The organism is Borrelia sp. P9F1 (assembly GCF_030436115.1).
Taxonomy (GTDB): Bacteria; Spirochaetota; Spirochaetia; order Borreliales; family Borreliaceae; genus Borrelia.
This window is the reverse complement of sequence record NZ_CP129407.1, coordinates 528502-643844: the sequence shown is the minus strand read 5'-3', so window position 1 is coordinate 643844 and position 115343 is coordinate 528502. Positions and strand designations below refer to the sequence as shown.

94 protein-coding genes and 3 tRNA genes (1 of these 97 running past the window's edge) are annotated in these 115343 nt (G+C 33.5%); 40 read left to right on the top strand and 57 right to left on the bottom strand.

Translation table 11 applies throughout. The features are described from left to right. On the bottom strand, positions 1–420 hold the 5' portion of the coding sequence (locus tag QYZ68_RS03110) for a chemotaxis protein CheD (protein WP_301384116.1). Its footprint begins 72 nt before the window's first position; the window shows 420 of its 492 coding nt (coding positions 1–420); it begins with the start codon at positions 418–420; the stop codon falls past the left edge of the window. Between the two features lie 8 nt (positions 421–428). Beyond that, entirely contained in the window at positions 429–1622 is a 1194-nt protein-coding gene (locus QYZ68_RS03105; protein ID WP_301384115.1) for a D-alanyl-D-alanine carboxypeptidase family protein, read from the bottom strand. Positions 1623–1696: 74 nt separating this feature from the next. Here QYZ68_RS03105 and QYZ68_RS03100 point away from each other — a divergent pair, with 74 nt between their 5' ends. Continuing rightward, the gene (locus QYZ68_RS03100; RefSeq protein ID WP_301384114.1) at positions 1697–3199 is read left to right on the top strand and encodes a lactate permease LctP family transporter; all 1503 of its coding nucleotides are present in this window, start codon (positions 1697–1699) and stop codon (positions 3197–3199) included. A gap of 260 nt (positions 3200–3459) precedes the next feature. After that, positions 3460–5262 carry an integrin-binding adhesin P66 family protein gene (locus QYZ68_RS03095; protein WP_301384113.1) on the top strand — a complete coding sequence of 601 codons (1803 nt, stop codon included), beginning with the start codon at positions 3460–3462 and terminating at the stop codon, positions 5260–5262. Between the two features lie 65 nt (positions 5263–5327). Here the strand turns inward: QYZ68_RS03095 and QYZ68_RS03090 are convergent, their stop codons facing one another. From QYZ68_RS03090 to QYZ68_RS03075, 4 genes are read right to left on the bottom strand one after another with little or no spacing between them, the layout of a single operon-like run. Then, complete coding sequence (locus QYZ68_RS03090) at positions 5328–6077, bottom strand: J domain-containing protein (RefSeq protein ID WP_301384432.1); 750 nt, start codon at positions 6075–6077, stop codon at positions 5328–5330. Between the two features lie 25 nt (positions 6078–6102). Beyond that, positions 6103–7356 carry a serine hydroxymethyltransferase gene (glyA, locus tag QYZ68_RS03085; RefSeq protein WP_301384112.1) on the bottom strand — a complete coding sequence of 418 codons (1254 nt, stop codon included), beginning with the start codon at positions 7354–7356 and terminating at the stop codon, positions 6103–6105. Continuing rightward, positions 7346–8911, bottom strand: coding sequence for a DNA-binding protein (locus tag QYZ68_RS03080; protein ID WP_301384110.1), 1566 nt, complete (start codon positions 8909–8911; stop codon positions 7346–7348). Before QYZ68_RS03080 ends, glyA begins: the two co-directional genes overlap by 11 nt. Positions 8912–8915: 4 nt before the next feature. Continuing rightward, positions 8916–10358: a cysteine--tRNA ligase gene (locus QYZ68_RS03075; RefSeq protein ID WP_301384109.1), complete on the bottom strand. Its 1443-nt coding sequence runs from the start codon at positions 10356–10358 to the stop codon at positions 8916–8918. 217 nt (positions 10359–10575) lie between these two features. Between QYZ68_RS03075 and murB the strand changes: the two genes are divergently transcribed. Beyond that, complete coding sequence (gene murB, locus QYZ68_RS03070; RefSeq protein ID WP_301384108.1) at positions 10576–11493, top strand: UDP-N-acetylmuramate dehydrogenase; 918 nt, start codon at positions 10576–10578, stop codon at positions 11491–11493. Between the two features lie 2 nt (positions 11494–11495). Here the strand turns inward: murB and QYZ68_RS03065 are convergent, their stop codons facing one another. Next, the gene (locus tag QYZ68_RS03065; protein WP_301384107.1) at positions 11496–13697 is read right to left on the bottom strand and encodes a methyl-accepting chemotaxis protein; all 2202 of its coding nucleotides are present in this window, start codon (positions 13695–13697) and stop codon (positions 11496–11498) included. A gap of 185 nt (positions 13698–13882) precedes the next feature. Between QYZ68_RS03065 and QYZ68_RS03060 the strand changes: the two genes are divergently transcribed. The 3 genes from QYZ68_RS03060 to argS are packed head-to-tail and all read left to right on the top strand — an operon-like array spanning position 13883 to position 18406. Next, positions 13883–16051, top strand: a complete 2169-nt coding sequence (locus QYZ68_RS03060; protein WP_301384106.1) for a methyl-accepting chemotaxis protein — start codon at positions 13883–13885, stop codon at positions 16049–16051. A 17-nt stretch (positions 16052–16068) separates the two neighbouring features. Next, the gene (locus QYZ68_RS03055; RefSeq protein ID WP_301384105.1) at positions 16069–16659 is read left to right on the top strand and encodes an Rnf-Nqr domain containing protein; all 591 of its coding nucleotides are present in this window, start codon (positions 16069–16071) and stop codon (positions 16657–16659) included. Continuing rightward, positions 16652–18406 carry an arginine--tRNA ligase gene (argS, locus tag QYZ68_RS03050; protein WP_301384104.1) on the top strand — a complete coding sequence of 585 codons (1755 nt, stop codon included), beginning with the start codon at positions 16652–16654 and terminating at the stop codon, positions 18404–18406. Before QYZ68_RS03055 ends, argS begins: the two co-directional genes overlap by 8 nt. Before the next feature lie 11 nt (positions 18407–18417). On the opposite strand, the gene QYZ68_RS03045 is transcribed toward argS, so the two are convergent. Then, a complete protein-coding gene (locus QYZ68_RS03045) occupies positions 18418–20349 on the bottom strand; it encodes an AMP-binding protein (RefSeq protein WP_301384103.1) in 1932 nt (643 codons plus the stop codon). Between the two features lie 13 nt (positions 20350–20362). After that, the gene (locus QYZ68_RS03040; RefSeq protein WP_301384102.1) at positions 20363–21073 is read right to left on the bottom strand and encodes a CPBP family intramembrane glutamic endopeptidase; all 711 of its coding nucleotides are present in this window, start codon (positions 21071–21073) and stop codon (positions 20363–20365) included. 101 nt (positions 21074–21174) lie between these two features. On the opposite strand from QYZ68_RS03040, the gene QYZ68_RS03035 reads away from it, so the two are divergent. After that, positions 21175–22446 carry a ComEC/Rec2 family competence protein gene (locus QYZ68_RS03035; RefSeq protein ID WP_301384430.1) on the top strand — a complete coding sequence of 424 codons (1272 nt, stop codon included), beginning with the start codon at positions 21175–21177 and terminating at the stop codon, positions 22444–22446. Positions 22447–22474: 28 nt separating this feature from the next. Further along, positions 22475–23311 carry a 16S rRNA (adenine(1518)-N(6)/adenine(1519)-N(6))-dimethyltransferase RsmA gene (gene rsmA, locus QYZ68_RS03030; protein ID WP_301384100.1) on the top strand — a complete coding sequence of 279 codons (837 nt, stop codon included), beginning with the start codon at positions 22475–22477 and terminating at the stop codon, positions 23309–23311. Here rsmA and pta read toward each other — a convergent pair. After that, positions 23282–24331 carry a phosphate acetyltransferase gene (gene pta / locus QYZ68_RS03025; protein ID WP_301384099.1) on the bottom strand — a complete coding sequence of 350 codons (1050 nt, stop codon included), beginning with the start codon at positions 24329–24331 and terminating at the stop codon, positions 23282–23284. The genes rsmA and pta overlap by 30 nt on opposite strands. A gap of 130 nt (positions 24332–24461) precedes the next feature. On the opposite strand from pta, the gene metG reads away from it, so the two are divergent. After that, complete coding sequence (gene metG, locus QYZ68_RS03020) at positions 24462–26642, top strand: methionine--tRNA ligase (RefSeq protein ID WP_301384098.1); 2181 nt, start codon at positions 24462–24464, stop codon at positions 26640–26642. 19 nt (positions 26643–26661) lie between these two features. Then, on the top strand, positions 26662–27711 hold the full coding sequence (locus QYZ68_RS03015; RefSeq protein ID WP_301384096.1) for a lipid II:glycine glycyltransferase FemX: 1050 nt from the start codon (positions 26662–26664) through the stop codon (positions 27709–27711). Here QYZ68_RS03015 and murD read toward each other — a convergent pair. The 3 genes from murD to QYZ68_RS03000 form a co-directional block, all read right to left on the bottom strand. Beyond that, a complete protein-coding gene (gene murD, locus QYZ68_RS03010; RefSeq protein ID WP_301384094.1) occupies positions 27708–29063 on the bottom strand; it encodes a UDP-N-acetylmuramoyl-L-alanine--D-glutamate ligase in 1356 nt (451 codons plus the stop codon). The genes QYZ68_RS03015 and murD overlap by 4 nt on opposite strands. Before the next feature lie 25 nt (positions 29064–29088). Beyond that, positions 29089–30432: an MATE family efflux transporter gene (locus QYZ68_RS03005; RefSeq protein WP_301384093.1), complete on the bottom strand. Its 1344-nt coding sequence runs from the start codon at positions 30430–30432 to the stop codon at positions 29089–29091. A gap of 195 nt (positions 30433–30627) precedes the next feature. After that, the gene (locus tag QYZ68_RS03000) at positions 30628–31968 is read right to left on the bottom strand and encodes an MATE family efflux transporter (RefSeq protein WP_301384091.1); all 1341 of its coding nucleotides are present in this window, start codon (positions 31966–31968) and stop codon (positions 30628–30630) included. A gap of 115 nt (positions 31969–32083) precedes the next feature. Here QYZ68_RS03000 and QYZ68_RS02995 point away from each other — a divergent pair, with 115 nt between their 5' ends. Then, the gene (locus QYZ68_RS02995; protein ID WP_301384090.1) at positions 32084–32878 is read left to right on the top strand and encodes a M15 family metallopeptidase; all 795 of its coding nucleotides are present in this window, start codon (positions 32084–32086) and stop codon (positions 32876–32878) included. A 4-nt stretch (positions 32879–32882) separates the two neighbouring features. On the opposite strand, the gene recG is transcribed toward QYZ68_RS02995, so the two are convergent. The 9 genes from recG to QYZ68_RS02950 form a co-directional block, all read right to left on the bottom strand. Further along, on the bottom strand, positions 32883–34934 hold the full coding sequence (recG, locus tag QYZ68_RS02990) for an ATP-dependent DNA helicase RecG (protein WP_301384089.1): 2052 nt from the start codon (positions 34932–34934) through the stop codon (positions 32883–32885). 10 nt (positions 34935–34944) lie between these two features. Further along, positions 34945–35523, bottom strand: coding sequence for a YggT family protein (locus tag QYZ68_RS02985; protein ID WP_301384088.1), 579 nt, complete (start codon positions 35521–35523; stop codon positions 34945–34947). Positions 35524–35528: 5 nt separating this feature from the next. After that, complete coding sequence (dnaE, locus tag QYZ68_RS02980) at positions 35529–38972, bottom strand: DNA polymerase III subunit alpha (RefSeq protein WP_301384086.1); 3444 nt, start codon at positions 38970–38972, stop codon at positions 35529–35531. A gap of 118 nt (positions 38973–39090) precedes the next feature. Then, complete coding sequence (locus QYZ68_RS02975; protein WP_367317278.1) at positions 39091–40284, bottom strand: methyl-accepting chemotaxis protein; 1194 nt, start codon at positions 40282–40284, stop codon at positions 39091–39093. Positions 40285–40465: 181 nt separating this feature from the next. Further along, the gene (locus tag QYZ68_RS02970) at positions 40466–41053 is read right to left on the bottom strand and encodes a hypothetical protein (RefSeq protein WP_301384083.1); all 588 of its coding nucleotides are present in this window, start codon (positions 41051–41053) and stop codon (positions 40466–40468) included. 127 nt (positions 41054–41180) lie between these two features. Beyond that, complete coding sequence (gene pyrG / locus QYZ68_RS02965; RefSeq protein ID WP_301384081.1) at positions 41181–42782, bottom strand: glutamine hydrolyzing CTP synthase; 1602 nt, start codon at positions 42780–42782, stop codon at positions 41181–41183. Between the two features lie 240 nt (positions 42783–43022). Beyond that, positions 43023–43865, bottom strand: a complete 843-nt coding sequence (locus QYZ68_RS02960; protein WP_301384080.1) for an ABC transporter permease — start codon at positions 43863–43865, stop codon at positions 43023–43025. Beyond that, positions 43858–44655, bottom strand: a complete 798-nt coding sequence (locus QYZ68_RS02955; RefSeq protein WP_476390639.1) for an ATP-binding cassette domain-containing protein — start codon at positions 44653–44655, stop codon at positions 43858–43860. The genes QYZ68_RS02960 and QYZ68_RS02955 overlap by 8 nt, the downstream gene beginning before the upstream one ends. A gap of 75 nt (positions 44656–44730) precedes the next feature. Then, positions 44731–45810, bottom strand: a complete 1080-nt coding sequence (locus QYZ68_RS02950) for a glycosyltransferase family 2 protein (RefSeq protein ID WP_301384078.1) — start codon at positions 45808–45810, stop codon at positions 44731–44733. A 201-nt stretch (positions 45811–46011) separates the two neighbouring features. On the opposite strand from QYZ68_RS02950, the gene pyrH reads away from it, so the two are divergent. Then, positions 46012–46701, top strand: a complete 690-nt coding sequence (gene pyrH, locus QYZ68_RS02945) for a UMP kinase (RefSeq protein ID WP_301384077.1) — start codon at positions 46012–46014, stop codon at positions 46699–46701. An 8-nt stretch (positions 46702–46709) separates the two neighbouring features. Then, a tRNA-Leu gene (locus QYZ68_RS02940) sits at positions 46710–46793 on the top strand. A 44-nt stretch (positions 46794–46837) separates the two neighbouring features. On the opposite strand, the gene QYZ68_RS02935 is transcribed toward QYZ68_RS02940, so the two are convergent. The 7 genes from QYZ68_RS02935 to QYZ68_RS02905 all read right to left on the bottom strand — a co-directional run bounded on the left by QYZ68_RS02935 (position 46838) and on the right by QYZ68_RS02905 (position 54791). Beyond that, positions 46838–48190, bottom strand: a complete 1353-nt coding sequence (locus QYZ68_RS02935) for a Sapep family Mn(2+)-dependent dipeptidase (protein WP_301384076.1) — start codon at positions 48188–48190, stop codon at positions 46838–46840. Positions 48191–48310: 120 nt separating this feature from the next. Continuing rightward, positions 48311–48685: a response regulator gene (locus tag QYZ68_RS02930; RefSeq protein ID WP_301384075.1), complete on the bottom strand. Its 375-nt coding sequence runs from the start codon at positions 48683–48685 to the stop codon at positions 48311–48313. A 77-nt stretch (positions 48686–48762) separates the two neighbouring features. Then, a complete protein-coding gene (locus tag QYZ68_RS02925) occupies positions 48763–50532 on the bottom strand; it encodes a BB0569 family chemotaxis protein (protein ID WP_301384074.1) in 1770 nt (589 codons plus the stop codon). Next, positions 50532–51683 carry a chemotaxis protein CheB gene (locus QYZ68_RS02920; RefSeq protein ID WP_301384073.1) on the bottom strand — a complete coding sequence of 384 codons (1152 nt, stop codon included), beginning with the start codon at positions 51681–51683 and terminating at the stop codon, positions 50532–50534. The genes QYZ68_RS02925 and QYZ68_RS02920 overlap by 1 nt, the downstream gene beginning before the upstream one ends. Positions 51684–51740: 57 nt before the next feature. Further along, a complete protein-coding gene (locus QYZ68_RS02915; protein WP_301384072.1) occupies positions 51741–53903 on the bottom strand; it encodes a chemotaxis protein CheA in 2163 nt (720 codons plus the stop codon). 24 nt (positions 53904–53927) lie between these two features. Next, positions 53928–54239, bottom strand: coding sequence for an STAS domain-containing protein (locus QYZ68_RS02910; protein ID WP_301384071.1), 312 nt, complete (start codon positions 54237–54239; stop codon positions 53928–53930). Between the two features lie 15 nt (positions 54240–54254). Further along, complete coding sequence (locus tag QYZ68_RS02905) at positions 54255–54791, bottom strand: chemotaxis protein CheW (protein WP_301384070.1); 537 nt, start codon at positions 54789–54791, stop codon at positions 54255–54257. 206 nt (positions 54792–54997) lie between these two features. Here QYZ68_RS02905 and QYZ68_RS02900 point away from each other — a divergent pair, with 206 nt between their 5' ends. From QYZ68_RS02900 to QYZ68_RS02885, 4 genes are all read left to right on the top strand, one after another. Further along, the gene (locus QYZ68_RS02900; protein WP_301384069.1) at positions 54998–55567 is read left to right on the top strand and encodes a BAPKO_0422 family outer member beta-barrel protein; all 570 of its coding nucleotides are present in this window, start codon (positions 54998–55000) and stop codon (positions 55565–55567) included. Between the two features lie 87 nt (positions 55568–55654). Next, a complete protein-coding gene (locus tag QYZ68_RS02895; RefSeq protein WP_301384068.1) occupies positions 55655–56164 on the top strand; it encodes a DUF3996 domain-containing protein in 510 nt (169 codons plus the stop codon). A 128-nt stretch (positions 56165–56292) separates the two neighbouring features. Then, a complete protein-coding gene (locus QYZ68_RS02890) occupies positions 56293–56808 on the top strand; it encodes a BAPKO_0422 family outer member beta-barrel protein (RefSeq protein WP_301384067.1) in 516 nt (171 codons plus the stop codon). Between the two features lie 112 nt (positions 56809–56920). Continuing rightward, the gene (locus QYZ68_RS02885) at positions 56921–57460 is read left to right on the top strand and encodes a BAPKO_0422 family outer member beta-barrel protein (RefSeq protein WP_301384066.1); all 540 of its coding nucleotides are present in this window, start codon (positions 56921–56923) and stop codon (positions 57458–57460) included. Here the strand turns inward: QYZ68_RS02885 and gnd are convergent, their stop codons facing one another. Next, positions 57461–58855: a decarboxylating NADP(+)-dependent phosphogluconate dehydrogenase gene (gene gnd / locus QYZ68_RS02880; protein ID WP_301384065.1), complete on the bottom strand. Its 1395-nt coding sequence runs from the start codon at positions 58853–58855 to the stop codon at positions 57461–57463. A 119-nt stretch (positions 58856–58974) separates the two neighbouring features. On the opposite strand from gnd, the gene htpG reads away from it, so the two are divergent. Beyond that, the gene (gene htpG / locus QYZ68_RS02875) at positions 58975–60822 is read left to right on the top strand and encodes a molecular chaperone HtpG (protein WP_301384064.1); all 1848 of its coding nucleotides are present in this window, start codon (positions 58975–58977) and stop codon (positions 60820–60822) included. A 33-nt stretch (positions 60823–60855) separates the two neighbouring features. On the opposite strand, the gene crr is transcribed toward htpG, so the two are convergent. The 6 genes from crr to QYZ68_RS02845 all read right to left on the bottom strand — a co-directional run bounded on the left by crr (position 60856) and on the right by QYZ68_RS02845 (position 66744). Then, positions 60856–61425 carry a PTS glucose transporter subunit IIA gene (gene crr, locus QYZ68_RS02870; protein ID WP_301384063.1) on the bottom strand — a complete coding sequence of 190 codons (570 nt, stop codon included), beginning with the start codon at positions 61423–61425 and terminating at the stop codon, positions 60856–60858. Between the two features lie 2 nt (positions 61426–61427). Further along, entirely contained in the window at positions 61428–63149 is a 1722-nt protein-coding gene (gene ptsP, locus QYZ68_RS02865; RefSeq protein WP_301384062.1) for a phosphoenolpyruvate--protein phosphotransferase, read from the bottom strand. A 15-nt stretch (positions 63150–63164) separates the two neighbouring features. Then, a complete protein-coding gene (locus tag QYZ68_RS02860; protein ID WP_301384061.1) occupies positions 63165–63425 on the bottom strand; it encodes an HPr family phosphocarrier protein in 261 nt (86 codons plus the stop codon). A 160-nt stretch (positions 63426–63585) separates the two neighbouring features. Continuing rightward, positions 63586–64449: an FAD binding domain-containing protein gene (locus QYZ68_RS02855; protein ID WP_301384060.1), complete on the bottom strand. Its 864-nt coding sequence runs from the start codon at positions 64447–64449 to the stop codon at positions 63586–63588. Continuing rightward, complete coding sequence (locus QYZ68_RS02850; protein WP_301384059.1) at positions 64446–64907, bottom strand: hypothetical protein; 462 nt, start codon at positions 64905–64907, stop codon at positions 64446–64448. Before QYZ68_RS02850 ends, QYZ68_RS02855 begins: the two co-directional genes overlap by 4 nt. Further along, a complete protein-coding gene (locus QYZ68_RS02845; RefSeq protein WP_301384058.1) occupies positions 64894–66744 on the bottom strand; it encodes a hypothetical protein in 1851 nt (616 codons plus the stop codon). The genes QYZ68_RS02850 and QYZ68_RS02845 overlap by 14 nt, the downstream gene beginning before the upstream one ends. 264 nt (positions 66745–67008) lie before the next feature. On the opposite strand from QYZ68_RS02845, the gene QYZ68_RS02840 reads away from it, so the two are divergent. Then, entirely contained in the window at positions 67009–68769 is a 1761-nt protein-coding gene (locus tag QYZ68_RS02840) for a coiled-coil domain-containing protein (RefSeq protein WP_301384057.1), read from the top strand. A 1-nt stretch (position 68770) separates the two neighbouring features. On the opposite strand, the gene ligA is transcribed toward QYZ68_RS02840, so the two are convergent. Then, positions 68771–70786, bottom strand: a complete 2016-nt coding sequence (ligA, locus tag QYZ68_RS02835; protein WP_301384056.1) for an NAD-dependent DNA ligase LigA — start codon at positions 70784–70786, stop codon at positions 68771–68773. A 341-nt stretch (positions 70787–71127) separates the two neighbouring features. Here ligA and QYZ68_RS02830 point away from each other — a divergent pair, with 341 nt between their 5' ends. From QYZ68_RS02830 to QYZ68_RS02805, 6 genes are read left to right on the top strand one after another with little or no spacing between them, the layout of a single operon-like run. Then, the gene (locus QYZ68_RS02830) at positions 71128–71508 is read left to right on the top strand and encodes a response regulator (RefSeq protein ID WP_301384428.1); all 381 of its coding nucleotides are present in this window, start codon (positions 71128–71130) and stop codon (positions 71506–71508) included. 10 nt (positions 71509–71518) lie between these two features. Further along, positions 71519–71938 carry a flagellar export chaperone FliS gene (gene fliS / locus QYZ68_RS02825; protein ID WP_301384055.1) on the top strand — a complete coding sequence of 140 codons (420 nt, stop codon included), beginning with the start codon at positions 71519–71521 and terminating at the stop codon, positions 71936–71938. 4 nt (positions 71939–71942) lie between these two features. After that, positions 71943–72326 (top strand): hypothetical protein, encoded by a 384-nt coding sequence (locus tag QYZ68_RS02820; protein WP_301384054.1) that lies wholly within the window; start codon positions 71943–71945, stop codon positions 72324–72326. After that, a complete protein-coding gene (gene polA / locus QYZ68_RS02815; RefSeq protein WP_301384053.1) occupies positions 72323–75091 on the top strand; it encodes a DNA polymerase I in 2769 nt (922 codons plus the stop codon). Before QYZ68_RS02820 ends, polA begins: the two co-directional genes overlap by 4 nt. Then, on the top strand, positions 75070–75681 hold the full coding sequence (coaE, locus tag QYZ68_RS02810; RefSeq protein WP_301384052.1) for a dephospho-CoA kinase: 612 nt from the start codon (positions 75070–75072) through the stop codon (positions 75679–75681). Before polA ends, coaE begins: the two co-directional genes overlap by 22 nt. Next, positions 75665–76330 carry an SPOR domain-containing protein gene (locus tag QYZ68_RS02805; protein ID WP_301384051.1) on the top strand — a complete coding sequence of 222 codons (666 nt, stop codon included), beginning with the start codon at positions 75665–75667 and terminating at the stop codon, positions 76328–76330. Before coaE ends, QYZ68_RS02805 begins: the two co-directional genes overlap by 17 nt. On the opposite strand, the gene QYZ68_RS02800 is transcribed toward QYZ68_RS02805, so the two are convergent. The 6 genes from QYZ68_RS02800 to QYZ68_RS02775 all read right to left on the bottom strand — a co-directional run bounded on the left by QYZ68_RS02800 (position 76313) and on the right by QYZ68_RS02775 (position 81923). Next, positions 76313–77674 (bottom strand): xylulokinase, encoded by a 1362-nt coding sequence (locus QYZ68_RS02800; RefSeq protein WP_301384050.1) that lies wholly within the window; start codon positions 77672–77674, stop codon positions 76313–76315. The two genes, QYZ68_RS02805 and QYZ68_RS02800, sit on opposite strands and share 18 nt — an antisense overlap. Positions 77675–77678: 4 nt before the next feature. After that, positions 77679–78899, bottom strand: coding sequence for a ribose-phosphate pyrophosphokinase (locus QYZ68_RS02795; protein ID WP_301384049.1), 1221 nt, complete (start codon positions 78897–78899; stop codon positions 77679–77681). A 169-nt stretch (positions 78900–79068) separates the two neighbouring features. Then, a complete protein-coding gene (locus QYZ68_RS02790) occupies positions 79069–79701 on the bottom strand; it encodes a hypothetical protein (protein ID WP_301384048.1) in 633 nt (210 codons plus the stop codon). 118 nt (positions 79702–79819) lie between these two features. Then, complete coding sequence (locus QYZ68_RS02785) at positions 79820–80353, bottom strand: tetratricopeptide repeat protein (RefSeq protein ID WP_301384047.1); 534 nt, start codon at positions 80351–80353, stop codon at positions 79820–79822. 70 nt (positions 80354–80423) lie between these two features. Next, the gene (locus QYZ68_RS02780) at positions 80424–81308 is read right to left on the bottom strand and encodes a hypothetical protein (RefSeq protein WP_301384046.1); all 885 of its coding nucleotides are present in this window, start codon (positions 81306–81308) and stop codon (positions 80424–80426) included. Between the two features lie 387 nt (positions 81309–81695). After that, positions 81696–81923, bottom strand: coding sequence for a KTSC domain-containing protein (locus QYZ68_RS02775; protein ID WP_231760550.1), 228 nt, complete (start codon positions 81921–81923; stop codon positions 81696–81698). Positions 81924–82319: 396 nt separating this feature from the next. Here QYZ68_RS02775 and fusA point away from each other — a divergent pair, with 396 nt between their 5' ends. The 7 genes from fusA to QYZ68_RS02740 all read left to right on the top strand — a co-directional run bounded on the left by fusA (position 82320) and on the right by QYZ68_RS02740 (position 88026). Continuing rightward, positions 82320–84398: an elongation factor G gene (gene fusA / locus QYZ68_RS02770; protein ID WP_301384045.1), complete on the top strand. Its 2079-nt coding sequence runs from the start codon at positions 82320–82322 to the stop codon at positions 84396–84398. Positions 84399–84412: 14 nt separating this feature from the next. Further along, positions 84413–85108, top strand: coding sequence for a Bax inhibitor-1/YccA family protein (locus QYZ68_RS02765; protein WP_301384044.1), 696 nt, complete (start codon positions 84413–84415; stop codon positions 85106–85108). A 71-nt stretch (positions 85109–85179) separates the two neighbouring features. Then, the gene (locus tag QYZ68_RS02760; RefSeq protein WP_301384043.1) at positions 85180–85530 is read left to right on the top strand and encodes a bactofilin family protein; all 351 of its coding nucleotides are present in this window, start codon (positions 85180–85182) and stop codon (positions 85528–85530) included. Continuing rightward, on the top strand, positions 85530–86162 hold the full coding sequence (locus QYZ68_RS02755) for a tetratricopeptide repeat protein (RefSeq protein ID WP_476390638.1): 633 nt from the start codon (positions 85530–85532) through the stop codon (positions 86160–86162). Before QYZ68_RS02760 ends, QYZ68_RS02755 begins: the two co-directional genes overlap by 1 nt. A 46-nt stretch (positions 86163–86208) precedes the next feature. After that, positions 86209–86281 (top strand) — tRNA-Lys (locus QYZ68_RS02750). A gap of 87 nt (positions 86282–86368) precedes the next feature. Next, positions 86369–86441: transfer RNA gene (locus QYZ68_RS02745), tRNA-Lys, on the top strand. 169 nt (positions 86442–86610) lie between these two features. Then, complete coding sequence (locus tag QYZ68_RS02740) at positions 86611–88026, top strand: hypothetical protein (RefSeq protein ID WP_301384041.1); 1416 nt, start codon at positions 86611–86613, stop codon at positions 88024–88026. Here QYZ68_RS02740 and QYZ68_RS02735 read toward each other — a convergent pair whose 3' ends face one another. From QYZ68_RS02735 to QYZ68_RS02720, 4 genes are read right to left on the bottom strand one after another with little or no spacing between them, the layout of a single operon-like run. Then, the gene (locus QYZ68_RS02735) at positions 88027–90837 is read right to left on the bottom strand and encodes an insulinase family protein (RefSeq protein WP_301384040.1); all 2811 of its coding nucleotides are present in this window, start codon (positions 90835–90837) and stop codon (positions 88027–88029) included. Then, entirely contained in the window at positions 90834–91568 is a 735-nt protein-coding gene (locus tag QYZ68_RS02730) for a hypothetical protein (protein WP_301384039.1), read from the bottom strand. Before QYZ68_RS02730 ends, QYZ68_RS02735 begins: the two co-directional genes overlap by 4 nt. Before the next feature lie 27 nt (positions 91569–91595). Further along, complete coding sequence (xth, locus tag QYZ68_RS02725; RefSeq protein WP_301384038.1) at positions 91596–92354, bottom strand: exodeoxyribonuclease III; 759 nt, start codon at positions 92352–92354, stop codon at positions 91596–91598. A gap of 20 nt (positions 92355–92374) precedes the next feature. Then, on the bottom strand, positions 92375–93133 hold the full coding sequence (locus tag QYZ68_RS02720; protein ID WP_301384037.1) for an MBL fold metallo-hydrolase: 759 nt from the start codon (positions 93131–93133) through the stop codon (positions 92375–92377). A 313-nt stretch (positions 93134–93446) separates the two neighbouring features. Here QYZ68_RS02720 and QYZ68_RS02715 point away from each other — a divergent pair, with 313 nt between their 5' ends. The 3 genes from QYZ68_RS02715 to QYZ68_RS02705 are packed head-to-tail and all read left to right on the top strand — an operon-like array spanning position 93447 to position 96164. Further along, positions 93447–94739, top strand: coding sequence for a hypothetical protein (locus QYZ68_RS02715; protein WP_301384036.1), 1293 nt, complete (start codon positions 93447–93449; stop codon positions 94737–94739). A 2-nt stretch (positions 94740–94741) separates the two neighbouring features. Beyond that, the gene (locus tag QYZ68_RS02710; RefSeq protein WP_301384035.1) at positions 94742–95371 is read left to right on the top strand and encodes a glucosaminidase domain-containing protein; all 630 of its coding nucleotides are present in this window, start codon (positions 94742–94744) and stop codon (positions 95369–95371) included. Further along, a complete protein-coding gene (locus QYZ68_RS02705) occupies positions 95355–96164 on the top strand; it encodes a TIGR02757 family protein (protein WP_301384034.1) in 810 nt (269 codons plus the stop codon). The genes QYZ68_RS02710 and QYZ68_RS02705 overlap by 17 nt, the downstream gene beginning before the upstream one ends. Before the next feature lie 239 nt (positions 96165–96403). Here QYZ68_RS02705 and QYZ68_RS02700 read toward each other — a convergent pair whose 3' ends face one another. The 3 genes from QYZ68_RS02700 to QYZ68_RS02690 form a co-directional block, all read right to left on the bottom strand. Further along, a complete protein-coding gene (locus QYZ68_RS02700) occupies positions 96404–96568 on the bottom strand; it encodes a hypothetical protein (protein ID WP_301384033.1) in 165 nt (54 codons plus the stop codon). Positions 96569–96649: 81 nt separating this feature from the next. After that, complete coding sequence (locus tag QYZ68_RS02695; RefSeq protein ID WP_301384032.1) at positions 96650–97429, bottom strand: type III pantothenate kinase; 780 nt, start codon at positions 97427–97429, stop codon at positions 96650–96652. Then, positions 97422–99230 carry a hypothetical protein gene (locus QYZ68_RS02690; protein WP_301384031.1) on the bottom strand — a complete coding sequence of 603 codons (1809 nt, stop codon included), beginning with the start codon at positions 99228–99230 and terminating at the stop codon, positions 97422–97424. The genes QYZ68_RS02695 and QYZ68_RS02690 overlap by 8 nt, the downstream gene beginning before the upstream one ends. 111 nt (positions 99231–99341) lie before the next feature. Here QYZ68_RS02690 and QYZ68_RS02685 point away from each other — a divergent pair, with 111 nt between their 5' ends. Next, on the top strand, positions 99342–99794 hold the full coding sequence (locus QYZ68_RS02685) for a hypothetical protein (RefSeq protein ID WP_301384030.1): 453 nt from the start codon (positions 99342–99344) through the stop codon (positions 99792–99794). Positions 99795–99852: 58 nt separating this feature from the next. Here the strand turns inward: QYZ68_RS02685 and QYZ68_RS02680 are convergent, their stop codons facing one another. The 3 genes from QYZ68_RS02680 to QYZ68_RS02670 are packed head-to-tail and all read right to left on the bottom strand — an operon-like array spanning position 99853 to position 103495. Further along, the gene (locus QYZ68_RS02680; protein WP_301384029.1) at positions 99853–101430 is read right to left on the bottom strand and encodes a PP2C family protein-serine/threonine phosphatase; all 1578 of its coding nucleotides are present in this window, start codon (positions 101428–101430) and stop codon (positions 99853–99855) included. Next, the gene (nadE, locus tag QYZ68_RS02675) at positions 101423–102970 is read right to left on the bottom strand and encodes an NAD(+) synthase (protein ID WP_301384028.1); all 1548 of its coding nucleotides are present in this window, start codon (positions 102968–102970) and stop codon (positions 101423–101425) included. Before nadE ends, QYZ68_RS02680 begins: the two co-directional genes overlap by 8 nt. A 42-nt stretch (positions 102971–103012) precedes the next feature. Beyond that, positions 103013–103495, bottom strand: a complete 483-nt coding sequence (locus tag QYZ68_RS02670; protein ID WP_301384027.1) for a glutathione peroxidase — start codon at positions 103493–103495, stop codon at positions 103013–103015. A 261-nt stretch (positions 103496–103756) separates the two neighbouring features. Here QYZ68_RS02670 and QYZ68_RS02665 point away from each other — a divergent pair, with 261 nt between their 5' ends. The 4 genes from QYZ68_RS02665 to rlmB are packed head-to-tail and all read left to right on the top strand — an operon-like array spanning position 103757 to position 108065. Next, positions 103757–104305, top strand: coding sequence for a nucleotide exchange factor GrpE (locus QYZ68_RS02665; protein ID WP_301384026.1), 549 nt, complete (start codon positions 103757–103759; stop codon positions 104303–104305). Positions 104306–104330: 25 nt separating this feature from the next. Further along, positions 104331–106232, top strand: a complete 1902-nt coding sequence (gene dnaK, locus QYZ68_RS02660; RefSeq protein ID WP_301384025.1) for a molecular chaperone DnaK — start codon at positions 104331–104333, stop codon at positions 106230–106232. Further along, a complete protein-coding gene (gene dnaJ / locus QYZ68_RS02655) occupies positions 106229–107329 on the top strand; it encodes a molecular chaperone DnaJ (RefSeq protein ID WP_301384024.1) in 1101 nt (366 codons plus the stop codon). Before dnaK ends, dnaJ begins: the two co-directional genes overlap by 4 nt. Position 107330: 1 nt before the next feature. After that, complete coding sequence (gene rlmB, locus QYZ68_RS02650; protein ID WP_301384023.1) at positions 107331–108065, top strand: 23S rRNA (guanosine(2251)-2'-O)-methyltransferase RlmB; 735 nt, start codon at positions 107331–107333, stop codon at positions 108063–108065. A 325-nt stretch (positions 108066–108390) separates the two neighbouring features. Here the strand turns inward: rlmB and trxB are convergent, their stop codons facing one another. The 4 genes from trxB to QYZ68_RS02630 all read right to left on the bottom strand — a co-directional run. Further along, entirely contained in the window at positions 108391–109371 is a 981-nt protein-coding gene (gene trxB, locus QYZ68_RS02645; RefSeq protein WP_301384022.1) for a thioredoxin-disulfide reductase, read from the bottom strand. Between the two features lie 71 nt (positions 109372–109442). Beyond that, on the bottom strand, positions 109443–111179 hold the full coding sequence (gene pheT, locus QYZ68_RS02640; protein WP_301384021.1) for a phenylalanine--tRNA ligase subunit beta: 1737 nt from the start codon (positions 111177–111179) through the stop codon (positions 109443–109445). Further along, positions 111180–112718 carry a phenylalanine--tRNA ligase subunit alpha gene (pheS, locus tag QYZ68_RS02635; protein WP_301384427.1) on the bottom strand — a complete coding sequence of 513 codons (1539 nt, stop codon included), beginning with the start codon at positions 112716–112718 and terminating at the stop codon, positions 111180–111182. A 30-nt stretch (positions 112719–112748) separates the two neighbouring features. Beyond that, on the bottom strand, positions 112749–115343 hold a 2595-nt coding region (locus tag QYZ68_RS02630), incomplete at its 5' end, for a SpiroCoCo family coiled-coil protein (protein WP_476390622.1).

Genomic DNA, 115343 nt, shown 5'->3' with positions numbered 1-115343 from the left:
AGATTTAGACTGATCAAAATCTTTACTCAAAATCGGAATGCCGTACTTAGCCAAAACATTAACTGCAAACTCTGAATTCTCAGACCCCACCTTTATAGCTCCCCCTGCCATGAAATTAGCCCCACCAAAAAGCTTCGCCTTAAGATTATTTTTAGAGGAACCACTATCCAACATGGCATCAATTAGCATAGGAATAGCGTAAACTCCATATCTACCTTTCTGTGAAGAAGACACCTCCGAATCCGACTTAACCAAAACATAGTGATTTGCTCCAATAACATTACGAACCCCATCATGAAGGACAACAGAAACACAAGACCCAAGTATTGTAGAAATAACCCTATTACTTGATACAAAAGCTTCTCCCGGAACTATTATCGTAACATCTCTTTTTAACTTAAAATTAAAATGACTTAACATAGACTCTATTACTCTCTTTCGAAAAAACTCACAACAAACTTATAAAAACTATTTAAAAATCCCAATCTCCTAACACACCGACTGAACAAACTTAACTCACCCAGTTTATCGTTATCCAAAAAAAACTCAGCTTTTCCAACCACATCATCCCCACCAAGTGGAGCAACCAAATCCCTCACACGGGAGTAAACCTTCACTCTACCAACTTCATCTTTTGAAAAAACATACCTAAAAGGCACCCTAGACGAGATATCGACTGTACTCGTGTCCCCATTATAGACCCTTTCTTCTGATTTTACAATGAAAGAAAATTTATGATAATTATTAAACCCATATTCAAATAACTTCTCAGCAATCAAAGCACGTCTTTTTTCTCCCACATTGCCAATCCCCTTATTAACACCTAAAATAACGGATATTAATCTCATTCCTCCCCTTTTGGCTGTAGCAACCATATTTAAACCAGATTTCCCAATATAACCTGTCTTAAGCCCATCAGCACAGGGATAACTGTGTATTAAAAGGTTTTTATTGTGTTGCTTCAAATTTAACACCTTTGAAGAATACGTATTTCCCAAATTTTCAGGTTTTGGATAAATAAAACTTCCAAGAGAATGTATACTAAGCATAAATTCGAATTTTTCTATATAGGATCTTGCAAACAATGCCATTTCTATTGCTGTAATTTCATTACTATCGCTATATCCTGATGCATCAACAAAATGCATATTCAAAAGTCCCAAGTTTAGGACATTAATATTCATTAAATTAATAAAATTGTCTAAATCTCCTCCCGTCATAAATTCAGCAACAGCTACAGCAGCATCATTTCCAGATGCAACCGCAAGCCCTTTAAGTAATTCTTCAAAATTCACCCTCTGTCCTTCTTCTAAAAACATTAGAGAAGAATTTAGCGGAGCATTGTAATATGACGCGGCTCCACTAATAGGAACAATGCTCTTAAAATCTATATTCCTTTTCCTTGCCTCAATTAAAGCAGTATAAATTGTGACGAGTTTAGTAAGAGATGCCGGTGGAAGAATTAAATTAGATCCCCTTGCATAAAGAACGCGCTTAGTATCATACTCAAGAAGAACAACCGACTTTGCGTCCTTTGCCACTCTTTCAACCTCAACCAAATCAACTGAAAAAAGCTCACCAGATAAAATTAAAATCTGTAACATAGTCGAGACAATTTTCATGCAGTAACATTATATATTATTGCGTGAAAATTTATTATAAACTTAAGGATAATTTATAAAGGAGTAAATACATTATGAATTCTTACGATTTCATGAAAGCCTTAGTACCAATCATACTGATAGTCGTTGGGCTTGGGATATTAAAAAAACCAGCTTACTGTGTGTTACTAATATGCTTAGCAGTGACTACTGTAATGGTTATATTTGATAAAAATTTAGGGGTAGCTAATACAAGTCTTGCAATACTTGAAGGAGCAATAATGGGAATATGGCCAATAGTTATCGTAATTATTGCTGCTATTTTTACTTATAAAATGTCTGAAAGCCAAAATGACATGAAAATCATAAAGTCTATGTTATCAAATGTATCCTCTGATAAGCGAATCATTGTTTTACTTGTAGCGTGGGGGTTTGGGAATTTTTTAGAGGGGGTTGCGGGGTATGGTACTGCTGTTGCAATTCCAGTCTCAATATTAATGGCAATAGGGTTTGAGCCGATCTTTGCCTGTCTTATATGTCTTATCATGAATACATCTTCAACTGCATATGGTTCTGTAGGTATCCCTATCATATCTCTAGCCCAATCAACAGGACTAGATGTTAAAGTAGTATCGTCTGATATTGCCTTGCAATTAATGCTTCCAACTATGGTCATACCGTTCATATTAGTAATGCTAGCGGGCGGGGGTGTTGCTGGTCTTAGGGGAGTATTTACACTCACGCTCCTTTCAGGGATATCAATGGCAGTATCTCAAATTTATGTATCAAGAGCATTGGGACCAGAACTTCCTGCAGTACTTGGAAGCATGCTCTCAATGATTATAACGATAATTTATGTAAAATTTTTCGAAAAAAAAGACTCAGCTCATGCCGCTGAAAAAGTATCGGTAAAACAAGGTTTTCTTGCTTGTCTCCCTTATATTCTAATAGTTTCATTCATAGTAATTGTTTCTCCACTTTTCCACAGTATAAATAAATACCTGTCAAGCTTTAAGACCATTCTTGAAATTTATCCCGGGACGGCTCCCTCACACTTTAAATGGATAACCTCACCAGGATTATTAATTTTTTTTGCAACAATATTGTCCTACTCAATAAGAGGTGTTCCTTTGGTTGAACAGTTGAAAGTATTTATAATCACTGTAAAAAAAATGGCCTTATCTTCATTTGTAATTGTTTGTATAGTATCAATATCAAGGCTCATGACACATAGTGGAATGATAAAAGACATCGCAGATGGCATCTCCATTTTAACAGGAACACTTTACCCATTATTCAGCCCATTAATAGGCGCTCTTGGTACTTTCTTAACAGGCAGTGATACTGTGTCAAACATTTTGTTCGGGCCCTTACAAATACAAATTGCAGAAAACATCTCTGCCAATCCTTATTGGCTCGCAGCTGCAAACACAACAGGAGCAACAGGAGGGAAAATGATTTCGCCCCAAAATATCACAATAGCAACTACAACTGCAGGTCTTATCGGGCAAGAAGGAAGGCTATTATCAAAAACTATCGTGTATGCTCTTTGCTACACTATTATATCAGGGATATTAGTTTATCTTGCTATAAGGTAAATTTTAAATTAAATATTTAAATAAATAAGGGTAGCAAAATATTAATAAGTCAAAACATTTTCAAATAAGACTGAAAAAATATTAATTTTCAGTCTTATTTGAAAATAAGCAGTTCAAACTAAAAAATACTTGAATTTTGGTTTAAATGTTAATATCATGAGTCGGGGGTGCTTGAATTTTTATCCAAGGAGTAATGCCTCAAGATGAAGTATTATTTAAAACTTATAATAAACCTAAGTCTTACAACAAAGGAGATACAAATGAATAAAAAACTGATGTTATACGTTTTTGGTCTGTGGCTGATCGCTTTTACGTCGGGTTTTGCACAAGACACGACGCAAGTCACAACGCAAGACAAAAAGGAAGAGAAGGATTCGTTTAGCCTAGATCTATGGAAACCTAAATTCGAATTTGAAAACACCAGTGAGTTTAGGCTAGACATGGATGAACAAGTTCCTGGCTTGGAAAACAAAAGTAAAATAGGAATTAAGTTTTTGCCATTTAAAAAACATGCAGAAGTGGGGAAAGACGATCCCTTTTCGGCTTACGTTAAAATAGAGGATTTAGCTTTAAAGGTTGAAGGACAAAAGGACGCCTCTTTTAAGCTTGATGTAGGCGATATCGTAGCAAAAATAAATGTATATGATTTTTACGTTAAGATGAACTCAATGACTGACTTTGATTTTAATCAAGAATCATTGTTTAGCTATGCTCCAATGACTAGCATCAAGAGTGACTACTATGGGTTCCCTAGCGATGACAGGGCCTTGCGAAAGACAATTCTTGCAAGAGGTACAGCCAAAAAGATAGGAACACTGCAGTTTGGATACAGTATCCCTCAATTGGAACTTATACTAGCAATTGGAGCTACGGGAACGGGTAATAGAAACCATGGAAAACTAAACGACAAAAACAAGCCTTATAATAACATTTACACTGGTATGCTTTACGGGACTCAAGTAAAATGGAAACCAATAAAAAATGAGCTAGAAAAAGACAGTACAACTGTAGTAGCAGAAACACCACTTGAATTAAATTTTGGAGTATCAGGTGCATTTGGAAATAAAAAGTTCAACCGATCGTCTATAACGTACGGATTGAAGGATAAAGCTACGATTGGATCTGATCTAGTCGTTCCAACCCTGTCAAACACATCTATTATAGCTTCTCTTGGTTTTCAATATAAGCTTGGGATTGCAAAGATAAACAATAAGAATACCTATTTAATTTTCCAAACAGGATCTGATTTGGGAATAGATCTATTTGCTAGCGATTTTTCTACATTTGGACACATTTCGAAGAAAGCAAATACGCCAGATGATAAGGATGGGGTGTTCAATCCAGCAGAAAATAAACTTGGCTTTAATCAAGACAAAAAAACCAATTTTGCATTCTCTGTAGGAGCCAACATAGGTTTTGCCTGGAATAAGGATGAAGGCGAGAAAGAGTCATTTTCTATTAAAGGAAAAGATTCTTATAGCAAAAGAGTATTTGGAGAACAAGATAAAAAATCTGGAATCGGTGTTGGAGTTAATTATGGACAAAATCTATATAACCCAGCTTCTGGAAAGAAACTAGTAAAGGATATTGCAAAGAAATCATTTAAGACTTTAAATGTTGAAATATCAACTTACGAAGATAACAAAAAGGGGATTATTCCTGGACTTGGTTGGATAATTTCGGGTGGAATTTATGACTTATTAAAAGAAAAGCCTAATGTAGATGACATCATTGCTCTTCTAAACCAGACTACTCCCGTATCGGATGAGCCTTCTGTATCATTTGTAAGCGCAGCTAAGCTCGGAGCTGCTTTGTATGTTGATTACGCAATACCTTTAGCATCTATATCACCAAAGTCATACGTAACTCCATATGTAGGTACTCACATTTTGGGGTCATTTAAAGGTTCAGACAAAAAATTATACTTAAAAGCCGGGCTTGACCTAGAAAAGCTAATAAAATTTACAACAATTACACTTGGATGGGATTCCAACGATATTCTTGCAAAAAAGGACAGAGCGGGAAGCGTATTCCTATCATTTAAAGTAGCTTTTGACGAATAGTTAAATAAAAATAAATCCTTCTGAGTAACCAAATCTTATGTCAGAAGGATTACTTAAAGATGTTCTTATTTTAACTTTCTTTCTTTGCATATCTTTTCATAAGCATCTCGAATCTTAATGAATTTCTCACTGGCCTCCTTTTGCCTAATGGGATCATTTGTAAATCTATCCGGATGAAATTGAATGACCAATTTTTTATATGCTCTCTTTATATCATCATCGCTAGAGTTGTATTTCAACCCCATTACATCGTAGGGATTAATGATCTCTATGTTAACATTTTTATAAGTATTATAACTTTCAAAATCAAGTTCAAGAAAAGAAATAACATAAAGAATGAATTTATCCCCCTCTGAGTTTTTATATCTGGCCAAATTATTAATCTCTTTAAGCGCTGAAACAAGCCAAACAAAAAGATCTCTGTGTTGAAAATATCCAAGCTTTAATGTGTACAATATCTTGTCTGCATTTCTGTTCTTAGTGATTGAAAAATGAAATATATTGTAGAGCTCTGTTTTATGTCTTTCGGATAAATTTAAAGAATTAATAATAAAGTTAATATAATTTAATTGCTCCCCAGAAATTGATCCTAAAATAGAAATCAACTTGGCCATAAGCAAAAAAGATAGCTTGTAAAATTCGAACTCTCTCGCCCTGGAATAAGAATAATCCCTTGTTGTATATATCCTAAATCCGCCTAAAAGACTGGAAATTATTAAAAAAATAATAAACATAAAAAATATACTCAAAACAAAGGGATTGAAAATAAAAATAAACAATATCAACAAAAAGAAAATTCGAAGCAAATTAGATATCAAAACAAATGACCTGTAAATTAAATCAAGGCATACTAAAACTGCTAATAAATTCTATAACTTCTTTCTTTATACTTACAAGCTCACTTTCTGATTTAGTCCTTAAAGCTCTATTAATAAAACTTGCAACCCTTAAAGAATCATCTTTACCTAGTCCCCTTGAAGTAACAGCCGCTGCTCCTATTCTAATACCAGAGGCTACAGAAGGACTTTTTGAATCAAAAGGAATAGCGTTTTTATTAAGCGTAATGTTTACGCCTTCAAGTATTTTCTCAGCTTCAGCTCCTGTCATATCCAAAACACCAAGATCAACTAAAAATAAATGATTGTCTGTCCCACCACTAACAATTCTGAAACCCTCTGCACTAAAATAGTCAGCCATCGCTTTAGTATTCTCTATGACTTTAGAAATATAATCTTTAAATTCTTTCCTTAAAGCTTCTCCAAAAGCCACTGCCTTGCCTGCTATAACATGCATTAAAGGCCCACCCTGAGTTCCTGGAAAAACACAAGAATTAATCGCACTTTCCAAAACTCTCTCCCTCTTATTAAAATTAACCATTCTCCCAGATTCCTTGCCTGAAAGAATCAAACCTCCTCTAGGGCCCCTTAACGTCTTATGGGTAGTACTGGTGGTAACATGTGCAACATCAATAGGCGAGTTATGCAAGCCCGCGGCAACAAGACCTGCTGTATGAGCAATGTCACATAAAAGATAAGCAGAAACCTCATCGGCTATTTGGCGGAACTTTTTAAAATCAATCTCCCTTGAGTAAGAGGAAGCACCTGCTATTATTAAATTAGGTCTACACTCCTTAGCTATCTTTCTAACCTCATCATAATCAATAGTCTCAGTATCCTTTGACACTCCATAAGAATACGCATTAAAAAATATTCCAGAAAAACTAACTTTGCTTCCATGCGTTAAATGCCCTCCATGGGACAATTCCATTCCAAGGATTCTATCTCCAGGATTAATTAGTGCCATTATTGCAGCCATGTTAGCTTGCGATCCACTATGAGGTTGTACATTGGCATAATTTGCACTAAAAAGTTCTCTTGCTCTAGCTATGGCTAAGCTTTCAATCTCATCAACAATGAAACAACCCCCATAGTATCTCTTTAAAGGATACCCCTCCGCATATTTATTGGTTAAAATACTCCCAACAGCTTCCCTTACATCTGAAGATACAAAATTTTCTGAAGCAATAAGCCCAATATTTTCTTTCTCTCGCTTATACTCTTTATCAATTAAATCAAATAGATCATTATCTCTCATTAATATTTTCCTCCAAAGTCAAGCTATAATTCAGAGAATAACCGCTATTTGTTAAGCTTTTGTATTTTAACAACCCTAAATCTATATATTCATTAAAAGGCAAGTAATCATCAAAACTCTCCTTATACCCATAATGAATATAATTCTCTGACATATTCACGAAATATTTAGAACTATTCTTAAATGCCACCGCCTTTATTATATCAAAATAGATAAACCCAACGGAGTCTAGAAAAAACTCACACCAAGTATGGTTCTTAAGAATAGAAGACTCAGAATCAAAATAAAACCCAACCGCTGTTCTTAAAGGTATGCCTTCCCGTAAAAACAATAAATTAGTAAGTGTAATTAGATTTTCTTCAGAGATTTCTTTTCTCTTAATAGATTCCTCCAAGCTCATACTATTATTACCTGTAATCTTAAAATACAATACTAAAGCATCGATAATAGATTTAGCCAACTTATAAGCTGACTCACCATCTGTCTCGCGCATTCTTGCAGTAATTGGACTTAAATCAAGTAAATCATACAACAAATAATCGTTCCTTTTATTTAAAACATATGTCTTAAATTCATTCGTATCACTATTTTTATTTACCTTAATGTCATATAAAAATTGTCCATCACCCACTACTTCCAAACTTAACCCATAAGCTTCAACTTCGAACTTCAAATAATGTTTATTAACTCTTAAACTTTCAAAAAACAAATTATTCAAATCCAGACCAGTACCACCATTATTTAAAAACTTAATCTTTTGCCTCTCATTTTCAATGGGACCTAAATAAAAAACATTAAAATTAATATCATCCCGTTTAAGCTTAGAATCTTTATCGGAACCTTGCTCAAAAAAAATCTCTTGAGATATCCTAAAGTTATTAAACTCGCCTAAAGTCCACTTAAAAAAATTTGACTTAAAATTAAAGGAAATTTTATTGCTCCTAACTCCGTCAACCAATAAGAAGATCTCTCCTTTATGATTTAATGTCTTTGGAGGAATAAATTCAATTTCATCTCCAGATATCTTCAATATATCTTGAGGAAGAACTTTATAAAGATGCTGCTGCGTTTGCACAAATACCTCAACAACAGAAAAATCCGATGCTAAATTCCTGCCCCTTAATGTAACAGGAATATTAGTCATTAAGATTAATCTCTCGGCATCAAAAAGCAATGGCTTATTCTCACTTTCAAGCTTAACTGGAACCTGCCTACTAATCACAAGAAAAAGTTCATTGCTAAACCCTTGCTCACTTCTTACGAAAAGAAGTCCCGAATTTATTTCATCTGTAATCCTGAAAACTATTTCTTCGTCTCTCCAACTGACGATACTACTCTTCATCAAATAGTGATCATTAATATTGATGTCCCCTATTTTATTCCCCAAATTATACCCTCTAATTACAATTACATTCTCATGCGAAGCAGGTATCGGCGATATCTCATAAATCACAGGTTTTAAATAAAATAAGAAACCGGAAAGAATAAACAAACCCAAAAAAATGATAAAAATCAAGACTAAAACAAAATACTTACTACTAAAAGATTTTGCCAATACCCTAACCTCTTCTAACCCTAGTCCCCTCTTGAGTATCGATTAAAACAAACCCTTTAGAAGCAAAATACTTCCTAATCTCATCAGCACGATTAAAATCTCTTCTTAACTTTGCAATTCGTCTCTCTTCCAATAAAACGTTCATCCAATCATCAATATACACATCATCCCTCTTAATAGCCTGCAAAACCTCATCTTTTAAACTTAAAGATAAAATTTCATCAAACTTAAATGCAAGCCTAAGCTTTAAAAGCGAATCTAATTCAGGGTCCTTAATGACATCCCAAAGTAAAGCCAAAACTTGAGGAATACTTAAATCAAAAGCTATTTTTTCTAAAAAATTACAATAATACTCACTCTCCTGAAAGGAAATAATATTCTTATCCGTATTATCAAGCAAAGATATATCAGATTGATTTAGCGAAAAGTAAATAGATGCTAACCTATTAATCATATTTTCTCTAGTGATCCTACATGCTCGTAGATTATTTAATGTAAATTTAAGTTGTGTTCTGTAATGTGCCGTTAAACAAAGATATCTAAAATCTAGAGGAGAAAATCCATCATTTTCCAAATCTTTAATGGTAATAAAATTACCCCCTGATTTTGACATCTTTTCGTCTCCCATAATCAAAAATTCACCATGAACAAATATGTCACACCATGCTTTCTTCAAGTAACATTCCACTATAGCTATCTCATTTATGTGATGAACTCCAATATGATCAACGCCCCCTAAATGAATATCAAGAGTATCCTTAAAACAATCCAAATTCATAGCGGCACATTCCAAATGCCAACTTGGATAACCAAATCCCCAAGGCGAATCCCATTTCATTTCCTGGTCTCTAAATTTCGAATTTGTAAACCACAAAACGAAATCTGTTTTATTCCTCTTTGATATATCTGCTTCAACTCTGGAAACAGAATTATTAGTATCAAATAGACCAATTCCAGCCATCTGTCCATAATTTTTAAAACGAGAAGTATCAAAATAAACATTGCCATTAACAAAATAAGTAAAATTACTTTCCTCAAGAACTTTGACAACTTCTATCATGTTAGCTATATATTCACTTGCAATAAGGACATTATCAGGACGCAATATATTCAATTTCTCACAATCACCAAAAAAAGCTTTCGTAAAAACCCTACTAATCTCGTAAACTGTAAGTCCTCTCTCTCGTGCAGCCTTAACTATCTTGTCTTCACCCTCGTCAAATTCACCCGTTAAGTGTCCAATATCAGTAATATTCATTGCATAATTGACACTATAGCCTAAAAGCTTTAAAGACTTAACCAGCAAGTCCTCAAAAATATAAGTTCTAAGATTACCGATGTGTGCATAATTATAAACAGTAGGGCCACAAGCATAGACTTTAGTCTCTTCAATCTTTTTTACTTCAGATAAACCCCTTGTCTTTGTGTTATATAACTTAAGAATCATATACTCTGTGAAAAGCCAACTCTTGTAGAAAACAAGACAAAAATTCCCGTTTAAAAATCCCAAACTAGCTTACCATACAAGTCTATTATAAAACCCATAATTTAACAAACTTATTAACAATGCAATTGATGAAATTTTTACAATCCACTTAACAAGATGATTTCTAAAATTTCAGTTCAGATTTGTAAAAAGTACTTATTTAATATAGAATTAGGAGATGCGTGAGAACATCAATAGTTTTCTCAGTAAGATCAAATCTACTCCCATTGCGGTAAATCTTGCAAACTACACTACCTACAAGATAGGAGGCATTTCTAGGTTGTTTTTGATTCCCAAAACAAGCAAGGAAGCGGAGTTCATATTTAAAACAGCACTGGAAGAGAGAATTAAAATATTTGTTTTGGGAGGGGGTTCAAATTTATTAATAAACGACGAGGAAGATCTTAATTTTCCCATAATATACACCGGTTATCTGAATAAAATTACACTTCAGGAAAATAAGATCACTGCTGAATGCGGTACTAACTTTGAAGATTTATGCAATTTTGCCCTGGAAAACGAGTTAAGCGGCTTAGAGTTTATATACGGAATCCCCGGTACACTTGGAGGTGCCCTTTGGATGAACGCCAGGTGTTTTGGTAGTGAAATCTCTGAAATACTAGATTTGGTTGTTTTTGTAGACGAGAACGGACAGACTATCTGCAAAAAATTTGAAAGAAATGATTTTTCATACAAGACCTCGCCATTTCAAAAAAAAAATATTTTCATATTGGAAGCAACCCTGAACCTATCAAAGGGAAATAGGATGCACATTTTAAATATTATGAAACGAAATAAACAAAATAGGATAGATAGAGGACATTATCTATTCCCGAGTAGTGGAAGTACATTTAAAAACAATAAAAAATTCCTAAAACCTACTGGAAAAATAATCGAAGAATGCAATCTCAAAGGGCTCAAAATTGGAGATGCACTTGTATCCCCCAACCATGGAAACTTTATTATAAATAAAAACAACGCGCGTTCCAGAGACATCAAAACCCTGATTGAGAGAGTAAAAGATGAAGTAAAGATAAAAACAGGTTTTTCACTAGAAGAAGAAGTTCTCTACATTGGGTTTAAAGATGAAACTTAAAATCAAACATCTTTGAGCTCATTATTGATATCTTCAATAACATCCTTTATTCTAGAAATCTTTTCTCTAGATTTATTAACTAAGGCAATGTGCTCGCGCAAGGGTTCCAATGCTTCCAAACTCATCTTAGAAACCTCAAATTCACCCAAATCATTATTAAGATTATTAAACTTTCCGCTAATGAAAAAGTAACTATTAAATATCTCCTTATAAATATTCTTAGCATCTTTAATCTTAATGTCGTTAGACAAATACTGATCCTTAAAAGATCCAATTTCTTTTATATGCCTAGCAAGAGTAGCATTTATCCTTTCGTGTTGAACAGAATTATTATTAACATTATCTTGAATATCCATAAAATTTTTATAAACAGTATCTATTCCCGTGCTTATGAGCGAAATAATACTATTGACTATCTTAAGTTCATCCTTAATGGTTGTTGAATACTTGCCAGAGTTTATGGCAAGTTTTCTAATCTCTTCCGCAACCACGGCAAAACTCTTACCAGCGTCACCAGCCTTCGCAGCCTCGATAGCAGCATTCATTGCAAGCATATTTGTCTGACTTGATATTGAAACTAAAAGTTTATTTGCACTCTGAAGATTATTTGTTTGAGACAAAAGCTCAGAAAAATTCACATTAACATTTTCAAAAACAGAATTTAATTCAAAAACTTTACTTTTTATACTTTCAATGTTTACAGAATTTGATTCTACCACCTTATTAAAAATCTCCAAATTTTTATCTATTCCGTAAAAAGCAGCAGCATTTTCCTCAAATTTGGTAGCAATATCTGATATATTCTTGTTATGCTCACTAATTGGCTCAGATATTGACTCAAAGTCCTTTAAAACATTGACAATCGCTCTTTCAAACTTAGAAAAAGTATCTCCTATTCCCTCATAAGTGAAAAGACTGCTATTAATCCTCTCTATCCCTTCCTCAGATATACTTATCCCGTCTAAGTGGCTACCCAACTCACTTGCATAGCCCCTAACTCTACTTATGGCATTAGTAGTCTTTACGAAAAGGCCATCAAACTCAGAACTAATGTAAGAGAAAATCAAAGATCTGTACCGAACATCCGCAAGAGAATCAACACCCAAAACATCCTCTTTTGCCTTCTTGTGATTAAGCATTATTCCAAAATCTTCCATAACAGGAAAAATCAATTTATTACAAAGATAAAATATAACGAAGAAGGAGACAAGCAAAAACCCCAGAAAAAATACTGCACCTGACTGAAACCCAAGAGGAACAGAGTCCATATTCAAAACAATTCCCTGAACCACATTTCCATCAATCTGAGAAGAATTTAATAAATAGGAAGAATTCCTATGCTTGAAAACATATCTTGAAATATTAGCATCTGTCTTAATATGATTAAGAGCTCGCCTCAACACACTATTTTCATAAGCTTCCGCAAAATTTCCAATACTTACATCGTTAAGGCTTAAAAACAAAGGACTAAAGTCTCTGTCAACAATAAAAAATTCATAATTCTTATTGCTAGACTTAAGATAAGAGTTGAATTGATTCGCTATATCGTTCAGTAAATCGTCAAAACAAACCATAAAGCAAAGCACGCCCATTAATACAGAGTCACTGCCAACAGCCGGAATACTTACAACGGAATAAAATTTATTCTTAATTCTCTTATAACTTGAATAATAAGCAACATTATTCCTAGCAGGAACAAAATAGATCGGGTCTTCCATCATATTTTTTATACCCAAAAACGAAAAACTTCTATCCGAGAGTAAAACATTCTGCCCAATAGGAATATAGAAAATTCCCTCTAAGGAATTTTCCGCAAAGGATATACCCTGCAAACCCTTACTCACCGCATCAAATTCCCTCGAATTTAAAAACAAAGCGCTACTCGTATTTAAATCATGCATAGACTTCAAGTCTACACCCGAAACAAATCTGTTAGAAGCAGTATTTAAAACACTTAAGAAGTCATTATTCTTAACAAAATCACTAAGTACGTCCCTGGCATACCCGTACCTACTCTTGAACCTAGAAGATACATTACTTGAAAATAGCTCAAAATCAGACCGTACACGCTCTACATACTGATTTTTGTAATTTAAATAGGCCTGCCCCAAAAACAGCGAACTAAAGCAGACAAAAACAAAAAGCACGAAATAAAGAAAAAACCTCATATTTTTTAATTTAACATTTACTAGATCACCATCCATAAGTTCTCCAAAAATAAACCCATAAACCTACACAAACAAAGCTTACCACCGTGTTAAACATTGCAAAAACATCTAAGCAAGAATAATTATTTTATTATTCAGATATATGTATATAATTATATAGTAAAACGTATATAATACTAGTTGGTTATGGGCATTTTGTAAAAAGTTTTGTGAGGATTTAGGTGAAGAAACAAGGTTCCAGTTTCACTCTTTTTTATAAATTTAACTTTGCTATTTTGCTGTACACAATAGTTATCGCAACGACTACTTTTTTGCTATTAAACTATGGGTACAGGAAAGTGATAACTAAAGAGCTTAAGAATTTTACGAAATTTGTCAATCACATTATGACTGGAAGTTTCGTTAGTGACACTAAAGATGTGTTACGGACAATTGACGAATTTGTCATAAACTACAACAATGAGTCTAGTGTGCGAAAGAACCAGCAACTTAAAAACATAGTATCTGTTAGTAATTCTCATTTATTCCCTTCATACATAAAAGTGATAGAGTATGTAAATCAAGATGGAAAAATCTTATACTCAAGCGGTGAGAGCAGGATAGGTTCTCAGTTAAATCTTAAAGGGTTAAAAGCAGAGGATTTTAAAAACAAAACTCAAATAGTCGCATTACACAAGAATCTAATAGAGATGAACAACAAACACTACATACCCATGGTTTACAAGGTCGCCACAAAAGATGAAAGGACTGCTTTTGGTGCTGAATACGTCGTCTTATATCTGGACATACTGGAGCAAATAGGACAATTGAGAAGAAACATATTTATGTTATTGGAGAGATCTTTGCTGGAGACGGGAAATCAATACAAGAGCCACCACTACTTCAAGATATATGCTATTAATAACCGCGGTGAGGTTTTTGGAGAACAGAACGAAGACACATTCGAACACATCAAATTATCCATAAGCGACTTGTTTCAAGGCAGTCCCGAAATAGCGGATCAACTACTCGATTCAATATCTAGAAGACAAAATAATATTATTACCAACCACAATAACAACATAATCTCTTCAGTAAGACTTGCAACTTCGTCTTGGTATCTGGCCATCCAGATGAATTATGACAATATATTTTCAAATGAATTACACAACATTAAATTGATGTCAATATCAATAATAGCTGCGCTTTTAATAGTGTTTATTTCAATAATGATAAGCATCATTAGGAAATTAATAGTGACAAAAATAGAACATTTAAACGAAGTTATTCCGAAAGTTAAATGCGGAGATTTGACGGTTAAGATTGAATCAAAGGGGAAGGACTCAATAAGTTCTACAATAAATCATTTTGGGTATTTCGTTGAAAACTTAAAAAATGTAATAAACTCGCTACAAGACAGAGTAAAATTGCTGAAAGACAATGGAGATTTACTATTCGATGAGATAAATAAGGCCTATGACACTATAACAAATTCAAATAAGTATATAGAAAAAACACAGGGAGAGGTAGAGAAGCAAGTTGAGTTTATTTCAACCACGACAAACACAATAGAGAGCTTGTCCAAAAACATTGCATCACTTGACAACTCAATTGAAACTCAAGCTGCTAGCGTTGAAGAATCGTCATCTGCTATTGAGGAGATGATAGGGAGTATACAATCCGTCACAGAAATAACACAAAAGGCTGCAAAGAGTACAGAGGAGCTTAAGATATTTTCAGATGATGGAAGGAAGAAACAAGAGGAAGTCATTACTCAGATTAAGGATATTTATAAGAACTCAACAAGACTACAGGAAGCTAATGCTTTAATATCTTCCATTGCCAGTCAAACAAACCTACTCTCAATGAATGCAGCTATTGAAGCATCTCATGCCGGTGAGGCTGGAAAGGGGTTTGCAATTGTTGCAGAAGAGATTAAGGATCTTGCAGAACAGGTTACTTCACAGTCAGAATCCGTTGCAGCCTCAATAAATGAAATAATGGATTCTATCAACAAAACAGTAAAAACATCTGAGCTCACAAACAAAGCTTTCAACCAGATATTCGATTCAATAAATCTCGTGGTTCAGGTTATAGAAGAAATAAACCATACCATGCAAGAACAATCAATTGGTAGTCAAGAAATTTTGAAGGCTTTAAATACGATGAGAGAAATAACATACGAGGTGAAAATTGGTTCAAATGAAATGTTTAGGGGAAATAAAGAGATTATCAATACCGTTTCTGTTCTAGAAGGGATCAACATGACTGTCTCAAATTCAATGAAAAGCCTTAAAGAAGAAATCAAAAAACTAATAGGAGCGATTGAAAGCATTAAAACTTTTGGTACGGTAAACTCAAGCCATATTGTAGATATTAATACGGATACAAATCAGTTTAAAACAAAATAAAATAGTTAAAGGTACTCATGCAAAAGAAAACGTTTTATGTTACAGAGAAGTATTTAAGAACCCATTTAATGCTTTTCCCTGTTTTTGCCTATACAAAAACTTTTCTAGAAGGAACCATAATATCAGTTTGGATATCCCTCTGCATCTTATTGCCTGCCATAATCATTAACCAAATAGAACTGAGAAATCAAATACTGGGAATTTACTTGCTTATAATAGGAATTTTTGTTAGCTTGACCTATCTCTTCATGCATTATACAACTCCTAAACTTTATAGTAGTTTAAAATTTTCAATCCCTATTTTGATAGTTATTACAGTGTCATTTCATAAAAATGAGCCTTTTAAAAATCTAAAGGATCCTCTTAAGATATTACAATATTCTAAACTACCGATAATAGCATTCATATCTTTAAGCTCGATAATTTCAATTTTTAGAGAAGTACTAAATACTGGAAATTTACAATTTTTGAATACAAAAATATCAATGATCAGAGAAATCAACATAAGCGAAACACCAGCTTATAGCTCGAATGTTTTCCTAGTCGCATCTTTAGTCTTTGTGTTGATTAACACATTGATGAATATTAAAGGGAAAAAGGATGATTAGTAAAATAAAGAAAGACTTAGAAGATAAAATTAGTAAAACAATAAAGAAACTTGCCTTAACAAAAAATATTGAACTTGACAAAGTAACTACGATAATTCAGAAACCCCCAAAGAGCGACCTAGGAGATTTATCAATCTTAATATTTGAATTTAGCAAAGTATTAGGACTTGATACATCTGTTATTACTGAGGAGATAATAAAACAGATCGGAACTACGTATGAAACCAAACCAATGGGGCCTTATTTAAACATTAAGCTTAAGAGAAAAGAGTTCATTAGAGATACAATTACGAAGGTCAATGAAGAAAAGGGGAAATATGGAACAAGCAATTTCCTTAAGAACAAAAAAATAATAATAGAATTCTCAGCGCCAAACACAAACAAACCACTTCATGTGGGACATCTTAGAAATGACATTATCGGAGAAAGTTTATCAAGAATATTGAAAGCTGCTGGTGGTCAGATAATAAAAATAAATTTAATAAATGATAGAGGTGTACATATTTGCAAATCCATGCTTGCCTACAAAAAATTCGGAAATAATACAACCCCTGAGCTTTCTTTTAAAAAAGGAGACCATTTAATAGGTGACTTCTACGTAAAATACAACGAATATGCTAAAGAAAATACCGTAGCAGAAGAAGAAATACAAAAATTACTATATAAATGGGAAGAAGGAGACACAGAAACAGTTCAACTTTGGAGAAAGCTAAACAAATGGGCAATTGAAGGAATAAAGGAAACTTATGCTCTTACAAACATTAAATTCGATAAAATTTATCTTGAAAGTGAAATATTTGAAATTGGGCGTGATGTTGTGCTTAAAGGGTTAGAAGAGGGTTTATGCTTCAGAAGAGAAGATGGAGCAATATGTATAGATATACCCACAGAAGAAAATACAGGCACAGATAAAAAATTTAAAGAAAAAGTTCTCTTAAGAGCCAATGGCACATCCATTTATCTTACTCAAGATTTGGGAAATATAGTAACTAGAAAAAATGAATATAATTTCGATGAAATGATTTATGTTGTTGGAAGCGAACAAATTCATCACTTCAAGATTTTATTTTTTGTTGCAGGGAAATTGGGTATTACGAAAGAAAATAATTTAACGCACCTATCTTATGGGATGGTAAATTTACCCGAAGGTAAAATGAAATCAAGAGAAGGAAATGTGGTTGATGCTGATAATTTAATTAATGATTTAGTAAACTCAACTATGCTGGAGATAAAAAAGAGAAATTCAGATGAGAAAGACTTACAAAAAACGGCCTTAGACATATCACTGGGAGCTATTCACTATTATCTACTCAAAACTGCCATACACAAAGACATTTTATTTAATAAAGAGGAAAGTTTATCATTTGTTGGCAACTCCGGTCCTTATATTCAATACGTAGGCGCAAGGATTAATAGCATACTTGAAAAATACAACACACTGGGCTTATCTGGTGGAGTATTTAACCTAGACTTACTAGAACAGGAAAAGGAATGGGAAATAATTAAGATTGTTTCTGAATTTGAAGAACACATAATAAAAGCCTCAAAAGACTTAAATCCCTCGTTAATAACTCAGTACTCTTACTCTCTTGCAAAAAGCTTTAGCACATACTACCAAGAGGCTAAAATAATAGATACAAACAATCCTGAACTCACAAATGCAAGAATAAGCCTATCTAGGGTAGTCTTGCAGACAATAAAAAATTGCATGAGCTTGCTAAACATTCCTTACATGAGAAAAATGTAGAGTTAAGTAACTCACACTAATTCAAAATCATCTTTATTAAATATTGACATTATCTTTTGATGGTACTTGTCGGCTATGTAATATCTTTTAAGCTTAAGAGTATTGGTAAGTTCCTCGCCAATAACAAAAGGGTCCTTCAATAAAATGAACCCAGCTATTCTCTCAAAACTCTTAAACCCAGTCTTAGGGTTAACTATACCTGAAATACATTTAGAATAAAGTTTGTTAACAACATCACTAGATAACAAGTCATCGCGAGAAGCAAAGATCACTCCGTTAGATTTTGCCCATTGCTCAAGCGACTCAAAATTAGGAACAATAACAGCTCCCAAAAATTTCTGATCTTGCCCAACAATCACAACATTTTCAATAAGTAAAGATTTCGATAAAGCTCTCTCAATAGTCTCAGGCTCAATATTTTCCCCGCCTCTTAGCACAATCGTATCTTTACTTCTACCGACAATCGAAATCTCATGATTAACTGTCACACGTACCAAATCGCCCGTCTTAAACCATCCATCCCGAGTTAAAACATCTTTTGTGACTAATTCATCCTTAAAGTAGCCACTCATAACCTGAGGTGATCTTACCCAAAGCTCACCTTTCTCCCCAGGAAGTAAACAACTTCCTTCACTATCAACCACTCTATACTCAATGTCTGGAAGGAAAGGACCGACAGTTTTAGCAACAGGACGCCTTAAACGCCTCACACTTAAAACAGGACCTGTCTCTGTAAGACCATAACCTTCAAGAACCACAATACCCACCGCTTTGAAAAAATAATCTACGTATTCTACCAAAGATCCCCCACCAGATATACCAAACTCAAACCTCTTTCCAAGCGCCCTCCTTATTTTTCTGAAAACCAAAATATCTCCCAAAAATTTAAAAGGGAAGAGTAAAATTAACCCTAAAAGAAAAATAGATTTCATAAAAAAGGAAACCAATAAATTTGCTTTCCTATAAACGGGAACAAGCCCTAAAAATTTCTCCTTAAGCTTTACATAAAGAATTCCAATCCTCAGGAAAACACCAAATAAAGCTCTCTTTACAAGAGACTCCGACGCCATTTTAATAATGCCAATCCTTATTCCTTCCCAAATTCTTGGAACAGAAATTATTGCATGGGGATTTAAAGCTGCAAAATCTTTAAGCAAAATGGGCCCAATCGGTTTCGAATAAGCAATTGCCATTCCTTTAAGAGCAAGTATATACTCACAAGCCCTTTCAAATGAATGCCAAAGCGGCAGAATAGATATCATTATTTTCCCCGGTTGGAGCGCCGGAATATAATCATAAATCCTATCTATTTGAAAAATAAAAGATTCATGCCGAAGCATGACACCTTTTGGAACCCCAGTTGTTCCTGAAGTGTATATTATAGTAGCAAGATCCTTTCCCGTCCCCTGTTCAAGTTCTGTATTAAAGACCCTAGGATTATTATTCAAATAAATACTCCCTACACTCAATAATTTCTTATAAGAAACCACTGTAATCAGTCCTAACTTTTCCTCATAAAGGTTATCACCATCGATAACAAAAATACACTTAACAAATCTAAGATCCTGTTTCCTAGCCAGTACCTTTTGAAGCTGCTTGTCGTTTTCCACAAAGACAAACCCAGACTCAGAATGATTAATGATATATGATATTTCATCCTCGGGCGAGTCATTGCCCCTTGGTACATCAACGCACCCTAAACTCATGACAGCAAGGTCAACAATGATCCACTCCCTTCTGGAATCAGAAATAAGCGCCACCTTATCTCCCCTCTTAATACCATAATGCAGAAGACCAGACGCAATACCCTTAACCTCATCCCAAAAATTAGAATATATCTGCCTCTTATGTTCCCTAGATTCATTCTCCCTATAAATAAAAATATCAAGATCACCATAAAGTTTCACAACTTCATTAAAACGCTTAGGTATAGTATCCAGCATAAATCCTCCTTAACTAACTTAACACAAAGATGACAGCACTAACAGCAGTATTATAAAAACTATGAACCAAACTCACATAATATACATTTTTATGTCTTAGATAAATAAAAGCTAATACAAAACCAAGAATAAACGTAACAAATGCACCAATAAACCCATAATAAACATGCCCAATGGCAAAAATAATACTACTGAGAATAGCCGAAATAAATGAGTTAAACCCCATTTGTTTAAGTTTAGTAATAATGAAAGATCTATACAATAATTCCTCAACTGCTCCCGTAAAAAGGGAGGTAATAGCCATCAAATAAAGCGATTCCTTACTACCCAGGCTCCATCTAAAACTACCGACATCTGTACTAACCCAAGATCTCCATGCCTCTGGAAAAAAGTACTCAAAACATAAGTAAAGAATAAGTAACAGAAAAACAATGCAAATGACAAGCTTAATAAAAATTAAAAAGGATCTCCAAATAAAAATTAACCTAAATTTAGGTATGTAAAATTCATCTCTGAAGTAAGAGGTACTTGTTAATCTGGCAAAATGTAGGATAAAAATAATTAAAAAAGCACTATAAAGCCAATAAACGTAATGATTACCACTAAAATTCCAAAGATTCTCATCAACACTTACAAAAGGAGACATATGAGTACAGATAACACAAGCTAAAAAAAGTTCTAAAAGAGCATATCTGATAGGATACTTATTATCTAATAATTTCATAACAAATTATTAAACATATACGCAATATTGTCAAATCTTGTCTGATTCCCTTAAAGATGATCTTATATAATGTAGCAAACAAATTAGAAAAGAGATTTTTAGTGATTTTGTTGTTTATCATAAGCTCGTTAAACCTACTGATACGATATTACTCTGAGTTTAACCTAATACACCTGAATTCAGCTTTAACATTGATTTCTTTAGTTAAAAAAAACGCCCATCTCTCTCTTACATTTATGGTTAACATAATCTTACTATTAGCCTTTGAAATTAGCCTAGGGTTTAAAAGATTTGAAGATGATTCATACAAGATAACAAACATTACTCATTTGCCGAAATATTCAAAAACCAAGATTGAATCAATAGATGGTCTTGGAAAACAGTACAAGTTTATGTTTAAAAATATCAGAAATCAATACAAAATTGGAGATATATTTAAAATTAAAACAAACGAAATCCAACTCGTTAAGAGACCACTACTCGTAGAAATTAGAGATCAATATAGTAAACTACTAAACCCATTTTTCGACGCAATAAACCCCTATTATTCCCATTTCTCAAAAGCAATCCTAACAAATAATAAATCAGAGATAACAAAACATGAACGCAATTTATTTCAAAAAGCAGGTTTATTTCATATACTGGTGGTATCTGGGCTACACTTTTATTTAATCTACGTTGTATTTTATTACCTATTCTTTTTAATAATAAAAAACGAAATGCTGAGGCTATTAATTCTGAGTATGGTGTTGTTCAACTATTTAATCTTAACAGGATTTTCATCATCAGCTCTGAGGGCATTTATCATGATAGAAATAATTATGCTGTACAGATTAATTTATGGAAAAATTAATTTTTTAAGTGTTCTATCCATTGGTTTCACAATAAATGCTATTGTGCTACCTCACACACTAAGTTCAACAGGATTTAAACTATCTTATTTAGCAGTACTTGGTATATCAATCTCACTTTTTCTTAAAGACAGATATAACTTAAATGGATTTATATCTTCTATCCTTACAACACTTTTGATTCAAATTACTACAGCTCCTGTTGTTTATGCCAACAATTTAGACCTACCTCCAATCTCAATTCTGTCAAATCTAATAATTATCCCTCTCATGTTATTGTTCTTGATAATAACATCACTGAGTTTGGTATCTTATACATTAAATACAAATCTATTTCTGTTATTTGACCTAATAAATACCTATATTTTCAGAGCAGCAAAGGAAACAGCAATCATCTTCAGCAAATTTCCAATAATTCAAAACCATAACATAGGGCTATTCGTTCTCTCAAGCATATCAACAATACTTTACATAATCTATAAACTAGAAAGCAGAACAGTAGCAAAGAGAAACCCTCTCTAAGGTCACCCATATGCTATTATTAGTGTTTATGAGAATAAATTATAATAGCATAAACAGCATAAAAACTGAGCTTGAACGAAAAAATATAGCTCCAAGGAAAACATGGGGACAGCATTACTTGGTAAATGAATATATAAGAGAAGCAATAATAGATACTCTTGAGGTAAAAGAGAATGAAAAAATTTGGGAAATAGGGCCAGGGCTTGGTGCAATGACAGTTATTTTACTCAAAAAAATAAATTTCCTAACCGCTTTTGAAATTGACCCCAAGTACTCAGAAATTTTAAACGAACAATTTGGAAAATTTGAAAACTTCAAGTTAATAGAGGGTGATTTCTTGAAGACACATAAGAGAGAAAAAACAAATTTTAATAAAATATTTTCAAATCTGCCCTATAACATTGCATCAAAAGTAATATACACACTTATTGAAGGCAAAATCTTGAAACAAATGGTACTCACAGTACAAAAAGAACTGGCAGATAGAATGCTTGCAACGAAAGGAAACAAAAATTACTCTTCATTCACGGTTTTAGTCCAATCACACTTTAATGTAACTAAAATCATGAATATCGACAAGAATAACTTTTATCCAACTCCTAGGGTAGGCTCTACAACTGTCAAGCTCACGCCTAAAAATCAGGAAATTAAGGAATTTAGAGAATTTAATAAATTAGTTAGAACAGTGTTTACAAGTCGCAGAAAAAAACTCAAAAACACAATCACTAATTTTGTCAAAAATGAAAAAATCCTGAAGGAAGAATTTTTTAAAAATTTTCTAGGTAAAAGACCAGAAGAGATTACTGTTCAAGAATTCATTGCAATTTCAAACAAATTAACCACCTATCATCAGTGCACTTGCTAATACAATATCATCCACAGAGCAACCCCTTGAAAGATCACTAACAGGGGTTTTAACTCCTTGCAAAAAAGGCCCATAGGCTCTAGCAAAAGCCAATCGCTCAACAAGCTTATATCCAATGTTACCGGCTGCCAAGTTAGGAAAAATTAATATGTTTGCTGCTCCAGCAACAATAGAATCGCTACATTTTTTATCTGCAATGCTTTTAACTAAAGCTGCATCAAGTTGAAGCTCTCCATCAATAATCAAATCTTTGTGCCTACTTTTAGCTATTTCTAAAGCACGCTTAACCTTTTCAACCTCAGTTGAATAAGCAGATCCTTTTGTAGAAAAACTTAACAGAGCTATCTTAGGCTCTGCTTTTTTAAAAATATTCCTAAAAGAATTTGCACTCTGTATTGCAATTTCTGCAAGTTCCGTACAAGTAGGATTAATAACTAAAGCACAATCAGCAAAAAGTAAAATACCCTCATGTCCAAAACAAGTTTTATTCACACCGTAACTACCATCAGTATCTATGAGAGTAAAAGACGATACAAGTTTATTCTCCCTAAGCCTCGGAAGAATAGCTAAAGCACTTCTTAATACCTTATCCGAAGAACGCAAAGATCCACATACGCAAGTCTTAACCTCTCTAAGCCTCACCATCATCATAGAAAAAGAAACCTCGTCTAGAATCTCCACCCTGGCTTTACCTAAAGCCAATCCCTTACTTTGTCTTAACTTAAGGTATTCATCTAAATATCTATCTAAACCCTCGTAGGAATTGGGATCTATCACCCTTATCATTTCTGAAATATCATCCCCAAATCCTACAAGTTCTCTTAAATTTTTTAAAACTCTATCCCTTTTTCCAATAAGAATAACAAGACCTGCTAACCTCTCTTTTAATATTTCAATTGTTGCCTGTAAAATTCTTACATCACTACTCTCAGGGAAAACTACGCTAGCCTTAGATCCATTTCTTATAACCTCTTCTCTTGCCTTACCAAACACATAATCTTTAAAATTAAAAACACTCATAATAATCCCTATATGTTTACTCTCAGTGAGACATGCTCATTTAATGAAACCATATAATAAATGTATAATACATATAAGTTACAGTAGCACTAAAATTGAACATATTATAGTAAGAGGGAAGTAGTATAAGGTGAAGAAAAAAAATTTAGTCACAGCCGCACTGCCGTACGTGAATAACATACCCCATCTTGGCAATCTGGTGCAGGTTATATCCGCAGATGTTTTTGCAAGATATTCAAGAATGGTCGGCATAGAAACGCTTTATGTCTGCGGTACAGATGAGTACGGGACAGCTACAGAAATTAGAGCTTTAATTGAAAACATTAGTCCTGAAGAACTTTGCAACAAATACTATGAAATACATAAATCAATTTACGAATGGTTTAATATTCAATTTGACGTTTTTGGACGCACAACTAATAAACATCACAGTGAGACTGTACAAAATTTATTTTTAAAATTAGAAGAAAATGGTTATGTTACGGAAAAAGAAAATGAGCAATTCTTTTGCAAGCATGACCTCATGTTTTTAGCAGATAGATATGTAACAGGAGAATGCCCAAATTGCGGGAACAACGCAAAAGGAGACCAGTGTGAGAACTGCTCTAGGTTACTGGCCCCCTCTGACTTAACAAATCCAAAGTGCATGATTTGCAGGAATATACCTATTTTAAAAAAAACCAAGCATTGCTATCTTAACTTGCCAAAAATAAAGGACGAACTTAAAAATTGGATACAAACAAGCTCACAGAATGCTAATTGGAATACCAATGCTGTTAGAATGACAAATGCATTTTTAAGGGATGGTCTTAAGGAGAGGGCAATAACAAGGGATTTAAAATGGGGCATACCAGTACCCAAAAAGGGGTATGAAAATAAAGTATTTTATGTATGGTTTGATGCCCCAATTGGATACGTTTCAATTACAAAAGAAATTGTAGAAAACTGGGAATCTTGGTGGAAAAACGCCGAAGAGACAACTTTAGTGCAATTTATTGGAAAAGATAATATCTTATTCCATACCGTTGTCTTTCCTGCTGTGGAGCTTGCAAGCAAAGAAAATTGGACAATGCTTAACAAAATATCTTCAAGTGAATATTTAAACTACGAAAACCTCAAATTTTCAAAATCCGAAGGGACTGGAATATTCGGCAATGATGCTATTACTACTGGAATACCTGCTGATGTTTGGAGATTTTATATATGCTACAACAGACCTGAAAAATCTGACTTTCAATTTATGTGGAACGACCTCTTAGAGAGAACAAACACTGAGCTTATTGGTAATTTCTCAAATTTCATCAATCGGGTTTTAACATTTTACAAAAAATTCTTTGGAAATAGCATAGATAAAATAGACATCAAAAATGATTTTTGGGAAGAAATAAATCACAAATACAAAAGAATTTTAGATTTTTTCAACAAAACAGAACTCAAGGCAGCATTAAAGGAAATTCTTGATATCTCAAGCATGGGTAACAAAATATTGCAAGATAGAGAGCCTTGGAAAACAAAAGACAGTGATCCCGAAGGAACAAAAGAGCTCTTGTTAAATCTGATATACCTAATAAGAGATCTATCAATTTTAATATCTCCTTTTATGCCCCAAACAAGTGATAAAATAAGAAAATTTTTTGGAGGAAGCTACGAAATTTCTCATAAATTTTTAGGAACAAATTTAGGACTAAGTACAATTAGAACTACTGAAGTGTTATTTGCAAAACTAGAAAAAAAATTTATTGATAATCTAAAATTAAGATACTCGGGAGGTAAGAGGATGCAAAGCAAGCAAACAGAAGATCCGGTAAAATTATTTAGTGAAAAAGTATTTTTAAAAGTTGTAAAAGTGAAAGCAATAGAGAGAAGTCCAGATGCGGAAAAATTATTCATTTTAAAACTTGATGATGGGACTCTTGATGGAAAACAAATTGTAAGTAGTCTTGCCGACTATTATAAGGAAGAAGAGTTGGTTGGAAAACACGTAATAATAGTTGACAATTTAAAGCCTGCTAAATTTAGGGGAATAAAATCCGAAGGAATGTTAATTTCGACCGAAGATAGAGATAAAAACTTTAGGGTAATCATAATGGAACATTTTAAAGATAATCCTACTCTCGGCAAGCGAATAATACTTGAAAGTGACATTGAGAAAGAATTAAATTATCCACCAAAAATTAGCATAGATAAATTTATGCAAACTCAGATTATAGCAGAAAACGGAGAACTTAAGATAAATGGAATCAACCTAGTGATACAACACTCTAAAGACAAAATACTATCTAGAGAAATTCCTAATGGAATAGTGTATTAACTCTGGTTTAGGGCAATAAATGAGTATTGAAAAAATTGAAATAGAGAATCTAAATGAGAACTATCTTCAAAGCAAGTTATGGTCACTTGTAAAAAGAGCCTCAGGGGAAAGGAGCCCATGGAAAGCGGTCGCAATAAGCAGTGAAAGTTTTAACAAAGTTCTTGTGATGCAAAGAAAGATATTTGGAAATTTTTATCTGGGATATATTGCTCACCCAGAATTCTCAAACAAAAAAATTGAAGAGATTAACCTAGACGAGCTTAGTAATCAACTTAAACAATTTGGCGAGGCTGTAAAGAAATATTTACATAAAAATACTATCTTTTTAAGATTTGACTTAATGTGCTATACCACAAGAAACTTGAAGGAAACTTATATCCCACTAAAGATCAAACTGAAAGGACTTAAAAAATCATTTAACGACATACAACCCTCAAATACAACAATAATAACCTTAAAAGATTCATTAGATATTATTCAGGCCAAAATGAAAAAGAAAACAAGATATAACATTAGGCTTAGTAGTAGAAAAAATATAAAAGTAATCATAGACGAAGAATTTAAATATTTTGACGAATTTTACAAACTTTACCAAGAGACGGCTCGAAGAGATAAATTTGCCATTCATTCAAAAAGTTATATAAAAAATCTAATAAAAGAATTTAGGGAAGAAACAAATTCAAAGATCAAACTAATAATCGCGCTACACAACGAAAAACTCATATCAGGCATAATTGTTGGGCTATACAAAGACAGAGCCACTTATCTATATGGTGCTTCAAGTGGAAAGGATAGACATTTAATGCCCAATTATGCAGTACAGTTTACCGCAATACAAATGCTTAAAAGTCATTCCGTGAAAGAATACGATCTGCTAGGCATTCCCCCTACTGCGGATGAAAAACACCCTATGTTTGGTTTATTCCAATTCAAAACCGGGTTTGGAGGAGAGATTATTCACAGAATTGGATGCTACGACCTTGTTTATAAAAACCTTTTATATAAAATTTACAAAATTCTTGAAATGATGAGATACATGTACTACAAAATCATAAAAAAAAGGATTTAAATCATGTCACTTACTAATTTCTTAAACCTAAACCCTCTATCAAATTCGTTCTTAAAAAGCTCAAAAGAGGCGCTCGCTGGTGAGAATAAAACTATATCATTTTGAACAGAAACTTTTCTAGCATAACAAACACATTCCTCTATCGAAGAGAAGACAGAATAATCAACATCATTATCTTCAAAAAATTTAATGATCTTTAAAGTCGCACTACCCCTTAATAAAATCCAAGTTTTCACCATGTTTAAAATTTCACCAAAAATCAAAAAATTAAGTTCCTTATCAGTACCACCAACAATAAGATTAATAGAAATCTTTTCTCTCTTTAAGCTTTTAACAGATAAAACTGTAGAATCTGGAATTGTTGATGCTGTATCGTTGTAATAGCTAACACCATCAATCTCTCTTATAAACTCCAATCTATGCTCAATTCCATTAAACCTAGCCATAACATTGGATACAAGATTTAAATTTAACTTTAAGTAATTTGCAACAAAAACAGCCACTAACTTATTTATTAAGAGAACGAGCCTTGTTTCACCAAGAGTGATAATCAACTCTTCATTTAAATAAATTTTTCCATTTCTTAAGTAAAGCATATCATTTTCAAAGTTTAATGGCATGGATTCTGAAAATAAAACAACTCCTGCTTTAGTCTTAAACCTGTGAAAGTAATCATAGTAAGCTTTGTCTTGAGATATAAAAATTCCCGAATCCTGTTTTATAAAAATTTTCGCTTTATCCTCTACGTAATCATTGAAAGTTGAATAGTAATTTTGATGATCATGATAAACATTAGTAATAATGCTAATAATGGGATTTAAATTTTCAAGATCATGAAGCTGCCAAGAAGAAAGCTCTAAAACAATAGGTGATATAGCATCAAGATCGTCTAGAAAGCTTAAAGGAGATATGCCAATATTGCCTCCAATTTTAGCTTTTGGATACTTAGTAACTAAAATTTGATGCAAAAGAGACACTAGAGTTGACTTCCCCTTAGTCCCCGTAACGGCGATTATCGGATTCTTGTTAAACATTAAAAACAAACTAATATCTGTCTCAATTCTTTTTGCAAACTTTAAATACCTATTCTTGAAGCTCACCCCAGGGTTCTTAACAACAATATCTGCCTCCCTAAAATCATCTTCACTATGATATCCTAAAACATATCGAATCCTATCTTTAAACTCTTCTAAAGACTTTATGCTTGAAGCTAATTCTAATTTACTCTTCAAATCAGTAATTACTAGACTAGCACCGTGTTTTAACAAGAACCTTGCGACAGACAGACCTCCCCCATGAAGTCCCAAGCCCATAACCAAAAATTTTTTACTCTTTATTTCATCCAAACGCATGATACAGCCAATTATAACAAAACAATTAACCCGTTTTAACAGATTTAATCCACTTGGTGCTATGAAAATAAGGCAGAGAAATACCGAGCTTAATTACATCCTCAAGGGTTGGAATGAAAACAATAATCTCAAATGGAAATTGAGTATAATTTGCTAAAAAGTATGCAATGGGTATTGTGTAAAGCAAAGTGACAGAACCTTCCATAATAGCACCAAAATTTGGTGAGGCACCCGCTCGGAAAAATCCAAATAAATATTGAAACGCAAGTGATGTAAAGAAAGCCGAAATAGCATAGTATCGCAACATAACTCCCGTAAGATTTGCATACTCTAACTCATAAAACACATAAGGTGAAATGAACGACAAACTTAATAATATAAAGGCTGTAAGGATAGCAAGAATAACGCCTATCTTTTCCAAATAAACGGCAACAGCCATTATTTCTCTCTTATCATTGTGCATCTCATGTCCCATTACAATATTGACAGAAAAACAAAACGCATTAATTACATTAAATCCCATAAAATAAGTAGAAAAAGTTATACTGTATGCAGCGTATTTAGCAGTGTCAATTCTTGCAAAAATAGCAATCAAACCGAAATACCCCAAATACCAAATAAACTCATTTAGGAATATTGGAATAAAAAATTTAATTAACTGAGAAAATATTACAGGCTTGATTCTCAAATTCCCAAGTCTGAGATGAAAATGAGAATTTTTGTTAAAGACGGTATACAAAAGGTAAAACACAAGCTCGATGCCACGGACCAACGTAGTTGCAATAGCAGCCCCCATTACCCCCATAGCAAACGTAAAAATAAATAAATAGTTAAATACTACATTTAAAATAACTGAAATGACGGAAGTAATAACCTGAATTTTAGTAATCTTAACAATCTTTAATGAGTTTGCAATAATTCCCTTAACAACTGCAAATACAAAAGAATAAACAGCGATATCGAGATAAGATATTCCATGAGAAATAACTTTAGCATCATCGGACAATAATCCAAGAAAAAAGTAAGGATAAAACAATGAAACAAATATAAACACAAAGGAAAATAATAAAAGAATTAAAATGCTAATAAAAAACGTATTTTTAAAATTTTCAGTATCTCCCTTAGCATATTGTCTTGTCGCCAATATATTGTAAGCACCCATAACAGCAAAGGCAATTGTAATAAAGAGTTCAAAAAATTTATTAGCAAGAGAAACTCCAGCTACAGGATAATCTCCGAGATAAGATACCATAATATTATCTGTAAATGAAATAACGTTGAATAAAAAAAATTCAATAACTGTTGGGATTGCGATCTTTAAAAGATCTCGATAAACCTCACACTTCTTAGTTTTGTCTAACAAATACACAACACCTCCTCAACACAAAAACAGCAAGCTATTAAGACTCACAAATTACAGAAGTATTTAATTAAAACAAAACCACTACAACAACGCGAAAAGAATCCCTTTATTAAATGAAATTAAAATGAATTTAAAATCAGTGTCACTCATACAATAATCCCAATCACTACAATTATAATACACTCTTACAGCCCAAGTCTGTTATTCATATTGAATTTCTCTTATCCAATTACCTTTACCAAACTCTACTAAAATAAGTATGTTCTTAATAACTTCTTCAAGATTTACAATAAAAACTATCAACGGAAACCTAAATTCCGTAAAAAAAACCAAAAAATAAGCAACAGGCAATGTATAAAAAACTATTACTCCAACCTCAATATAAAAACAAACATTGGGTATTCCACTAGTTCTAAAGACACCAACAAGTACCTGAGATGTGAACCCTTTAAAGACAACAATGCTGGCAAAGACAGAAATAAAGACACCAACCAATTCGGGAGAATCTAGATTGCCAAAAACAATGGGAGCAATTCTAGCGATTAAAAGAAGAATCAAGGCTACAAAAAACCCTAAAATAACTCCAATAACCGATAAAAATACTCCAACTGACCTAACATGCTCTTTATCGTCTACCATCAAATGACCAACAACAACACCCGTTGCAACTCCCGTCCCATGCATTAAAACAAAACACAAGTCCAAAATATTAGATGCGACTGCAAAAGATGAATATTCACTACTTCCAAGTCGAGCATAAAAAGCATGTAAAATAGTTACGCTTAAAACCCAACCAATCTCATGTAATAAAACAGGAATGAGTATCCTCAAATTGGCAACCTTTACACTCTTTGGAACAAAAAAATCATCTAACCTGAGGTGATAATAAGACTTTACATTGAAAAGGTTATAAAATAAATAAAAAACAAACTCAATAACTCTGGAAAGCAGGGTGGCATATGCTGCTCCACTTACACCCATACCAAGAACAAAAATGAATATGTAATTGAAAACAATATTAACCAACACAACAATTACAGTTACAACCAAAGGTATTCTTACATCCTTGGAACTCTTGAAACCCATAGCAGACAGAAAAGAATAAGCCATGAAGATGTAGGACAAAGAGACAACTTTTAAATACTCTACTCCAAAATTTAAGGAATCTTTCTCTTGTATGAAGAAGCTAATAATCTCTTTTGAAAATATAAAGGAAATAAAGAAGAACATAATCCCAATAGTTGTACCAATCGTTAATACATAAGCAAATGCCTGTCTTATATGCGCAAACTTGCTCTTAGAAAATGCCTGAGAAGCATAAGCACTAAGAGTAGTCCCAAGCCCAAATACAACAATAAAGAAAAGAAAATTTATTCTGCTTGCAAGAGAAACCCCAGTCACTTGGGAAGATCCTAGGTAAGCAATCATATAATTATCAAAGAATGTTACCAGATGAAACAAAAAAGACTCAAAAGCCGTGGGGATAGCTAATACAAACAGCTCCCTTAGTATAGAATCATAACTATTAAACTTCTTAAGCATATCCTGCCCATTCTACCACTTTTACAAATAAAAAATAATCCAGATTAATAAAATACGTACAAATACCACCATCGATTTACTCAATTAAAACGATGTGTATTATAATTGTGCTTGTATGAGGTTGTTGTGTATCTTTTTATCAACGCTTTTGATTCACTGCTTAAATTTGCAGGCAGTTGGTGTGTCTAATCAGGACTTGTCAATCTTGCTTAACATTGTCCAAGGTATGGAATTAGATCATCAAAAGCAAATTAGGGCAAACCCCATTCAATTCTTAGAAGAAATAAAGACACTCCTTGAAGCAGAAAAAAATGGTCTTTTAATACAAGTGAATAAAAAAATCTCAATTCCTAGGGAATACAAACCAACTGACTTGGTTTATTTAAAAGCCTTTAAAGAATTGAAGGGTATTGGAAAAGAAGACTTGCAATTAAGAAAAATATTAATAGAGGATCTGATTGACTTTGTAAATAAAGCAAGGGAAAATGGACTTACTATTAAAATAGTATCGGCATACAGAACAGAAGAATATCAAAGATTTCTATTTAAGCACAATGTTAAGACATACGGGTTAAAGGTGGCAGAAAGACAATCGGCAATGCCTAATCATTCCCAACATCAATTAGGAACAGCCATAGATTTCATGAAAATAGACGACAATTTACTCGATACGAAATCTGGAAAGTGGATTTATGAAAATTCAGTAAAATACGGTTTTTCTTTATCATACCCAAAGCATTATGAAAAAGAAACTGGATACAAGGCTGAGCCTTGGCATTACATGTACATTGGAAAACCAGCATGCAGTATTCAAGAAAAATACTTTAATAACTTACAACATAAACTTCTTAAATTTTGGAATGAACATAAAATTGAAATTTCAAATTTAATTCAAAAATATACAAATTAAGTGACTATTCTTTGCCAACAGATTTCAAATATGAAAACAATAGCCTATCAAGTAGCGAGATATCCGGCTCATCATAAAAAGATTTATTTAGAAAAAACAAATTAAGTTCTTCCCTCATTAAACTTATAATATCTTTGTGTTCAGCAAAATCGGCCATTTTAAGTTTTAAATAACCGGTCTGCTCAAGTCCAAATAAATTGCCAGGGCCTCTTAATTTAAGGTCTTCCTCTGCTATTTTAAATCCATCTACATTCTCTTTTATAGTCTTAAGTCTAAATTTTCCTGCCTTTGTTAAAGGCTCCTTATAAAGTAAAAACAAAAAAGATTTTAAATTTCCTCTACCAACACGTCCCCTTATTTGATGTAAAGTAGAAAGGCCAAAACGCTCGGCGTGTTCTATTACCATGCAGGTTGCATTTGGACAGTCAATACCTACTTCAATAACACTTGTGGCAACTAAAATGTCTACTTTCTTTGAGTAAAAATCATTCATGATTTCCTCTTTAACACGTGATTCAAGTTTGGAATGAATCATTTCAACAGAATATTTGTCAAAAATACTCTTAAGTTTTAAACACATACTAGTTGCATCTTTTAAATCAAATTTTTCCGACGATGTTATTAATGGATAAACAAAATAAACTTGATGTCCTTTTGCAAGTTCATTCTTTAAAAACTCATAAACCTTCTCTTCATTGCCGTGCTTGGCTAAATAAGTGGTAACAGGTATCCTACCCGAAGGCCCCCTCTTAATTAAAGACACTTCAAGATCTCCAAAGAGAGTTAAAGCTAAACTTCTAGGAATAGGAGTCGCTGACATTAAAAGCACATCTACTTCTTGTCCTTTATTTTTAAGCTCTTCTCTCTGTTCAACACCAAATTTATGTTGTTCATCAACAATAACATAAGCTAATTTTTTAAATGTTGTTCCTTGAGAAAAAATAGCATGAGTCCCTACCACCAAGCTTGCCTTCCCATTTCTGATTTTTTCCAAAACATCTTCCCTTTCTTTTTTTTTAAATCCACCTGTTAAAAGAACTATGGAAACACTAAATTTGCTTAATATATTTGCTAAATTGTTATAATGCTGCCTTGCTAAAAGATCAGTAGGAGCCATAAATGCCACTTGATATCCAGCCTCGATTAAAGGAATACTTGAAAGAAAAGCAACAAGAGTTTTTCCACTTCCAACATCGCCCTGCAGTAACCTACTCATCGGCCTACTACTCCCAAGATCACTAATTATCTCATCAATTGCAAGCTTCTGGTCCCTCGTAAGCTTAAACGGAAGACTTGACACAATCCGATCAAGCAAATTTCTTGACAATTGTTTTCTCTCTCTACTAAAATTTTCCCCCCTTGAAAAAAATTGGAGCAAGAAAACTTCCCTATAAATTAAGGTCTTCCTCGCCTTATCAAGCATTTCTAGAGAACTTGGAAAATGGATCTCATTTAAAGCCTCATGAAGCGACAACAACGAATATTTCTTTATCAAAAATTCAGGAATATCTGAATGTCCAAACTTTACAAAATAAATAATAGCTTCCTTGACATAAGAAGATATTTTTTTAGAAGTAAGACCCTCGCCAAGAGAATAAACCGGCATAATCTTTTTAAATCTTTCAGGATTATAGCTAAAAGGTTCACTATCAAAATTAGAACAACTCCACATTTGACTATAGTCGCTGTAATTAAATTTAGAGTAAATATAAAATTTTTGACCTACTTTAAATACCCCTTCTAAAAATCCTCTATTAAACAGAAGGATTTCAAATATTTCATCATTTTCACTTCGAACAATGAGTTTTAAATTTTTTTTAAAATTACCTCCAAAATTTCTATGCTCTAGAACAGTAAAAATTGTCATAAACTCACAATTTCTAACTTCTAGGGGATCGGGAAAAGTTTGTATATTTTGACGATCTTCATATTTTTTTGGGAAATATTCTATGAGTTCTTTAATATTTGTAACATTAAGGCTATTTAACTTATCAATTCCCTTAGCACCAAGACCAGTTATGCCCTTCAGATCATATTGAAATTCATGCAAAAACATCAAAATTTTCCTAAAAAGGCAAATGAGAAGCTAGAATACTAATAGCAAATATAGCCTGCTCAAAAATAATTATAAATGCCAAAAGGAGCAAAGATGCCGCTACGAGATTAAGAACATAAGACATATGCTTATCTGTAACCATGTTGTTTATCTTAACAGATAAGGGAATTAACAACGAATCGACGCTTTTCATGAAATCAGTGCCATCAAATAGATGTAGAAACAAAAGGATCAATCTTAGAGAAAAGAAAAGAATAAAAGCAAAAAAAACACTCCTAAATATTCCCCAAATCTCAATAATAAACAACATAATAAATGTAGAGAGTTTATAATCACCATAAGACAACATTCTCTCAAATATTGTAAGAGTAATCAAAGCCGCGATTGGTGAGAAATCATACATACCAAACCTGAAGAACTTAATTCTCCTAAACATAGACAAAAACGGCTCTGTCGCATTGTATACAAATCTAAAAAATGCATTGGTGTTAATTCCTGAGGATACAAGCCAACTAAGAATAATTCTAATTAAAATTAAAATCCTATAAATATTTAAAAAGATAGTCAAAGTTTCTACTATCAAAATCAATCCTCCTAATCAAACCAAACATCCTCTACTATCTCATGCTGCCTCAGCTCATTAATCATAACTTCATTCGGCTTAAAATTTAAAATTGAACTTAATTTTAGCTTCAAATTTCTATCATTACTGCCTAAATAAAGATAAACCTGTGCAGATCCTGTATCATCTTCAAACTTAAAGATTCTATCCTTTAAAGAGTAAAGGAGATCAGAATTACCTAATCTTTCATTAACAAATTTAATATGAAGGTTATTAATCTTATTAACAGACAGTTCTTCAATGCTCAATGCCTTTTCAACAACTATTGAAAATTTATCCCTACTCAGAGTAAGCTTCCCTACAACCCCAATTACATTACCTTCAATAAGTAAATGCTTGTATCTCTCGTAATTTTCGGTAAAAATCACAATTTCGATTGTACCTTTAAAATCTTCAACAGCCCCGAAAGCCATCCTAGAATTACTTTTCTTAGTATGTATAGTCTTTATTGAATTTAAAGCACCGGCAAATTGCACAATGCTATTCTTTTTAATAGCAAGCTCTTCTGGCACATTTAAGGTTGTAAAGCTTTCTATTGCGGCCCTATACGGATCAAGAGGATGCCCAGATACATAAAAACCTAAAAGCTCCTTCTCAAATCTTAAAAGATCGGAATAAGAATACTCCTCAAGCAAGTCATAATTAAAACCCTCCTGCACAGCTTTATGAACCCCAAGAGATCCAAATAAACTATTCTGGCCAAGTTTCTCATCATTCTTATCCTTAGATACAACCTCCAACAATCTATCAAGATTTTCAACAAGTGTTCTTCTGTTTTGGCCAAGACTGTCAAAAAGTCCAGACTTTATTCCAGACTCAAGAAATTTTCTATTTATAACCCTATCATCTACCCTTCTAATAAAATCTTCAAAGGATTGATACTTCCCATTCTCCTCTCTCTCAGCAATAACAAAGTCAACCATAGCCCCCCCAATATTCTTAATCCCATTAAGACCATAAGATATATTTGACTCCATTACACGAAACTCCTTAAAAGACTGATTCACATCAGGTTTTAAAACATTAATCCCAATAGATTTCGCTTCTTCAATATAGTAAGAAAGTTTCTCACTATTATTAATCTCATTTGTTAAGTTGGCTGCCATAAAATTTTCAGGATAATTAGCCTTAAGATATGCCGTCTGATAGGCTATTAAAGAATACGCCGCTGCATGCGATTTATTAAAACCATAGCCTGCAAAGGGTTTTAAAAGTTCAAATATATCACTTGCAATCCCCTCATCATAACCTTTAAGAAGTGCCCCCTTTAAAAAGTCGATCTTCATCTTGTTCATTTCATCTTCTTTCTTCTTTCCCATTGCACGTCTTAAGATATCTGCTTTTCCAAGAGAAAAACCCCCAATAATTCTTGCAACTTCCATTACCTGTTCCTGATAGACAATAACCCCATACGTTGGTTGCAGCACTTCCTTTAAATCTGGATGAGGATATTTAATCTTCCTAGTTCCTGTCTTAGCCGCAATAAATTGAGGAATAAACTGCATAGGCCCCGGTCGATAAAGTGCATTTAAAGCAATTAAATCTTCAATGCTATCAGGCTTAGCCTCCCTTAAAACCTGCTGCATACCCTCCGACTCAAATTGAAAAACAGAAGTACTACGTCCCTCAGACAGCATCTTAAAGGTCTTAGCATCACTCTCAGAAATATCCTCTATTTTAAAATCAGGATTAACGATTTTAATCAGATTTTCCGCATTCTTTATCAAAGTCAATGTCTTAAGACCAAGAAAGTCCATCTTCACAAGCCCACAATCTTCCAACAAATCCATTGTATACTGTGTCGAAACAGTATTTTGCTTGTAGTCCTTGTAAAGCGGAACATACTCCGTTAAAGGAGCTCTAGAAATCACAATACCTGCCGCATGAGTTGAAACATGCCTATTCATCCCCTCAAGCACAAGAGCTGCATCCATCATTTCCTTATACAAAGGTCCCTTGTTAAAATATTCTCTCAAACTCTTGTCTGCTAAGACTGCTTTTAAAGAAACCTTTGGACCATCAGGGATGAGCTTGGTGAGCTCATTGGACTCAGCAAAAGGTATATCTAGTACTCTCCCAACATCTTTAAATACGGCTTTAGGCTTTAAAGTTCCAAACGTAATTATCTGAGCAACTCTATCCTCTCCGTATTTGCTTGTAACATATTCTATGACTTCATCCCTACGCTCAAAACAAAAATCGATATCAAAATCAGGCATAGATACACGCTCAGGATTTAAGAATCTTTCAAAAAGAAGATTGTATTTTAAAGGATCAATGTCTGTAATTCTCAGAGCATACGCGACAATTGAACCTGCCCCAGACCCACGCCCAGGACCAACGGGAATACCATTATCATGCGCAAATTTAATAAAATCCCAAACGATTAAAAAATAAGTCTCAAACCCCATCTTAATTATTGTTGATAGTTCATATAAAGCACGCTCCTTGATATCCTTAGTTAGACTCCCATACCTAACTCCCAATCCTTCAATTGTTAGGTGTTCCAAATATTGACCCAGTGTAGCAAACTCACCAGGAATTCTGTACTCAGGAAAAATAGGGCCTGGAAACGTTATTTCGAAATTATTACACTTTTCTGCAATTCGCACGGTATTTTCCAAAGCTTCCGGCAAATCTTTAAAAAGTTCACACATCTCTTCCTGAGACTTAAGATAAAATTCATTGGTCTCCATCTTAAGTCTATTAGGATCGCTTCTCTTAGCTCCTGTTCCAATGCAGACAATAATATCCTGAGCCGTTGCTTCTTCCTTATTAACATAATGAGAATCATTAGAAACAGTTAATGCAACATTAAGTTCCCTAGAAAAAGCAATTAACTTCTCATTAACAATATCTTGCTGTCTAATCCCATGCCGCTGTAGTTCTAGATAAAAATCATCCCCAAAAACACTTTTAAACCAAAGAATTTCATTCTTTGCATCTTCAAGCCTATTTGCCATAATCAGTTGTGGAATAATTCCACCAATACATGCAGACGTACAGATGAGGCCCTCAGAGTACTTTTCAATATCACTCTTATCTATCCTAGGACGATAATAAAATCCTTCCAGATAAGAAATACTTGTAAGTTTCAATAAATTCCTATAGCCCATTTCATTTTTAGCAAGAAGAATTAAATGGTAAGAGGGCTTTCCTAAATCATCATTCTTCTTTATATGCTTTGACATACTTGACATATACGCCTCAATGCCAACTATGGGCTTTATCCCCACCCTTTTTGCTTCTCTGTAAAACTTAACAGCACCAAAAAGATTACCATGATCCGTTAGTGCAATATGAGACATATTATGCTCTCTTGCCTTCGCGACAATACCCGCGATATGAGCCGCACCGTCTAAAAGAGAATAATCCGAATGAACATGCAAATGAACAAATTTAACTCTCAAATTCATACTCAACTTATTTCACCAAAATAAAATCTGATCTTTAATAATAGATTATACTCTAACCTAGCCTAACATCAACTAAATCGCCCAACGTATTTGCACAGAATTACCAGGAAAGGTAATCCTACGCAAAAACATTAATATTTTTGTTATCTAATTCAAACACCCTGTTTTTAACATATTCAAGCTTTCTAATAATCTCCTCTGAGATGCCTTCCGCTTGAGCCAAAAAATCTCCTGCTCTCCTTAAATCAGAATCGTCAAAACCATCCTCTGTAAATATTTTCAATATGTTAACGGCAAATTTATGCATGTCCAAATAGTAAGAATAAATATCTTCCCAAATTGCCTTAATATCGGCCTGCTTTGGGGAAAGACCTTTATAAAATAACCCAAACCCATGCTTCACAGGTTCCGTTTGAATAGCCATACACCTCTGATTTTCTACAACCAACCTTAAAACATTAATCCAAGACACCTGTTCTGAAATGATAAACTCCAGTTCCTTTAAAAATTCATCATTAGAATACATGAAGGTATCGGAACAGGACAAAGAATCACAACTTCTTGTTAGGCAATAAACGTTAGCTTCAACACTCCCAAGGTTATCAATTAAAGTTAAAAATTCATCCTTACACCCAACAAAATGCTTAAACAAATCATTAAGAGAATCAAGTTTCTCAAGAAAATCTGAGAAAAACTTATCCACATCCGACCGCAAATCTCTGACATTCTCAGAAACTAAATCCCTAGAAACTTCCTCAATTTCCTTAACAGAAATCATGTTCATAACACTCTTTGCCTGATTCGAGAGACGCTTAATCTCATCCGCAACAACAGAAAAACCCTTCCCATACTCCCTTGCCCTGGCTGCCTCAAGCTTAGCATTAAGAGAAATCATATTGGTTGCACCCAAGAAGCTATTTATCGTCTCCAAACTCCCCTGAACACTCACAATAACAGCAGTAATCTTTTTCAATTTCTCCTCGTTGATACTCTCGATATCACTAAAAATAAGACTTGCCTGATAACGCCCTTCATTGGTCATCTTAATAACTGTCTCAAACATTCGCTCAAGATTATCAAAATTAGCAAAGATATTTTTATATAAAAACCCAATACCAAGCACCGCATTACTAACAGAAGCCTTGGTATGATAAAATCCCTTTACTAATTCCTTAACCGGAGCCTTGTACTCATATACCCGCAAATCTTTCTTCCTGTCCGCAGAATTTTCCAAAGACTCAGACTCTTTATTTAAATCAGCCCTCTTACCTAAATCAGTTTTTTTTCTATTAAAAAATGAAAATTTTTGCATAAAAGGAATTTTACCACAAAAACAATTTTTTCCTAAAAACGCTGGCATAACTTGACTCTATGCCTTTCCAAACTAAAATAGCCCCCCACAAGCCATAAAATACCACAACCAACCGATGAAACCAAATTTCCTTCAAAATGTACGCCCAACAAAAATTCACTCTCATCAAGGGTTCAATGTCTCAATTATTCTTAACTAGGGAATACTTACCCTTTATTTTATTAAACTCAAATAAAATGTCTTCATAAGAAAAAAACCGCATAAAAACCTCAATGAATTCCTCCAACTTTGCTTTCACTTCTGGTAAATAAAAATCATTATCAAACCTAAAAATATCATCTGATTCTAACGCAATTAATTCTTCATTCTGCTTAAGAATAACCCTCTTTGGTTGCCAAAAAAGAACGTTAACTTTGTTTCCCTGAAGAAAAAATCTCTCAAGCTCATAATCAAGATCGCTCTGATCCGTCTTTGCTTCAATAACACCAACAATAACACATCTCTCATAATCTAATCTCTTAATAAGAACTGCATCCGTTTGCACTATTTTCCCCACAATGTCAAGAGGGAATTGCTCTTCAATTTCATATTTCTTGTTAAACGGAAGATTTGCTATCTTTCTGAAAAGATTAAGAAGTATATATTTAGTACTCATATCTTTATTACTCTGCCTCAAACAGGGTATTTTCATCCTATATTTAAGCTCATCAAAAAAGTATTTAACCAACCTTTTCATTGCAATCGTCTTCTTAATATCTTCCTCTTTCACGCTACCCCCCTAATAAACATTTCCTGACAACATACCCTACAGATTATATTAAATCTCTGTAATATATTAAAGAAATAAGTAAAACTCACACTCTACCCTAGACTAGATTTAATGGTCTTAAAGTTAATCATTGAAGACAGGCTTTAACTAGTCCTAGAAAGAGTTTTGACGGATTCTCCAACCTTGTAATAAGTTCAGGATGAAACTGGCAGGCTACAAAAAATTTATGCTTTTGTATTTCTACCATTTTTACTATTTTAAAATCCTCAGAAAACCCAGAAACAACAAGACCATTTTTCTTAAACAAATCAAGATAGTTATTATTTACCTCATATCTATGTCTAAACCTTTCAATAATCTTCTCTTTTTCATAAAGTTTGAAAGCTATTGTATCCTTTTCCAAAACCACAGGATAACCTCCAAGTCGCATCGTAGCTCCCTTATCTTTTAACTCCTTTTGTTCAGGCAATAAGTGAATAACAGAATTACCTGTAAAATTACCCCCAAAATTTTCTTCAGTATCCGCATCAAGTATTCCACAAACATTTCGTGCAAATTCAATTACTGCAAGCTGCATGCCAAGGCAAATACCAAGAAAGGGGAGATTATGCTCTCTTGCATACTTAATTGCAAGAATTTTACCCTCATATCCTCTACCCCCAAAACCACCGGGAACCACAAGGCCATCTACATTTCTTAAAACTTCCTCATCAAAATTAGTACTGTCAATTATGGTTGTCTTAATTAAAACATCTAAATTAGCAGACACATGAACCAAAGACTCAAATATTGATGCATAAGAGTCTCCTAGTTCGGCATATTTACCACAAATGGCTATATTTATTATCTTCCTAGGAGATACAAGATTCCCCTTTATTACACTCACCAATCTATTAAGCTCTTCTATCTTGGGTCTAATATTGATTTTAAACTTAGATCCCAAAATCTCATGTAATCCCTGTTTGTAAAAAGAGATAGGAATTTCATAAACAGTTGCAACATCCGTATTGTCAATAATGAAGGTAGTATCGACATTACAAAACATAGCTATTTTCTGTCTTATTTGATTTGTCAAAAGCTGAGAACTTCTTGCAATAATTAAGTCTGGAAAAATTCCAGCTTTGTTCAGTGTCTTTACACTCTGCTGAGTGGGCTTAGATTTTTGCTCATTAATCCCTGCAGGACTCGGCACATAAGTTAAATGTACGAAAGCAATGCTACTACTTCCAAGTTCATATCTTATTTGCCTCATAGCCTCAATAAACAAAATATTTTCCATATCCCCTACAGTCCCACCTATTTCAATCACCAAAAGTTCACTGCCTTCCTCTTTAGCAATTTTAAAAATTGTTGCCTTTATCTCATCAGTAACATGGGGTATAAGTTGTACAGTTCGTCCCAAATATTTGCCTTGTCTCTCATTATCAATAATATTTTTATATATTTTACCCATGGTAATATTCCAATTAGACTTAGCATTTAAATTCAAAAATCTCTCGTAATGCCCAAAATCCATGTCAACCTCTCCACCATCATCAAGAACAAAAACTTCTCCATGTTCAACAGGATTGATAGTACCAGGGTCTGTATTTAAATACCCATCGCATTTAATTGGCGTTATCTTTAAGTCATCCCTAAATAATCTTGCAATACTTGCCGATGTCACTCCCTTCCCTATACCAGATATTACACCTCCTGTCACCACTAAAATCTTTAGATTATTTTTCATTAACACTCCCCCAAAAATTACAACACTCAATTTTTATAAAGTCTTCAGCACTCTATATTTTTGAATATATATAATTATCAAAGATTATATACACTCAAAAATTAAACTCTTTATTTTTTAATAAAAATAAAAACGTTCTCGCTTTTTCAAGTGTAGCAAACCCATCTTAAATATTACTTAAAGAGAGGGCACTTAAGTCTAAGCTAAACGAGCATGCTATCATATAAATGCTTTAAGCATCTAGTATAACAAGGCTAGCGTTGCTACTAGCATAAAGAATAGTAATGAGAAAAAAGAGGTTAAGCCTAATAAAATTACCGAAACGGTCTTGCTGTTTGGATTCCCCAAGTTTCTGAGAACAAAATATGCGAAGGGATACAACAAAACTGAAAAAAGAACGGAACTAGTATTAAATAAAAACAAGTAAGGTCCCTTATTTGAAACACTAAAATCATACGTAATTTTAAATAAATTATTATCCGTAAAAAATATAACAAAACTGAAAAAGGCTTCCAATAATATGTGGAATAGAACACCTATAACCATAGCCCTTAAAAGAGGATAACTTCTAAACAAAAGCCTAGATATTAGAAATATAGGAAAAGCCTTTAGATAATGGAAATAAGTTATGCCTAAAAATCTAAAAATAAGACCTAAAGAAAAAAAATCCGTCCTGTTTTCTTTTAAAAAAATACTATCTAATAGCACAGCAAAATTTATACTCAAATAATAGCAAAGAATTAAAAACAACGGCAGTACAAATAAAAACTTAAACAAAACAAAAAAATACCTCTCTAGAGTTGATACGGGCAGAGATAAATAGAGCACATTTGTAAGCGGATCATGAATTAACTTATAATGATTCAACATCATATGTATTGACACAAAATAGGACGAGACAAAAAGTAAAGACATAATTCCATCAACAGGAAGATCAATTAAACTAAAACTATAACAAACCCTTGAAAAGAGATGAATCAAATTGAGGACACCAAAGACTGACATAAAAAAATAAAGATATGATCTTTTGTTATAAATAAAATCCATATTGAAAAGCCTAGAGAACCTTTTCAAGTTAAACATTTACTAAATTCCTTACCTTACCACTAGTCACATATAAAAAGAAAAATTCAAGGTCAATAGCCTTATCACAAATCCCATCTTCAAAATAAAGTGCCTTAAACCCATCCCTTATTTCCTCATAATAAAGCTCTTCTCCTCTCAACTTATCTACAATTTTAACTTTATAGTTCTCGTTAATATGAGAAATTGAGTTTGAAAAAAGAACATTTTTGTTATCAATAACAGTCAAATGGTCTACTATATCTACTAAATCTCTAACATTATGTCCTGTAATAAAAACCATTTTATTTTCTAAACTACTTATAACACTTCTGAAAACATTCTTGGAAGCAATGTCAAGGCCATTTGTAGGCTCATCAAATATTAAAACAGGCACATCCGTGGCTACGGCTATAGCAATAATGCCCTTTTTTTTCTGTCCATATGAAGAAGATGAAAACTCAAGATTAATATCCAAATCAAACTTCAATAAGCATTCTCTAAAATTCTCTTCATTAAACTTTGGATAAAGTTTACACAAAGAATTACAATACTCGATCAAAGAGATATTTGGTAGCTTAAATTCTTCAGGAATAAAAAACAAACTTTCCAAAGTTATGGGATTCCTTGGAAAAACATTTAAAGAATTAAAAAGAATCTTTCCTTCAGTCGGTTTTAAAAGCCCACTAATAAGCTTTAATAAAGTAGTCTTACCTACCCCATTTTTACCCAAAATCAGGTAAGTCTGGGGCTTTGAAAAAACTAAATTTAAATTTGAGTAAACTTCGTGCCTGCCATAAAAAAAGCACACATCCAAGCATTCTATGCTCACCTAACCCCCAATGCTTAAATCACAACAACAAATCCACATTAACTAAAAAAGGCATTAATTCTTTAAAAAAACCCTATAAATAAATATAGCAAAATTAACATAGAACACTGAACTGGCATCCCACACTTTCAACATAACTCGCGGTAAGATTTGAATCTCGTTTAATCCTGAAGAATTCTTAAGACTAGAGTAACACTCCCTGAACTCTTCATGACCTTTAATTTCATTAAGAACAGAGATAAGTTTTGACTTATAAGCCTTATACACGGGACGATCTTTAATATTCCAGACTACGATATAAATCTGTTTAAAAGAAATAAAATAATAAAGTTGTAAATAAAACTTTTTATAAAGCTGTAAATACTTCTCAAAAATTTTCTCATTTTTTAGCAAAGCTTCTATCGCCTCAAGAGTACCACCAGCCCTACTTATTACACTAATTGAAGAACTGGCACTACCCATCCGCTGAAAATTAGTGTAGAAATAATTATTAACAAAAGAAACCTTGACCGATTTTAAAAAAACGTGAACCAGGAAAACTATATCTTCTAATACAACATCATGTAGTTTAATACCATGATCTGAAATCAAATCCCTTCTAATGAGCTTATCCCACAATGTACCCACAACAAAATTTCTTCTAGAAAAACTAGCAAAAACAGTAGATAATAAATTTTCAAAAGCTTCTTTCCCAGTTATTGGATAATTAGGAAAAGGAAGCAAAGATTTCCTTTTAATACCTCTTGCAAGAAAATAAATGTAGAACTGAGAACAAACAACATCTGAGTTATCCGCTTTGGCCCTATTGTATAACACCTCAAGCATGGTACTTTCGACCGAATCATCACTATCCCAATAAACTATATATTCTCCCTGGGCCTTCTCAAATCCATTATTCCTAGAGACAGCTATTCCCATATTCTTCTGATTAACAATTTTTATGAAGTCATACCTGTCTGCATACTTTTGAGCTATTTGTAAACTATTATCGTAAGAACCATCATTAACCAATATAATTTCTTTATCTCTTAACGTTTGATTAACGGCATCTTTGATTATCAATTCAAGAGTCTTCTCTGAATTAAAAAAGCAAATAATCACAGATACCTTGTACTTATGCATAACATCCTCCAAATAAACACTACCCTACAAAAGCCCGTATAGAATAACCTACCACCACCAACGACACTTCATACCATAATGCCCAAGCAAATATTGTACAGTATGGTCAATGAATCTACATTATTTTAACCCTATTTTCAAATAAACTCAAAATATAATATATAATACAGGGTGAAATAGAGGGCAAATTCCTATCAGCAACAAGGAGTTTAAATGCTTAAAATAATTAGCCTTGGTGGCGGAGTAATTAATCCCAATAAAATTAATACAGAATACATTAGGGATTTTAGAAATCTTATTTTTAAATGGATAAGAGAAGATGATAGAAGAAAAATAATATTGATCACAGGTGGTGGCAAAACAGCAAGAGAGTACCAAAAATCTTACAAACAACTAAACCCCACATTTGAAAACAGCGACCTTGATGGGATTGGAATAATGGCAACCAAATTAAATGCCGATTTTATTTGCAAATCAATGAGGCCGTTCTGCCTTGATCCAGTTGTAAGCGATCCATCCAAAGATTTTAGTTTTAGAGGGAATATACTAGTTGCATCGGGATGGAAACCGGGATTTTCAACAGACTACGTTACTGTAAAATTTGCTGAAAAATTCAGATCTAATGAAATAATTAACCTAACAAACGTAAATCAAGTTTATGATAAAGACCCAAAAAAATTTGACGATGCAAGGGGATTGAATAATATTACTTGGGACAAGCTACAAGATATTGTTGGAAAAAACTGGGCACCTGGATCCAATTTACCATTCGATCCAATAGCTACCAGATTAGCTTTAAAACTTAACCTTAAAGCTTATGTTCTAAATGGACTTGATATTAAAAATTTAGAAAAAGTTTTTAATAAAAACAATGACTTTTTAGGAACTATTATAGTAAAATAGAGTGCGTTGCCGGTATGGCGGAATTGGTAGACGCGTCAGACTCAAAATCTGATGAGGGTAGCTTCGTGTCGGTTCGACTCCGACTACCGGTATTTGCGCGATTCTTTTAACCAGAAGACGATCATCCTCTTAAAAGCTAAACCCTCTGGCTGTTAAGCCTACTAATAGCTTCCTTATAAATTGAAACAAGCTTTAAAAGATCGCTCTCTCTCATATGTTCGTTAGTTTGATGCGCTGTATTGTGCGCCCCCTTAAAGAGAGGACCAAAAGCAACACAATTCTTTAAAGCCCTAGAATAAGTCGCACCGCCAATAGCAATAGGCCCAGCATCAACTTCTCCTGTAAAGTCCTTATAAACCTCAATTAAAGTTTTCACAAAATCTGAATCAGAATCAACATAAATAGGATCAAGATAAGAGACCTCATTATAAATTAAAGAATACGGAATCAGAGCATCCTTTATTAAGCTCACCAAATCTTCTCTCTTAAAGTCCACAGGATATCTCATATCAAAAGACAAAACCTGATTAGAAGTTTTAGATAAACTAATCTTTGTTAAACAGAGGGTGAGTTTTCCAGATTTCAAATCCTCCAAGACTTTACCAAACAGTTTCTCACCATTGATAGTAAACCCAACTTTGTCCTCAAAAAAGTTGATAAAATTAGCCTTCACTCCCAAAGCTTTGATGATATTTAATGCATAAGGAGCAACATTAACTCCAACATCAGGCAATGAAGCATGTGCCGAAGCACCATGAATTACAACGTTACTTTCGTGAAATTTATATCTAATCCTATCCCCAAAACCATCAAGTAAAATTCTAAAGTCCTCTCTATTAGAATCCCCAAGCTCAAAAGAACATTCTCCAGGAATAACATTATATCCAGTACCAAGGTTGAAATCCATAAAACCCCTCTCTTCACTAATAACATCAAACTGCAATAAGCCCTTCTCCGCATTAACAACTGGAAAATCTGCATCAGGAGTAAAAGAAAAATCGGGAAGCACTTCCCTTTTTTTATATTGCTCAATACAACGCCATAAAGTTTCCTCATCCGTACCAAAAATCATCCTAAATCTCTTCCTAAAAGAAAAGCCTTCCAAAACCAACGACTTAAAAGCATAAAGAACAGCCATCAAAGGCCCCTTATCATCTAAAATACCTCTAGCATAAACATTGCCATCCCTAAAGCTAAGGGAAAATGGATCTGAATGCCACTGGGACAAATTCCCAACATCAACAATATCAACATGTCCCAAAATACCTATAAGTTCATCTCCCTTCCCTATCTCAGCAAAACCATAATACCCATCTTCAGCCTTGTAAACTTCAAACCCGATACCCCAAGCCACCTCTAAAACCTTATCCAAACATAAATCAATCTGTTCACCAAAGGGCTTATCTTTTAAAGGAGAACCCGTGGCACTACTAAACCCGACTAACTCCCCTAAGTCAAAATAAAACCGCTCCTTCAACTTGAGATCCATAAGAGCCTCCCATAAAATCAAATCCTTATGTCCTATACCCCCCCCCCGGAGTGCAAAACATAAAAAACCGATCATACCCGAAGTAACTCCAAACCCCAAACTCAACCCAGAAAATACAAGCTAAAATATTTTTGATATCGTTTGCATGAGAGTATCAGGGTTGAAAGGCTTAACAAGCCACCCGGTAGCACCCGCCTTACGTCCCTCATCAACCTTTGATTGTTCAGACTCAGTTGTAAGAACAAGTATTGGAACAAAACTTCCAAATTCCCTTATCTGTTTGATCACCCCTATTCCATCTAAATTAGGCATATTTATATCTGTAATAACAAGATCAAAATCCTTGTCACTCTGCCCAACAGCTTCCTTAAACTTAGTTACACCATCCAAACCATCCTCCGCCTCAGAAACGTCAAAACCATTCTGTTCTAAAATATAGGCAACACTTTGTCTGATGGCTCTATTATCGTCTATAACTAAAATTCTCTTCTTCACTCGACACTCCTTAACTTACTCCCCTCATGTAAAGCCTCCAAAAATCATCCAAAACACCCTCGGTAATTATATAAAAATTAAAACAAAATTACACTACCCTCATCTAATGATTGAACATCTTTTTCATCCTCAATAAGAGACAATAAATGCTTTTTGTGTATAAACAAAGTAAACCTATTAGCAATTCTTCGAACAAATTCCCTGTCTTCAATCTCAACAGAGTCAACACCACTCCTAGACAACTCTAAATCAAGCTCAAAGTTAATATCTTTCCCCATATCAACCACTAGCTTTTCGATATCTAAAAGACTACCTTTCAAATTTTTAATATTGTAAACCTCTATCTTAATTTCTTCAAATATCTCTAAAAAATCAACCGAAAACATTTCGTAAGACAAAATATTATCAATAGCAATATTTTTTATCTCATAAATGTTACTCTTTATCTCCATAAACAACTTTTTAAATTTTTTAAAATAGCTCTTCTCAAGATAAAACCTATTATCATAATCCTTTACAACTTTCTCAAAGAAAAATATTATTTGATCTAAAAACTCGCGTCCTTTATTAATGTTTAAATCAATATTGCCAATAATTTTTGACATCTCAGAAATATTACCTTCCATATCCTCAAGTTCAATCCTCTTTACAACCTCTATTTTAGAAGCTACATTAATATTTTGAAACCTAGCAGAAATAGCTGCAATATTTGAAAACATAAACTCTAAAGATTTAACAAACTTGATCTGCTCATAATAAAGACTTAAAAAATTAGAATTATTTTTCTCTACATCGTCTATTCTATTAAGTAAATTCGATAAAATAACTGAAAAAGACTCCACAGTCCTTGCTATATCAATGTATAAAGAGTTTTCCGCTTTTAAATCATTAATAGTCTGAATAGATGAAATAGATGTGTCAACGAATTCCTCAAACACAGCCAAATTTTCATCCAATTTATCAATGACATCTCTGATTATCATTCTGGACGTATCTGTAAAGATAGACAAAAATTTCAATCGCTGGATTTCACTTGTATCTCTAAATTTAAAAACATCAACATTAGAATACATAATGTTTAAATGATATAAAGACTGAGTAAGTCTATCCTGAAACTGAAGATAAGAAACAGCATTTACAAATTTGAACTTAAATTCGCTCAGTGTATCCAATATGCTATCATAAAAAGCAATAACTTCACCAATCTCTCCCGAAAATTCATCTATATTCTTCATCAAACTATCTTTAAATTCTTCAAGAATCTTATTCTCGGCCATATTGTTTTCACGTACCTGTTCCTTAGACCGATCAAGTCCAGCCTTAATATCCCTCCCCCTACTAGTAAGCTGATCCGCCTGTTTGATCATAGATTGAGTTAAAATTTTAATCTCATTTGTAATGTAAGAAAAAGCCCCACCTGCTCTCCCAGCTCTTAAGGCAACCGTTAATGTATTAATAGACATTATCTCCATATCAAGAGAACTTTTTTTCATCTTTTCAATCACATCTTCAAGTATTTCTATGTCCTTAACTTTATCTTTTATAACGCTAAACTGAGCTTCAAGTGAATCGGTTGAAGCATTAAAATAAGACACAAAATCATTCAATACTCTTATAGCTTTATAAATAAAATTATTTAGAGAATAATCATTTTCGATATCAAGATCAGAAATAAGCCCAACACTGAAAGACAGATCTTTAATATCTTTTGAAAGTTTTTCTATCAATTTAGGAATTGATTTGCTTAAATTTGAATAAACCCGCCTCGATCGATCGTCAAAATTACTAAGCTCAGCAAACAACTTACTAATGTAAAGGTCCACATCAAAACGCTTATCTTCGCTCATTAAGATCTCCTTAAAATACATTCTGATATTTTATTTAAAGGAAGAACCTTATCTACAGCACCCACTTTTATTGCCTCCATGGGCATTCCAAATACCACAGATGTAGCCTGGTCTTGAGCAATGTTATAAGCCCCATTATTCTTCATCTCAAGCATACAAGCAGCCCCATCATCCCCCATTCCCGTAAGCATAACCCCAATAGCATTCTCCGCCGCATACATAGCAGCAGAACGAAACAAGACATTAACCGACGGCTTGTGTCTACTGACCAAAGGTCCGTCTAACAAGTTAACAAAATAACTACCACTACCATATTTTACAATCAAATGATAATTACCATTTGCAATTACCACAAGACCCGGTCTTAAAATATCTCCATCCTCAGCCTCTTTCACATCAACTTCAAACTCGTTGTTTAAACTTTTTGCAAAAGACTTTGTAAATCCCCCCGGCATGTGTTGCACAATAACAATTGGAGGGGAATCTTTTCTGAAATGCCTTAAAAATACTCTTAAGGCCTCAGTTCCTCCTGTTGAAGATCCAACAAAAATCACCTTCCCAGTTTTTTGTTTGTTAATAACACCCTGATACTTTAAAACAACATCCGGATCATTCTTAGGCGCAACATTAATAACATCCGCAACCTTATAGCTCTTTGTTACACCAGAAATATCCGCATTAGATTTCTTAACCCTAGGCTTGGGAGAAAAACTAGGTGCTTTAATCCTTTTAACATCAAAAGAAACAGTACGCTTATTACTGCCAAGCTTTTTGACCTCAGACTTTACCAAACTTAAGTAGTCACTTCTAAATAAGTTGACGACAAGCTTGAAATTAAGCCTATTGATTACTAATTTAATCTTATCTTTCTTATTCTCAAGAAATCCAAAATTCGGATTTCTTTCATCTTCAGCTATAAATACAACAGGAAGTGAAATATTGTTAAGAACATTTTCAAGAGCGCTTCCAAAATTAGACTTAGCAGTATTCTCATCAATAACAACCAAATCGGGAAATTTTTGTAAAAAAACATTAATGAGGTTTAAAGAATTAGATCCCGGATTTAAAACCTCAACATCCAAATCTTGACTGAAAGCCCTGACAAAAATCTGTCTTATTAAACCCTGATTATCAACTATCAATATCTTCATTTCCATCTCTTAGTATACTCTACATTGCCGAAACCCAAAATGTATAATCAAAGCATGCTATTTTATAATTTTGGTTATAGTATCAATATCTATTACTAGCGCCAAACTACCATCTCCAAGTATTGTAGCTCCTGACACTCCCTCTACCCTAGAATAAACTTTCCCCAAAGCCTTTATGACAGTCTGATGCTGTCCCAACACTTCATCAACTACAATTCCTATCTTTCCACTATTCGTATTAACAACAACAACATGCTCACTAGCACTTCTTTCCTTAGATATCTCAAAAAACTCCCGCAGACGTATATAACTAATCATGCTCCCCCTATAGTTCATAACATTATTATTGCATTCAAGTCCACATTTCTTAGACATCAACTTATCGGCCTCAAGACAAGATTCAACACTGGAGAGAGGCACGATGAAATGTTCATCCTTGACTCTTACCAACCAACCTTCAATAATCGCCAAGGTCAAGGGAAAAATCAATTTCGTTCTAGTATATTTCCCAAGATCACTCTCAAGAACAACACTGCCCCTTAAAGACTCCACCTGCTTCCTAACAACATCCATCCCAACGCCCCGTCCAGATATACTAGTTACAACACTAGCCGTTGAAAACCCAGGTTCAAAAATTAGATTATACACATCAGCTTCCGACAAAGTTTTTGAAACAGTTTCAGATACTATATCCTTCTCTACAGCTTTCTTAATTATCTTAAGCCTGTCAAGCCCCCTACCATCATCCTCAATAACCACGATAACAGAGTCTCCCGACTGATGTGCAGAAAGCTTAATTACACCTTTAGGATCCTTTCCAGCCTTTACCCTCTCATCTACTGACTCAATACCATGGTCAATTGAATTCCTTATTAAGTGCACCAAAGGCTCATTTAATTTCTCAATAATACTTTTGTCAAGAACAGTGTCTCCACCCTGAGTATGATAAAGAATGGATTTCCCAAGCTGAGCAGATAAATCCTTAACTATTCTTTGAAACTTTACAAATAAAATTTCAATGGGAACAGTTCTAAGTCCTGTTGTATAATCCCTGAGTTCGTTAATAAGCAAAGAAAACTCAGCTGAAATCGAGTTTAAAACATTGCTACCCTTATTCTCAGCCTCTTTTGAAAGCTTAGATTGGATTGTCACAAGTTCACCAACAAGATTTACCAAGTGATCTAACTTTTTTGAATCAACCTTAATACTTGCAATATTGACCTTGCTTTTAGCAGTAACATCAATAAAATTAAAATTACCCCCATCACTCCTAGAAGACACCTTGCTCTCAACTTCCCTAGTTTTTGACAATAAACTCTGTTTTGCAGAAGACACCTCCTTTAGATCACTACTTGCCCTAACTTCATCTGATTCTAATAAGTCAAGGTCATCCTCGGGTATCTCATAAAACTTGTCAACTTCTTCAACAACAACTTTTGACTGCTCGTCTAGGAACACAAAAACATCTTCTATGGCGTTCCTACTCTCTTCTGTCTCTAATTTCATCTCCCATTTAACATAAACATTATCAGGAGATATTAACTCTAAATCAGGAATATTCCCCACCCTAGCCTTAATCTGGCCATTACCCAAATTCAATATTTTCTTCAATAAATTAATTGGTTTATGACCATGAAACAAAATTCCCCTTGCAGGCTTGAAAATAATTCTATAAACCTTAGTTGCAATATTTAAAGCCTCATCCTCAAATCCGCCCTCCGAAGATAATTCAGAGGAAGACTCCTCTCCACCCCCACCAGGCGAATCTATTTGAACCTCACAACTAGAACTAGATTCCAAGTCGCCACCAAGTTTAACATCAGCAGACGCTCCTATTCCCATTTTAATCGTCTCTATTAATTCCTTCTCTCGAGTTTTAAATTCAACCTCACCAATAGCCTCATCTCCTTCAATTAACTCGCGAATAAAATCAACTGCCATTAAAGTAGAATCAACAGTAGCTTGATCAAATTCATCAGACCCTTCCTTGATAGGATCAAGTACAGTCTCTATCTCATGAACAAGAGAAGCAGTAAAATTAAACCCAAACATCCCAGCGCTGCCCTTTATTGTATGAAAATTTCTAAAAATAGAATTAATAACTTCTTGTCCCGATTCAAACTCAATATTCAGAAGTGCCTGTTCAATATCTGAGATGTTTTCTATGGACTCTTCTTTAAAAGAATCTCTAAATTTATCAATCATATCTCTAGTGTTCATAAGCTTCCCTTTAAATACATAAAACTAAAATTCAACCAAACTAGGCCCTAAATTCAAATTATCAACATCCTCAATATCGCTTAAAAACCCACCATACAACAACGAACTTAAAACTTCGTCGGATGGATATTCTATCTTTAAAAATAACTTTCTACTCTTAGCGTACTTATTAGAAGCATACAAAATTTGTATGAAAGTAATGTCAATTTTTTCTACATTTGAAAGGTTAACAGTAAGAGTATCCCCCTCCTGCATATCTTTGAAAATATCCAAAAGATCCTCCTTAACCCTAAAAATGTTATTTATTACAAGGTCCCCTTCTGGCTTATAAAGCATAATACAAAACTCCTATTACTCATTATCAGGATCATATATCGTAGTATTTCTAAACTTGGAAAGCTCCTTAATATCAAACAAATTCTCTATGTCAAGAATAATGATAAACCTATTTTTACTCTTACCAATCCCTGAGATAAACCTAGCGTTAAACCCAGTACCAATCTTTGGGGTATCATCAATACTAGCCGGATCTAATTCAAGAACTTCATTAACATAATCTACCAAAATCCCAAGATTAAACTCATCACCCTCATACGTCAGAGTCAGTATGATGATATTTGAAACATCAACCCCTTTGTTTTTCTTAATCTCCTCCTCGCTAATCCTACGTTCCTCCATACCAAACTGTCTTCTAATGTCGATTATGGGTACTATTTTCCCTCGATTGTTAATTATACCCGCCATATAATCAGGTGTTCTTGGTATTTTAGATATTTTAGTGTATTCTAATACCTCAACTACATATTTAATCTCGATGGCATAGAGTTCATCCAAACTAAACAAAAGATACTGACTTAGCATACTCTGCAAATCCGTTTCTAATTCCATAAGTGCCTCTTAATGATAGAACTAATAAACAAGTAGAATGTCATAATGTCAATCTTTGTAACCCCACATTATTCCACACACCGCTAAACACCAATTATAAATCAAAAATTTAAATACTAAATAAATGTGAAATAATGTTAAAACATTATTTATAATGGGCATGTAGGCTACTACTGATTAGCTTCTTAAATATAGAGAAAACGCAAATGCTAAGCAAAAAATTATTATTCATGCTGTTCTTATTGGCAACACTAACTCCTGCTCACATATTTTCAAGAGAAACCTCAGAAAACGGTTCTACCACGACTAAAATGAATAATCCCCCCAATCTTTGCTCAAGAGGAAAGTTCGGGTTTGGTATTTTCTTTCCCTTTCCGACAGGAATGGAATTTAGTATAAAAAATTTTGACCTCGGTATAGGGATGATACACACAAGTATTACAAATCTTTTTTCGAAAGAACTCATGTTCTATACACATACTCATTATATATTCTCAGATCTACATATTTTAAATGCTTTCTTTTTTTTTATGGGTGCTGGTCTATTCTTAGAAGTTGGTAGCACGTCAGAAATATATGGACAAAGATCTTATTCAGGCGTTAGCTATAAGATTGGATTGTCTGTTCCCTTTGGAATAAAGTACAAAATGTTAGGTGATAATTTTGAAATCAGCATAAGGACTTCTCCGTCTCTTTTTATCGGACAGACTCCCAGTAGGCAATTTATATTCCCAATAAGGGGGGATTTATCTGTAGGAATAAAGGGTTGGATTTAAAATTAGATTACTCAGGTCACTACATTAACACAAATCTGTTGAATTTCTCTAATCTAGGATTACATATTCCTATAGAGGGGGATTATTATGAAAAAAAAGATTGCAATTGTTATAATGTTGGCGTTGTGCTTGAGTCCTGTTTTTGCGAATTCAACGGCAAGAAGTAAATTTGGTGCGGGGTTTTTGTTGCCTTTCCCTATTGTATTAGAATTAAGCATTGGGAATGTGGATATAGATTTTGGCCTTTACAACGGTGCAAACAATTTATTTAAAGACTGGAGAACGTTATTTCTTGCACTAGATTACATCTTCTACTTGTACACCTTCCCGGGGGCAGCTAACATTTTAGAATTTGCTGTGGGGGGTGGCGCATATGGCACTATGTGGTTATCGAGATGGGGTAATGGCCAAGCAAACAGTGGTCCAGTGAGCGTAGGTGCACGACTGCCCTTATTTTTAAACCTTGCAGTGTCTAGGCATAGATTTGATTTATTTTTAAAAGTAGCGCCTGGTCTTGGAATGAATATTTGGAGCGGAGGAGTGGGTTTTAGATGGGAAGTATTTGCAGGACTTGGATTTAGGTTCTGGTTCGCGTAAAAAATATATAACTCAGAGGAGGTGTTTTTGCTCTTTAAACGTACTCGGAATATCAGGCAAGACTACAAATTTCATTTTAAAGCGTTTGCGTATATACTTAACAGGCAGAGTTGTGGATATAGGGGAATATGGGAAAGACAGTGTTGATTTTAGTCTTATTATTGGTTGCTATTGGCACCTCGGCAGACGATTTGTATTCAAGTCGAGGAGCCTTTGGCTTTGGAGTAACGGGACCTTTCCCAAGTACATTTCAACTAGTCTTGGGACCCAACATTGAAATAGAGATTGGACTTTACAATGGGTTGAAGAATTTGTTTCAAAATGCCAGTACAATATTTTCTTCTTTGGAGTTTGTAACCCCTACATACAATTTGATAGAGGAATACAATCTGATAGATATTGCACTTGGAATTGGTGTATATGGTATGTGGTGGATATCGAAGTGGAATCGCACTCAGAAAGTTTATGGTTCAATGAATATTGGGGGGCGCCTATCTTTTATACTAAATTTCTCAGTTAGTAAAAAATTGTTTGACATTTTTTTAAAATTAGGACCCGGTGTCAATATTTGGGGAGGAAGTTTCGATTCGGCTCGAAAATGGGAGATATTTGCAACTCTGGGGCTCAGGTTTTGGATTGTATAAAATCTTTAAACAACACACTAGTAAAACGCCTGTAGTGTAACTTGCGGGCCTTTGTTTAATCCTTAAAACTAGTATGTGATATAATGGCATGTGTTTAATTATTGGAGGCATAGTGAAAAAACTGATACTAATAATATTTTTGCTATTAATTACATGGGCTGATACGTTTGGAAGAAATTCGTACCTAAACAGAGGAGTGGGATTTGGAGGCAGCATTGGAAACCCCATGTTCAATTACATTATGTCCTTCCCGTTCATTGACGTCGAGATAGGGTATGGGGGTACAAATGGAATAATTTTATCCGGCCGTGGCATTGACTCAAAAAAATACGACTTCAACCTGTTTGCACTTGCAGCTCTAGATTTAATCTTCACAGTACCCTTAATGGAAAGGCTATCCATTGGATTAGGCATCGGAGGCAGCATACACATAGCATCTCGCAAATCAGATTTAATAAACCTACAATTGGGATTTGGAGTCAGAACACCAGTGGTCCTTTTCTACGACCTAACAGAAAAGGTAGAAATGGGTTTTAAAATAGCACCTTCAATAGAATTTATATCAAACACAAGATCTCTTGCATATCACCACCTCTATGCGGGTCTTAAGACAAATATAATTGGAGGAATATTTGCAAAATACTATATCTAACTATTGCCAATTACTATGGAAAAACTCACCCAGCTTCGAATCCAGTCTTTCGAACTTATGTGCCCCGAAGAAGTCTCGCTGAGCCTGTATTAGATTGGTTGGTAAGTAATTAGTAGAATAAGAATCCAGAAACGAAAGGCTTGCATAAAATACCGGTAAAGGTATTCCGATTTCGCTAGCTTTTGAGACTACCCTTCTTAGGGACTTGTGATGCTTCTTAATTATCTCTAAAAAGTAGTCATCGAAAAGCAGATTGATAAGGTGAGGATTTTTGTCGTACGCTAGTTTAATCTTTTCTAGGAAAACACTCCTAATTATGCAACCCTCTCTCCAAACCAAAGAAATTTTTCCCAAGTTTAAATCCCAACTATAATTAACAGATGCCGACTTAAGCAACATGAACCCCTGAGCATAAGCTAATATCTTTGAAACTAAAAGGGCATAATAAAGATCCAAAATCCAATCACTAAGATCAAATTCAAATGGCCCTAAATCCATTTTAAGAATGTCACTAGCGATTACCCTTTCATGTTTTAATGTGGAGACAAACCGTGCGAACACAGACTCAAAAATCAAATTTGCTGGCACACCTGTCTCAAAAGCTTCAATTGAAGTCCATTTGCCAGTACCCTTTTGATTTGCAACATCCAAAATCTTATCAAGCAAATACTCATTATTTTCTTTGTATTTTAGAATACTAGATGTTATTTCCACCAAATAACTAGAAAGCTCTCCCTCATTCCACTTTTCAAACACTTCTGCGATCCTCAAATTATCTAAATTAAAAGCTTTCTTCATAAAAAAATATGCTTCACTAATAAGTTGCATATCGGCGTACTCAATCCCATTATGAATCATCTTTACATAGTGGCCTGCTCCATTCTCACCAATATAAGCAGAGCAAACATCTCCCACCCGTGTCTTTGCAGCTATCTCATTTAAAATAGGTTCAATTAACTCATAAGACTTTCTGCTACCTCCATACATCAAAGAAGACCCAGACCGAGCGCCCTCTTCACCCCCCGAAATTCCAAGTCCAACAAAATAAACATCCCTAGAGAATAACTCTCGTTCTCTTCTCATGGTATTCTTGTAATGAGAATTTCCGCCGTCAACGATAATATCAAATTTTTCAACTAGAGGTAGAATTTGCTCAATTACCTTATCCACAGCTGAGCTTGATATCATTAAAATAATTTTTCTAGGTTTTTTTAAACTTTTAATAAAACTCTCAACATCTTTAAATCCAATAATCTTCCTATGAGCATTGTTTACAAGAAAAACCTCAGTCCTTTCATTGTCTCTATTATAAACAGAAACATTAAACCCGTTATCAGCAATATTTAAAGCTAAACTGCTACCCATAACACCCAACCCATAAACACCAACATCCATCGCATTGTCCCCTATCTTAACTTTTCATTTCAAACAAAGCCACTTTATTCATTATTTTCAGATTATGTTATATCATGGAAAAAGTAAAGATTAAACCAAGCGAAAGAGGGGGAAATTTCATGAAAAAACAGTTTGACACAGAAGTTAATGACTTGCTTTATTTAATCATACACTCTCTTTATTCCCATAAAGAGATATTTTTACGAGAACTAATATCAAACGCTTCTGATGCAATTGATAAGCTTAAATTTTTAAACCTAACAGATGAAAAATTTAAAGGTATTAACCTAGATCCAAAGATAGAAATAAGTTTTGATGACAAAATCATTAAAATCAAAGATAACGGTATTGGAATGAATAAAGAGGATCTAATGAATCATCTTGGAGTAATTGCAAAATCAGGCACTAAGGAATTTATTAATAACTTAAAAAAAGATGAAAAAAAAGCCTCAAGTTTAATTGGACAGTTTGGAGTTGGCTTTTATAGTGCTTTTATCGTGTCAGAAAAAGTTGAAGTTAGAACAAGAAAAGCTCTAGAAGAGAATGCCTATATCTGGTCTAGCGATGGGAAGACAGGGTATGAAATAGATCAAACGGAAAAAGATGACATGGGCACCGAAATAACCCTTTATCTTAATGAAGAAGGAACTGAGTATACTAGTAAATGGAAAATTCAAGAGATTATAAAAAAATATTCAAACCATATTAACTATCCTATATCCATTAAATATAGGGAACCCTTAATGAAAGATGGAAAACAAGAGGGGTTTGAAGACAAAGAAGATAAGGTAAACGAAACTACAGCAATTTGGATAAAAAACAAAAGTGAAATTACTGATGAAGAATATAATGAATTTTATAAAAATCTGACTTTTGACTATGAAAATCCACTTATCCATATCCATACAAAAGCTGAAGGAAGCATTGAATACATAAACCTTTTCTATGTTCCAAGCAAGGCTCCTTATGACCTATACTACCCAAATCCCAAACCTGGTGTGAGGTTATTCATAAACAGAGTTTTTATCACAGACTCTGAGGGTAGCTTACTTCCAAATTATTTAAGATTTATAAAAGGAGTAATAGATTGCCAAGACCTACCGCTAAACGTAAGCAGGGAGATTTTACAGCAAAATAAAATACTATCTAAAATAAAGTTATCTTCTGTAAAAAAAATACTAGGCGAACTTGAAAAATTAAGTGAAGCAGATTCTTCCAAGTTTGCTGAATTTTCAAAAGAATTTGGAAGATGTTTGAAAGAGGGAGTTTATTCTGACTTTGATAATAGAGAAAAACTCATATCTTTGATTAGATTTAAATCTTCTAGCGTGGATGGATTTGTCTCTTTGAAAGAATATAAAGGTAGAATGCCTGAGGGCCAAAAAAGTATATATTACATAACTGGGGGGAGAGAAAACATACTAAAAGCCAATCCAATTGTAACTGCCTATAAAGAAAGAGGATACGAGACTCTTATTATGGATGACGAACTTGATGAGGCTATTTTAAATTTTATGACGGAATACGACGGAACAAAACTGAAAGCAATCAATAAAAACGAAACAAGCGATGAATTAAAAGATGAAAACTTTAAAAAAACCGAAGAAGAATTTAAGGATATCTTGTTAAAAGTAAAAGAAATACTTAAAGACCAAGTTAAAGATGTTTTGTTATCAGCCACATTAATCAAAGAACCATCAGCAATCATTATTGACAGTGCTGATCCTACCTATCAAATGCAAAGGATTATGCTGTCAATGGGACAAGAAGTGAAAGAAACAAAACCGATCCTTGAGCTAAATCCAAATAACAAAATCGTTAAAAATTTAAAAAACCTAGACAGCGAGAACTTGGAGAAAATAAGCATCATACTCCTTGAAGAAGCAATAATAACATCGGGCTTGCCTAGCAAAAACCCAAGTCAATTTATCAACATTCTAAACGAAATTTTAGAGAAAAATATATAATATGTGTAAAGTAATGAACAGGGGCGCATGCCCCTATTTTTTGACTCTAAGAACCAGATCCTTGCCAGCCTCAACGGGCTTGGTTTGGGATATCTTATTTCTGACATCTTCTGTTAAAGAAGCAGAAGAAGGTAAGATATATTCAGAACCATCATCAAACCTGCCAAATACGTACTCAATATTCGAAACCTCATCAGAATTTGCAATAACAACGGGAGTAACCACTGATTCCGCATGAGCCTTTAAATAGTCAAGATCAAGTCTAATAACAACATCTCCCTGCTTCACGCTCGACCCTTCTTCAGCAACCCTTGTAAACCCCTTTCCATTCAAATTAAGAGTATTAATACCAAAGTGAACAAAAATTTCAACGCCCTCTTTAGTCTCAAGACTAAAAGCATGATTTGTCTTGAAAATCTTACCAATAGTTCCATCACAAGGTGCAACTAACTCACTGCCCGTAGGAACAATAGCAACCCCATCACCAACTATTTTCTCAGCAAACGCCTCGTCCGGAACTTTATCGATTGAAACAACCTTGCCACTAACAGGTGCTATCAAATCCAAAGTAGCTACCTTTTTAAAAAAATCTAAAAACCCCATAACTAATCTCCTATAAATTTATCTAAATATTTCAAAGTCTCTGACTCTAACTTACTACTCAATACTCTATTAGCTAATTCACCAAGCTCAGATATTGTATATTTCTTTAGTAAATACTTAATCCTAAGCGAAGCGCTAGGGACCATACTCAAAGACCTAAATCCAAGACCAACAAGAATTAAAGCTCCAGCCTCATCTCCCCCAAGCTCGCCACAAACAGACACATCAATTCCAGAGCTACTCCCAGCATCAAAAACATGCTTAATTAGTCTTAAAACAGCAGGATTATACTTATCATACAAATTTGATATCTTCTGATTACCACGGTCCACCGCTAAAGTATATTGAGTCAAATCATTAGTCCCAATACTAAAAAACTTCAATTTATTGGAAAGTTCAGTAGCAATTAAAGCCGCAGAAGGTACTTCTATCATACAGCCTACTTCCAAATCTCCATCAAAAGGCAAATTCCTAGATCTTAAATTCTCCCTAGCCCTACCTACAAAATGTTCGATTATATCAATGTCCTCATACCTAGTAAGCATAGGCACCATTATCCTTACCTTGCCATAATGACTAGCTCTAAAAATTGCATTAAACTGCACCTGCACTAACTCTTCATAGTCCATGTACATCCTCAGCGCACGATACCCCAAAAAAGGGTTATCTTCCTTTGGAAAATGAAGATAAGGTATCTCTTTATCGCCTCCAATATCAAGAGTACGAATAGTAACAACGCCCTTCTTCTCAACAGTTTCCACGACTTTCTTATAAGCTTCAAACTGCTCCTCCTCCGTAGGTGGCTTACCAGATTCCATATACAAAAACTCTGTCCTAAAAAGCCCTATCCCCTCAAGCCCATACTTATTAACATAAGAAATATCTGCAGGAGTTCCAATATTAGCCTTTAAAGATATTGTAACGCCATCTTTCGTCTCTGCCTTTTTATCCTTTAATGAAAAAAGCTCTTCCTCCATCTTACTGTGTTTTAACATTTTATTCATGTATTTATTAAGTTCACTAGTTGATGGGTTATTAATAACAATCGAAGAGAGTCCATCAATGATCAACCTATCGCCATCTTTAATATTGCTAATATCTGAAGGAGACATAACAAGAGCTGGCAATTCCATTGTCCTTGCTAAAATAGCAGCGTGAGAAGTTTCACCACCAACCGTAGTCAAGAATCCTTTAACATAACTTAAATCAACTTGCATTGTATCAGAAGGAGTTAATTCTTCAGTAACCAAAACTACATCTCTATTAATTTCAGACAGATCAGTTAATTGCCCTAAAATATTTGAAACAAGCCTATTCCTAATATCTCTGAAATCAGAGGCCCTCTCCTTTAAATAAACATCCGTGTACTCCTCCATACCCTTAATCAATTCTTCAAAAGATAAATAAACAGCGTAAGCAGCACCACAATTTTCATACTTAATAAAATTTAAAACGGTATCTGTAAGCTCATCATCTTCAATGATCAACATCTGACCCTCAAAAATACCCTCTTTATCAGCACCAAGCTGGTCCGCCGCCTTCCTTGTAAGCTTCTCAAGTGCAGAAATAGCCTTAACCTTAGCGTCATTAAACTTTTTTATCTCACTGTCAACTTGAGAAGAATCAATTTTTGATTTATTAATCAAATTATCAAAATCTTTTTTAATAAAAAGAGCTTCTCCTACACCTATCCCCTTAGATATTCTTTTTCCCGATAAAGTCATACAAACCTTCCAAGCTCACTCTTTAAAAGACTCAATGAGTTCAGAAAGCTCAGTAGCAGCCCTCTCCTCATCATCCCCATCAGCACAAACCAAAACTTTCTTACCAGAAGACAATTCCAAGGTTTGCAAACGAAATAAGCTCTTCCCGCTAACAGATTTCCCATCAGCTTCCACAGTTATATCACTAGAATACTCTTTCGCTCTTTTCACAAAAGTCGACGCCGGCCTTACGTGTAAGCCATTAATAGCCCTAATAGTAGCTTCTTTTTTTACCATAAACTTAAGAACCCCTTTTTTTTAAAAAATTATTTTTGTAAAACATTAACAAATTAACATTATAATACATAAAAGCGAATTGATAAATTAATTACCATTGGTTTCATATAAAACATTAGCAAAAATTAATAATTATTTAACATTTCTAATTTTTATAAGATCAAAAGCTAATCAATACATCAAAATAAAAACTTTTAATAAGTTTCAAATTCCTCTCGCCAAAGCTAAAATTTTTAACATCTCTAACATTTTTATCCAACATTTTAAGGGAATCTTCAATCTCAGAAATCGACAAAGGTAGAGTTTTATTAAGAAGTGAAACTTGAAAATCCCTTAAAGTAATAACCTTGTCATCGTAAAATATTTTCATCAAAAAATCACTTATAACGTCTCTTTTGACATTCAAAAGCACACAAATAAAAATAATGTTTACATTTTCTAACATTTCAAATGAAAAAGTATCAACAAACACTTTACCATAAAAACTTTTGTTCCATAGATTTGTAATTGGAAATTTTAATTTAGTCAAAAACAAAGTATTGCGCCTTTGTATATAATCATCCCTATTAACACTATAAGCATTATAAGTATAAGTTTTTTTAGTGAAAACATCTCTGAACTCAAGTTGAGCATCAAGGCTTAGAAACAAAGGATGCAAATCAAAAACGGTACTCTTATAATAAAACCCATTAGCAATGTTAACGCTGTTTAAATATATTTTATCATTTAATTTTGCAATAAGCTCATAAAATAATCTTGGAATATTTCTCTCTCCAAATTTCAATATTTCATTATAAGTAACACATGGCCCTATTTCTAAATAATTACTCTTAAGTGAAATCTTTCTAAATCTTTCAAAATTATTGACCAAAAAGAAATTAATTGTTTTATTCTTTTCTTTAAAAATCTCAATATTTTTATGGAAGTCAATTTCGTTATAAACAATATAATTATCCAATTCTCTGTCAAACAAACTAACAAGTGCATTAAAGTTTTCTGGGTAGTATACTCTTATGCCGCTCATTTTCTCTCTAATTCTTCTAACTTCAAATAAATATCTAAAAAAGTATTAACATCAACGCAATAACACTTCAACGTATTATAATATCCCAAGATATCTGTTCTGATTATTATTTTACTCTTTAAAAAATAATAAAATAAAAGAGCGTTAGATGAGAAACAGCTTGCACAAAACCCAAAGCAGTTTTCTAACAAGACCTTAATTAAATTTCTATAATAGGATGTATCCCTTAGACCTTCAACCGTCATGATGTTACTTCCATTTAACATAAAAGCTGGAACTAGGTATGAATATATCGGTTGTAAATTTAAAAGCACTAATGAAAAGTTGTTGTTGACATTCTCAATTAAATTTTTTTCACCCGAATAGAAAACACCCATTAAAAGATCCCTAGTACTTAAAGAAATATCAACACTTTTTGAAAGACTTTCTCCATTCAAATTAAAGCTAATTAGTATCAATCTTTACACTCCAATTACTCAGAACATCTTCAACCTCAATAGGAATTCTGGATAAATCAAAATCAAAAGCCTGAATTAAGGCCGTCCTGATTGCAGAAACAGATGAAATAAATAATGCCCTGAAAGAAAAAAAATCCTCTCCATCCTCAATAAACTCAACCATTAAAGGGTCATCAATATCATAATTTATTTTTCCAAAAACATAACTGGCTGCCAAACTAAAAACCGAAAATGCCCTCTTATTATTGAGCTTAATCTTATCAATCTTGCCACATTGAACAAAAAAAGTTACATTGCTAAATGTAACTTCAAAAGAATATATTTTTACGACAATTTCAAGCGAACATGCAACCTTAAACCTAGTATCAGCACTTAGAACAAAATCTTGCTCAATTACAACAGGATAATCGCCTTTAAAATTTTTACCAGTCATCAAGGCAAGATTCTCCTTAACAGCCAAAATTTCTCTCCCAACAAAAAAAGGTTCTCTAATCAGTGCACCATACCCAATATCATCTGCAAAAGAATCGCTGACAACAAACCTTACATTGTTATACGACAATTCAAATTCCCTAGCTAAAGTATTTCTTAAATAATTTATTAAATTGTCATCCAAGATCTTATAAGGAATGAGTATCTCCAATTTATTTTTATGCAAACTCATAGAAATAGTTTGCATATACCCCTTAAGGACAGCTTCTACATCTATAAAGCTAAAGCCCGCCCCTTTTCTCCTTACATCAAAAACACCATAGATATTATTTAAACTTATAGAAGATGATTTCCTAATGATAGAATTTTTAAGATCCACCTTCTCAAAAAACTTTAAAAATTCATCGTATTCCGGCTTAACATGAGAGAGCAGATAACTCAAAGGCTCAATTGAAAAACTCACCGCAAGGTTATATAAGTTTGAATAAATAAAATTGTAAACAGAGGTCTCAAATAAGAGGTGATTATCATAAAAAAATACAATATCATGTTTAAGTTCCATAAAATTAGTCTGTACCCTAAAATCAAAAAACAGATTACTGAAAATACGCTTGAGATAATTAAAATAAAATTTATACATAAAACTTAACGGCCTGTTGATCTCAAGATCCAAAACAATCTTTGAAAGCTTATTTTCTGCTGACAAACAGTTAATAGCCGAAAATTTCAATCTCAAATCCCGCACCATCAAGAAGTGTCTTTTATAGTAAACAATATTAACTCTTCTCCTAAGTCTGGTAGCAAGCACTACACCCTGCAAAATCGCATTAAAGTAAACTGGAAAAAGGGAATTAATGCAATAATTATTAAAAGAATTAATAATTATCTTATCCTTACTAATACAAAAATTATCACTAATAATTTTCTTCAAAAGAACAATGTTATCAACATCCGCATCAATGATTAAGAGATCTCCCTTGAAGTAAACTTTAACCATAAGAGATTCATTACAGCAATTTATATAATCCGAAAACTCATAACAAGATCTGTAAGTCTCCACCCCGTCAAATTTACTATCCATTGACTCAGAATAACCTTCCTTCTGCTCAATCGCTTTAAGCTCAAAAGACACACTCTCCTCTGCCCTTAATAAAGAATCCAGGTTATTAGAATATAGAACCAAAGAAATTTGACCCTCAAAGTCTATTTTGTTATCGAAAAGCTTCAAATTAAAGTCATCAGACCCAACAACATCGCCAAATTTGAGAACAATGTTATCCTTGTAACTAATGCTAGAAATCTGATCCTTATATCCGTCCGAAAGCGTGAAATCTTCAATGATAGCACCACTACTACCACAACAAACAGGCAAACCCCAAATCTCATCCATGCTTCCTAACTTCATACACACCAAGAAAACCAAGAAAGAAAATACACAAGCTACCTTCTAACTGCTTCATTATGGCATAATATCAACAAAATTACTATGTAGAATAAAAACATTCAGTGATACTAAATTACTAAATTAACAACTTCTAACCAAACGGGCCACTCTACTTTGTCACCAAAGTGCACCACATGAACTTTAATTCTTTTTTTGATAATTTTTTGAAATTATGTTAGTATCGGGTCATGGTTGTGGGCGCTGAACACACCAGACAGGGCATTTATGGATAAAGGTAGCCAGAAGTTTTTCGCACTTCTTAAGATTTTTTCTCTGTTTCAGTATGCATCGCTTTTTGGTGATTCGGGATCTGTTGCGATTGATACCGTGATAAGTCCTTCTGCTGTTTACATCCCCAAAGAGGACTTAAGCGAAGATTTCCAAAGTGAGAACAATGATAGTACGGAACCACCACAGGGAGGTGCTCCGAACAAACCTAATCTTGGTAGTGGAAAATCAAATAAGCTTGAATTTAGCGATTTGGAACAGCTTCAAAGATTAGAAAAAAGTGGGGCAACAAGCGACGGTCTGCGTGGTAAAGAATTACATTATCCACAATACTTAAGACCAAAAAAACCTTCCTTCGAAAGCACGAATATGCATGATACGGGATCTAGGACAAACTTAGATGAATTGAAGCTTAAAATTGAAAGCTACGAGAATAAAATGGAAAACATAGAAAGGCTTTTGCAAAACAAAAATACAGAACCTATTGAAAAAAAGGACGAAAAGTACGAGTCTTTAGCGAGAAGTTTAAAACAGGAAATTGAAGAGATAAAAAAATTGATCGACAAAAAAGGATACTTACTAGGCAATGCCTCTGAACCGAAGGAAGATACTTATAGTGAAAACGAACAAGAATATGATAACGGTCAATATGAACACTCGCTAAATCAAAATTATGATTACATAAGAGAAGAGGATGAATATCATGAACAAGATCAACAACATTTTCATTCAGAATCGCAAGTAATAAGAGAACTTGGCGATAGGATTACCCGTAGTGAAGATACTATTGATAACAATTCTCGAATACTGAGAGAGCTTGACGACAGATTTACCCGTAGTGAAGATACTATTGATAACAATTCTCGAATACTGAGAGAGCTTGACGACAGATTTACCCATAGCGAAGATACTATTGACAACAATTCTCAAGTGCTGCGGGGGCTTAACGACAGAGTTACCCATAACGAAGATGCTATCTTAGCTCTCCAAAAAGAATTAATGAATTTACATAACAATAATAATGAAAATAACAGCTTGGAAGATATCGAACTTAATTTGTCTTCTATAGAAAAAATAATAAATGAACTGAAAGAAAGGATTGAAAAAACTGAAGAGTCACACAAGGAAAATGAAAATAAAATCAATAACAAGCAGGATGAAATAAATGCATTAGAGAAGAGATTAAAAGAAAATGAAAATATAATTTCAACACTTCAAAAAGAATTGACCGCATCTGAGAGGCAAGATCCCCTAACAAAAGGGCACAAAGAAATAAAAGGCAATGGAGAAGCGAAAAGTTTAGCAATACGCTCTGCCGAGGCTCTCACCGTGCCAGAACAAAGCAAAGAAAGTTCAGTAACAAAAGGCATAGAACCCCTCCTGGAAGAAAAAATGACAGTTAAAGAAATGCCTCATAAAAACACCGAAAAAATGACCGGAATAAAACCCGCCAACTTTCAAATATACCCAGACACGTATTCAAATAATTACAATTTTAAAGAGAAGGGTGATAATTTCGCTTTCAGAAAACCCAACAAATATTATGTTGAAATAGAACCAACAAAAAGTTTATACAGAGCAAGAGAAATTTATGAGCTAATTTCAAAACATCATATCAAGAATTATTTCATTAACCCGTCATTGAAACACAAAGAAACTTTCTTTAGAAATTTAATAGAAATAGAGAGTACTAATGAGATAGATTCCTTATACAAGGATCTAGAATCCGAATTTAAAGATATAAGAGTAATAAAATAAATCAATCGTCAAGACCTATTAAACTTTTAATATCAGAAATACCAATAATCTTAATTCCCAGGTCACTGGCCTTTCTCATTTTCAGGCCAGGATTCTTTCCAACAAGTAAAAAGTCCAAACCCTTAGTAACTGAATTTCTAAAAACGGCCCCTTTTTCAGTTATTTTATTAATAAGAATGTGCCTAGGGTACTCCTCAAAAGAACCTGTAATGCAAAATTTTTGCCCAATTAAAGAAGAATCATTTGAACGATACTCTTCCTTGTTCTCCTCCATTTTAAATCCCAACTCCTTTAAAATGTTAAATTTACTTAAAATATTCTCGTCATTAAACGCCTCAATAATATTTAAAGCTGTCCTTTCCCCTATTCCCTTAATTTTTAAAAGCTCTTCAAATGCATTCTCTTTATCTCTACAAAGAGTACTAATTACATCAAATGAGTTCAAATTATTAGCAATTAACAATGCTATTGTATTCTCCCCAAATTCCTTAATACTCATACTGAGGAGTAGTTTGCTGAATGGTTTCTTTTTACTGTTTTCGATTGAATTTTTAAATTTATCTATTCTCCTAAGCTTAAACCCTTTCAAGTTAATAAGTTTATTAAAATCAAAAGTACAAAGATCTATTTCTGAATGTATAAAATCCATTTTGAAAAGAAACTCAATTGTTTTATCTGAAAGTCCCACAATATCCATACATTTTTTACTACAAAAATACTTTATCCTCTCAACTACCCTAGAAGGACAACTTTTGTTTTCGCAAAAAAGGTGCGAACCATCCCTTACTAAAGGGGTACCACATGAAGGACAATTACTTGAAATTTTAAAACTACCAACGGAAAGCTTTTCAAAGACCAATTCAACAGCAGGAATTACATCTCCACGCCTTGAAATTGAAACAATATCTCCAATATTTAAACCAATAGAATCTATATAATCTTGGTTATGCAGAGTTGCATTTTCAATAAAGGCGCCCGAAACAAGAACTCTCTCAATATGCGCAACAGGGGTAATTTTGCCACTTCGACCCACCTGAACGGAAATATCAATCACTTTGCTAAGACTTGCGAGAGATTCAAATTTATAAGCTATTGACCACCTTGGATGATGCGAAGTATGCCCCAAAGCTTGCCTTAAACTAAAACTATCAACCTTAAGAACAACTCCATCAATCTCATATTCGAGAGAATTCCTTCTATCCTCTATCTCTTTGATATAACTCATAATGTCTTCTTCCAAATTTTTACCATCAAAAATCTTAAAAAAAGGATTAACTTTAAATCCCAGCTCTTCAAGCTTATCCAAAGCGTCATGATTCGTATTAAAGCCTAAGCTAGAATCCAAAACATCATAAACAAAAATATCTAAAGGGAAATTAGCAACCTCCCTGCTATTTATTCTTCTAAGTATACCTGAGGCTAAATTTCTGGCGTTGATATAAGAGTTTTCCAATGTTTGATTTATTTTAAAAAAATTTTCCTTATTGATGTAAATCTCACCTCTTAACACTAGGTTAACATTTTTATCAATACATAAAGGAACATTTTTGATTGTCCTAACATTCTCAGTAACATCATTCCCAACACGTCCATCTCCTCTAGTCAGTGCTCTCTTAAGTATTCCATCTTCATAATAAAGAACAATTGAACACCCATCAATTTTTGGCTCAACTGAGATACCATGAAAAACTTCCAAGCTGGAGCTATAATCAGTTAATATCACCTTCTTAATCCACAAAAATAATTCCCTCTCATCATAGGCCTTATCAAGACTTAATACAGGAAAAGAGTGTTCAATCTCTTTAAACTCATTTAAGAGGTCACTCCCAAATTTAAGAGTAGGCGTATCTAATGTTTTATATTCAGGGTGCCTATTCTCTAAATCTCGAAGACGCAAAAGATATTTATCATAATGTAAGTCATCCACACTCGGAGAAGAGTCGACATAATATTCCTTATTCCATTTCTTGACTAAATTTTTTAAATATAAAATCTCATTCTCTATCTTTTTATTCATAAATTCAGCATCAAAGTTACTAAAAATTCAAGGTACATTTTAACAAAATAATGCAACAATGTACTTTATCTCTAAAAGATGGGATAAAAGTGTAAGCAACTCTATCTCAAACACAAAAATAACAAATTTAAAAGTTTAAGATCAAATCAATATCAAAAGGTTGACTCAATAATTAAAATACATTTTGAAGCTATATGCTTGAGAAATAAATAAATTGACTTTAAAATTTAGAGAAAGTAACTAAAAAAGAACAAAACCGGTAATTATGAATTATATCTTTAATTGGTATTAGAAATTACTTTTGATGTCTTGTTATGCTAAAATTAAACGAGGAGTGGAATTTGGAAGGAAACAGAAAGGCCTTAGTTGTTGATGACTCTATTTTTATGAGGAAAAATCTAATCAAGATATTGAAAAAATTAGGTTTTAGCGAATTTTTTGAAGCAGAGGACGGGCTTGAAGCGGTTAGAGAATTTGAACAGCGAGAAGAGATTGATCTGATAACTCTTGATATAACAATGATGGGAATGGACGGCATTACAGCTCTTGAAAGGATGAATGAAATTAATAATAGATTTTCAAAGAAAATTAATGTATTAATGGTGACAGCACTTGGAAAGCAAGAACTCATTAAGAAAGCTTTGGAGCTTGGTGCTAAGGGTTATATTACAAAACCCTTCAGCGAAGATCAAATAACAGAGCAAATAAAAATGTTGGATTAGGAGAAAATTCTTGACGTCAAAGGAAGATATATATAAGAAAACACAGATTAATACATCAAGTCCTCTCTTGTTACTAGTAATGCTTTATGAGAGAGCTATACAGGATTTAGAAATTGCTGAAGAACTTTATCAAAAAGAAGACTTAAAGGATGCGGTAAAAGCTGATGAGAGGATATACCATGCACAAGACATAATCATTGAGTTGATGTCTACACTGAATTTTGAAGATGGTGGAGCCTTTTCTAAGCAGTTGTTTTCAATATACTCTTTTTTAAACAAAGAACTTGAAAGGGTCATATTAGAAAAAAAAAGAGACAACATTCAAGGCGTAATAAAGCATCTTAAAAATCTGCATATGGCCTGGCGGGAAATTCTTAATAAGGATCACAGTTCTAACAACAAGAAATTAGGAATCAATATTGTAAGTTGACCAAATGTTAGAAAGGTATTTGCAAGGCTTAGTAATTGAGTTTAAAAAGTTAAAAGCCATTTTGGAGTTTGAAAATGAGAGTATCGACAGAGGAGTAATTAGTATATTAGACTTCACAAACCCTAGAAAAGATTTAATCTTGGCTTCCATCAGCGGCTATTATATCACTATAAGTTCATGGCTAGAGGGACAGGACAGGACAAAAAAAGAAATTGAAACATTAATCGAAGAGGTCAATTTTCTTAAAGAAGAAATGTGCGTGATGTATCAAAATTCATACAAAACTATGAGGGAACTTTATGAACAAAAATCAACAATACCAAAGACAATCTTCTCTAAATATCCCTTTAGAGACAATAATCCAGTTTTAGTAGATGTTAAGATATGAAGACAATCTATCTCATTGATGCTTTAAATATAATATTTAGAAATTATCATGTAATGAAAGGGAATCCTTTGCTTAACAGAAGGGGAGAAAACGTCAATGCATTTTTTGGATTTTTTAAAACTCTTTTCTTCATCATTAAAGAAAAAAATCCAGAAAGCTTAGTTGTAACTTTTGATTCGGAGACGCAAACTTTTAGAAAAGAAAAATATCCAGAATACAAATCAACAAGAGACGTCCCTCCTGATGATTTAATACCCCAAATCTACTGGATAAAAGAAGGACTAATAAAGGCAAATATTCCAATTTTTGAGATGCAGGGATATGAGGCTGATGATCTTATTGCCAGTTTTGCAAGAAAAGCAAAATTGAGTAATTATTTAACTTATATCATATCTCCAGACAAAGATTTACTACAAATGATGTCAGATGAGACTAAAATACTTAAACTCGAAAATGGCAACTTTGTAGAAATGGATAGTGCTTATGTGAGAAAAAAATTTGCAGTAGATAGTTCTCAAATAAAAGATTATTTATCCATTGTTGGAGACAGATCAGACAACATACCGGGCGTTAAAGGAATTGGAGAAAAGGGAGCTGCTAAGCTACTGAGTGAATTTAAAACACTAAATGAGATATACGAAAATATAGATTCTATTAACAAAAGATACAGGGAAATTTTGACAAGAGAGAAAGAAAATGCTTTCTTAAGCTATGAACTTGTCAGTCTTGTGGAAGATCTAGAGTTGCCTGATCTTGAAAAATTTAAACTAGGAAATTTTAAAGAGGATGTTATTGAACTGTTTGAAGAGCACTCTGCCATAAAATTGATTAAATCTTACAAGAAAGATATCTTAAAGAAGACATCCATAAACCAAACACAAAAGTCAATCTTTGAAAAAAATATACCAATTATCAATCAAGCAGACAGAGATATTTTAAATACAATAATGCCATATTCAAGTAATTTAAGGACAATACAAGAAGAAAATACCAAATATGAGACAATACTGACTAAAGAACAACTTGACTCATTAATGGAAAAACTAAAAACAGAACGGTATGTGGCAATAGACACAGAAGCAACCTCTTTTAATGCTTATGAAGCCAAAATAATTGGAATATCTGTTGCATTCAAAGAATTTGAAGGTTATTACATTCCAATAGACAATAAAGAAAAAAAATTTATTGAAAAAGAGTATATAGTACAAAAATTTAATGAGTTTTTTAAAACGGAGCCCATGCTAATTGGCCAAAATTATAAATTCGACTATAAAATACTTAAATATAATGGGTTTAACCCTATTCCTCCCCACTTCGATACAATGATAGCAGCTTATGTTATTGACTCAAACACAAGAGTGTCTCTGGATTTTTTAGCAGAAAAGTATTTAATGCATAAGAACATCACATACGAAGAAATAGTTGAAAAAAATAGCACCTTAAGGAGTGTGCCGCTTGAAATAGTGTCCAATTACTCTGCCGAGGATGCCGATATCACTTTTAGGTTGTTTAACATCTTTAAAAAGAAGCTTAAAGAGGATAATCTTGAAAGCTTGATGATGGAGGTAGAAATGCCATTTAGTGTAGTTATTACAGATATGGAAGAAAATGGCATCTATGTTGACAGAGATTATTTAAGACAGTACAGCTGTGAACTTGATAAAGAATTAAAATTAATTGAGAACGAAATAATTGAAAGCATAGGTATCGAATTTAACTTAAATTCAACAAAGCAGCTACATGAAGTCTTATTTGAAAAATTGAATCTAAGTATACCCGAAGATGCTAAGCAAGACTCAACAGAAATTAGATTACTAGAAGCAGTAAAATCTCAACATGCTGTTATAGAAAAGATCATACAACACAGACAGCTTGTAAAGTTAAAAAGTACATACACAGATATTTTAATAGATTTTATTAATAAAAAAACAAATAAAATACACACCAATTTTTTACAAATAAGAACGGCAACGGGAAGAATTTCAAGCACATCACCTAACTTACAAAACATTCCGATTAAGGATGAGAGAGGGCGTAAAATAAGGAAGGCATTCAAGCCGGATAAAGGAAATATTTTTATCTCTGGTGACTACTCACAAATTGAACTTGCAATACTAGCACATCTTTCCGAAGATGAAAATTTAATCGAAGCTTTCAAAAGCAAGAAAGACATCCACACAGAAACAGCATCAAAACTTTTTAAAGTAGAGAAAGACAAGGTAACTCCCCCAATGAGAAGGATGGCAAAATCAATTAATTTTGGAATAATTTATAGAATGTCAGATTTTAGACTTGCAAAAGATTTATCAATTTCACGAGAAGAGGCTAAGAAATTTATTGATTCTTATTTTAATCTTTACTCCAAAATAGAAACTTTTATGACGAACCAGATAAATTTTGTAAGAAAAAATGGATATAGTGAAACTCTTTTAAAGAGAAGAAGGTATATTAAAGAAATTAATAGCCAGAATTACACGGAAAGATCAAGTGCCGAGCGAATAGCCATAAACAGTACAATTCAGGGAAGCGCAGCCGACATAATGAAAATTGCAATGATTAAAGTTTATGATGAATTTAAGCTTAGAAAGTTGAAGTCAAAGATACTTTTACAAGTTCACGATGAGATGCTGGTTGAATCTCCTGAACAAGAATGTGAAGAAGCAACGAAAATAATCAAAGAAATGATGGAAAATGCTTATCCCTTAAGGCTTCCTTTAAACTCAAATATTGAAACCGGAAAATCATGGGGAGAAATGCATCCATAATTGGCATAACCGGCAGAATAGCAACTGGGAAAGATACTGTTTCAAAAATAATTACAAGTGGATATGGGTATTACGAAATAGATGTGGATAAAATTGGACACACAGCACTATACAAGAGGAAAGATCGAATAGTAGAAGTCTTTGGTAAAAAAATATTGAATAATGAGAATGAAATAGAAAGATTAAAACTTAGGGAAATTGTTTTCAGTGACAAAGCAAAACTGGATAAGTTAGAATCGATAACACATCCCCTTATACAAAAAGAAATAGAAGGCAAAGTATTGAAGGGTCCATTTGATAAAGTAATAATAAACGCTGCATTGCTTTTTAAATTAAATCTTGAGCAATTCTGTAGATATATATTTGTAATAAAAGCAAGCAATGCTGTGATAAAAGCAAGACTAAAGTTAAATCGAAACTTAGATGATAAATTGATTACAAACATCCTTAAGTGGCAAAAATGTATTTTTTTCAATAAAAATATTCTAAATCTAAAAATAATAAATATAATTAACAATGGGAGTTATGATTGTTTGAAAAAAGAAATTGATACAAAAATGAAAGAGGTAGTGAATGAAAGATTTACATGAGAGTAACAACAAAGGCTTTTTGGTAGCACTTACTTCGATTATAGCCGTTTGTACAATAATATTCCTTGGAATAATTGTTTTCTTTCCAAACAAAAATCTAGCCTCTGACATCGCAAGCAAAAATATTGTTTTACAAGAGACAGAAGAAAAAAAAGCTACGGAAAATGAAAATACTGAGGAAACATTAAAAATAACTGACAATGCAAATGAAATTATAATTGATCTTACAAAAGATCTTAAAAAAGATAAAAGTTTAAATAGCAGTATCAGTAGTGGAAAAGAACTACGGGTCATAAGACAGCAAGACATACCCAAAAAACACACGAAGGATCCACCCCAAAACCCAAAAACTATTGCAAAGACAAAAAGGCAAGCTCACAACAAATCTGAAAATAAATACGACCCTAATAAAGAGTACTACATACAATTTGCATCACTGTCGGACCCAATTGCCGCTGATAATAATATTCAGGAACTAATGAAATACAGAGTAAATGCAAAAATCTATTCAGCGACAATAAATGAGAAAGATATCTACCGCGTCAGATCTGGACCTTACAAAACCATATCGGAAGCCAAATCAGATCTGAGGAAAATATCAGCATCAAATTCATTCAAAGATGCCTATATCTTAACTATTAACAAATAAGTCAAAATTAGAAACATACTTTTGATATTTCTCTACATAAATGCCATGAACACTGGTATTGCATGGTACGACTCTCCCAAGTTTAGAAAGCTTTTTAAATGCTTTTTCTAGGCTTTCAAACTCTTTTAAACGACAAAAAGCCAAAATCGCATTACCTATAATTTCTGAATGCTTAAATTCAAAAATCTTTAAATCCCTGCCAATAATATTAGCTTTTAGCTCATTTAAAAATAAATTATCTGAATTAGATCCACTCAAAAAAATATCCAACACCTTCTTTTCCAAAGATTTAAACTGCAAGAGTCTGTTATAAAATGCAAAATAAGAAGATTCAAGTATTGCAACACCTATTTGTAAAGGATCATCTGCCCTCCCCAAAATACCTTTGCTTAAATCTTCCTTTATTTGTACATCCACTAAAATATGATCGGGAAAAACCTCTTTCTTGCTTCTATAAAAGTAGACGTCCTCCACATCTACCCTAGATATTTCTTCAAAAAACTCTCCAAAAGATTTCGTCCTATGAAAAAATCTATCCTTAAGCATCTGCATTAAATACCCGGAAGGAACTATTCTTCCAATAACGAATAAATCATCCAAAAAATAAGGATACTGCAAAGAAAGACCCTCAAACTGTTCGTCTGAAACTAAATTAAAACCTTCACTTGTCCCTGTTCTATTTGACAAAATTCCAGGGGAAAAAGCTCCACTCCCCACAAGAACACTTAAATAATCCATCCCAGCATTAATTACCTCTACTCCACCCTTGATCCCAAATTCAACACTAGCACTATTAGTAACTCTTCCAGCGCTCTCCCCCATTCTTAAGAAAGGAGGAAATTTATTTTTATCGAGATTGTATTCTCTTACCTCAACATCACTCCAGATAAAAGGCATATAAGCTGAACTAGGATAGCTTGTAATAAGATTACCTGTAAGTAAATAAATAAAATACTCAAAACAAGACACGAAATACTTCACTTCGTCATAAATTCCCCTCTCACATGTGCTCAGGACAAACGGCAAGAAAGCCGACTTACCCCTAAAACCACCGAATACCTTAGAAGAATTCCAATGTAGAACCTCCAAAGGAGTCAAATTTGAATCAAGAGTTATTAAACATGGAGAGATGCCACTGATAGAAATGCAATCTACATTCCTGCCTCTGAAATTAGAAAAAACCCTTTTTAAAGCAAAAATCCATATTTTGTAATCAAAATCTCTAAAATCAACAACGAAATAATCAAAATAACTTACGTCAAAACTTTCTAGAACTCCATCATGAGAATTGATCAAAGCAGATTTTAAAGTACTAGTACCAATATCAATACTTAGCACGTCCATAAAATTATCTCTTAGAAATTAAATTTTGAATATCATCGCTTCTGTCTAGAATTTTTTGTAAACTGATTCTGTTGTGAATTGCAAAAATTGCGCCCGCAAAAATATGCGCAACATTAGCTTCGCGATACCAAGGTTTATTTATAAGTTCAGAATCATGATAAACCGCATTTGTCCCTATGATCTTGTAAAAATATCCTTCTTCATAAGCTTTATCAAAATATTTAATCGCATCCCCATTAAAAAACGGCAAGCTTATTGCGCATATGATCTTCTTAGCTCCCATGCTTTTGAGTAATTTCACAGCCTTAATGAAAGTTCCACCAGTGGCCAACATGTCATCGCTCATAAAAACGTTCTTACCTTCAACATCTCCTAAGAGTTTAGTAACAGATATGTTAGAGTCACTAACACTATGAACTACCCTTGAATAATCTCTCTCCTTGTAAAGCAAAGCCAAAGGCCTCTTAAGGCTAGACGCGAAAAATTTATTTCTATTAACAGCACCTGTATCAGGAGAAACAACCACCAAATTTAAATCCTTAATGTCTATCAACTCAGCTAAAACTTCAAAAATTTCATAAGATACATTCAAATTTTCAAAATATGATCTTCTGAAAACATTCTCAATGGCCTTTGAATGAATATCCAACGTTAAAATATGTTTAACTCCCAACTCTTCTAAAAATCTCCCAAAGAGACTTGCCGTTAATCCCTCTCTTGAGTGCTTTTTATCCTGTCTTGAGTAAGGATAAGAAGGAACAATAACACTTACAGAATTGGCTTTAGCTTGAATACACGCATCTACTGTGGTCATTAAATTCATCATATGGTCATTGATTGTCATGACTACTTTTTCATTTCCATTTACATCAACTGGAAAAGTGTTAGAAACATCCTGAACAATAAAAATATCTTTATCTCTTATGGTCTTTAAAATCTCCGACTTAAATTCACCATTGGCAAATTTGACGAACTTTACAGGAATTGCCATATCCTCATCAACCCCTATGTTAGAAAATTCAAGCCCTTCCAAAAAAGGAGGCAAAATTCCCTCAAGCTTTAAAATATCTTCTTTCAAACAGCTAGAAGTTTTAGAAATTTTTTCAACAACCTGTCTTTCAGCACGCAAAAACACCTTTCTGAGTTCTTCAATGATTTTACCAGCAAACACCCTCCCACCAGGACAAGCGACAATCCCTATCGACTTCTTAATAAGCAAACTCAATTTCGAAGACTCCTAAATTAAATAAAACCTTTACTCTATTCTACACTAAACCAATCAAAAACACACAAGATAAAAGAAAACCCTTAAAGAAGCCCACACCACCTAGGCGAGGAACTTGACCAACCAACATACCTACGCCCCCAAAACCAATTATTAGCTATGATGCACTCTACATAACTCCAAACTCAAGTCCCAACCCAACCTTCAAGTCAGAAAACACACTGTTCTTAATGTTCCAACTGTAATACACCTCAAGCATTAAGAAAGAAAGTACAGCCCTCGCTCCTAAATCCCAAGCAAACATACCAAGATCATCCAAAATAGAATCTTTAATGCCAGTAGCTACATTTAATCTAGGTCCAGTAAATAACGCAACAGCACCAATAAAAAAATCTAATCTTGTATAAAATCTAGGCTCCAGCGCTCCAATAAATGAAAAGCTATCATTTAACTGTCCTTCACGACTTATTGCCCTAAACAAGCTCAAATCAAACCCGAACTCAAACCCAAGTGACAAAAGATCATCAAACCTTGCTCCCATTTGAGCATGACCCCCATAACTTAAACCAGTCTTAGACACATTAACCATATCCGAAAACCTTCGAATTATTTCCTCTCTCTCTACGGAACTCACATCCTTCTTCAGCTTCTCTCCCAAATCTAAAGCTGTATTGTAAAAGTTTGAAACAACACTAACCGGTATGTCTACTCCAACCCCAAGATTAAGTTCAAATGTGGTATCCGAAAAAACATTGGCAGAAACAAGCATAAACAGACTTAAAAATAAAACCCTCACTCTCATGTTAGTTATAAACCTCCAAAAACACTTAAACAAACTCTGGTACTAAACCCTAAAATTCTAGCACCAAACCCGTTACAACAAATATTGGCCCATTATACCAGAAAAACCATTTTTAGAATCAATTCTCCAAGATGGAAGAAACTATATCACTTGCACTAGAGGGAACAGGATAATTTAATTCTCTATACTTTAATATATATTTTTTTGTGTTTTCCTTATCGTTTCTCTTATGATAGATATAGAAAACATTAAACAACGCTTCCTTATTAGCAGGAGCAGTCTTTAAAGTTTTTAAATATAATTTTAAAGACTCTTCCAAATTATCCTTCCTTAAAAACAAGTAAGCTTTTAAATTGATCAATAAAATATTGTCAGGATCACTCTCCAATAAAGACTCAAGACTAGATTCAGCTTCATCATATTTTTTTAAATTTATATAAGCCAAAACAAAATTGTAGCTAGATGCATTATTTAAATTTAAATTAAATTTAATAGATCTCTCATAAAGTGACACAGACGCTTGATTGTTACCAAGTTCCTCATTCAATTTGGCAAGTTTATAGTACTCATCTGAGATAGTCTGATACTCCCCAGAAAGAGTACTACATGATAACAATAAGTAAAGAGGTAAAAAAAAGATCACTTTATACATAAAAACACAATGTCTGTCCTCTTAGGACAAACGTTATAAACTAAATTTAATACTAATCAAACACAAAAACCTAAATAATTATTGGAATCTCAAACCCAAGTCCAAGTCTTAAGTCTCTACATTTAAAATCACTAACAGAAAATAATACCGATGTTTCCAAATTAAGAAACGCCAATCTTATTCTAAATCCGGTCTCAACAACATTGAAAGGATTGGTTATCTTATTTTCATTACCCAAATTTCCAACATAAACAGGGTCTGTTACCAAAGATTTATCACCAAAGCCCGCAAAAAGGGTAGTAGCTAAATAATAGATATCATATTTAACAAAAAGTCTTGGCATTATTCCAAACCCCAAATTATCAGACGAAGAATCTCTTAAAAGTCTGGCATTGGGTACAATCATTCTTCCAAAATTCATACCAAATCCAAGTTCAAACCCAAAATAAAAGTCACTGTCCACAATAGGAAGCCCGACTTGAAAATATCCCTGAAGACCGGTGCTAAACAAAGGTGACAATTTCTTTCTTAAAGCATCGTTTAAAGCATTTCCTGGAGTAGAAATTCCACCCAACAATGCAAAAATATCATCTGAACTACCAACTCCAAACTCACCCAATTGTTCAAATACCATTTCCTTTAATTCAACAGCATGTTTAGTAGTCTCTCCCAACTGCGCTATAAACTTTTTAATGCCAATTCCACTAGCTCCATCTATCCTATCAATCAAAGTCCCAACATCTAATCTACTCAACTTTAAAAAAGTATCCCTAAGTTGATGGGCATTGGATAAAATAGACCTAACATCTTTTAAAGAAGACAAATCCAGTTCAAAAATATCTGCTATCTGCAGAGCTTTCAACCTATCAGGCAAGCTAATAATAGCGTTGTAATTGCCCCGATAAGAATTGTAAACAGCAGTAGCACTATTAACAAGAACATTAAAGCGAGGCATAGCCCTCCTCTTAAAATCCTTCAAGATGGAGAAAAGCCGCATACTCAACCAATTGTCCAGCACCGTACCTGTATCTCTATTGAACAAAAAAAACGACTCAAGGCTTGTCTGGAAACTAACGCCTGCTGAGAAGTAAAAAACCCTAGCGAAAGGTGTCTGAACACACAAGAAACAAACTTAAGACAATCAAAAACCTTTTCATATCTTCCCCCTTTAACACATTTAAATATAAAATTAACCGCTTTAATTATACATATTATGCTAGCAAAATTCAACCAACTCTTTTAAAATCTTTAATTTTTAAGAATTAACCAACACTTCAATGAAAATAAGCAAATAAAAAAAGGACTCCAAAACTCGGAGTCCTCTTCTACTAACTAACACTTATTAAAGCTTTTCTTGATCATACTTGTTAAAAATATGTTCTGTTAAGTATTTACCAACCGATTTTCTCTCTTGAACAAGCTTAGATATTACACTAAAGTGCCTTGGTTCAATCTTAAAATATTTATAAGCCCTACCATCTTTGAAAAACACAGAAAGCTCCGACAAGGCGGAATCGTAATCAACCTGACTTATTTTGCTCAACTCATGAGATATTGTTAAAGTATTCAAACTTATACCCTCCAAATGGCTATTCTTAGGAGTATAAAATATAAAGTAAAGAAAGAGTAAATTCATTAAATATGAGACCTTTTAATCAATAAAATCAAAATTTACTAAATGATATATTCCTTGTACGCAATTGTATTACACTAGATAAAGCTTAGTCAAGGGATCTCAAAAGCAAATCAACCAATACAACGGCAACCTTTCAAGCATAAGCGAAGAACACAGACCAACAAGGAAACCACCTCTCACACAACCAGAAATGTATTTCACTTTTGGGTAATTTAAGTCTTAAATCAAGATTACTCGACACAACCGAAATAGATTTTTTGAAAAAAATCATGTAGAATGGCTAAGGGAATTAGTGTTCTATACATACAAACTTAGGAGGGAAAGTATCCCATGGACTATAAAAAGCTGCGAAACATAGGTATCAGTGCTCACATTGATTCAGGAAAAACTACACTTACGGAACGTATTCTTTTTTATTGTAACAAAATTCATGCCATTCATGAAGTTAAGGGAAAGGATGGGGTTGGCGCAACAATGGATTCGATGGAACTTGAAAGAGAAAGAGGGATTACAATAGCATCGGCTGCAACTCATGTTGAATGGAAGGGAAATCCGATAAACATTATTGACACTCCGGGTCACGTTGATTTTACTATTGAAGTTGAACGTTCTCTTAGGGTTTTGGATGGAGCTATACTTGTCCTTGATTCTGTAGCAGGTGTCCAATCTCAATCAATTACGGTTGATAGACAGTTGAAAAGATATAATGTGCCACGCCTTGCATTCGTAAATAAATGCGATAAAACTGGGGCAAATCCTCATAATGTGAAGGAGCAGCTCAGAGAAAAGCTTGACTTGAACTCTGTTTTAATGCAACTTCCTATTGGACTTGAAGATAAGCACCTTGGGGTTGTGGATCTCATATTAATGAAGGCTTACTATTTTGAAGGAAAAGATGGAACGGAGATCGTGGAAAAGGAGATTCCTGCTGAAATACTAGATGAGGCAAAAGAAAAACGAGAAATAATGCTTGATGCATTGGCTGATTTTAACGACGAGCTCATGGAACTTCATATGGAAGGGAAGGATGTTAGTGAGGTGGTCATATACGACGCTATTAGAACTGGTACTTTGGCTTTAAAACTCTGCCCTGTATTTATGGGTTCAGCTTACAAGAACAAGGGCGTTCAACTTTTACTTGATGCTGTAACTAAGTTTTTACCTTCTCCTCATGACGTTAAAAATGTAGCACTTGACATAAACGACAATGAAAAAGAAGTTGACCTTAAAACAGACGATAACTTGCCTACTGTAGCACTTGCATTTAAGTTAGAAGATGGTCAGTATGGACAACTGACTTATGTCAGAATATACCAAGGAATTTTAAAAAAAGGACAAGAACTTGTTAATTCAAGAACTTCTAGAAAGTTCAAAGTTGGACGGCTAATTAGAATGCACGCCAATAATACTGAAGATATTGACTTTGGGTGTAGTGGAGACATTGTCGCTCTATTTGGAATAGAATGTGCTTCGGGAGATACTTTTTGTGATCCCTCGATTAATTACTCTATGACATCAATGTATATTCCAGATCCAGTGATATCTCTTTCTGTTAAACCTAGAGATAAAAAATCAGCTGATAATATGGCTAAGGCTCTTGGAAGATTTACAAAAGAGGATCCTACATTTAGGACCTATGTGGACCCTGAGTCGGGTGAAACGATAATACAGGGGATGGGGGAGTTGCACTTAGAGGTCTATATTGAGAGGATGAAGAGAGAATTTAAAGCAGAGGTTGATACGGGTATGCCTCAGGTGGCATACAGAGAAACCATCACGGGAAGGTCAGAGTTTAATTATACGCACAAGAAGCAGTCAGGAGGAGCAGGTCAATTTGGAAGAGTGGCTGGGTTTATGGAACCACTTGACACGGAGGAGCAGACTTACGAATTTGTAAACCTCATAAAGGGTGGAGTAATTCCAACAGAATACATTCCATCCTGTGATAAGGGATTCCAGAAGGCTATGGAAAAGGGAACCTTAATCGGTTTTCCTATTGTCGGTATTAAGATCACAATTAACGATGGTCAATACCACATTGTCGACTCATCTGACATTGCTTTCCAGCTCGCAGCAATTGGAGCCTTCAGAGAAGCTTATAATAAGGCAAGGCCTACTATACTTGAACCGATAATGAGAGTGACTCTTGAAGGACCAACAGAGTTTCAGGGTAACATGTTTGGGCTTCTGAATCAAAGGAGGGGTATAATTTTAGGTTCTCTTGAAGAGGGAAGTTTTTCAAAAGTTGAAGCTGAAGTACCTTTAAGCGAAATGTTTGGATTCTCAACAGTTTTAAGATCTTCTACACAAGGAAAAGCTGAATTTTCGATGGAATTTTTAAGATATGGGAAAGTTCCAAGCGTCATATTTGATGAATTATGTAAAAAATTTAATGAAGGAAACAAATAAAAGGAGGAACTATTATGTTTGAATTAACCCAAGATAAACAAGAGATAAGAATAAAAAATAAATTCTTGGCTCAAGTTTTTGGACTAATGGCAATTGGCCTTTTAATATCTGCAGTATTTGCCTACACAACATCCGAGAATGTAGTCATGAGGTCCATAATCTTCTCAAATCCAATGTCATTTATGGCAATAATACTTGTCCAGTTCGGCCTTGTTTACGCAATAAGCGGTGCAATTGAGAAAATATCAAGTAGCACAGCAACAGCTCTTTTTTTAGGGTACTCAGCGTTAACGGGTGTAACACTATCCTCTGTCTTCTTAATATACACACAGGGTTCTGTTTTTTATACCTTCGGAATTACTTCTTTAACATTCCTTGCAATGTCCTTTTACGGATACACAACTAGTACAGACCTTACGAAAATGGGAAGTTACTTTATCATGGGGTTGTGGGGTATTATTATCGCTTCTATTTTCAATATTTTCTTCAGGAGCTCGGGGCTTAATTTTCTAATTTCAATAATAGGAGTAGTGTTGTTCACAGGCTTAACGGCTTATGATGTTCAAAATATCTCTAAGATGAACAGAATGCTGGAGGATGGAACCGAACTTAAAAATAGAATGGTAGTTGTAGCTTCCTTGAAGCTCTATCTAGATTTCATAAACTTATTCCTGTACTTGCTAAGATTTTTAGGACAGAGAAGAGACTGAGATCAAAATGTGGCGTAAGTTAACATTAAAGCAAAAATGGATGCGATATGCATTCATTTTTGGGAGATAGGATGAGCGTAGACAGTCTAGAATTTGAAGAAACTAATACTCAGAACGTCATAAAAGGTAATTTCGAATTTGAGGGTTATATAGAAAGCAATAAGCCAATAATAATTGAAGGTTTACTTAAGGGTTTGATAAAATCTACAAGTTCAGTATATTTAAGAGAAAAAGCTAATGTGGAGGCGGAAATTAAGTGCAACAATTTCTTAACTCATGGAACAATGAAAGGCAATGTTGAAGCCTCAGATGTGATAAAAATTTACAAAACTGGAAAATTAATTGGCAATATTAAAACGAAAGAACTTTTCATAGATTCGGGCGCGATATTTAAAGGAAATTGTGTAATGGGGGACGAATGATGAGTAAAATATTTCCTCTGAAAATAATCTTATTTATCTTTTCATATTCAGGGTTTTTGATTGCACAAGAGAGAGAGGATTCGCTTTTATTGTACAGAGAAGGCCGGTTTCAAGAGGCTATTGTAAATACTCAAGAAGAATTAAGTCGGAATCCAACCAATCTGGATGCAAGGGTGATACTTATATGGAGTCTGATAGGGACAGGTAAATATAAGAGAGCCGAACTGGAATCTATGCAGGGACTTACAATAAAGAGATATGATTCAAGAATAATTCAAGCGTTGGGGGAGTCTTATTTTTTTCAAAAGCAGTACAAAAATGCACTCAAATATTTTCAAGAATACATTGGCCTTGATCCAAATGGAGCAAGAATAGCGAAGGTATACACTCTGATGGCAGATTCTTTCTACAAACTTGAAAGGTATAATGAATCCGATTTTGCATATGAGAACGCTCTAAGATTCTTGCCAAATAATCAAAATTTGCTGTTAAAACTTGCAAAAGCAAGAGTGAGTTCAAAAAACAAAATTTTAGCAAAAAAAACTCTGACAACATTACTAGACTTAAACCCCAGTCATCTGGAAGCAAAAAAGTTACTAGAAGATATTGAAAAAAGTAACAATAATTCTTGACATTGCACTTGTAAAGACTTATCCTATTTACTAGTTTGACAATAAAGGGCTGCTAGCTCAAGTGGTAGAGCGTCGGACTCTTAATCCGCCGGTTACAGGTTCGAGTCCTGTGCAGCTCAAAAGACTCAGGTTTGTTTGGGTACGTGTGTTGACGTATTCTCCGGGTGAATGGTATCATTTGCTTTGGTGGATTTGGTTTGTTACCGGGGCTCATAGCTCAGGTGGTAGAGCAGCGCCCTTTTAAGGCGTTTGTCGTAGGTTCGAGTCCTACTGAGCTCACTTTGTCCTCTTCGTCTATCGGTTAGGACTCCAGGTTTTCATCCTGGCAAGAGGGGTTCGACTCCCCTAGAGGATGTTTTAGAGAGGGAGGTCTGTTGGCTTCTCTCTTTTTTGTGTGGTAATGAAAAAATTCTTAACAATATTGTTTTCATTAGCTAGTTTTTGTGTGATGAGTGCGAGTGGTGTAGAACGAACAGGGGAGGATCATCGGATCGTCTTACAGTGCGATGATAGGGAGTTAAGCACCCCTTTGCTAGGTCTCAGGATCAACGAAAACGCGAGCATAGAAGTTGTTACTAAGGATGCTGTTTATTTATACAATATCCCAAAAGTGGTTAATCCAGACGGACATTTGACGGTAAACGTCAAATTAGACAATGTTTCATCCATTGTCTTGAATAATATTGAAATAAGAAGCTCGAATACGGAAACAGAAGAACCAAATCGTCAAAATCTAAAAATATCGATTAGTAAAAATGAATATTCTATTGAGTTTGATCTTGATAAAAATACTTTTCCCGTCCTAGGATTTAAAGCCCAAGAAAAAATATTAAATCCCATAATTTCAGATTTATATTCTGAGAAAGAATCTCAAAAAATAGCATTGTCTAATTTAATAAAATACACATCACTAGAAAATGAGAAAGATAAAATAAAGTTGAGTAGAAACAATAAAATGATTCAAATAAGTGAAATTGGGTATATCAACACGAATGACTACTATGATATTAATAAACCAATAAATTCTGATTTAAAATTCATTTTTAACTACAAAAAAGAAAATTATAGAAGAAATTCTTTTGAAATCTTTCACCTTATGGCAGAACCCAAAATATACATATTAAAATTCAAACACTTAAAAGATCAATCTTTAATGCTTAAAAGATTAGCGTTTTTTACAGAGAAGAAAAATTTTAGAGGAAGAGTATTATCAAACGAAGAACTGGAAAACAAAAAAGGATGGGCAGGGCATAATTACAGAATTGAGGATATAATTACATTTTTCAACATGGCTAAAAAATTAAACATCAAATTGAACAAAGAGGAGATCATATTAAGAAACATCATCATAATTAACAGATTAGCATACATTGAAGACCATGAACTAAAAGTCAGAGACAAATCAAAAAATATTGCATTTGCAACTTACTCAGAAGATGAAACTATATCAAGAACAGCTCAAATGATAATATGCATGCATGAAATTCTACACATGTATTTCTTTACAGATACTAATTTTAGTAAAGCAATCTCTGATTTATGGTACCAAAATGTTCCTCAAAAGGACAAAAGAGCTTGGATCAAATTTTTAGACAGTAAGGATTATGACATTAAGTCTAATAGCCTAGTAATAAACGAATTTTACGCCTACACTCTCCAAATTCCAAAAGAAGACGCTACAGAGTTTTTAGTTAATACAAAATATTTTCACAAATCTGATGTCAAAAATTATGAAAAATGGACATCAAAATTAGAAGAGCTACTATGGAACGAAAAAGGATTAATAGCTGGAGAGCTACTAATCCTTTTCAAAGACGCGATAACAAAAGATAACAGCATCCCTTTTAATCAAAATTCGAATTGATTATTCTTTTTCTGGGACCAAAACAATTTCTGTTTTCTGATATAAATTCATTTTCTTCAGCAATGAATTTATGGTATCTTTATTCAAATTATTCTCAATAAATGTGGTGCTCATAGTATCTTCGAAAGTCTCTGTCCAGAGAACTGAGTCCAGTATTGACGAACACCAATACCAATTAGATTGAAGCTTAATTTCCTCTTCTTTAATGATATTTTTTTTAACATAATCAAAGTCTTCTTCTGTATAATCTGTCTTTCGTCTTTCTAACATATACTCATTAACAGATTGCAAAACATTATCAAGTACTTTAGGCTCAACTGTAAAATTTACAACCACAAAACCATCTGAATGCTTATATTTTCTAATAGAATAGTCAAAATATGCGTTTATTGAATAAACACTAGACATATCCCTTCTGATATTCTTAACAAGACCATCTGTTAGAAGCAAAGTTAAAGCCTCGTAGTTTAAAACATCCCCAGGTGTATAGTTAAACTCAAAGGGGTAGAAAACATACACGATACTACTTGAATCCTCACCTTTTTTTACAACTATTCTGTCTGAATCCTTCTTGTAAGAGTAGTCTAAATCTTTAAACTCATCCATTTTTTTGGAGTTCAAATTGCCTAAGTACTTCCTTGAAAGATTCTTAATTGTGTCTAAACCTACATCTCCCACAAAAACAAATTTGAAGTTATTTGCATAAGTAAACCTCTTTTTATAAAAATTCAAAAGGATCTCTTTTGTCATATTCTTTAAATCAGATTCCTTAATATCTCGGTAGCGATAATCATCGTTACTATAAAACCCTTTAACGGCTCGCCCAAACAGATACTTAGAATTATTCTCATTACTTTTAATAACAGCTTTTATATCGTTAATAGTATTTTGCAAAACAATATCATCTATCTTTGGTTCTTGAAATGTAAAATATATGAGCTCAAAAAGGGTTTCGAGGTTTTTAACCTCAGAACTACCACTAATGCTTGTCTTTTGAAAATTAATTTCTGGACTTAAACTTACAACCTTGTCTGCTAAATACTTTTCAACTTGAAGTTGAGAATAATTCCCATACCCTGAATCTGCAACTAAACTTGGTGCCAAATTCAAAATGGGTATAAGATCAGGATTTTCATTTAACAAACCACCCCAAGAACTTGCTTGAAGGGCAACTACATTCTTCTTATGCTCATTATGTTTAAAGTAAACCTCAACCCCATTTTCAAGGGTAAAGGACGAAACTCCTCCAAAAAATTCCTTCTCATCAATAATATCTCTATTTTCCAAGTCTTCCTTCAAAAATTTTCCCTGAATTGATACATCTTCATAAGGAACACTCTCTCTTCTTAATGCAAGCTTCTGAATCTCCTGGATCTCTTCAAGAGTCAAACCAAGATGAGATTTCTTGGAATAAGAATAAATGATAGCACTATCACTTACAGACGCTTCATTCTTAGCAAGACCAGTTATTGTAGCTAGACTAATTTTATCTAGATGATCAATAGCAACATCATAATACTCATGCATATCAAGCAGATCAGTACCTTCTGATGCAACTTCTACTAAAGCATTCACAATATTAGATGAATTTCTCTTCTCTATGTTATCCTTACTAAGCCTGTAAGAACTTATAAGTTGAGATTTCACCTTATCCACTTCCCCTTGCGTAAATCCAAATTTCTTTATTCTCTCAAACTGATAAAAAAACTCTTCAATACCTTCTTTTAAATACTCTGGATTTAAATCAACAGAAATTTGATCAATTAAAATATACTTATCATCTGACCTTAATGGAGAGAAATGCTTATCAAAAGACATAAAATAATTAATTCCAGAAGTCTTCAACTCGGTAAACCTGTTTGCAAAAAGGCTATTCAACAAGGCTTGTTCGACCTTTTTTTTAACGTGACTAGGTGTAGTCGATATGCCATAGTTGTCTTTCTTGATAAAAGCCATACCAGGAAACGGTTTCTCAAAATCTTCTATGCTAGCAAATTTTTCATTCATCGCCGTACTCAAATTTATCTTAATCTTTTCTATTTCACTCCCAGGTTTTTTAAAAGACGAAAACTTTTCTTTTATTTTTTTCTCAATCTTATCAGGCTCAATGTCTCCCACGATAATAACACTAGCAAGTTCCGGTCTGTACCATTTCTTATAAAATTCCTTAAAATTCTCTGAATTAAAAGATAAAATTCTATCCTCAAGTCCAATAGGAAATCTGTCCACATATCTGCTACCACCAAGAATAAACTTAAATATTTTTTCAATAATCCTGTTGGGATAACGCTCTCCTCGCTTCTTCTCTTCAATAATGATGTTACGCTCTTTCTCTATTTCTACTTCATCCAATTCCATCTGTGATGCCCAGTTCTTTAACACATTTAAAGCCTCATCAACTTCTTCTTCATTATTACCATCGGGTAAATCAAGGCTATAATAAGTTTTATCAAAGGCAGTATATGCGTTAATATCAGCTCCAAATGCCATCCCAAACTTTTTAAGAACCTTCAAAATACCCTCACCACCCGGATAATCTTCTGTTCCCTTAAAAGCCATATGCTCAAGATAATGAGCCAAACCTCTCTCATGCTCTTCTTCATTTAAAGAACCAACATTAAACAAAATCCCCATATAAACAGCCTTCTCTGGCGTTTTATTGGCATAAACGTAATACTTAAATCCATTTTCAAGCTGACCACTTACTAAATTTTTATCCGTTCTTAAGTTAGCAGGAGCACAAGAAAAGAGAAGAAATACTAAAATTAAAACGATGAACTTAAACATTTTATTGACATCTCGATACTTCATTTAATTCTCCTTGAATTTATTTCTACATTATAAGCTTTTTTAATCTCCTTATGGATAGATGAAAATCCAAAATCATACCAATCCTTCAAACTCTTTAATTTTGAAATAGGGAACAGTTCATAAAACAAAAACAAAAGTTCCATCCTAGATAAACTCGAAATATCATCAAGATACACCTTTTTATCTAACTCACTGATGTAAACAAAAGAACCAGTTTTATCTAACACAAATTTATTAAAATTAGGATTTAAAATACTTTTCTCATAAATTTCAATAGTAGTGTATTCGCTTGGTGCATCGCCGTAGCTCTTGCTATGAAAGGAATCTAGAATTACAAAATTACCATTTTGAACCCCCACATTTCGCCCATCTAGGGTTTTCAAAAATCTATCCTTGCCATCACAATAAACTAAAATATTTAAAGCCCTTGAGGCACTCAGAACAAGTCTCGCGCTACTGTAAGCATCCGGTCTTCTTAAGGATTGTATACCTCCCGCTATATCACCTTGCAACACCCGAATATTTCTCTCGGCTAAAGCTTCCCTAGCCAAGTCAATGTATGTTAAAAGGTTACTATTTTGACTCAGATATTTTTCCCTCTCAAATAGATGAATCACAAATACTAATTCTTCCCTATCAAGACCACGATAAAAATCAATATCTTCTAAATCAATCCCGAAAACAAATCCTTGAATAAAAAAAATAAGAATACTTAAGAAAAACTTATTCATGTACAACCCCATTTATAACATTTATAACTAATCCAAATGTAAAAAAATAGGACAATGATCACTCCCCATTACCTCGTTTAAAATTAGAGCGTCCTTTATCCTAGATTTAAAAACTTCATTCACAATAAAGTAATCAATTCTCCATCCAACATTACGCTCCCTTGCCTTCGTTCTATAATCCCACCAAGTGTAGTTATCTGGATTCTTATTAAACATTCTAAAGGTGTCAACATACCCCTCATTTAAAAAATCATCCATCCAAGTAGTTTCCTCAACATAATACCCAGCAGAGTTTCTGTTAACCCCAGGGTTTGTTAAATCAATCTCAGTATGAGCAATATTAAAATCACCACATATGATGAGGTTCTTTCCAGAATTTGTGAACGAATGCGCAAGCGACCTAAGATCAGTTAAAAAATCAAGCTTAAACTGCAACCTTTTCCTTAACGATTGAGAATTGGGGAAATAAGCATTAATAAGAATGAAATCACGATAATGGGCAATAAGACCCCTACCCTCCCTATCAAACATTTCTCTACCCATATTCTCCACCCTAATAGGCTCGATCTTCGAATAAATACCAACCCCACTATACCCCTTTATTATGGATTTTGAAAAATATGAAAAATACCCCTCAATACTGACAAGCTCTTTTGGCAAGTGCTCCCTACATGCTTTAGTTTCCTGAAGACACAAAATGTCTGGATTATATTTTTTAACAAAATCAAGGAACCCTTTCTTAAAAAGGGCTCTTATTCCATTCACATTCCAAGAAATCAAATTCACAAAACCTACCACCCTTTAGGTTAAATATGTATCCGAAGTCCATCATAAGCCAAATAAATATTATCCTTATTCAAATAATCAAAGTCTTCGTGCATTATATCATGTGCTATGTGAGTAAAATAAGCAACTTTGGGTTTTATCTTTTCAACCGCACTAACAGCTTCATCAAAATTGAAATGACTAGGATGGGGTTTGATTCTTAAAGCGTCTATTATCAATACACCCAGACCATCTAAATATTTGTAAGAAACATCAGGGATAGATTTAACATCGGTAAGATACGCTAAATCGTTTATTCTATACCCCAAACTGGTTATATCCCCATGCAATAAAGGAATTGGCATTATTTCTACTCCCTTAAAAACAATCGGTTCTAATTCTACTGCTAAATTGGGAATGATATTAGCCTTTCCACTTACGGACGCCCTTGACGTAAAATTGTGGGGGAAAGCATTTCTAATATGTTGCATTGTACTCTCTCGAGCATACACATTTAAAGGAAACTGTCTTGTGAAAAATTTAATATCATCAAGCCCCATAACATGATCATAATGTTCATGGGTATACAATACTAAATCAAGTCTAGAGATATTTTCTCTTAAAAGCTGTGCTCTAATATCAGGACCTGTGTCAATTAGCAAGTTAACCCCAGATACACAAAGGAAAAATGAACTTCTAAGTCTTTTATTTTTATCAGAACTTGATACACAGACCCTGCAATCGCAACTCAACATAGGAACGCCACTCGATGCACCTGTTCCTAAAAAAATCCCCAACACATCGCCTTCCCTTCTACTATTAAGACATTTCGTTACATTATAGCATAATAAACCTCTCCTTTTTAAGGTAAATTAAAAACAAATCACAAAACTAAGTTGCAAGAGTATCTCTAGTTTAAATATTTAAATCTCTTACTCAAAATACTTATTCTACGATTAAATCATAAAAACAACTCATCTATTGATGAGTATCTCTGGCTTACCAAGCAACAATTACATAGCCTATAAATTCTTATTTGCAAGGTTGCTATTTAGAAATGATTTTGTAAATAACATTTTTATGCTTATAATTACTTAAGGAAAAGTACTTTATATGAATGCGCAATTCTGTGAGATTATATTTTTACTGAGTTTTGGTGTTTTTTTGATCATAAACTTCTTCAATTTTAAAAGGGAGTTCTCGCTTGAGGATTGTTTGATAACTGTTCCAGGGATATTCTTTATACTAGATCTTTATTTAATAGAGATCAGGCCGCTCGTGTTCTACATTGGAGCACTATTTTTGTTCTTTTTAGTAACGGTCATCGTTAAAAACATAAACACAATCCTTTTTAGAAAAAAAAGAACAGATAGACAAAATAACAAATTTAAGAAAATAACCTGTTCCGTATTATTTAAAGGACTATTTGTAATACCCTCAATAATGATATTACTCGTTGCAACGGCATTTTCATACCTTGGTTTGTTTACAGATTACCCGAAAGATGAGCAATCTAGCTATAAAATAGGTTTTACCAGAATTAAAGATCATATAAATAATTTAAGTCTATCTGTTTGGTATCCAACTAGTCTAACTATGGAGCTTAAAAGCCAAAATCCTTTTCTTTACTACGAGTTTAATCCGTTTTTCATAAACGAAATGAATTACATACCGAAATACACCAATGTGTATAAAAATGCTTTCATTAGCAACAACCAAAGGCTGTACAACAGTGTGCTCATCATATTGCCCTCTCACTCGCATGATTCAATGTTTAAATCATTAGTAAATAGACTGGTTAAGAGAGGGAATATTGTTTATTTGTACTCACCCAAACATCAATACCCTCATACTGATGGCCTTATTAAAAATGATGATAATAGCTTATTAACCGATATTGCAAACAAAACCATTAAGTATTTAATAGGGCCTATAAAGATTTTAGATGAAAGAGCAGATAAAGCATCTGAGATTACCGAGATTCAAAATATTTTTGAACTCATTAAGTCAACTCAAAAACTAGAATTTTTGGATCTGAAGATGAACTTAAATGGATTAATACTAATTACTGTTGGAAATCAAGCGGATATCGCAAACTCAATTATTAGTCAAAATAGGCAAATAACTAAATACATAAACATAGGGGGGAGGCCTCAAGCTTTAAATAAAATAAAAACTTTGCAATTATTAATAAAACAGGACGAAAATGAATTAAAAGAAACCCAAGTAAGCTCGTCATCTGTGAAAGTCATAGACATGGCTAATGTTGGAGAAATTTCTGATTTTATATTTAGTAGAAATTATTTAAAAAGTTTCAATTTATTTAAAGACAAGAAATCAATGCTACCAAGATTCGATTTTGTTATGAAAGAAATTAACAAATTTATCGAAGGAAGAGGATTTTAAGGATGTCGGGAAAATCTATGCTCTTAGTAATATCAAAAATATTAATATTACTAACCGTAACGGGTTATTGCGAAGACGACATAGACGACATAATTGAAATAAACACTGAAATAGAGGGGAAAAGGTACATTCCTTTTCTTCTAAGCAAAGGAACAAGTCAAGTAGAGAATCTCGTAGAATACACGTTGAAAATGAATCCCTACCTTGAGTCAGAATATGTTCAGTTAATTGCGCAGACCTACATAGAGGAGGCCCTAATTGAGGGGATAAATTGCGACATTGCTTATGCACAAATGTTGCTTGAGACAGGAATTTTGAAATTTAATGGCATTGTCTCTAAAGAACAGTATAATTTCTCAGGTATAGGAGCCACTGACAATTTTACAAAGGGTAATTCCTTTTCCAACATCAAAGAAGGCATCAGAGCACATATTCAACACTTGAAAGCTTATGCTTCAAGCCAAAATATAAATTCCAATATGGTCGATCCTAGGTTTTATCTTGTAAAAAGAGGTTCTGCTCCTACTATATATGACCTTACGGGGAAGTGGGCACAAGACAAACTTTATGACAAAAAATTAAAAAAAATATTGATTGGATTATTAGAATTTAACAGTGAAAAAAAAAGTTAGGGATACTATATTTGATATCCTAGAGTCCATATACAAACAATACAATAAAAGGGAGTTCGTTCATCCCGACCCTCTGGAGTTTTTATATAGCTACACAGAAAAAGACGACATTGAACTTGTAGGTCTTATTGGTTCATCACTAGCACTTGGAAGAGTTGAAAAGATATTAGAAGCAATCAACAAAGTTTTAAAACCACTGGGAACAAAACCTTCGAAAAAGCTCAGAAATCTCACGAAAGATGAACTAAATGCGATATATAAAGGTTTTATTTACAGATTTTTTAAAACAGAAGACATAGTAAGACTGATAATGGCCATTAAGGAAATACAGAACAGATATTCAACAATTGAGAATCTTCTCTACAATATTTACAAAGAAAATGGAAATTTTATATCAAGCCTAGACGAATTAATAACTTGTATGGAAAAAATTAATGGAGCACCCTTTGGCATACTACTTCCAAAACCCTCAAACGGGAGTGCTTGTAAAAGATTATTTTTATTTTTAAGATGGATGATAAGAAAAGATGATGTCGATTTAGGAATTTGGAACAGGTTTGCCCCATCAAACTTGATAGTTCCAATGGATACTCATATGACAGATATATCTCTTAAACTATTTAATCTCAGATATAGTAAAAATGTAAGTCTTAAGAAAGCAATAGAAATTACGAAATATTTCTCAAAAAGCAATAAAGATGACCCGGTTAAATATGATTTTTCGTTAACCCGGTTTGGTATCAACAGAGAATTTAAAAAAGAAGACTTATTTACAAATATTCTAAAGCGCTGATGTCTATGCCGTGAAAAGTAAAATACAGCTCATAATTAGCATGACAGGGAAAGTTCATTTCCGAACAAGGCACACGCCTTAATCAAAACCTTAAAGAAGGAGTAAAAAAACGGACAACCTTTTGGCAACTTAACACCATGATGAAGCGCTCCCTGTATAAAGCGGAAGTTTGGTGTTATTGGACGTAGTAATTAAAAATTATTTGCGAACTTTAGCAAGGAAACACTACAGACACAATACTAAAACCTGGGATTAATTGTTTTTCTTACAAACCTGAAAACAAGATTAACTAAACCGTAGCTTACAAAATCAAAAATACAAAAATAAATCCCCAAAACACACAAAGGACAAGAAGCAAAAAAAGCAAAGACCAACGTGGACAGAATAACAAATAGTAATCTCATTGACGTATCCCTCCTACGCACTACTGTTAGTACGATGATAGCACATATTTATAACCCTAAAAAGGGCAACAATAAAAACCTTTAGCCCTTAAAGGAATTTCCCAAAATCCTAATTCCTTCAAGGGTTAAATACAGATTGAATACAAAATTTATGCTTAATAAAGGTAAAACTAAATGAGAATTACCTCCTGTAATTATCAAATTAAATTCCCTCTCATATTTCTTAACAAGATCATAATAAACTCCCTCTATTAAATACTTATACTGATAAATGACTCCACTATTGACACTAGAAATTGTTGAAATCCCTAACAATTCTTTTGGCGTTGTAAGTGCATGGTCTTTTAAAAGATATGCATTCTCAATTAATGCATTAAAGTTTGTGAAAGGCCCTCCGTTAATAAGACCCCCTAGTATCCCATCTTCCCTACTAATAGCAAAGACAGTGCAAGCCGTTCCAAGATCCACAACTAAAGCATTATCAAGATTATAAAGCTCAATAGCTCCAATAAGATTTGCAAAAACATCCGATCCTAACAAAAACCGATTACCCACATACGGATTAAAGCTTAAATCGTAATTCAAATCAAATTTGATAAACAAAGGTGTCACTTTATAAAGAGAACTAACAACGCTTATGAGCACTTTATCAATAATCGGCACAACACTACTTACAAATACCTGATCGATCTTCTTACCAAATCTCAAGTTGAGAAATTCATAAATCTCATTAAAACTTAAATCATGCCTCGTCTCAAGCCTACAAAATATCTGCATTTCACTCCGACTATACGAAGCAAAAGAAATACTTGTATTACCAACATCGATTATTAACTGAACCTTATCAACAAAATTATTCATCAATATTTCTAACCATTTTAATATCATCAAATCTTAACAAAATATTCGTATCTTCGTTCTTTTTTGGAGTTACTTTTAAAACCAACATCTTATTACTAGGATAATATCTCCATCCATCAGAGTATATGTAAAATTGAGAATCAGTATACCAATTAATACCTCTAAACCTAACCAAAGTGGGATTTGAAATACCCTTAAAGAAAAAATATCCAGGAGAATTTAAGCTACGATTGAAATCAAGAGAATAACTAACGTCAGATATATTGTAATTTGAAATTTTTGAAGCACCATATATCCAATTCCCAATTCCCATACTTGGGATCAAGGTAAACTTCGGAAGATAATCGTTGTCTACAATATCTGCATAATAAGCTTCATAAGGAATCTGATCAGCCTCCTTACTCATCAAGGCATGATAGATGGCGTTAAAGGAAAGTCCCAATACTAAATCATCTCCTATTGCATGTGCCAATCTTTTAAGTAATCCGGCTATTTTTAATGTGTACTCAAAATCCCAAGATAACTTATTCTTATCGCTAGGAATATAAACCCTACCATTGCCAGACACAAGAAATAAATTAGCTATAAAATTAGCTAATTCGTCTTTTAATTTCCCAACAACAAAACTGTCATTATTCAATTTCAAAAACACAATGTAATTAGACAGTATATTGTATGCTTGTACTACATTAAAATCGAAGCTCAGTATTACTTCTGGCTTCTTTAAAATATTTAATGCTTCATTAAAAAGAAAAGTATTCTCAGATAAAAAAATCTTCTCCAAAAGAGAAGAATCTTCTTTTAAATACCCTAAAAGCTTATCCGACTCAAGAGAATTAATAAAAGTCCTATTGACAGATAAATAGCTGAAAAACTTATCTAGCTTTTCTTCATTAACATAATAACTTGAACTTAAATATGTCAGATTATGTTCATTAAGATTCATTAAAGACTCAAGCTTTAAAAAAATATCTTCACGATCTGGTCTTGTTAAAGATTCTGCTAAAAGATAAACAAATATACCCTCATCAAAAGAATATACATTGCCCTTAAGCCATCCACCCTGATTAACATTAAAAACAGACTCACTACTCCATGCATTATACGCTTTATCTTGAAACCTAACTATTGCCGAGTCAAAAATTCCTTTCTCTACCTCCTTAATTGCTCCGTAAACATCAGGAGAATTTATATCTAAAGAAACACTTTCAGATTCTTCCTTAAGTATAAGCTCTTTGGGCTTTTCAATTTCTTTAATCAAATTTTCAATCTTAAAAATTTCTTGAGGGCTAATCAGAATTTCTCTCTCATTAATTTGTGTATTTTCCCCAAGAAGGATTTTAAAATAGTAATCCTTTCCCCTAATTAAAACATTTTCATCAAAAAAAATTTTATAACCACTTTCAATTGCATAAGTTAGTATTAATTTTCTAGAAAGATTTGAACTAATACTGAAACCATCCTCTGAGTCAAACGAAAATAATAGGAAAATATTATTCTCAAAATAGACATAGATCTCATTATTCTGTAGTTTATATGAAACGGGATTAAGATAGAGACCACTGTCAGGAATAATAAGAGGATTCTCTTTAGATAGATTTATCCTCATCCCCCTTATGATGAGAGTAAGACTATCTAGGGCATATTTACTATCCTCAACCTTATTATTAATCAAAAATTTTAAATCTTTTAATAAAAAAACATTCAAGCTCAAATCCCTAAATTGAACAAATATGATCAAAAATAAAACAACCACACCAATTAATAAATTTAAAAAACTTACCCTCAAATATTTCTTCATACCACTAGATTCTATTAGTAAAGAATCAAAATATCAATGTCAGTTGTATAAAAGCAAAAAACTTAATAAAATTAGTTGGAACCTAGTTTATTTAAATGGGAGCGCGTGTAGATGAAAATTACAAAAAATCATATCCCGGGTACAAATCCATACAAATCTCTTCCTAGAAAGCCTATGATTGAACCGAACAAAAAAATATCAAAAAAACAGGAACAAATAAATTCAGAAATAATGAGAACACAAGAGAGAATATTAAAATTGTACATGAGGAGATTACAAAAAAAAGACCAAACAACGCTCCAGAACTTCATCATGGAAGGACATAAGGTCGGTTCTAAAGTTTTTAATAATCTTCCAAAAATTTTAAGAGAGATAGTAACTGTAATGAATCTGGAATCCCTGCGGGTGTTACTTAGGAATACAAAAAATCCTTTCAAAATACTTTATATAAAGTTTTCTACTTGGACGCTGAATAAACTACTAAAATCCCTTACCGGATCGAACACAAATAAAGACAAACAATCCAGAAATCAAGGAAAAACCCGAGAGATTAAAAAAAAATAGAATTGTACTTATGGTTTAAGCACTTGGTTAACAACCTTTCTTCATTCAAGGGCCTCTGTTAGTTAATAATAAACTCTAGAACGGAAAAATCATCTCTAAATTTGTTGTATTTGGATAGGTCTAACATACTCCTATAAATGCTCATTAAAATAAAGTCATCTAAATGATTCGTATTTTCTTTAATTACTCCATAAAAATCATCAATAGACATTATTAAATTTTTCTTATTCTCAATCTCGTAAACACCATCACTGAAAAGTAAGAGATGCGAATTTTTATTTAATAAAACTTCACTCTCTTGACAAGAATATACCTCCTCAATTCCAAGAATCATCCCCTTTGCATGGAGACAAAAATTATCCCCATAGGTTATAACAATAGCGGGAGGGGCCCCTGCTGCTGCAAATCTCAGATGTCTTGTCTTGACATTCAAAACCCCATACCATAATGTAATAAACATATCACTTTTAAATTTGACAAAATAACTATTAACATATCCTAAAACCTTGGAAGGATTAATAGCATCATTATTCATAACATAAGAATTAATAACACTTGCAACACTTAAAGATAAAAGTGTAGAACCTACCCCATGACCTGAAATGTCTATTAAATAGATTACTAATTCATCATCACTAACAAAATAATAATTAAAAAAATCACCTCCAATTCTCTCTGAGGGTATAAAAATCCAATTGGTACTAAAAAACTCATTTTGCAATTTATTAGGTAATAAGCTTTCAACATAGTTCCTAGCCTCAAGTAATTCACTCTCAAGACATTCTCTACTCTTAAGTATGAGATCTAGATATTTCTGTCCCTGCTCTATGCTCTTTTCCTTTTCAATAAATCCGCTTACCCTAGCCTCCAGAACTAACAAATCTAAACTTTTTAAAAAATAATCATCCACTCTCTCTTCAACAAAAATTGTAACGATATCTTTTCTAGTTATATTAGAAACAATAATAACTGGAATTTTCTCATAAAGGCTATTTTTTTTAATTCCTCTAAGTAAATTCAAAATTATCGACATATCTCGGTCTGATAAAAAATCAAGAATAATTAGATCATAAAAATCACTACAAAGTATCCGATTAAAAGCATCAACAGCATCTATGGATATAACATCGTATTTCAACATGAAATACTTCGTAAGTTCCTTCTTGTAAGGCTTATCCCCAGAAAAAATTAATATTTTATGCCTATCTTTATTTACAACTTGCTTTGTATGAATAGAAGAGAGGATTAACCTCTCAAGTTCAATCTCCACGTAAGATACTATTGACGAAATCTTGAAAGAAATAGCCTTTAAAAAAGCAAACCCAGCGTCTTTAACCTCCCCATAATTCATAGAATTATCTATTAACTCTAAAGATAAATACAAGTAAGAAACTAAATCACATCTAACGCTTTTAATAAGAAATTTACCTATTCTTAATCCCTCAGAAGCTTCAAGCTCTTCTTTAAATTTATTAGATACTTCTAGAGTTAACTCAAGATAATTTGTAATATCCCCATAAAAATATCTAGGAGTTTCTTTATAAAGCTCATAGGAATAAGTATTGATCAGCAAAAAAATATTTTCTAACTTTAAATTAAATTCGTTTAATATACCAACAATATTAGCATTATTCATCTATAGCTAATTCAGCCCTTAAAATAGGAAGAGAAATATCGCTACCAAAAGTCTTATTAGAAACTTTAACTAACATAGCATTCTGTCTCCTTTTATACTCACTACCAGAGTAAAGATCTAAGACTTTTGCTACCAATTCTTTTCCAAAAGATTTATACAACAAATCCAAAGTTTCATTTTTAATCAAATATCTATTTAAAATCTCATCAAGAATCTCATACCTAGGAAGAGAATCGCTATCCTTTTGATCAAGCCTTAACTCAGCAGAAGGTTCTTTTAAAATGATACTAGTAGGGATAACATTCCTACCTTCTTTTACATTAATATGTCTTGCAAGCTCATAAACATCACCTTTAAACAAATCCCCAATCAAAGCGATCGCCCCACAAGAGTCACCATAGAGAGTGTAATAACCAACAGCAATTTCACTCTTATTACCTGTATTTAGGAGCAAAGAATGATTTGAATTGCTATAAGACATTAAAAAGAGACCCCTAATCCTTGACTGCAAATTCTCCTCAGTAATCCCCCCAGTATTAAAATATTCATTAAAAAATTCTAAAGTGGCCGAAAACACGGTCTCAATAGGCATGTCAATCAGCTCAAATCCCAACCCCCTGGCTAGCTCCTTTGCATCAGCAATAGACCCATAAGACGAAAATCTACTAGGCATAGAAATACCAGTAACTCTATCACTACTCAAAGCAACACACGCAAGATAGGCAACAATAGCAGAATCAATGCCTCCCGAAATACCCAAGTGAACTCTATTAAATCCAGCAAGACAAACATATTCCCTTAAGGCACTTACTAAAGCTGAGATAACTCTGTCAAGCATTACAAAATGAGAGTCAACCTCCAAGGAACCAAATCCCTCATTTAATAAAATATCTTCTTCAAACTCCTTAGCTTGAACTAACTTGCCGTGTTTATTAATAAAAAAGCTCAGGCCATCAAATACAATGGAATCATGTAAACCATATGAATTAGCATAAGCAACTTCTATATTATCTTCAATAGCTAATCTTTGAAAAAAAGAAAGTCTTAGATTGTTTTTCTCCCTAGTAAAACAAGATTTTGCCGGAATTAAGAGATACTGAGATTCTTTCAAACAAGCCCTATCCTCATCTCTAAACTCTCTAGATAAAAAATCATCCTCAAAATTCAAGATGGCAATACTCTGCCCCTTATATTTAAATAAAACTGGAACATTAACTTCTCTAGTTGTTAAAATAAAATCATGACCGCTTACCACAGACACACAGTTTACTATCTTCCCTTCACAAAAATCACAATGGCCAAACACGACACACAGCCCAGCGTCAACTTGACACTTTACAAAATCAAGATAATCACGATTTGATTCTAAAAATTCTGGCCTATTTACCAAACTTTCGTATTCATGGCCAACATACATAAAAGGAAAAACTAAAACGTCAACACCGATCCGTAAGGCATATTCACACATTCTTTTAAATTCATTGAACGTCTCCTCAAGCCTATTAACCCTGTGCTTTATCTGCGCTATGCATAACCTCACAAGCTAGATCATACGCAATAACAGAAAAAATTACAACAAGCACTATCTCAAATTTAATAATCTTTCAATCCTACCCTTAATACTCATTGGAGTAATCCTAGAATCATATCTATCCACTATCTCTCCTCCTCTGTTTACTAAAAACTTAGTAAAATTCCAACGAATATCTCCTTTAAACTTTTGAGGAGACTTTTCTGTTAAATACTTATACAAAGGGTGAGCATTTTCACCATTAACCTCAATTTTAGAAAAAATAGGAAATGAAACATTATAAATCGTCTGACAAAACCTTAAAATCTCCTCATTTGCCCCAGGTTCCTGCAAACCGAACTGATTACAAGGAAACCCTAATATGAAAAGGCCTCTCCTTCTATATATTCTGTAAAGCATTTCAAGATCTTGATATTGATTTGTATAACTACAATTACTTGCCACGTTGACAATTAGTAGCACCTTGCGCATATAATCTGAGATAGAAATCTCAGGCCCAGATGCAAGTCTTACTCTAAAATCATAAATACTCATATAAATCCTCCAAAGACACTCAGAAAACCCATAAAAACCGCTTTTAAACAATAAAGAAATAAATATTTTTTGACAAAAAAATACACATAAAAATTCCCCAATTTCAAAATCTGTGTAAATATTATACTAACACAATTGAATAGTCAAAATTCATTCTCTCAAATACAATCAAAATGAGTCAAATTCCTAACAAATTCTTTCAAAAAAAAATTTGTAAAACATTTTCTTTAAAGATAAAATGCTTTACGGAAGGAGGCTAACATGGAAGAAAAGAATAAAGATGAAGAAACTGAGAAGACTCAAGATCAGAAACGTGATACACTCCCAAAGAAAGACGGCTTCGTTATGGGGAAGAAAATCGCTGAACTAGAAAATGAAATTTCAAATATGAAAGATTTGTATTTAAGAAAGCAAGCAGAGTTTGAAAATTTCAGAAAAAGACTTGAAAAAGATAAGGATAATTTCGTTAAATTTGCAAATGAAAACATAATGAAAGACATAGTCAATTTTCTTGACAACCTAGAAAGAGCGATAGATTCGTCAAAAAAATCAAAGGATTTTGATACTTTACTCTCAGGCATTAGTATGATTGAAAGCGAAATACTCTCTAGTTTTGACAAAAAATATAACTTAAAGAAATTTGGAAACCTTGGTGACATTTTTGATCCAAGTCAACATGAAGCACTGAGCATAGAAGAACGAGAAGAGCTTAAAGTTCCAGAAATAGTAGAAGTGTACCAGAAGGGGTACTGCTACAATAATCGTGTGTTAAGAACTGCGAAAGTTAAAGTTGCACAAAGCAAAAACTAACGTTAAAAATAAAAGGAGGTTATATATGGGAAAAATCATAGGAATTGACTTGGGAACAACAAATTCATGTGTTGCTATAATGGAACACGGAAAACCTGTCGTGATACAGAACTCAGAAGGAGGAAGAACAACACCATCAATTGTAGCTTACACAAACAAGGGCGAAAGACTTGTGGGACAGGTTGCAAAGAACCAAATGGTTACAAATCCCGAAAATACAATATATTCAATAAAAAGATTCATGGGAAGAAGGTTTGAAGAGGTTGCGAGTGAAATCAAGATGGTCCCTTATAAGGTAGAAAAGGGTCAAAATGGAGATGCTCGTGTAAACATTTCTAACATAAAGAAGCAGATGTCACCTCCGGAAATATCAGCTGCAACTCTTACAAAAATGAAAGAAACAGCCGAAGCTTATTTAGGAGAAACCGTTACTGAGGCCGTAATTACCGTGCCTGCTTATTTTAATGATGCACAAAGACAGGCAACAAAGGATGCCGGCAAAATTGCAGGGCTTGATGTTAAGAGAATTGTTAATGAACCTACAGCTGCAGCTCTTGCTTATGGGATTGAGAAAAAACATGAAGAAATAGTAGCCGTTTATGACCTTGGTGGGGGTACTTTTGATATCTCAATACTTGAACTTGGAGATGGTGTTTTTGAAGTTAAATCAACAAATGGTGATACTCATCTTGGAGGGGATAACTTTGATGATGAAATCATTAAACACTTAATTACAGAGTTTAAAAAGGACAGTGCTATCGATCTTTCAAATGATAAGATGGCACTTCAAAGACTTAAAGAAGCGTCTGAGAAGGCAAAGATAGAACTCTCTGGTGCACAAGAAGCATCAATAAATCTTCCATTCATAACAGCAGATGCAAACGGCCCTAAGCACTTACAATACACTTTAACAAGGGCAAAATTTGAACAGATGGTAGATCACTTAGTTCAAAAAACAAAAGAGCCCTGTCTTAAGGCTATCAAAGATGCCGGACTTAAGGCTTCTGACATAAATGAAGTGATACTGGTTGGAGGGTCTACAAGGATACCGGCTATTCAAAAAATTGTAAAGGAGATATTTGGTCAAGAACCAAACAAGGGGGTAAACCCTGATGAAGCTGTTGCAATAGGAGCTGCTATTCAAGGTGGAATTTTAACAGGTGAAACTAAAGATATGGTTCTACTTGACGTTACTCCTCTTTCTTTAGGAATTGAAACTCTGGGTGGAGTCATGACAAAATTAATTGAGAGAAATACCACAATTCCTACAAAGAAGAGCCAGGTCTTCTCAACAGCAGCTGACAATCAAACTTCCGTAGATATTAAAGTTCTACAAGGAGAGCGTGAGATGGCAGCTCAGAACAGAGTGCTTGGCAATTTCATTCTTGACGGCATACCAGCAGCGCCTAGGGGAGTTCCACAAATTGAAGTTAGTTTTGACATTGACGCTAATGGGATAGTTCATGTTTCTGCTAAAGATATGGGAACTGGAAAAGAACAAAAAATTAGAATTGAATCCTCATCGGGCTTATCTGAAGCAGAAATTGAGAAAATGGTAAAGGATGCGGAAGCTCATGCTGAGGAGGATAAAAGGCTAAAAGAAGACATAGAAGCAAAAAATACTGGAAATTCCTTAATTTATCAAACAGAAAAATCTCTTAAAGAACATGGAGATAAAATTACAAGTCAAGACAAGCAAGCTATTGAAGATAAAATTAAAGAGCTTAAAGAAGCATTAGAAGGATCTGATGTAGCGTTAATTAAATCAAAAACAGAAGAGCTTCAGCAAGCTTCATATAAAATAGCTGAGGTAATGTATAAGGACGCTCAGGCCAGTGCATCAAGTCAAGGCAATGCTCAAAACAATACAGGTAGTGAAGGCAAAGAGGCTGATTACGAAGTTGTTGACGAGGATAAGGGGTCGTGAAAAAAGATTATTACGAAATTTTGGGGCTCTCAAAAGGGGCCTCAAAAGATGAAATCAAGAAAGCATATAGAAAAATAGCAATCAAATATCATCCTGACAAGAGTCAGGGCAATAAAGAGGCCGAAACTCTCTTTAAAGAAGCTACAGAAGCTTATGAAGTTTTGGGGGATGACAATAAGCGTGCTCAATATGATAGGTTTGGACACACAGCTTTTGAAGGTGGAGGGTCTGGGTTTAGTGGGTTTTCCGGTGGATTTAGTGGATTCTCAGATATTTTTGAAGATTTTGGAGATATTTTTGATTCATTCTTCACTGGAGGACGTGGACAAGGAAGACACAGCCAGAGCATGAAGGGCAAGGACGTTTCGTATCAAATAGAAATATCGCTTGAAGATGCTTATTTCGGGTACAAAAATAATATCAATATCACAAGGGAAAAACTATGTGAGTCCTGCTTGGGGAAAAAATCTGAGAAAGGAACAAATCCTTCTATATGTAACATGTGTAATGGCAGCGGGCGAGTAATGCAAGGAGGAGGGGTTTTTAGGGTAACAACAACATGCCCGAAATGTCATGGAAACGGAAAAGTAATATCAAATCCGTGCAAGCCATGTAAAGGAAGGGGAAGTTTTACAAGTCAGGAAACAATTGAACTCAATATTCCACCGGGGATTGATGATTCACAACAAATCAAAATGAGAGAAAAAGGAAGCGTAAACCCTGACAATAAAAAATATGGTGATCTTTATGTGAGAATTTCAATAAAATCCCATAAAATCTTTAAAAGAAACGGAAGGGATCTATATGCGGCACTACCAATAAGCTTTACTCAGTCAGCTCTTGGTAAGGAAATCAAAATAAAAACAATATCCGAGAAAAAAATCACAATTAAAGTTCCGAGGGGGATAGAGAATGATGAACAAATCATTATTAAGAACGAAGGTATGCCAATATTACAGACAGAAAAGTTCGGAAATCTTATTTTGATTACTAAAATAAAAATGCCTAGGAATCTAAGTCAAAATGCCATTAATTTACTGGCGACTTTAAGTCGAGAAATCAAAGATAGCGATGCAGTAGACTTAGATAAAATTTAATATGTATATCACACATGCTAATTCAATTATTGAAAGCATAAAAAACAACAAGGGATGTGAGTTATACGTTTCAAAGGCAAGCCCGAAAAGCAGAGATATTGAAGAATTAGCCAGGAAATACAACATAAAAGTAATCAAAGTTGATGATCTTACTAGGGTAATTGGAAATAGCAACCACAGGGGGTTTGCATTAAGATTGCAGGACTTAAAATTTCAAAATATAAACGCTAGCAATAAAAGTTTGGAGGAATTTTTAAAAGAATTTGAGCAAAAAAGTCATATATTTGTCTTAATACTGGATGGAATCGAGGATCCTCAAAACTTTGGCGCAATCCTTAGAACAGCAGAACAGTTTAGCATCGATCTTGTGATTACTAGTCAGAGACGCAGTGCTCAAAACAGCTCAACCATCCTACGTACCAGCTCTGGTGCAAGTCAATATGTTAATAAAGTAACGGTTCCAAACGTAAACAATGCAATAAAATTTTTAAAAGAAAACGGTTTTTGGATATATGCAAGCGACACAAAGGGAAAAGAAATAAACAAAATTAAAATAAATGATACTAGAGTTGCATTAATTATGGGAAATGAGGGGAAGGGAATACATAAGCTTACGAAAGAAAATTCTGACTTTTTAGTAAAAATTCCAACCAATGGTAAAATAGACTCATTAAATGTCTCTGTTTCAGCAGGGATTTTAATATTTGAAATCAAAAGACAACTTAACTTACTTTAAAACATATAGGAAAGACAACAACACCATACAAAGTAGAGCTTAAACTCAAAAATGACTAAGACTTTGCAAACAAAAACCTATTAAAAGGGTCGGCATGGCTCTAAAAGTAAAAATAAAACCAACAAAATAAAATATATAAGGAATTAATTTACGAGATCTAAGTTTCTCCTTAAGTAAGTTCATGTCCAGCACAGAGACAAAACACAAAATTCTAAATAAAAATCGGGCTATTTAAACCTGTCAAAATAAAAGAAACATCAGAAAAGATTCAAAATACCATTGTAACTCGTATGATAACCACATTATCAAAAACAAAGTTAAAGAATTAACCTAAAAATTTCCCAAGTTCAACCGAAGCCATAAATCCTTCAGCAGCTGCCGTGACAGCCTGAGCATAAAGCTTATTACTAACATCCCCACAGGAAAATACACCCTCTACACTTGTTTTAACACAATTTTGCGTCACGATATACCCATCCTCATCGAGTTCTAAAAATCCTTTCAAAAACTCTGTGTTCGGCCTGTACCCAATGGCCATAAATAACGCGTCTACACTTAATTGAAAAGTAGAATTATCTTTATTATTTAAAACTTTCACTCTAGATACAGAATCTTTTCCGCCAACCTCTATAGCTTCACAATTATATAAAATTTCAACATTAGATAGCTTTACAACATTTTCCCTTAGCATAGCAACAGCCCTTAAATAGTCTTTCCTCACAATAACATACACGCTTGCCGCTAATTTACTCAAATAAATAGCCTCTGTAATTGCCGTATCGCCTCCCCCAATTACCGCCACATCTTTGCCTTTAAAAAGATGTCCATCACAAATTGCACAAACAGAAACACCCCTGTTCCAAAATAAGTCTGAATTCTTAAGATTGTCAAGCTTTCTAGGTGCCGATCCTACTGCAATAACAACAGCCCTACTTTTATAAATATAATTATCAGATAAGAGATAGAAAATATTATCTCTCTTTTCTATAGATCTTACAGTTTCAGGGTAAGTAGTAGCCCCTAAATTAACCACCTGCTCTTTCATATTCAACATCAATTCTCTTCCATCTACACCATTTTTAAACCCTGGATAATTATACACCTCTGTTGTTGTTGTAAGCTGTCCTCCAGGTTCAGGGCCCTCCAAAACAACCGTTTTATATCCTCCCATAACAGAGTAAATCCCAGCTGTAAGCCCAGCCGGGCCTGAACCAACAATTACTACGTCTTCAACAGAATCCACCTCTGTCCTTGAATTCTTTTTAAAATCTCGATTCTTGATCTCAATCGATTCAAACTTTAACATAAACCTCTTACCCCTTGTACTTTTCAATATGCCACTAACAACTCTTTAACAGAACTTCCTTACATGTATTATTAAGATATCCGAGTCGCTTTTAAAAGATTGTTAAGATTAATTTCTAAGACAGAACACGGAACAATAATCCCGAAGTTACTTAACACATAGGGCGATACTTCACCGAAATTGCCTACACAAAAGCCATCTACAAAGATATCAGCTCCTCTGCCAACTATATAGAGCCTTGCCTTCGATTCTCCAAGCTTAAATTCAATATTTAAGTAATAAAAGAGAGATGCAACCAAAGAGCTAATTTCATTAAATGTAAGAGCTTTATCCGCCATCAAAAACCCCAAATTATCATAAGTAGCGGTACCCTCAGGTCTATTTGATTCCCTTAAAACCACTTTACCAATTTCAAAAATTTTATGCGGATAAGGAAAATTAGAACTAATACTTTCAGACTTAAGTAAATCAGGTATTATAGAGGCTCTAATATACTCATAATTCTCTGTCATCGGATTAGCAATGCTGAGAAAACAGTCTTCTTCCATGAATGCCTTTTCAACGAGATCTTTCCTAGACCCTAGATAATTATAAATCATTTCCTGAAATCCCATTCCAACCATTAAAGATTTAACCCTTCTTGACAATTCTTCTATCTGAGTGAGCCTCCCTACGGTAAAGCTTCTAGGAAGCTCTGGTTTAAAACTAGACAGCCCTCTTGCTATCATTATCTCTTCAATAGCATCCACTTCATGAAGAAAGTCATTTCTGTAAACGGGGGGATTGATATATATCTTATCTAAATTCCCAAGATCACTCTCCTTATTACAATAAGTAAATGCAGACACCCCCAATTTTTTCAGATCAAGACACATATCACTTGCGGTTAATTTGCTTCCAAGCATTCTATTAACATTATCAACACTAACCTCAACCTTATCTTGGAAATAATAAGGACAAATTATTTCTTTCCCTAATAAAGTATTACTGGGGAAAACTGTCTTTACTGGTAAAATACTGAAGCCCATATCATACAAATCACAAGAAACAATCGACAGGCATAATAGAGCAGCCTCAAGATTAGACCCTGTAACCTCAATGAATAAATCAGTATCACCCACCTTTAAAGCTCCAATATCACAAGAATTAATTATTGGCGGATAAGAGAGAACTTTACCCTTACTATCTACCAGCAAGGGGTACCTATTACAATCTTTAAGAATTGAAGAATATTCTATTCCTTTGGGGTGCCTTTCATTGATCTCCTCAATAGACATCTCAGTTTTCATACCCAATGGTATAAATTTATGTTCACTGCTACATCCAACATAGTTTATTGGAAATTCAATAAGTTCTGCCGAATACATTCCCATTGCAACCCTTCTACGTTTTTGTCCATAATTCTGACAAAGTTTTTCCTGCAGCTGAATTAAAGTATCAAGTATCTTATCATCCCCAACTAACCCCTTTGCTAAAAAGCCAAAAACAAAAGGCCTAATACCAGACATCATTTCAGTAGAAACTTCAATCTCACCATAAGGCTTTTTCAAAGCACCAGCCTTAGAGAAAAATTTAAAAGAAGGCAAACTCTCAAAAAGATATGCTTTAATTTGACGTGCAAGCCCTACAGACGACCACAAATCCGGCCTATTTGTGTCATTAAATTCAATTTTCATCTTATCATTTCCTGAATCAAACTCATCAATTTCAGCCTTGGCTATCTCAAGCACAGACGCAAGTTCATGCTCCGTTAAATCCTTTCCTATTTTTGCCCATAAAATACTCTTATCAACTTCAACCTTTGGCATTTATCTTCCTCGTCTTAAAACAACATCCCCAATATCATGAGTAAAGAGTTCCCTCAAATCATTTAGTCCCAAATGCATTAGAGCCATTCTGTCAATACCAATACCCCAAGCAACAACGGGCACCTCAACTCCAAATGGTTTTGTAACCTCTGGTCTAAACATCCCGCTACCGCCCAACTCAAACCACCCAAGAACAGGATGTTTCACATGTACTTCAATCGAAGGCTCTGTAAATGGAAAATAAGCAGGTACATACCTAACCTCAGTAGCCCCAGCAAGTTCCCTAGCAAAAATCTCAAGAAGCCCAAGTAAGGTCTTAATGTTAACATCATCTCCAATAACTATCCCCTCTGTTTGATAAAAATCAGCCCCATGAGTAGCATCGACTTGATCGTACCTAAAACACCTAACAATTCCAAAATATTTGCCAGGGTTTTTTGCACTCATTAATTGCTTCGCTGATAAAACTGTACCCTGAGTTCTTAATACTAACTTCTTTGAAATACTCTCGTCAAAATTATATCTCCACCCCCTCGAGCCTGTTCTAAACCCATTCTCATGAACAGATTTAACATTAAAGAACAAGGACTCCGGTAGGGAGTCTAAAGCATTTGGTTCTTTAATATAATAAACATCCCTTACATCACGAGCAGGATGAAATTGAGGCATAAAAAGAGCATCATTGTTAAAAAATTCTGACTCTACCAGTGGCCCATCAAACTCTTCAAATCCAAGGCCCACGAGTTTATCCTTAACCCTAGCAATATACTCAGAATAAGGATTTGCACGCCCAATGAAAGTCTTGTTTGACAAAACATGAATATCATATGCTCTAAATTTTTTACCTAAATAGGACCCCTTTTTCAAAATCTCTGGTGTTAATTTTACAATCTGATCTGTCTGATCTGTTGGAAGCTCACGAGTTACATACTCAGATCTTACTTCCAATCCAAACCTAGTAAACTCGAATCCTAAGTCCACCCTTTCTTTGACCTTAAATAAGATATCACTAGCACCTTTCCGCCTAGACACGCTAGAAATAGCAAGTAACTCATCTCCCGATAAAGCATCTTCTAATATATCGCCTTCTTGAGCTCTTAAAAGAAGTCTTTTAACTATTTTATAACTAGCAGGCTTTTCTAAATCCTTAACAATAATTTCTTTATTTAGGCCCAAAGATATCACATCTTCTTTAATTAAATTTCCAAACGCCTTGCCAATATCTTTAACATCAACACCCAACTCTCCCGCCAAGTCGGTAACTAAAACCCTCTTACTGGATACAAGCTTGATTATCTTCTCTTCAACCAAACCATTTTTTAAGGCATCAAGTCCTTTTTCAGTTAAATGATAAAACACATTAACCTTTCTAAAAATTTCACTAATAATACCCTTACAAGAAAGCCATTCAATTACCTTATTTGATTGCCCCTCATTATACGATAAATCCTCAGAAAGACTGAACGCAGAAATTTTATCACCCTCTCTGTACCGAAGAATCACTTCTACCTCAAGAGGATGCAATGTTTTTACTATCATTTCCAGTCTATTGTCCACAAAACCATCCCTTTAATCTTCGTTTTTACTACTAATTCCAAGTTCCAAAATAAGTTCCACCTCTCCAACGGATAATTTAGTGGCTCTCGAAATTTCCGAAGCACTCCAACCTTGCCTCATAAGTTTAATAACAGAATCTCTAACGGTTTCATTATTAAGCCCCACATTATCCTTATACTTAGACTCCGTCTTTACAAGAATTCCAAGAGTTTTTATTCTCTCTTCCGCAGCTATATTTAAATTCTCTAGTCTAGTTTCAGATTTTGCAACTCTCTCTCTTATGTTCCTAGTATGCTCTAACTTGCTCTCAATCTCAGCTAGCATTTCTGCAAGAGTTTGAGTACTACCAAGCGCTTCTTGTGCTAAATTCTTATTTACCATTAACTCCGCTATAATTACCCTTAATTCACCAATGCTTTCCTGAAATTCTGAACTCTCTTTAACTAAAGTCTGCATTCTATTCTCTATTTCAATTATTAAGTCAAAATTCTTATCAACAGATTCTACGGTAGATTTTAGTATGCTCTCTTTGTTACTGATCCTATCATAATTATCAAGGATATTATTCTGCTCTTCCCTAATTTCCTTAAGCTTAGTTTTGTAAATTTGCATCTCATCATAAGTTTCTGTAAACCTCTTATATCTATCCTTAAAAGAAGCATAAAACTCAAGAAATTGATCAAAATCCTTCTTAATGCCCTGAAGGTCTGTTTGTTGCTCCTTTAAATCATTAAACACATCAACAATATTTGATGATTGACTTTGAATATTTTTAATTTCTTTGTTAATTTTTTCAAAATCTTTCTTGTAGTTTTGAGCAAGCTTCATATCATCCGTTAAAATACCCCATAAATTTTCCAATTTATCCTTGAAAGAATAAGCTTCTCTCAGTACATCATTATTTCTTTCCAACTCAGCTTCAAATTCCTTGTATTTTTCAACTTGAACACTTATGGAAGAGTACCGACTTTCAATTTCTTCTCTTAAATCAGCCTTATACAAAATCAAATCATTTCTAACTTCATCGACAAAACGATCGAGCTCGCTGTCACAATTCAAAATCTTCAACTTAAGTTGTGAAGCATTTTCATTCATCTCTTTAAACAGAGCCCCATATGTATCCTTAAGCTCAACTTCAATCTGATTAACCCGACTACTTAATCTATCTCTTAAAGCTCTAATTTCTTCTTCTGAATAACTAAAACCACTCCTAATTTCGTTTTCAAACGAAATATACTCCTCTCTTATAGAAACAGTAAAAGAATCATAACTCTCCCGAATTGTTCTCTCGATATCAGTCCTGTATGTATTTAGTTTTTCAGAAATCTCTAAAACATCATCTCTCATAACATTCACTTGAGATTCAAACTTGTCTTTATTATCTAAAAATTTGTCTACAATTTCCCGCTTCTCACTCTCAAGTCTTGAAACTATTAAACTAAATTCCTCTTCCAATTTTTGGTTAGTCTCTCCTATCCTAGCATCAACATCTTTTTGTTGATTTAAAACTCTCTCCTCTATCTGAGCCCTAACCTCGTCAATGTACAAATTGATCTTCTCATCTAAAGATTCAACTCTAGAATCAATAGTTTTCTCAATATTTAAAACCCTATCCTTAAATTCATCAGTAATATTCTTCAAGTTAAGGCTAGAACTATCGTTAAACTTCCTAATATCTTCTTGCAAATTACTAAAAATTTCTTCTGCTCTTTGCTCAACACTATCCTTAATTGCCCTTACGGTATTTTCAATAACAGAAATATCATTTTCAATCCTTTTTACACTTCTTTCTGCAATATTTGTCTTCTCTTCAAGTGTTTTATAAGTACTCTCTTGCCATTTCTTCATCTCATCTTTAACCCTTAAAAACCAAGAATCAACATTATTTTGACGATTATCTATTAACTCAATAAATTTATCCATACGACTAGCAGTATTTATTTCTATATCAGCCATTCTATTTTCTGCTTCTCTCTTTCTAATATCAAATTCTCTACTAAATTCTGAGTAAAAATTTTCCTTACTACGTGTAAGTTCCTGCTGCAACTCGACCTTATAACTACTCATAAGGACCGATTTATCTTCCAAGCTCTTAACTATATCTCTTTCTAAATTCCCAATCCTCTGATCCGACAATTCAACAAAGCTTTCCAAAGAAGTTTTTAAATGCTCACTTCTATTCTTTAAGTCCTCAAAAAAATCTTCTTCAATGAGCTTTAGTCGTGATGAAACGTTTTGATAAGAATCTTCTTTAAGTTTAACAACATCTTTTTCAATATTACTTAAACTTAATTTAAGTTCTCCAAGATTTTTTAATTGTTCCCTAATTTCTCCGGTCATTCTTGTATTTGAATGGGCAAGTTCTTCACCCAAATCAGAGATAAGTGAATTTAATCTGCCCTCCATATCACGATGCATATTAATATATTTCCCCTCAAGCTCCCTGTACTTACTCAATATCATCTCTTCTACAAAATTACTCCTCTCCTCTATCTTCCCCTCAATCTGCTCCTGCTTCTCATTGTACTTCCCCTCAAGCTCCCTATACTTATTCAATATCATCTCTTCTACAAAATTACTCCTCTCCTCTATCTTCCCCTCAATCTG

What these genes read in the sequence shown, in the direction of transcription:
- QYZ68_RS03105 (WP_301384115.1), bottom strand. Translation starts at nt 1,622, where the DNA reads ATGAAAATTGTCTCGACTATGTTACAGATTTTAATTTTATCTGGTGAG.
- QYZ68_RS03100 (WP_301384114.1), top strand. Translation starts at nt 1,697, where the DNA reads ATGAATTCTTACGATTTCATGAAAGCCTTAGTACCAATCATACTGATA.
- QYZ68_RS03095 (WP_301384113.1), top strand. Translation starts at nt 3,460, where the DNA reads ATGAATAAAAAACTGATGTTATACGTTTTTGGTCTGTGGCTGATCGCT.
- glyA (WP_301384112.1), bottom strand. Translation starts at nt 7,356, where the DNA reads ATGAGAGATAATGATCTATTTGATTTAATTGATAAAGAGTATAAGCGA.
- QYZ68_RS03075 (WP_301384109.1), bottom strand. Translation starts at nt 10,358, where the DNA reads ATGATTCTTAAGTTATATAACACAAAGACAAGGGGTTTATCTGAAGTA.
- murB (WP_301384108.1), top strand. Translation starts at nt 10,576, where the DNA reads ATGCGTGAGAACATCAATAGTTTTCTCAGTAAGATCAAATCTACTCCC.
- QYZ68_RS03065 (WP_301384107.1), bottom strand. Translation starts at nt 13,697, where the DNA reads ATGGATGGTGATCTAGTAAATGTTAAATTAAAAAATATGAGGTTTTTT.
- QYZ68_RS03055 (WP_301384105.1), top strand. Translation starts at nt 16,069, where the DNA reads ATGCAAAAGAAAACGTTTTATGTTACAGAGAAGTATTTAAGAACCCAT.
- argS (WP_301384104.1), top strand. Translation starts at nt 16,652, where the DNA reads ATGATTAGTAAAATAAAGAAAGACTTAGAAGATAAAATTAGTAAAACA.
- QYZ68_RS03045 (WP_301384103.1), bottom strand. Translation starts at nt 20,349, where the DNA reads ATGCTGGATACTATACCTAAGCGTTTTAATGAAGTTGTGAAACTTTAT.
- QYZ68_RS03040 (WP_301384102.1), bottom strand. Translation starts at nt 21,073, where the DNA reads ATGAAATTATTAGATAATAAGTATCCTATCAGATATGCTCTTTTAGAA.
- rsmA (WP_301384100.1), top strand. Translation starts at nt 22,475, where the DNA reads ATGAGAATAAATTATAATAGCATAAACAGCATAAAAACTGAGCTTGAA.
- pta (WP_301384099.1), bottom strand. Translation starts at nt 24,331, where the DNA reads ATGAGTGTTTTTAATTTTAAAGATTATGTGTTTGGTAAGGCAAGAGAA.
- QYZ68_RS03015 (WP_301384096.1), top strand. Translation starts at nt 26,662, where the DNA reads ATGAGTATTGAAAAAATTGAAATAGAGAATCTAAATGAGAACTATCTT.
- murD (WP_301384094.1), bottom strand. Translation starts at nt 29,063, where the DNA reads ATGCGTTTGGATGAAATAAAGAGTAAAAAATTTTTGGTTATGGGCTTG.
- QYZ68_RS03000 (WP_301384091.1), bottom strand. Translation starts at nt 31,968, where the DNA reads ATGCTTAAGAAGTTTAATAGTTATGATTCTATACTAAGGGAGCTGTTT.
- QYZ68_RS02995 (WP_301384090.1), top strand. Translation starts at nt 32,084, where the DNA reads ATGAGGTTGTTGTGTATCTTTTTATCAACGCTTTTGATTCACTGCTTA.
- recG (WP_301384089.1), bottom strand. Translation starts at nt 34,934, where the DNA reads ATGTTTTTGCATGAATTTCAATATGATCTGAAGGGCATAACTGGTCTT.
- dnaE (WP_301384086.1), bottom strand. Translation starts at nt 38,972, where the DNA reads ATGAATTTGAGAGTTAAATTTGTTCATTTGCATGTTCATTCGGATTAT.
- QYZ68_RS02975 (WP_367317278.1), bottom strand. Translation starts at nt 40,284, where the DNA reads ATGCAAAAATTTTCATTTTTTAATAGAAAAAAAACTGATTTAGGTAAG.
- pyrG (WP_301384081.1), bottom strand. Translation starts at nt 42,782, where the DNA reads ATGAAAAATAATCTAAAGATTTTAGTGGTGACAGGAGGTGTAATATCT.
- QYZ68_RS02960 (WP_301384080.1), bottom strand. Translation starts at nt 43,865, where the DNA reads ATGTTTAACTTGAAAAGGTTCTCTAGGCTTTTCAATATGGATTTTATT.
- pyrH (WP_301384077.1), top strand. Translation starts at nt 46,012, where the DNA reads ATGCTTAAAATAATTAGCCTTGGTGGCGGAGTAATTAATCCCAATAAA.
- QYZ68_RS02935 (WP_301384076.1), bottom strand. Translation starts at nt 48,190, where the DNA reads ATGGATCTCAAGTTGAAGGAGCGGTTTTATTTTGACTTAGGGGAGTTA.
- QYZ68_RS02925 (WP_301384074.1), bottom strand. Translation starts at nt 50,532, where the DNA reads ATGAGCGAAGATAAGCGTTTTGATGTGGACCTTTACATTAGTAAGTTG.
- QYZ68_RS02920 (WP_301384073.1), bottom strand. Translation starts at nt 51,683, where the DNA reads ATGAAGATATTGATAGTTGATAATCAGGGTTTAATAAGACAGATTTTT.
- QYZ68_RS02915 (WP_301384072.1), bottom strand. Translation starts at nt 53,903, where the DNA reads ATGAACACTAGAGATATGATTGATAAATTTAGAGATTCTTTTAAAGAA.
- QYZ68_RS02910 (WP_301384071.1), bottom strand. Translation starts at nt 54,239, where the DNA reads ATGCTTTATAAGCCAGAAGGGGACCTTGTAATAAATAACATTTTTAGG.
- QYZ68_RS02905 (WP_301384070.1), bottom strand. Translation starts at nt 54,791, where the DNA reads ATGGAATTAGAAACGGATTTGCAGAGTATGCTAAGTCAGTATCTTTTG.
- QYZ68_RS02900 (WP_301384069.1), top strand. Translation starts at nt 54,998, where the DNA reads ATGCTAAGCAAAAAATTATTATTCATGCTGTTCTTATTGGCAACACTA.
- QYZ68_RS02895 (WP_301384068.1), top strand. Translation starts at nt 55,655, where the DNA reads ATGAAAAAAAAGATTGCAATTGTTATAATGTTGGCGTTGTGCTTGAGT.
- QYZ68_RS02890 (WP_301384067.1), top strand. Translation starts at nt 56,293, where the DNA reads ATGGGAAAGACAGTGTTGATTTTAGTCTTATTATTGGTTGCTATTGGC.
- gnd (WP_301384065.1), bottom strand. Translation starts at nt 58,855, where the DNA reads ATGGATGTTGGTGTTTATGGGTTGGGTGTTATGGGTAGCAGTTTAGCT.
- htpG (WP_301384064.1), top strand. Translation starts at nt 58,975, where the DNA reads ATGAAAAAACAGTTTGACACAGAAGTTAATGACTTGCTTTATTTAATC.
- crr (WP_301384063.1), bottom strand. Translation starts at nt 61,425, where the DNA reads ATGGGGTTTTTAGATTTTTTTAAAAAGGTAGCTACTTTGGATTTGATA.
- ptsP (WP_301384062.1), bottom strand. Translation starts at nt 63,149, where the DNA reads ATGACTTTATCGGGAAAAAGAATATCTAAGGGGATAGGTGTAGGAGAA.
- QYZ68_RS02860 (WP_301384061.1), bottom strand. Translation starts at nt 63,425, where the DNA reads ATGGTAAAAAAAGAAGCTACTATTAGGGCTATTAATGGCTTACACGTA.
- QYZ68_RS02855 (WP_301384060.1), bottom strand. Translation starts at nt 64,449, where the DNA reads ATGAGCGGCATAAGAGTATACTACCCAGAAAACTTTAATGCACTTGTT.
- QYZ68_RS02845 (WP_301384058.1), bottom strand. Translation starts at nt 66,744, where the DNA reads ATGAAGTTAGGAAGCATGGATGAGATTTGGGGTTTGCCTGTTTGTTGT.
- QYZ68_RS02840 (WP_301384057.1), top strand. Translation starts at nt 67,009, where the DNA reads ATGGATAAAGGTAGCCAGAAGTTTTTCGCACTTCTTAAGATTTTTTCT.
- ligA (WP_301384056.1), bottom strand. Translation starts at nt 70,786, where the DNA reads ATGAATAAAAAGATAGAGAATGAGATTTTATATTTAAAAAATTTAGTC.
- QYZ68_RS02820 (WP_301384054.1), top strand. Translation starts at nt 71,943, where the DNA reads ATGTTAGAAAGGTATTTGCAAGGCTTAGTAATTGAGTTTAAAAAGTTA.
- polA (WP_301384053.1), top strand. Translation starts at nt 72,323, where the DNA reads ATGAAGACAATCTATCTCATTGATGCTTTAAATATAATATTTAGAAAT.
- coaE (WP_301384052.1), top strand. Translation starts at nt 75,070, where the DNA reads ATGGGGAGAAATGCATCCATAATTGGCATAACCGGCAGAATAGCAACT.
- QYZ68_RS02805 (WP_301384051.1), top strand. Translation starts at nt 75,665, where the DNA reads ATGAAAGATTTACATGAGAGTAACAACAAAGGCTTTTTGGTAGCACTT.
- QYZ68_RS02800 (WP_301384050.1), bottom strand. Translation starts at nt 77,674, where the DNA reads ATGGACGTGCTAAGTATTGATATTGGTACTAGTACTTTAAAATCTGCT.
- QYZ68_RS02790 (WP_301384048.1), bottom strand. Translation starts at nt 79,701, where the DNA reads ATGAGAGTGAGGGTTTTATTTTTAAGTCTGTTTATGCTTGTTTCTGCC.
- QYZ68_RS02785 (WP_301384047.1), bottom strand. Translation starts at nt 80,353, where the DNA reads ATGTATAAAGTGATCTTTTTTTTACCTCTTTACTTATTGTTATCATGT.
- QYZ68_RS02780 (WP_301384046.1), bottom strand. Translation starts at nt 81,308, where the DNA reads ATGCCTCGCTTTAATGTTCTTGTTAATAGTGCTACTGCTGTTTACAAT.
- fusA (WP_301384045.1), top strand. Translation starts at nt 82,320, where the DNA reads ATGGACTATAAAAAGCTGCGAAACATAGGTATCAGTGCTCACATTGAT.
- QYZ68_RS02765 (WP_301384044.1), top strand. Translation starts at nt 84,413, where the DNA reads ATGTTTGAATTAACCCAAGATAAACAAGAGATAAGAATAAAAAATAAA.
- QYZ68_RS02760 (WP_301384043.1), top strand. Translation starts at nt 85,180, where the DNA reads ATGAGCGTAGACAGTCTAGAATTTGAAGAAACTAATACTCAGAACGTC.
- QYZ68_RS02755 (WP_476390638.1), top strand. Translation starts at nt 85,530, where the DNA reads ATGAGTAAAATATTTCCTCTGAAAATAATCTTATTTATCTTTTCATAT.
- QYZ68_RS02740 (WP_301384041.1), top strand. Translation starts at nt 86,611, where the DNA reads ATGAGTGCGAGTGGTGTAGAACGAACAGGGGAGGATCATCGGATCGTC.
- QYZ68_RS02735 (WP_301384040.1), bottom strand. Translation starts at nt 90,837, where the DNA reads ATGAAGTATCGAGATGTCAATAAAATGTTTAAGTTCATCGTTTTAATT.
- QYZ68_RS02730 (WP_301384039.1), bottom strand. Translation starts at nt 91,568, where the DNA reads ATGAATAAGTTTTTCTTAAGTATTCTTATTTTTTTTATTCAAGGATTT.
- QYZ68_RS02715 (WP_301384036.1), top strand. Translation starts at nt 93,447, where the DNA reads ATGAATGCGCAATTCTGTGAGATTATATTTTTACTGAGTTTTGGTGTT.
- QYZ68_RS02710 (WP_301384035.1), top strand. Translation starts at nt 94,742, where the DNA reads ATGTCGGGAAAATCTATGCTCTTAGTAATATCAAAAATATTAATATTA.
- QYZ68_RS02700 (WP_301384033.1), bottom strand. Translation starts at nt 96,568, where the DNA reads ATGAGATTACTATTTGTTATTCTGTCCACGTTGGTCTTTGCTTTTTTT.
- QYZ68_RS02695 (WP_301384032.1), bottom strand. Translation starts at nt 97,429, where the DNA reads ATGAATAATTTTGTTGATAAGGTTCAGTTAATAATCGATGTTGGTAAT.
- QYZ68_RS02690 (WP_301384031.1), bottom strand. Translation starts at nt 99,230, where the DNA reads ATGAAGAAATATTTGAGGGTAAGTTTTTTAAATTTATTAATTGGTGTG.
- QYZ68_RS02685 (WP_301384030.1), top strand. Translation starts at nt 99,342, where the DNA reads ATGAAAATTACAAAAAATCATATCCCGGGTACAAATCCATACAAATCT.
- QYZ68_RS02680 (WP_301384029.1), bottom strand. Translation starts at nt 101,430, where the DNA reads ATGAATAATGCTAATATTGTTGGTATATTAAACGAATTTAATTTAAAG.
- QYZ68_RS02670 (WP_301384027.1), bottom strand. Translation starts at nt 103,495, where the DNA reads ATGAGTATTTATGATTTTAGAGTAAGACTTGCATCTGGGCCTGAGATT.
- QYZ68_RS02665 (WP_301384026.1), top strand. Translation starts at nt 103,757, where the DNA reads ATGGAAGAAAAGAATAAAGATGAAGAAACTGAGAAGACTCAAGATCAG.
- dnaK (WP_301384025.1), top strand. Translation starts at nt 104,331, where the DNA reads ATGGGAAAAATCATAGGAATTGACTTGGGAACAACAAATTCATGTGTT.
- rlmB (WP_301384023.1), top strand. Translation starts at nt 107,331, where the DNA reads ATGTATATCACACATGCTAATTCAATTATTGAAAGCATAAAAAACAAC.
- trxB (WP_301384022.1), bottom strand. Translation starts at nt 109,371, where the DNA reads ATGTTAAAGTTTGAATCGATTGAGATCAAGAATCGAGATTTTAAAAAG.
- pheT (WP_301384021.1), bottom strand. Translation starts at nt 111,179, where the DNA reads ATGCCAAAGGTTGAAGTTGATAAGAGTATTTTATGGGCAAAAATAGGA.
- pheS (WP_301384427.1), bottom strand. Translation starts at nt 112,718, where the DNA reads ATGATAGTAAAAACATTGCATCCTCTTGAGGTAGAAGTGATTCTTCGG.